The sequence below is a fragment of the Micromonospora maris AB-18-032 genome (assembly GCF_000204155.1).
In the GTDB taxonomy this organism is placed as follows: Bacteria; Actinomycetota; Actinomycetes; order Mycobacteriales; family Micromonosporaceae; genus Micromonospora; species Micromonospora gifhornensis.
Genome location: NC_015434.1, coordinates 1,259,429 through 1,374,771, shown reverse-complemented (window position 1 = coordinate 1,374,771; position 115,343 = coordinate 1,259,429). Strand labels below are relative to the sequence as shown.

The 115,343-nt window shown below is 70.0% G+C and carries 101 protein-coding genes and 4 tRNA genes (1 of these 105 cut by a window edge); 46 read left to right on the top strand and 59 right to left on the bottom strand.

The genetic code is table 11. The annotated features are described in order from the left end of the window. Positions 1–63: 63 nt before the first annotated feature. The 6 genes from VAB18032_RS06310 to VAB18032_RS06285 all read left to right on the top strand — a co-directional run bounded on the left by VAB18032_RS06310 (position 64) and on the right by VAB18032_RS06285 (position 6,575). Positions 64–1,107, top strand: coding sequence for an aromatic ring-hydroxylating oxygenase subunit alpha (locus tag VAB18032_RS06310; protein ID WP_013731960.1), 1,044 nt, complete (start codon positions 64–66; stop codon positions 1,105–1,107). Continuing rightward, positions 1,104–1,322 (top strand): hypothetical protein, encoded by a 219-nt coding sequence (locus VAB18032_RS06305; protein ID WP_013731959.1) that lies wholly within the window; start codon positions 1,104–1,106, stop codon positions 1,320–1,322. Before VAB18032_RS06310 ends, VAB18032_RS06305 begins: the two co-directional genes overlap by 4 nt. After that, the gene (locus VAB18032_RS06300; protein ID WP_013731958.1) at positions 1,319–2,260 is read left to right on the top strand and encodes a PDR/VanB family oxidoreductase; all 942 of its coding nucleotides are present in this window, start codon (positions 1,319–1,321) and stop codon (positions 2,258–2,260) included. Before VAB18032_RS06305 ends, VAB18032_RS06300 begins: the two co-directional genes overlap by 4 nt. 30 nt (positions 2,261–2,290) lie before the next feature. Beyond that, positions 2,291–3,088 (top strand): IclR family transcriptional regulator, encoded by a 798-nt coding sequence (locus tag VAB18032_RS06295; protein WP_013731957.1) that lies wholly within the window; start codon positions 2,291–2,293, stop codon positions 3,086–3,088. Positions 3,089–3,097: 9 nt separating this feature from the next. Continuing rightward, positions 3,098–4,000 carry a PaaX family transcriptional regulator gene (locus VAB18032_RS06290; RefSeq protein WP_013731956.1) on the top strand — a complete coding sequence of 301 codons (903 nt, stop codon included), beginning with the start codon at positions 3,098–3,100 and terminating at the stop codon, positions 3,998–4,000. A gap of 106 nt (positions 4,001–4,106) precedes the next feature. Further along, positions 4,107–6,575, top strand: coding sequence for a DUF6351 family protein (locus tag VAB18032_RS06285; RefSeq protein WP_013731955.1), 2,469 nt, complete (start codon positions 4,107–4,109; stop codon positions 6,573–6,575). 62 nt (positions 6,576–6,637) lie between these two features. Here VAB18032_RS06285 and VAB18032_RS06280 read toward each other — a convergent pair whose 3' ends face one another. Continuing rightward, positions 6,638–7,105, bottom strand: a complete 468-nt coding sequence (locus tag VAB18032_RS06280; protein WP_013731954.1) for a MarR family winged helix-turn-helix transcriptional regulator — start codon at positions 7,103–7,105, stop codon at positions 6,638–6,640. An 85-nt stretch (positions 7,106–7,190) separates the two neighbouring features. Between VAB18032_RS06280 and VAB18032_RS06275 the strand changes: the two genes are divergently transcribed. The 4 genes from VAB18032_RS06275 (at position 7,191) to VAB18032_RS06260 (ending at position 11,121) form a co-directional block, all read left to right on the top strand. Next, complete coding sequence (locus tag VAB18032_RS06275) at positions 7,191–8,120, top strand: SDR family NAD(P)-dependent oxidoreductase (protein ID WP_013731953.1); 930 nt, start codon at positions 7,191–7,193, stop codon at positions 8,118–8,120. Positions 8,121–8,159: 39 nt separating this feature from the next. After that, entirely contained in the window at positions 8,160–9,041 is an 882-nt protein-coding gene (locus VAB18032_RS06270; protein WP_013731952.1) for a 4-hydroxyphenyl-beta-ketoacyl-CoA hydrolase, read from the top strand. 17 nt (positions 9,042–9,058) lie between these two features. Beyond that, entirely contained in the window at positions 9,059–9,511 is a 453-nt protein-coding gene (locus VAB18032_RS06265) for a MaoC family dehydratase (RefSeq protein ID WP_013731951.1), read from the top strand. Between the two features lie 83 nt (positions 9,512–9,594). Then, positions 9,595–11,121 carry an acyl-CoA synthetase gene (locus VAB18032_RS06260; protein ID WP_043723192.1) on the top strand — a complete coding sequence of 509 codons (1,527 nt, stop codon included), beginning with the start codon at positions 9,595–9,597 and terminating at the stop codon, positions 11,119–11,121. Here the strand turns inward: VAB18032_RS06260 and VAB18032_RS06255 are convergent. The 9 genes from VAB18032_RS06255 to VAB18032_RS06215 form a co-directional block, all read right to left on the bottom strand. Then, a complete protein-coding gene (locus VAB18032_RS06255) occupies positions 11,045–11,932 on the bottom strand; it encodes a PaaX family transcriptional regulator (protein ID WP_013731949.1) in 888 nt (295 codons plus the stop codon). The two genes, VAB18032_RS06260 and VAB18032_RS06255, sit on opposite strands and share 77 nt — an antisense overlap. Before the next feature lie 41 nt (positions 11,933–11,973). Then, positions 11,974–12,786 carry an ABC transporter ATP-binding protein gene (locus VAB18032_RS06250; RefSeq protein ID WP_013731948.1) on the bottom strand — a complete coding sequence of 271 codons (813 nt, stop codon included), beginning with the start codon at positions 12,784–12,786 and terminating at the stop codon, positions 11,974–11,976. Continuing rightward, positions 12,779–13,627 carry an ABC transporter permease gene (locus VAB18032_RS06245; RefSeq protein ID WP_013731947.1) on the bottom strand — a complete coding sequence of 283 codons (849 nt, stop codon included), beginning with the start codon at positions 13,625–13,627 and terminating at the stop codon, positions 12,779–12,781. The genes VAB18032_RS06250 and VAB18032_RS06245 overlap by 8 nt, the downstream gene beginning before the upstream one ends. Further along, positions 13,624–14,424: an ABC transporter permease gene (locus VAB18032_RS06240; RefSeq protein ID WP_050814555.1), complete on the bottom strand. Its 801-nt coding sequence runs from the start codon at positions 14,422–14,424 to the stop codon at positions 13,624–13,626. Before VAB18032_RS06240 ends, VAB18032_RS06245 begins: the two co-directional genes overlap by 4 nt. A gap of 72 nt (positions 14,425–14,496) precedes the next feature. Beyond that, entirely contained in the window at positions 14,497–15,471 is a 975-nt protein-coding gene (locus tag VAB18032_RS06235) for an ABC transporter substrate-binding protein (protein WP_013731945.1), read from the bottom strand. Positions 15,472–15,844: 373 nt separating this feature from the next. Next, the gene (locus VAB18032_RS06230) at positions 15,845–16,807 is read right to left on the bottom strand and encodes an aldo/keto reductase (RefSeq protein ID WP_013731944.1); all 963 of its coding nucleotides are present in this window, start codon (positions 16,805–16,807) and stop codon (positions 15,845–15,847) included. Between the two features lie 48 nt (positions 16,808–16,855). Then, positions 16,856–18,004, bottom strand: a complete 1,149-nt coding sequence (locus VAB18032_RS06225) for a glycosyltransferase family 4 protein (RefSeq protein ID WP_013731943.1) — start codon at positions 18,002–18,004, stop codon at positions 16,856–16,858. Between the two features lie 24 nt (positions 18,005–18,028). Next, on the bottom strand, positions 18,029–19,018 hold the full coding sequence (locus VAB18032_RS06220) for a UbiA prenyltransferase family protein (protein WP_013731942.1): 990 nt from the start codon (positions 19,016–19,018) through the stop codon (positions 18,029–18,031). 28 nt (positions 19,019–19,046) lie between these two features. Beyond that, on the bottom strand, positions 19,047–20,078 hold the full coding sequence (locus tag VAB18032_RS06215; RefSeq protein ID WP_086011273.1) for an NAD-dependent epimerase/dehydratase family protein: 1,032 nt from the start codon (positions 20,076–20,078) through the stop codon (positions 19,047–19,049). A 402-nt stretch (positions 20,079–20,480) separates the two neighbouring features. On the opposite strand from VAB18032_RS06215, the gene VAB18032_RS06210 reads away from it, so the two are divergent. From VAB18032_RS06210 to VAB18032_RS06180, 7 genes are all read left to right on the top strand, one after another. Beyond that, a complete protein-coding gene (locus tag VAB18032_RS06210; protein WP_126711570.1) occupies positions 20,481–21,692 on the top strand; it encodes an endonuclease/exonuclease/phosphatase family protein in 1,212 nt (403 codons plus the stop codon). A gap of 194 nt (positions 21,693–21,886) precedes the next feature. Then, positions 21,887–22,912, top strand: a complete 1,026-nt coding sequence (locus VAB18032_RS06205) for a glycosyltransferase family 2 protein (RefSeq protein ID WP_013731939.1) — start codon at positions 21,887–21,889, stop codon at positions 22,910–22,912. 39 nt (positions 22,913–22,951) lie between these two features. Beyond that, positions 22,952–24,778, top strand: coding sequence for an AfsR/SARP family transcriptional regulator (locus VAB18032_RS06200; RefSeq protein WP_081476039.1), 1,827 nt, complete (start codon positions 22,952–22,954; stop codon positions 24,776–24,778). Positions 24,779–24,976: 198 nt separating this feature from the next. Continuing rightward, positions 24,977–25,969: a lysylphosphatidylglycerol synthase domain-containing protein gene (locus tag VAB18032_RS06195; RefSeq protein WP_013731937.1), complete on the top strand. Its 993-nt coding sequence runs from the start codon at positions 24,977–24,979 to the stop codon at positions 25,967–25,969. Between the two features lie 56 nt (positions 25,970–26,025). After that, a complete protein-coding gene (locus VAB18032_RS06190) occupies positions 26,026–27,171 on the top strand; it encodes a glycosyltransferase family 4 protein (protein ID WP_013731936.1) in 1,146 nt (381 codons plus the stop codon). A gap of 23 nt (positions 27,172–27,194) precedes the next feature. Then, positions 27,195–28,208: a glycosyltransferase family 2 protein gene (locus VAB18032_RS06185; RefSeq protein ID WP_013731935.1), complete on the top strand. Its 1,014-nt coding sequence runs from the start codon at positions 27,195–27,197 to the stop codon at positions 28,206–28,208. Positions 28,209–28,254: 46 nt separating this feature from the next. Beyond that, a complete protein-coding gene (locus VAB18032_RS06180; protein WP_013731934.1) occupies positions 28,255–29,193 on the top strand; it encodes an SDR family NAD(P)-dependent oxidoreductase in 939 nt (312 codons plus the stop codon). Positions 29,194–29,274: 81 nt separating this feature from the next. On the opposite strand, the gene VAB18032_RS06175 is transcribed toward VAB18032_RS06180, so the two are convergent. The 4 genes from VAB18032_RS06175 to VAB18032_RS06160 all read right to left on the bottom strand — a co-directional run bounded on the left by VAB18032_RS06175 (position 29,275) and on the right by VAB18032_RS06160 (position 42,598). Beyond that, the gene (locus VAB18032_RS06175) at positions 29,275–31,965 is read right to left on the bottom strand and encodes an RICIN domain-containing protein (protein ID WP_043719820.1); all 2,691 of its coding nucleotides are present in this window, start codon (positions 31,963–31,965) and stop codon (positions 29,275–29,277) included. Positions 31,966–32,030: 65 nt separating this feature from the next. Further along, positions 32,031–33,473: a ricin-type beta-trefoil lectin domain protein gene (locus VAB18032_RS06170; RefSeq protein WP_013731932.1), complete on the bottom strand. Its 1,443-nt coding sequence runs from the start codon at positions 33,471–33,473 to the stop codon at positions 32,031–32,033. A 47-nt stretch (positions 33,474–33,520) separates the two neighbouring features. Further along, positions 33,521–34,951, bottom strand: a complete 1,431-nt coding sequence (locus tag VAB18032_RS06165; protein ID WP_013731931.1) for an endo-1,4-beta-xylanase — start codon at positions 34,949–34,951, stop codon at positions 33,521–33,523. Between the two features lie 507 nt (positions 34,952–35,458). Continuing rightward, positions 35,459–42,598: an NACHT domain-containing protein gene (locus tag VAB18032_RS06160; RefSeq protein ID WP_013731930.1), complete on the bottom strand. Its 7,140-nt coding sequence runs from the start codon at positions 42,596–42,598 to the stop codon at positions 35,459–35,461. A 136-nt stretch (positions 42,599–42,734) separates the two neighbouring features. Here VAB18032_RS06160 and VAB18032_RS06155 point away from each other — a divergent pair, with 136 nt between their 5' ends. Then, positions 42,735–43,109 carry a hypothetical protein gene (locus VAB18032_RS06155; RefSeq protein WP_013731929.1) on the top strand — a complete coding sequence of 125 codons (375 nt, stop codon included), beginning with the start codon at positions 42,735–42,737 and terminating at the stop codon, positions 43,107–43,109. Next, positions 43,106–43,417: a DUF2610 domain-containing protein gene (locus VAB18032_RS06150; protein ID WP_050814553.1), complete on the top strand. Its 312-nt coding sequence runs from the start codon at positions 43,106–43,108 to the stop codon at positions 43,415–43,417. The genes VAB18032_RS06155 and VAB18032_RS06150 overlap by 4 nt, the downstream gene beginning before the upstream one ends. 110 nt (positions 43,418–43,527) lie before the next feature. On the opposite strand, the gene VAB18032_RS06145 is transcribed toward VAB18032_RS06150, so the two are convergent. Next, positions 43,528–43,866, bottom strand: coding sequence for a hypothetical protein (locus tag VAB18032_RS06145; RefSeq protein WP_086011317.1), 339 nt, complete (start codon positions 43,864–43,866; stop codon positions 43,528–43,530). A gap of 4 nt (positions 43,867–43,870) precedes the next feature. Then, a complete protein-coding gene (gene amcA / locus VAB18032_RS33315) occupies positions 43,871–44,041 on the bottom strand; it encodes a multiple cyclophane-containing RiPP AmcA (RefSeq protein ID WP_332416482.1) in 171 nt (56 codons plus the stop codon). 425 nt (positions 44,042–44,466) lie between these two features. Here amcA and VAB18032_RS06135 point away from each other — a divergent pair, with 425 nt between their 5' ends. The 3 genes from VAB18032_RS06135 to coaD all read left to right on the top strand — a co-directional run bounded on the left by VAB18032_RS06135 (position 44,467) and on the right by coaD (position 46,959). Next, positions 44,467–45,804, top strand: a complete 1,338-nt coding sequence (locus VAB18032_RS06135; protein ID WP_013731925.1) for a hypothetical protein — start codon at positions 44,467–44,469, stop codon at positions 45,802–45,804. Then, on the top strand, positions 45,801–46,370 hold the full coding sequence (locus VAB18032_RS06130) for a flavoprotein (RefSeq protein WP_013731924.1): 570 nt from the start codon (positions 45,801–45,803) through the stop codon (positions 46,368–46,370). Before VAB18032_RS06135 ends, VAB18032_RS06130 begins: the two co-directional genes overlap by 4 nt. 64 nt (positions 46,371–46,434) lie before the next feature. Next, on the top strand, positions 46,435–46,959 hold the full coding sequence (gene coaD, locus VAB18032_RS06125; RefSeq protein WP_232510682.1) for a pantetheine-phosphate adenylyltransferase: 525 nt from the start codon (positions 46,435–46,437) through the stop codon (positions 46,957–46,959). Positions 46,960–47,078: 119 nt separating this feature from the next. Here coaD and VAB18032_RS06120 read toward each other — a convergent pair. From VAB18032_RS06120 to VAB18032_RS06070, 11 genes are all read right to left on the bottom strand, one after another. Further along, positions 47,079–47,154: transfer RNA gene (locus VAB18032_RS06120), tRNA-Lys, on the bottom strand. 77 nt (positions 47,155–47,231) lie between these two features. Further along, positions 47,232–47,771, bottom strand: a complete 540-nt coding sequence (locus VAB18032_RS32755; RefSeq protein WP_013731922.1) for a UDP-N-acetylglucosamine 1-carboxyvinyltransferase — start codon at positions 47,769–47,771, stop codon at positions 47,232–47,234. A 253-nt stretch (positions 47,772–48,024) separates the two neighbouring features. Then, positions 48,025–49,866, bottom strand: a complete 1,842-nt coding sequence (locus tag VAB18032_RS06110; RefSeq protein WP_081476037.1) for an ABC transporter ATP-binding protein — start codon at positions 49,864–49,866, stop codon at positions 48,025–48,027. Next, the gene (locus tag VAB18032_RS06105; RefSeq protein ID WP_013731920.1) at positions 49,802–51,634 is read right to left on the bottom strand and encodes an ABC transporter ATP-binding protein; all 1,833 of its coding nucleotides are present in this window, start codon (positions 51,632–51,634) and stop codon (positions 49,802–49,804) included. The genes VAB18032_RS06110 and VAB18032_RS06105 overlap by 65 nt, the downstream gene beginning before the upstream one ends. A 137-nt stretch (positions 51,635–51,771) precedes the next feature. Continuing rightward, the gene (locus tag VAB18032_RS06100) at positions 51,772–52,716 is read right to left on the bottom strand and encodes a glycosyltransferase family 2 protein (RefSeq protein ID WP_081476036.1); all 945 of its coding nucleotides are present in this window, start codon (positions 52,714–52,716) and stop codon (positions 51,772–51,774) included. 116 nt (positions 52,717–52,832) lie between these two features. Beyond that, on the bottom strand, positions 52,833–53,369 hold the full coding sequence (locus VAB18032_RS06095) for a hypothetical protein (protein ID WP_013731918.1): 537 nt from the start codon (positions 53,367–53,369) through the stop codon (positions 52,833–52,835). After that, positions 53,359–53,745 carry a carboxymuconolactone decarboxylase family protein gene (locus VAB18032_RS30530; protein ID WP_013731917.1) on the bottom strand — a complete coding sequence of 129 codons (387 nt, stop codon included), beginning with the start codon at positions 53,743–53,745 and terminating at the stop codon, positions 53,359–53,361. The genes VAB18032_RS06095 and VAB18032_RS30530 overlap by 11 nt, the downstream gene beginning before the upstream one ends. 148 nt (positions 53,746–53,893) lie before the next feature. Beyond that, the gene (locus VAB18032_RS06085) at positions 53,894–54,421 is read right to left on the bottom strand and encodes an aromatic-ring-hydroxylating dioxygenase subunit beta (RefSeq protein WP_013731916.1); all 528 of its coding nucleotides are present in this window, start codon (positions 54,419–54,421) and stop codon (positions 53,894–53,896) included. Then, on the bottom strand, positions 54,418–55,749 hold the full coding sequence (locus VAB18032_RS06080) for an aromatic ring-hydroxylating oxygenase subunit alpha (RefSeq protein ID WP_232510679.1): 1,332 nt from the start codon (positions 55,747–55,749) through the stop codon (positions 54,418–54,420). The genes VAB18032_RS06085 and VAB18032_RS06080 overlap by 4 nt, the downstream gene beginning before the upstream one ends. Further along, entirely contained in the window at positions 55,746–56,912 is a 1,167-nt protein-coding gene (locus VAB18032_RS06075; RefSeq protein ID WP_013731914.1) for a nucleotide disphospho-sugar-binding domain-containing protein, read from the bottom strand. The genes VAB18032_RS06080 and VAB18032_RS06075 overlap by 4 nt, the downstream gene beginning before the upstream one ends. A 926-nt stretch (positions 56,913–57,838) precedes the next feature. Then, a tRNA-Lys gene (locus VAB18032_RS06070) sits at positions 57,839–57,914 on the bottom strand. A 186-nt stretch (positions 57,915–58,100) separates the two neighbouring features. Here VAB18032_RS06070 and VAB18032_RS06065 point away from each other — a divergent pair. Both VAB18032_RS06065 and VAB18032_RS06060 read left to right on the top strand, forming a co-directional pair. Then, positions 58,101–59,354, top strand: coding sequence for a L,D-transpeptidase (locus VAB18032_RS06065; protein WP_043719807.1), 1,254 nt, complete (start codon positions 58,101–58,103; stop codon positions 59,352–59,354). Positions 59,355–59,479: 125 nt separating this feature from the next. After that, on the top strand, positions 59,480–60,793 hold the full coding sequence (locus VAB18032_RS06060; protein WP_013731912.1) for a L,D-transpeptidase: 1,314 nt from the start codon (positions 59,480–59,482) through the stop codon (positions 60,791–60,793). Positions 60,794–60,898: 105 nt separating this feature from the next. On the opposite strand, the gene VAB18032_RS06055 is transcribed toward VAB18032_RS06060, so the two are convergent. The 12 genes from VAB18032_RS06055 to orn form a co-directional block, all read right to left on the bottom strand. Next, on the bottom strand, positions 60,899–61,645 hold the full coding sequence (locus VAB18032_RS06055) for a GntR family transcriptional regulator (protein WP_013731911.1): 747 nt from the start codon (positions 61,643–61,645) through the stop codon (positions 60,899–60,901). An 82-nt stretch (positions 61,646–61,727) separates the two neighbouring features. Further along, on the bottom strand, positions 61,728–62,930 hold the full coding sequence (locus VAB18032_RS06050) for a dipeptidase (RefSeq protein WP_013731910.1): 1,203 nt from the start codon (positions 62,928–62,930) through the stop codon (positions 61,728–61,730). Between the two features lie 35 nt (positions 62,931–62,965). Further along, positions 62,966–63,955: an ABC transporter ATP-binding protein gene (locus VAB18032_RS06045; RefSeq protein WP_013731909.1), complete on the bottom strand. Its 990-nt coding sequence runs from the start codon at positions 63,953–63,955 to the stop codon at positions 62,966–62,968. Continuing rightward, complete coding sequence (locus tag VAB18032_RS06040) at positions 63,939–64,922, bottom strand: ABC transporter ATP-binding protein (RefSeq protein WP_013731908.1); 984 nt, start codon at positions 64,920–64,922, stop codon at positions 63,939–63,941. The genes VAB18032_RS06045 and VAB18032_RS06040 overlap by 17 nt, the downstream gene beginning before the upstream one ends. Continuing rightward, on the bottom strand, positions 64,919–65,755 hold the full coding sequence (locus VAB18032_RS06035; protein ID WP_013731907.1) for an alpha/beta fold hydrolase: 837 nt from the start codon (positions 65,753–65,755) through the stop codon (positions 64,919–64,921). Before VAB18032_RS06035 ends, VAB18032_RS06040 begins: the two co-directional genes overlap by 4 nt. Next, positions 65,752–66,933 (bottom strand): M24 family metallopeptidase, encoded by a 1,182-nt coding sequence (locus VAB18032_RS06030; protein ID WP_013731906.1) that lies wholly within the window; start codon positions 66,931–66,933, stop codon positions 65,752–65,754. Before VAB18032_RS06030 ends, VAB18032_RS06035 begins: the two co-directional genes overlap by 4 nt. 3 nt (positions 66,934–66,936) lie before the next feature. Further along, the gene (locus VAB18032_RS06025) at positions 66,937–67,818 is read right to left on the bottom strand and encodes an ABC transporter permease (RefSeq protein WP_126711591.1); all 882 of its coding nucleotides are present in this window, start codon (positions 67,816–67,818) and stop codon (positions 66,937–66,939) included. 106 nt (positions 67,819–67,924) lie between these two features. Further along, a complete protein-coding gene (locus VAB18032_RS06020; protein ID WP_013731904.1) occupies positions 67,925–68,878 on the bottom strand; it encodes an ABC transporter permease in 954 nt (317 codons plus the stop codon). A gap of 31 nt (positions 68,879–68,909) precedes the next feature. Continuing rightward, the gene (locus tag VAB18032_RS06015; RefSeq protein WP_148272365.1) at positions 68,910–70,532 is read right to left on the bottom strand and encodes an ABC transporter substrate-binding protein; all 1,623 of its coding nucleotides are present in this window, start codon (positions 70,530–70,532) and stop codon (positions 68,910–68,912) included. 2 nt (positions 70,533–70,534) lie between these two features. Next, a complete protein-coding gene (locus tag VAB18032_RS06010) occupies positions 70,535–71,737 on the bottom strand; it encodes a dipeptidase (RefSeq protein WP_013731902.1) in 1,203 nt (400 codons plus the stop codon). Positions 71,738–72,175: 438 nt separating this feature from the next. After that, positions 72,176–72,248 (bottom strand) — tRNA-His (locus VAB18032_RS06005). 89 nt (positions 72,249–72,337) lie between these two features. Further along, positions 72,338–72,928 (bottom strand): oligoribonuclease, encoded by a 591-nt coding sequence (gene orn / locus VAB18032_RS06000; protein WP_081476034.1) that lies wholly within the window; start codon positions 72,926–72,928, stop codon positions 72,338–72,340. A gap of 72 nt (positions 72,929–73,000) precedes the next feature. On the opposite strand from orn, the gene VAB18032_RS05995 reads away from it, so the two are divergent. Continuing rightward, positions 73,001–74,296, top strand: a complete 1,296-nt coding sequence (locus VAB18032_RS05995) for a glycosyltransferase family 87 protein (RefSeq protein WP_043719803.1) — start codon at positions 73,001–73,003, stop codon at positions 74,294–74,296. Positions 74,297–74,612: 316 nt separating this feature from the next. Here the strand turns inward: VAB18032_RS05995 and VAB18032_RS33450 are convergent, their stop codons facing one another. From VAB18032_RS33450 to VAB18032_RS05980, 3 genes are all read right to left on the bottom strand, one after another. Further along, complete coding sequence (locus tag VAB18032_RS33450; RefSeq protein WP_013731899.1) at positions 74,613–75,512, bottom strand: hypothetical protein; 900 nt, start codon at positions 75,510–75,512, stop codon at positions 74,613–74,615. A gap of 241 nt (positions 75,513–75,753) precedes the next feature. Next, positions 75,754–76,524: a YcnI family copper-binding membrane protein gene (locus VAB18032_RS05985; protein ID WP_013731898.1), complete on the bottom strand. Its 771-nt coding sequence runs from the start codon at positions 76,522–76,524 to the stop codon at positions 75,754–75,756. Positions 76,525–76,538: 14 nt separating this feature from the next. Continuing rightward, complete coding sequence (locus VAB18032_RS05980; RefSeq protein WP_043719802.1) at positions 76,539–78,203, bottom strand: copper resistance CopC/CopD family protein; 1,665 nt, start codon at positions 78,201–78,203, stop codon at positions 76,539–76,541. A gap of 135 nt (positions 78,204–78,338) precedes the next feature. On the opposite strand from VAB18032_RS05980, the gene VAB18032_RS05975 reads away from it, so the two are divergent. From VAB18032_RS05975 to VAB18032_RS05960, 4 genes are read left to right on the top strand one after another with little or no spacing between them, the layout of a single operon-like run. Beyond that, positions 78,339–78,944, top strand: coding sequence for a sigma-70 family RNA polymerase sigma factor (locus VAB18032_RS05975; protein ID WP_013731896.1), 606 nt, complete (start codon positions 78,339–78,341; stop codon positions 78,942–78,944). Further along, entirely contained in the window at positions 78,941–79,429 is a 489-nt protein-coding gene (locus tag VAB18032_RS05970) for a MauE/DoxX family redox-associated membrane protein (RefSeq protein WP_013731895.1), read from the top strand. Before VAB18032_RS05975 ends, VAB18032_RS05970 begins: the two co-directional genes overlap by 4 nt. Continuing rightward, positions 79,422–80,138 (top strand): DsbA family protein, encoded by a 717-nt coding sequence (locus VAB18032_RS05965; RefSeq protein WP_013731894.1) that lies wholly within the window; start codon positions 79,422–79,424, stop codon positions 80,136–80,138. The genes VAB18032_RS05970 and VAB18032_RS05965 overlap by 8 nt, the downstream gene beginning before the upstream one ends. Beyond that, positions 80,135–81,244, top strand: coding sequence for a hypothetical protein (locus VAB18032_RS05960; RefSeq protein ID WP_043723132.1), 1,110 nt, complete (start codon positions 80,135–80,137; stop codon positions 81,242–81,244). Before VAB18032_RS05965 ends, VAB18032_RS05960 begins: the two co-directional genes overlap by 4 nt. Here the strand turns inward: VAB18032_RS05960 and VAB18032_RS05955 are convergent. From VAB18032_RS05955 to VAB18032_RS05940, 4 genes are read right to left on the bottom strand one after another with little or no spacing between them, the layout of a single operon-like run. Then, positions 81,225–81,989, bottom strand: a complete 765-nt coding sequence (locus VAB18032_RS05955; RefSeq protein ID WP_043719801.1) for an energy-coupling factor ABC transporter ATP-binding protein — start codon at positions 81,987–81,989, stop codon at positions 81,225–81,227. The two genes, VAB18032_RS05960 and VAB18032_RS05955, sit on opposite strands and share 20 nt — an antisense overlap. Continuing rightward, the gene (gene cbiQ, locus VAB18032_RS05950) at positions 81,986–82,756 is read right to left on the bottom strand and encodes a cobalt ECF transporter T component CbiQ (protein ID WP_013731891.1); all 771 of its coding nucleotides are present in this window, start codon (positions 82,754–82,756) and stop codon (positions 81,986–81,988) included. Before cbiQ ends, VAB18032_RS05955 begins: the two co-directional genes overlap by 4 nt. A gap of 5 nt (positions 82,757–82,761) precedes the next feature. Continuing rightward, the gene (locus VAB18032_RS05945; RefSeq protein WP_013731890.1) at positions 82,762–83,166 is read right to left on the bottom strand and encodes a PDGLE domain-containing protein; all 405 of its coding nucleotides are present in this window, start codon (positions 83,164–83,166) and stop codon (positions 82,762–82,764) included. Beyond that, the gene (locus VAB18032_RS05940; protein ID WP_013731889.1) at positions 83,163–83,882 is read right to left on the bottom strand and encodes an energy-coupling factor ABC transporter permease; all 720 of its coding nucleotides are present in this window, start codon (positions 83,880–83,882) and stop codon (positions 83,163–83,165) included. The genes VAB18032_RS05945 and VAB18032_RS05940 overlap by 4 nt, the downstream gene beginning before the upstream one ends. 230 nt (positions 83,883–84,112) lie before the next feature. On the opposite strand from VAB18032_RS05940, the gene bcp reads away from it, so the two are divergent. The 3 genes from bcp (at position 84,113) to VAB18032_RS05925 (ending at position 85,442) form a co-directional block, all read left to right on the top strand. Beyond that, the gene (bcp, locus tag VAB18032_RS05935; RefSeq protein WP_013731888.1) at positions 84,113–84,589 is read left to right on the top strand and encodes a thioredoxin-dependent thiol peroxidase; all 477 of its coding nucleotides are present in this window, start codon (positions 84,113–84,115) and stop codon (positions 84,587–84,589) included. A gap of 140 nt (positions 84,590–84,729) precedes the next feature. After that, positions 84,730–84,815 (top strand) — tRNA-Leu (locus VAB18032_RS05930). A gap of 69 nt (positions 84,816–84,884) precedes the next feature. Further along, positions 84,885–85,442, top strand: a complete 558-nt coding sequence (locus VAB18032_RS05925) for a GNAT family N-acetyltransferase (protein ID WP_013731887.1) — start codon at positions 84,885–84,887, stop codon at positions 85,440–85,442. A 106-nt stretch (positions 85,443–85,548) separates the two neighbouring features. On the opposite strand, the gene VAB18032_RS05920 is transcribed toward VAB18032_RS05925, so the two are convergent. Genes VAB18032_RS05920 through VAB18032_RS05910 form a run of 3 tightly spaced genes read right to left on the bottom strand, consistent with a single transcriptional unit; the run spans position 85,549 to position 88,295 of the window. After that, positions 85,549–86,595, bottom strand: coding sequence for an expansin EXLX1 family cellulose-binding protein (locus VAB18032_RS05920; protein ID WP_043719799.1), 1,047 nt, complete (start codon positions 86,593–86,595; stop codon positions 85,549–85,551). Positions 86,596–86,638: 43 nt separating this feature from the next. Continuing rightward, a complete protein-coding gene (locus tag VAB18032_RS05915; RefSeq protein ID WP_013731885.1) occupies positions 86,639–87,457 on the bottom strand; it encodes an MOSC domain-containing protein in 819 nt (272 codons plus the stop codon). Between the two features lie 4 nt (positions 87,458–87,461). Next, the gene (locus tag VAB18032_RS05910) at positions 87,462–88,295 is read right to left on the bottom strand and encodes an O-methyltransferase (protein WP_013731884.1); all 834 of its coding nucleotides are present in this window, start codon (positions 88,293–88,295) and stop codon (positions 87,462–87,464) included. A gap of 253 nt (positions 88,296–88,548) precedes the next feature. Here VAB18032_RS05910 and VAB18032_RS05905 point away from each other — a divergent pair, with 253 nt between their 5' ends. From VAB18032_RS05905 to VAB18032_RS29945, 8 genes are all read left to right on the top strand, one after another. Beyond that, positions 88,549–89,481 (top strand): LCP family protein, encoded by a 933-nt coding sequence (locus VAB18032_RS05905; protein WP_232510677.1) that lies wholly within the window; start codon positions 88,549–88,551, stop codon positions 89,479–89,481. A 115-nt stretch (positions 89,482–89,596) separates the two neighbouring features. Next, positions 89,597–91,147, top strand: a complete 1,551-nt coding sequence (locus VAB18032_RS05900) for a sugar transferase (RefSeq protein ID WP_232510674.1) — start codon at positions 89,597–89,599, stop codon at positions 91,145–91,147. 136 nt (positions 91,148–91,283) lie between these two features. After that, the gene (locus tag VAB18032_RS31520) at positions 91,284–92,246 is read left to right on the top strand and encodes a glycosyltransferase family 2 protein (protein WP_013731881.1); all 963 of its coding nucleotides are present in this window, start codon (positions 91,284–91,286) and stop codon (positions 92,244–92,246) included. After that, positions 92,246–93,310, top strand: a complete 1,065-nt coding sequence (locus VAB18032_RS31515) for a glycosyltransferase (RefSeq protein ID WP_013731880.1) — start codon at positions 92,246–92,248, stop codon at positions 93,308–93,310. The genes VAB18032_RS31520 and VAB18032_RS31515 overlap by 1 nt, the downstream gene beginning before the upstream one ends. Then, a complete protein-coding gene (locus VAB18032_RS05885) occupies positions 93,289–94,590 on the top strand; it encodes a lipopolysaccharide biosynthesis protein (RefSeq protein WP_081476032.1) in 1,302 nt (433 codons plus the stop codon). Before VAB18032_RS31515 ends, VAB18032_RS05885 begins: the two co-directional genes overlap by 22 nt. A 1-nt stretch (position 94,591) precedes the next feature. After that, positions 94,592–95,944: an O-antigen ligase family protein gene (locus VAB18032_RS05880; protein WP_013731878.1), complete on the top strand. Its 1,353-nt coding sequence runs from the start codon at positions 94,592–94,594 to the stop codon at positions 95,942–95,944. Further along, positions 95,931–98,054 carry an acyltransferase family protein gene (locus tag VAB18032_RS05875; protein ID WP_158309490.1) on the top strand — a complete coding sequence of 708 codons (2,124 nt, stop codon included), beginning with the start codon at positions 95,931–95,933 and terminating at the stop codon, positions 98,052–98,054. Before VAB18032_RS05880 ends, VAB18032_RS05875 begins: the two co-directional genes overlap by 14 nt. Before the next feature lie 56 nt (positions 98,055–98,110). Then, entirely contained in the window at positions 98,111–99,244 is a 1,134-nt protein-coding gene (locus VAB18032_RS29945) for a glycosyltransferase family 4 protein (RefSeq protein WP_081476031.1), read from the top strand. 24 nt (positions 99,245–99,268) lie between these two features. Here the strand turns inward: VAB18032_RS29945 and VAB18032_RS29940 are convergent, their stop codons facing one another. Beyond that, positions 99,269–101,254 (bottom strand): S1 family peptidase, encoded by a 1,986-nt coding sequence (locus VAB18032_RS29940; RefSeq protein ID WP_013731875.1) that lies wholly within the window; start codon positions 101,252–101,254, stop codon positions 99,269–99,271. A 165-nt stretch (positions 101,255–101,419) separates the two neighbouring features. Here VAB18032_RS29940 and VAB18032_RS05860 point away from each other — a divergent pair, with 165 nt between their 5' ends. From VAB18032_RS05860 to hutH, 6 genes are all read left to right on the top strand, one after another. Next, entirely contained in the window at positions 101,420–102,268 is an 849-nt protein-coding gene (locus VAB18032_RS05860; RefSeq protein WP_013731874.1) for a MurR/RpiR family transcriptional regulator, read from the top strand. Between the two features lie 13 nt (positions 102,269–102,281). Next, complete coding sequence (gene hutU, locus VAB18032_RS05855; protein ID WP_013731873.1) at positions 102,282–103,925, top strand: urocanate hydratase; 1,644 nt, start codon at positions 102,282–102,284, stop codon at positions 103,923–103,925. Positions 103,926–103,936: 11 nt separating this feature from the next. Next, a complete protein-coding gene (locus VAB18032_RS05850; RefSeq protein ID WP_013731872.1) occupies positions 103,937–105,157 on the top strand; it encodes an allantoate amidohydrolase in 1,221 nt (406 codons plus the stop codon). Between the two features lie 91 nt (positions 105,158–105,248). Beyond that, positions 105,249–106,607 carry a formimidoylglutamate deiminase gene (locus tag VAB18032_RS05845; RefSeq protein WP_013731871.1) on the top strand — a complete coding sequence of 453 codons (1,359 nt, stop codon included), beginning with the start codon at positions 105,249–105,251 and terminating at the stop codon, positions 106,605–106,607. Positions 106,608–106,705: 98 nt separating this feature from the next. Continuing rightward, on the top strand, positions 106,706–107,860 hold the full coding sequence (gene hutI / locus VAB18032_RS05840) for an imidazolonepropionase (RefSeq protein WP_013731870.1): 1,155 nt from the start codon (positions 106,706–106,708) through the stop codon (positions 107,858–107,860). Then, positions 107,857–109,392, top strand: a complete 1,536-nt coding sequence (gene hutH, locus VAB18032_RS05835) for a histidine ammonia-lyase (RefSeq protein WP_013731869.1) — start codon at positions 107,857–107,859, stop codon at positions 109,390–109,392. The genes hutI and hutH overlap by 4 nt, the downstream gene beginning before the upstream one ends. A gap of 105 nt (positions 109,393–109,497) precedes the next feature. On the opposite strand, the gene rdgB is transcribed toward hutH, so the two are convergent. From rdgB to VAB18032_RS05790, 9 genes are all read right to left on the bottom strand, one after another. Beyond that, positions 109,498–110,103 (bottom strand): RdgB/HAM1 family non-canonical purine NTP pyrophosphatase, encoded by a 606-nt coding sequence (gene rdgB / locus VAB18032_RS05830; RefSeq protein ID WP_013731868.1) that lies wholly within the window; start codon positions 110,101–110,103, stop codon positions 109,498–109,500. A 111-nt stretch (positions 110,104–110,214) separates the two neighbouring features. After that, positions 110,215–110,946 carry a ribonuclease PH gene (gene rph / locus VAB18032_RS05825; protein WP_013731867.1) on the bottom strand — a complete coding sequence of 244 codons (732 nt, stop codon included), beginning with the start codon at positions 110,944–110,946 and terminating at the stop codon, positions 110,215–110,217. A 56-nt stretch (positions 110,947–111,002) separates the two neighbouring features. Continuing rightward, the gene (locus VAB18032_RS05820) at positions 111,003–111,749 is read right to left on the bottom strand and encodes an MBL fold metallo-hydrolase (RefSeq protein ID WP_013731866.1); all 747 of its coding nucleotides are present in this window, start codon (positions 111,747–111,749) and stop codon (positions 111,003–111,005) included. Positions 111,750–112,016: 267 nt separating this feature from the next. After that, positions 112,017–112,982: a PLP-dependent cysteine synthase family protein gene (locus VAB18032_RS05815; protein WP_013731865.1), complete on the bottom strand. Its 966-nt coding sequence runs from the start codon at positions 112,980–112,982 to the stop codon at positions 112,017–112,019. Positions 112,983–112,992: 10 nt separating this feature from the next. After that, positions 112,993–113,331 (bottom strand): MoaD family protein, encoded by a 339-nt coding sequence (locus VAB18032_RS05810; protein ID WP_013731864.1) that lies wholly within the window; start codon positions 113,329–113,331, stop codon positions 112,993–112,995. A gap of 63 nt (positions 113,332–113,394) precedes the next feature. Next, entirely contained in the window at positions 113,395–113,883 is a 489-nt protein-coding gene (locus tag VAB18032_RS05805) for a M67 family metallopeptidase (RefSeq protein ID WP_013731863.1), read from the bottom strand. A 54-nt stretch (positions 113,884–113,937) separates the two neighbouring features. Further along, positions 113,938–114,432 carry a DUF2017 domain-containing protein gene (locus tag VAB18032_RS05800; RefSeq protein ID WP_193386308.1) on the bottom strand — a complete coding sequence of 165 codons (495 nt, stop codon included), beginning with the start codon at positions 114,430–114,432 and terminating at the stop codon, positions 113,938–113,940. A 2-nt stretch (positions 114,433–114,434) separates the two neighbouring features. Further along, positions 114,435–114,725 (bottom strand): ATP-dependent Clp protease adapter ClpS, encoded by a 291-nt coding sequence (clpS, locus tag VAB18032_RS05795; protein WP_013731861.1) that lies wholly within the window; start codon positions 114,723–114,725, stop codon positions 114,435–114,437. A gap of 115 nt (positions 114,726–114,840) precedes the next feature. Continuing rightward, a protein-coding gene (locus tag VAB18032_RS05790; RefSeq protein ID WP_013731860.1) for a P-loop NTPase family protein crosses the window boundary here: on the bottom strand, positions 114,841–115,343 show its 3' end. It continues 955 nt past the right edge of the window; 503 of the gene's 1,458 nt are visible here — the last part of the coding sequence; its start codon lies off the right edge, out of view; it ends in the stop codon at positions 114,841–114,843.

Below are 115,343 nucleotides of genomic sequence, written 5' to 3'. Positions count from 1 at the left end.
GTGGTCCCGATCACGCGTGGGTCACGGGATGATCCGGCTGGTTCGTCTCAGGAGGAGGTCCCCATGGCGTTCGCACGTGACCAGTGGTACGTGGCGGCCTACGGCAGCGAGGTCGGGCGGGAGTTGCTGGCCCGTACGGTGCTGGGTGAGCCGTTGGTGCTGTACCGCACGGGTGCCGGGGAGGCGGTGGCACTTGCCGACCGGTGTGTGCACCGGCGCTACCCGTTGTCGGAGAGCCGGCTCGATGGCGACACCATCGTCTGTGGATACCACGGCTTCACCTACGACCGGACCGGCTCCTGCGTCTTCGTGCCGGGTCAGCAGCGCATTCCGCGTACCGCCCGGGTGGCGGCGTACCCGGTGGTGGAGCAGGACTCGTTCGTCTGGGTGTTCATCGGTGACCGGGACCGGGCCGATCCGGCCACCATCCCCCGCGCTCCCTGGCTGACCGACCCACGCTACGCGGTGGTGCGCGGGATGGCACCGCTGAACGCGCGGTACGGCCTGCTGGTGGACAACCTGATGGACCTGTCCCACGAGACCTATCTGCACGGTGGCTACATCGGCACGCCCGAGGTGGCGAACACCCCGATCACCACGGAGGTGGACGACGAACGCGGCATCGTCTACGTCAGCCGGCACATGGACGACGCCGAGTGCCCGCCCTTCTACGCGCGTTCCACAGGCATCCAGGGCCGGATCACCCGCTGGCAGGACATCGAGTACCACCCGCCGTGCCTGTACCTGCTGCACAGCCGGATCGCGCCGCAGGGCGTCTACCCGCCGGCGCAGGGCGAGGACAACGAGGCGTTCCACGCCGAGATCGTGTACGCCATCACCCCGTCGACCGAGCACACCACGTACGACTTCTGGGCGGTGGCCCGGGACTTCGCCATCGACGACGAGTCGGTGAGTGAGTACCTGCACCAGAGCAACCACACGGTGGTCATGCAGGACGTGACCGCGCTGAACATCCTGGAGCAGGTGATCGCCGCCGAACCGGAGAAGTACCAGGAACTGAGCATCAACATCGACACCGGCGGCCTGGCGGCCCGGCGGCTGCTGGCCCGCCTGGTCGATGCGGGGAGGGTGGAGGCGACCCGGTGAGCGGGCCGACCGGCATGCTCACCGGTGACCGGGTCTACCGGATCCACTGGATGCCGGGCACCGACATCCTGCGCGGAGTCTGCCACTGCGGGGCCGAACGGGTCGCCGAGGAACCGGTGGAGCTGTGGGAGTGGCTGCTCGCCCACCCGCAGGGCCACCGCTCCCCCGCCCCGCCCGCGCCCGAGCTGCCGACCCGGACGGCGGTGCCGGCGTGACCGAGTGGGACCTGGTGGTGACCGCCCGGGAGCAGGTGGCCCGCGACGTCGTCGCACTCACCCTGGGCCGCCCCGACGGGGGTGACCTTCCGCAGTGGACTCCGGGCGCACACCTGGATCTGCTGCTCGGCCCGGACCTGGTTCGCCAGTACTCGCTCTGCGGCGACCCGGCGGACCGGTCCGGGCTGCGGATCGCGGTGCAGCGCGAGCCGGACGGGCGCGGCGGCTCGCGGCAGGTGCACGACCGGCTGACGCCCGGCGCCACCGTCACGGTGCGCGGTCCCCGGAACAACTTCGCGCTGGTCGCGGCAGCGCGATACCTCTTCATCGCCGGGGGCATCGGCATCACCCCGATCGGCCCGATGGTCGCCGCTGCCGACGCCGCCGGTGCCGACTGGCGACTGGTGTACGGCGGACGCAGCCGCGCCACCATGGCCTTCGCCGACGCGCTGCGGGAGAAGTACGGCGACCGGGTGACCCTGTGCCCGCAGGACGAGACCGGCCTGCTCGACCTGCCGGGACTGCTCGGCCGCCCGGAGGCCGGGATGCTGGTCTACTGCTGTGGCCCGGAGGCGCTGATCACGGCGGTGGAGCAGCACTGTCTCGGCTGGCCGCCCGGCTGCCTGCACGTCGAGCGGTTCACCCCGGCATCCGGCGTCGACGGCGTCGACACGACAGTCGAGGTGGAACTCTCCATCTCCGGCCAGACGCTGACGGTGCCGCCCGGTACGCCGATCCTCCAGGCGGTCGAGGAGGCCGGCGTGCAGGTGCTCTCCTCCTGCCGGGAGGGCACCTGCGGCACCTGCGAGACCACCGTGCTGGCCGGGGTGCCGGACCACCGGGACAGCCTGCTCACCGAGGAGGAACGGGCGGCCGGGGACACCATGATGATCTGCGTGTCCCGGGCCCGTACGCCCCGGCTCGTGCTGGAGCTGTGACGCGCCCGGCGCAGGCGGGATGATGGCGGGGTGGACGCGCAGCCCGGCCGATCGGTCACCAGCAAGGTGCTGGCGCTGCTGGACGCGTTCACCCCCGCCACCCCGGCGTTGACCCTGACCGAGCTGGCCCGCCGCGCCGGGCTGCCGCTGCCCACCGCCCACCGCCGCGCGGCGGAACTGGTCGCCTGGGGCGCGCTGGAGCGTGGCGACGACGGGCGGTACCGCATCGGCCTGCGGCTGTGGGAGGTGGGTTCCCTCGCACCCCGGGGTCTGGGGCTGCGGGAGCTGGCCCTACCGATCATGGAAGACCTCTACGAGGTCACCCACGAGAACGTCCAGCTCGCCGTCCGGCAGGGCCTGGAACTCGTCTTCATCGAGCGGATCGCCGGGCGGCACGCGGTGCCGGTGCTCACCCGGGTCGGGGGGCGGTTCGCGCTGCACGCCACCGGGGTCGGGCTGGTCCTGCTCGCCTACGCGCCGGCCGAGGTCCAGGAGCAGGTGCTGGCCGCACCGCTGGAGCGCTACACCGAGCTGACCATCACCGACCCGAGACGGTTGCGTCGGTGCCTGGCCGAGGTACGTCGGGTCGGGTACGCGGTCAGCGACCGCCAGGTCACCATGGACGCGCTCTCGGTCGCCGCGCCCATCCGGGGATCAGACGGTGTGGTGGCCGCCATCTCGCTGGTGGTGGCCCACGACCGCGCGGACCCGTTGGCGCTGGCGCCGCTGGTGCAGGCGGCAGGCCGGGTGCTGTCCCGGGCGCTGGGCACCTCGTACCGCCGGCCGCCCGGTCGGGTGCCGTCGCCGACGCGTTCTGAGACGCAGTAATTTATCCGGATGTCCGACCTCCATCACGCGCTGGAGCCGCCCACGGACGGCGCGGCGGCGGTCGGGCGGGCGCGGGCGCAACGGCTGCTTGTGACGTTGCTCGGGGACTACTGGCGCGCCGGGCACGCGCCGCTGCCCTCCGGCGGCCTGGTCGCGGTGCTTGCCGAATTCGACATCGCGCCGGCCAACGCCCGCGCGACGCTCAGCCGGCTGACCCAGCGCGGGGTGCTGGAGCGGACCAAGGAGGGCCGCCGGACCAGCTACCGGTTGACCGAGTCGGCGGCGCAGATCCTGCGGCGCGGGGGCCGGCGCATCTTCGCCAGCACCGACGAGAGCAGCTGGGACGGCAGGTGGACCCTTATCGCGTTCACCCTGCCGCTTGACGACGCGAACCAGCGTCGGCTGCTGCGGGCCCGGCTGCGCTGGTTGACCTTCTCGCCGTTGTACGACGGCACCTGGGTCACCCCGCACGACCGTTTCGACGAGGTACGCGAGCAGTTGAGCGAGCTCGGCGTCAGTGATGCGGTGGTGTTGCGCGCCACCGACCTGGATCTGCTGCCCGGTGGCCGGGCCCGGCTCGAGGCGGCGTGGCGGATCGACGAGTTGGCTGCCGGCTACCAGTCCTTTCTGGAGCGTTACCGGGATCTGGTCTGGCCGGCCGCCGCGGGCGAGGTGTCACCCGCGCAGGCGCTCGTGCGGCGTACCGAGATGGTCAACGACTGGCGGGCGCTGGTGGGCGAGGATCCCGACCTGCCGGCCATGTTCCTGCCCGCCTCCTTCCCCCGCGCCCAGGCGCGGGCGATGTTCCTGGAGACCTCCGCGGCGTTGGCCCGGCCGGCGCAGCAGCGTTTCGAGGAGCTCGTCCAGACTCCCGACCATGCGGCAGACGGCGCGAAGTCGCGTCTGAAGTAGATACATTGCAGATTCGTTGACGCGCGATCAGAATTCGCATTAGGTTCCCCGTGCACATGTGACCAGGAGGTCCAGCCGCCCGTTCCCGGCTGAAAGGGGCCCTGCTATGCACTCACGTCGATCCCGGGAGAAATCTCCGCAACGAACCTGGAAACTCGCCCTGACCGCGATCGTCGCCAGCACACTTGTCGGCGGCCCAGCGGTGCCCGCCCTGGCCGCACCGCCGCCCCAGGCAGGCGTCGACCGCACCTTCGACGTGGAGGTCGTCTCCACCCGCGCCGACCTGGTCAGCGGCGGGGACGCCCTGGTCCGCATCGGCGTGCCCCGCAACGTTCCGCCGCACCAGGTGAAGGTCCACCTCGACGGCCGCAACCTGACCAGCCAGTTCCGCCCGATCGGCGACGGTCGTACGCTGCTCGGCCTGGTCGACGACCTGGCGCTGGGCGACAACACCCTCCAGATCCGGTCCAACGGCAACGGGCAGGGCCGCCCGACGGCCGACGTGACGCTTGTCAACCACCCCGCGCAGGGCCCGGTCTTCTCCGGCCCGCACATCCCGCTGTTCTGCACCGCCTCCGGCAGCCCCTGGAACCTCGGGCCGGTCGACGAGAACTGCCACGTGGCGGCACCCCGGGTGACGTACCAGTACCGCACCACCGCCGGCAGCTTCACCGCCCTGCCCGACGGCCCGCTGCCCGGCAACGTGGCCACGACCACCACGATCGACGGCCGCACCGTGCCGTACGTCGTACGCATCGAGCGGGGCACCATCAACCGGGCGGTCTACGAGATCGCGCTGCTGCACCAGCCGGGCACCGCCCTGCCCGACCCGTGGACGGCCACCGACGGCTGGAACGAGCGGCTGGTCTACACCTTCGGCGGCGCCTGCGGCATCGGCTACACCCAGGCCACCAGCACCGGCGGGGTGCTGGACCACGGCCTGCTCAGCCGGGGTTACGCGGTGGCCAGTTCCACGTTCAACGTGTTCGCCAACAACTGCAACGACGTGACCTCCGCCGAGACCGCGATGATGGTCAAGGAGCACTTCATCGAGACGTACGGGGTGCCCGCCTTCACCATGGGCTGGGGTGGCTCGGCCGGCACCATGCAGCAGTTGCTGATCTCCAACGCGTACCCCGGCATCATCGACGGCGTGATCGGCCAGATCGGCTACCCGGACGAGCGCTCCACGACCGTCAGTGGTCACGAGTGCCGCTTCATCAGCCAGGCCGCCTCCGCCGCCGGTCTGTCCACCGCGCAGCACACCGCGGTGACCGGCTTCGCCAGCCCGAACACCTGCTTCGGCTACCAGTTCTTCGACGGTGTCGACTGGCCGGCCAACTGCCCGAGCCACGTCCCGGCGGCGCAGCGGTACCACCCGGTCACCAACCCGACCGGCATCCGCTGCGCGATGGCCGACTTCATCTCCAACGTGTACGGCGTCGACCCGGCCACCGGCTTCGGCCGGCCGATCATTCCGGACACGGTCGGCGTGCAGTACGGCCTGCAGACCCTCCAGGCGGGCACGATCAGCCCGGAGCAGTTCGTCCGGCTCAACGAGGGCATCGGCGGCCTCGACGTCCAGGGCAACCGCACCCCGCAGCGCACCTCGGCGGACGTCGACGCGATCAAGGTGGCGTACGAGACCGGCCGGGTCAACCAGTTCGACGGCGGTCTGCGCTGGACGCCGATCATCGAGACCCGGGGCTACACCGACCCGTCCGGCGACTTCCACGACCGGTTCCGGTCCTGGACGATGCGGGAGCGGATCGTCGCGGCCAACGGCAACGCCGACAACCACATCAGCATCACCGCCGCGCCGGGCGCTGCCGCCAACACCGCCTCGACCCTCGCCCTGGAGGGCATGGAGACCTGGCTGACCGCCCGGACCGCGCTGGCCGCGGCGCAGCCGAAGCTGGACGACGTGACGTTGACCCGGCTGTCCCGGCCCGAGGGCCTGGCCGACGGCTGCATCGCGGCCAACGGCGACCGGATCACCGAGGCGCTGACCCTGGACCCGGCGGCCCAGTGCAACCAGCTGTTCCCGTTGCACCGCAACCCGCGTGTGGTCGCCGGCGGACCGACCACCTCCGCCGTGCTCAAGTGCCAGCTCACGCCCCTGAACCGGGAGTCGTACGGGGTGAGCTTCACCGACGAGCAGTGGCAGCGCCTGCAGGCGGTCTTCCCCGGCGGCGTCTGTGACTGGTCGAAGCCCGGCGTGGGTCAGGTGCCGCTTGCCGACACCTGGATCCGCTGGTCTCCCGAGCCCCAGGTGCGACCGGTGCTGCCGGTCACGGTGACCGTGCAGGCCCGGTGCATCGCCGGCCGGGCGTACGTGGCGGTGCAGGTGCGCAACGACCACGTCGCGCCGGTGGAGATCGCGCTGGAGACCGCGTACGGCGAGCGGTCGTTCGCGGGCGTGGCACCGGGCGGCAACGCCTTCCAGCAGTTCGCCACGCGGGTGGCGGCCCTGCCGACCGGCACGGCGACGGTACGTGTCACCGGGTCACTCGACGGTGAGGCGGTGACGACCGCGGTGATCCGCGGACACGCGGCCGTCGACTGCGCCGCGTAGCGGTCGCACGGGTGCAGACCGGGACCGGGCGGTGCCATCGCAGGTGCCGCCCGGTCACGGCGTCAGTCGGGGAAGGCCAGCAGCCGCAGCAGTTGGGCCAGCCGCTCATGGTCCTGCGGCGTGACGGCGGCCAGCAGGCCCAGCTCCACGGCCCGCGCGGATTCCTGGGCCTGAGCGAACAGGGCCCGACCGGCGTCGGTGGCGACGAGGACGTTGGCGCGACGGTCGGCGGGGTCGGTCTGGCGCTCGACGAGCTGGCGTTTCTCCAGCCCGTCGACGAGCGCCACGACCTGACTCGGATCCAGCCGCAGGAACTCGGCAAGTTCCCGCTGGGTGGGACGGACGTCGTCGGCGGCGAGCGCGAGCACCGAGTAGGAGCGGGCCTTGAGCCCGTGTTCGGCCAACGCCGCGTTGGCCGCGGCGAGGGTGAGGGCGTTGGCGCGGGCCAGCAGAAAGCTCAGGTCCCCGGCGAGCACGCTGTCCCGCAGCCGGTCGCGTCCGGTCGGCCGGGTCTTTCCGATAGGGGACATGACGACGATGGTAGCAAGCTTCACAAATAATTGACTTTTTCAACGGTTCGTGCTCAGATCGGCGTGGACGCAAAGGAGCACCTCTATGTCACCACTGGACGGCAAAGTCGCGATCGTCACCGGATCCGGTCGAGGTCTCGGCCTCGCCTACGCCAAGGAGCTGGCCCGCCGGGGGGCGTCCGTCGTGGTCAACGACGTCGATGCCGGTGTCACAGCCGACGCGGTCGCGGCGATCCAGGCGTCCGGTGGGCGGGCCGTCGCGGTGACCGCACCGGTCGGCCCCACCGAGACGGCGAAGCAACTGGTCACCGCCGCGGTCGAGGAGTTCGGGCGACTCGACATCCTGGTCACCAACGCGGGCGTGCTGCGCGACACGGTGCTGTGGAAGATGAGCGACGACGACTTCGACACGGTGATCAACGTGCACCTGCGCGGCACCTTCACTACCGTGCGCGAGGCGGTGCTGCACATGCGGCAGGCCGGCGAGGGCGGCCGGATCATCTGCATCGGCTCGCCCACCGGGCAGCGGGGCACCTTCGGCCAGACCAACTACGCGGCCGCCAAGGCGGGCATCGTGGGCATGGTCCGCACCTGGGCGCTGGAGCTCAAGCGGGCCGGCATCACCGCAAACACCGTCGTACCGGTGGCGGCGACCGCGATGACCGCGACCGTGCCCTACTTCGCCGCCGCCGTGCAGGCCGAGGCGAACGGCGAGCCGATGCCCGCGTTCTTCCGCCACGACCTCGGCTTCGGCACCGCCGACGACGTGGCCGGGCTGATCGCCTTCCTCGGCTCCGACGCGGCGGCCGGGGTGACCGGCCAGGTGATCGGCGTCGGCGGCGACCGCCTGCAGATCTGGACCCACCCGGAGGCGGCGCTGACCGCCTACCACGAGGGCGGCTGGAGCTACGAGGCGCTGGTGCAGGCCTGGCCGACCGAGTTCGCCGCCGCCCTGCAGAGCGTCGGCGAACGCTTCCCCGAGCTCCCCGAGGAGTTCCAGCCCGCGGCCTCCTGACCGCCCCTGACGCCACCCCGCCCGACGAAGGTGCCCCTCATGTACCAGCCCGCGATCGACCTCGACGCCGTCACGGCGATCGACATGCACGTCCACATCGAGGTCGACGACCACGGTCACGCCTCGCTGCCCGAGCCACTGGTGGCGGCGGTGTCGAAGTACTTCCGCACCGACGGGCCGCGACCGGCCGTCGACGCGGTGGCGCAGTACTACCGCGAGCGCAACATGGCCGCCGTCGTCTTCACCGTCGACGCCCGTACGCAGCTCAAGCATCCGCCGTTGTCCAGCGCCGACATCGCCCGCGCCGCGGCCGAGCACGCCGACGTGCTGATCCCCTTCGGCTCGGTCGATCCGCGCACCGGTGAAGCGGCCCTCGAACTCGCCGCCCGCTTGATCTCCGACGAGGGCGTACGCGGCTTCAAGTTCCACCCCACCGTGCAGGGTTTCGACCCGAGCCACGAGAAGTACGCGCCGCTGTGGGCGCTGATCGAGCGCGCGGGCCTGCCCGCCATCTTCCACACCGGACAGACCGGCATCGGCGCGGGCACACCGGGCGGCTACGGGCTGCGGCTGGGGCTGTCCAACCCGATGCTGCTCGACCCGATCGCCGCCGACTTCCCGGACCTGCAGATCATCATGGCCCACCCGTCGGTGCCGTGGCAGGACGAAGCGCTGTCGGTGGCCACCCACAAGCACAACACCTGGATCGACCTGTCCGGCTGGAGCCCGAAGTACTTCCCGGCCGAGTTGGTGCGCTACGCCAACTCGATGCTCAAGCACCGGGTGCTCTTCGGCACCGACTATCCACTGATCACCCCCGACCGCTGGCTGCGCGATGTGGCGGCCACCGACCTCAAGCCCGACGTGCTTCCGGGCATCCTCAAGGACAACGCGGCCCGACTGCTGCGCCTTGCCCGGTGACGACGAGAGGAACCGCCATGACGACCACCATCGCCTACGACCAGCTCGCCGACCTCGCCGGCACCGACCTCGGTTACACCGAGTACCGGACGGTCACCCAGGACCAGGTGAACCTCTTCGCCGACGCCACCGACGACCACCAGTGGATCCACGTCGACCCGGAGCGGGCGAAGACCGGCCCGTTCGGCGCGCCGATCGCGCACGGCTTCCTCACCCTCTCGCTGGCCGTTCCCTTCTGGACCGAGCTGCTGGAGGTCAAGGGGGTGACCACGAAGGTGAACTACGGCCTGGACAAGGTCCGCTTCCCGGCGCCGGTCACTGTCGGTTCCCGGGTGCGCATGCGGGCCACCATCGCCGAGGTCACCGAGGTCCGGGGTGGCTACCAGATCGCCGTCGACCAGACCATCGAGATCGAAGGCGGCACCAAGCCGGCGGTCGTCGCCCGTGGGCTGTACCGCTTCTACGCCTGAGCCGGCGCTGACAGGCTTCACGCCCGAGCGGGGGGTCAGCCGGGCCGGGTGAGCACACCACCTCCACCACCAGGAGACTGATGATGCACCAGCACGGAATCGGCGTCTGGATGGCCAAGCGTCGACTCAAGTCCCCCGACAAGGTCGCCCTCGTCCACGGCGAGGGCTCGACGTTGACGTACGCCCAACTTGCCGACGCCACCGACCGGGTCGCCGCCGTGCTGCGCGACCAGGGCGTCGGCAAGGGCGACGCGGTCGCGTACCTGGGTGAGAACAGCCCCGAGTTCCTCCAGGTGATGTTCGGCGCGGCGCAGTTGGGGGCCGTCTTCGTCCCGGTCAACACCCGGCTCGCGGCACCGGAGATCGCCCACGTCCTGGACGACTCCGGTGCCCGGGTGCTCATCCACGACCCCGAGTTCGCGCCCCGGGTGGCCGCAGCCGTACCGGCCGCGCGAACGCCGCACGTGGTGGTCACCGGCGACGGCGACGCGGACCGACCGGGGCTGGCGCGACTGGCCCGCACCGCAGCCACCGATGCCGCAGGTCCCGTCGCCACCGATCACGGGGACCCGGCGGCGATCGTCTACACCTCCGGCACCACCGGTCGCGCCAAGGGCGCGGTGCTGACCCACGGCAACCTGACCTGGGTCGCCATCAACTGCGTGGTCGACTACGACGTCGTCTCGACCGACGTGGCACTGATGATCTCGCCGCTGTTCCACGTCGCCTCGCTGGGCATGGGCGCCCTGCCGGTCATCCTCAAGGGCGCCACGATGGTGCTGGAGAAGGGCTTCGAGCCGGGACGCGCGCTGGCCCAGATCGAACGGCACGGCGTCACCATGCTCAGCGGGGTCCCCACCACGTATCAGCTGATGGCCGACCATCCGAGCTGGACCTCGACCGACCTGTCCACGCTGGCGAAGCTGACCTGCGGGGGTTCGGCGGTGCCGCCGCGCATCCTCAACGCGTACGAGGCACGGGGGTTGTCGTTCTCCCAGGGTTACGGGATGACCGAGGCGTCACCGGGCGCCACCTCGCTGCCGCCGCACATGACCCGCGCCAAGCAGGGCAGCGTCGGGCTGCCGCACTTCTTCACCGAGGTACGGATCACCGACGTGAGCGGGGAGCCGGCGCCCACCGGCAGCGTCGGCGAGATCGAGATCGCCGGGCCGAACGTCTTCCCCGGCTACCACGGGCTGCCCGAGGCGACCGCCGACGCGTTCACCCCGGACGGGTGGTTCCGTTCGGGCGACCTCGGCTACCTGGACTCCGACGGCTACCTGCACATCTCCGGCCGCCTGAAAGACATGATCATCTCCGGTGGGGAGAACATCTACCCCGCCGAGATCGAGCAACTGCTCGGCGAGTTGGAGGGGGTGACCGCAGCGGCGGTCATCGGCGTGCCCGACGAACGGTGGGGCGAGGTGCCGTGGGCGATCGTGACGGTACGCGACGGCGCGGCGGTGGACGTCGAGGCCGTACGGGCGTACCTCGACGGCCGGCTCGCGCGCTACAAGCTGCCGAAGAACGTCATCATCGTGGACGAGTTGCCGCGGACGGCGTCGGGGAAGGTGCGGAAGGCGGACCTGCGCGCCCGTTTCGGCGTCTGACCGAGGTGCGGGCGGCGACGAGTTCGGCGAACTCCGCGGCGGACGCCTCGGCCAGCTTCTCGTGCATCCGGCGGTAGGTCTCCGCCGACCGGGTGGCCGGCCACTGCTCGTCCATGAACTCGGCCGGCAGCCGGGGATCGGCGCGCAGCAGCGCCAGCCAGTCCGCCACCAGCATCGTGCGTACGGTCAGCGCGCTCGGTGCCAGCGCCACGGCGGCCGGGTCGTCCCACACCTCGATGAAGGCCAGATGTTCACGCCGGATCGCCTCGATGTCCCAGGCGGCGCGCACGCTTTCCCCGATCGGAAAGCCGTCCAGCTCCCGGGCGTGGAACGCCATGACGGTGTGCGGTGGCAGATCCTGCCGTAACGGCTCCAACGAGCCGGCGAGGTCGACCTCGCCGGGCGCGAGCCACAGCCCGTCCCGGATCGGCGCGAACCCCTCCCAGGTAAGGGTCGAGCGCAGCCGGTGCCGCAGCATCCGCTGGCCCTCGGGGATGGAGAAGGTGACAAGGGTCCACCCGTTGCCCTGCGGGTCGAACGGCCGAGGGCCACGGACCCGGTCCGTTGCCTCGCGCAGCACTGCCGCACCGTGCTCGGTCAGCGAGAACAGCGTCTCCCGACCGTTCCTGGTGCGGGCGAGGATGCCGCTGCCGACCAGGCGGTCGAGGGTCGCGCGGGTGGCCGGCGCGGCGACGCCGGCCGGTTCCAGCACGCTGATCAGGGCACTGGCCCGGATCGGCCCGGTTGCGGCGTCGACCACATGCTCACCGAAGAAGGCGAGCAGCAGTTGCTTCGGCTGACGGCTACGCACAGCCCTCCCTTTCGGCGAATCCGTCGTGGCGGCCGCAGCGGTCACCGCGCCGGTTGCGCGTCGACAGTCTTGCCACGCTTGGCCCGCTGGATCTGGTCGTAGACGTGGGTCCGCAGCTCGGTGAACCGGGGCAGGGCGCGGGTGGTGATCTGATCACGCGTAGGCGGCAGATCGATCGCGAGGTCCTCTTGAACCCAGGTCGGCGACTTGGACAATACTAGAACCCGTTCTCCCAGGTAAACCGACTCGTCGATGTCGTGGGTGACGAAGAGGATCGACATGTTACGGCTGGTGTGCAGCTCGCGGACGAGGTCCTCCAGGTCCGCCCGGGTCTGCGCGTCGACCGCCGCGAACGGCTCATCCATGATCATGACTTCGGGCTGGTACGCGATGGCCCGCGCGATCGCCACCCGTTGCTGCATGCCCCCGGAGAGCTGCCACGGATGGCTGCGGGCGGCATGGTCCAGCCCCACCGCGACGAGCGCGTCGGTCACCAACTTCTCCCGCTGGGCGCGGCTGAGCTTCTTGTGCCGCAGCGGCAACTCGACGTTACCGCGTACGGTCAGCCACGGGTAGAGACTGCGGCCGTACTCCTGGAACACCACAGCCATGGCCGGGCTCGGCCCGGTCACCGGCGCACCGTCCATCTCGACCACGCCGCTGGTCGGGCGCAGCAGACCGGCCAGGCACTTCAGCAGCGTGGTCTTGCCACAACCGGACGGCCCGACGATGCAGACCAGTTCACCGGCGTTCATCGTGAAGCTGATGTCCCCGATCGCCTCGACGTTGCCGGTGGCCGATTCGTAGACCTTGCGCAGATGCTCCACCCGCAGCAGGGTGCTCCGGTCAGGCACGGTTGACCTCCCTGAGTCCGTGATACCAGCGCAGCACGCGCCGCTCGACGATTCCGAAGACGACGGCGAGGAAGACGCCGACGAGACCGAGCAGGAGGATTCCGCTCCACATCTCGGCGATGAGGTAGTTGCGCTGGAAGTAGGCGATGCGGTAGCCGAGCCCGGCGGACGAGGCGAACATCTCCGAGATCACCATCAGGATGAGCGCGACCGACAGGCCCTGCCGGACCCCGGCCATGATGCGCGGGCTGGCCGCCGGCAGCACCAGGAACCAGAGCCGCTCCCACCAGGTGACCTGGAACGAGTCGGCGGTCTCGGTCATCACGCTGTCGGTGGCCCGTACGCCCTCGATGGTGTTCAGCAGGATCGGCCAGACCGCGCCGGAGACGATGACCACGACCTTCATGGTGTCGGTGATGCCGAGCAGCAGCATCGCCACCGGGATCAGCACCGGCGGTGGGATGGCCCGGAAGAACTCCAGCAGCGGTTCGAGCAGTTCGCGCAGCCACTGCATCAGGCCGATGATGGTGCCGGCGGCGATGCCGACCACGATCGAGGCGGTGATGCCGAGGCCGAGGCGGTACAGGCTGGGCAGTACGTCCTCGACGAACGCGGGCCCGACCCAGGTGTCCACGAAGGCTTCGAAGATGGTCAGCGGGTCGGGGAAGAACCGGTTCGTCGACCTCGTCGCGAGCAGCCCCCAGACCACCAGCAGCAGCATGGGCAGCCCGAGCGAATAGCCGAGACTCGCCGCGATCCGGGAGCCGACCCCGGGCCGACGCGCGACGTCGGGCCCGGCCGTGCGCTCGGCGACGGCGATCCGGTCAGGGTGCTTGGTCACCGGGCCTGCTCCCCTCGGATCGACTCGTGCCAGGACAACGTGCGCCGCTCGACGAACCGGAAGACCAGGTTGACCGCGAGCCCGAGCAGGCCGGTGACCACCACGAAGGCGTACAGGCCGACGGAGTCCCCGGCGGAGCGGGACAGCTCGATCATCCGCCCGAGGCCGGGGTTGCCGATCACCATCTCCGCGGTGATGGCCAGGATGAGTGCGACCGCCGCGGCGAGCCGCACCCCGGTCATCAGGTACGGCAGGGCGGTCGGCAACACCAGGTGGGTCAACTGTTCGCGGCGGGTCAGCCCGAAGCTGCGGGCGGTGTCCCGGGCGACCGCGTCGACGTCGGCCACGCCGTAGATCACCTGCACGAACACCTGCCAGAACGATGCGTAGATGATGATGACCAGGGCGGCCTGCATCTGGATGCCGAACATCAGCACGGCCAGCGGGATCAACGCCACCGACGGGATCGGCCGCAGGAACTCGATCATTGTGTGCGTGGCGCGTCGGAGGAACGGCACCAGGCCGACGACCGTGCCGAGGACCACGGCGGCGAACGTGGCCACCGTCAGTCCGATCGCCCAGGACTTCATGGTGGACCCCAGCCGCCGCCAGAACGCGAGGTCGACGGATTCCTCGGCCAGCCGCGCGAACACGTCCGTCACGTACGGCAGGTACTGCGAGTTGATCAGGCCCAGCGTCGGGATCAGCTGCCAGACGACGAGGAATCCGGCCAGGCCGGTGAGGCCCAGCAGCGCCTTGCGCAACCCACGCAGGCGTCGGGTGGATGGGACAGCCATGTCACTCCCGTGAACAAGCGGCGGCGACGCCCTCCCCGGTCTCCGGCACCGGGGAGGGCGGGCAATCGCGGGCTACTTCTGCTGGATGAGCCGGTCGAGGTTCGGCTGCTTGTCGAGCACGCGGTACTTCTGGGCGAGTTCCGCGAGCGTCTGCAGGCTCGTCCGGTCAAGGTCCCACCCGAACTCGGGCAGCTTCACCGAATCCGCCACCGGCTCCGGCAGTTGCAGGTTGTCCTTGATGGCCTGCCGGACCGCCGTCTCGTTGGCGGAGTCCTGGGCCCACTGGAGCGTCTCCTTCATCGCCGCCGCGAAGTCGTCGACGAGCTTGGCGTCTTTCTCCGTACGCTCCTTGGTGGTGATCGTGGTCAGCGTGGTCAGACCCGGCACGACCGCCTGGTAGGGCGCCACGATGAAGGTGTCGCCACGGCTGCGCAGCTGCGTGACGAACGGCTCCGGCACCCAGGCCGCGTCGATGTTGCCGGCCTCCAACTGCGCCGGGGCGTCCGGGAAGGCGACCTCGACGAACTTGATGGTGGACGGGTCCCCGCCGTCCTTCTCGACCGCCGCCATGATCGTCACGTCGCCCGCCGCGCCCAGGCTGTTCACCGCGACCCGGCGACCCGCCAGCTCGGCCGGCCGGGTGATGCCGGACTTCGCCGAGGCCACCACGGCGTTGATGTCGTCACCCTCGGCGTACGAGGAGGCGTAGTTGCCGATCATGACCACGCCGAGGTCCTGGAGGTCGGCCCGGAACGGGCCGAAGGGCTGGCCGATCGCGAAGTCGATGTCGCCGTTGAGCAGTGCCGGAATCGCCTGCGCACCACCCTGGGCGGGCAGCACCTCCACGCTGAGGCCGCGCTTGGCGAAGATGCCCGCCTTGATGCCGCCCCACAGCGCGGCGGTCTCGGTGATGGGCAACGCCGCGACCCGGACCTGGCGCAGGTCGCCGTCGGCCGGGTCGGACGGGGAGGACGCATCGGAATCAGTACATGCGGTGAGGGCGATCGCGGTGGCGGCGATCAGCCCGAGTGCGATGACCTTCTTCATTGACGAGGCCCTTCCTGGGCGGGGGTGGTGGGGTGCGTCAGAAATCGGCGGATGCCACGGATCTGCAGGTGACCTACCACTGTGTGAGAGGTCACGTCGCTGTGTTGGCCATGGTCAGTCACCCGGCACCGGAAGTCAAGAAATTCTGACGCCCGTCATGAATAAGTTGAACAACGACGCAACGCCACCCACCGCAGCCCGGCCCTGGTAGCAGATACGGGGAAAGTGCTGTCTCGCCGACTGACGAGGCAGCACTTTCCCCGAAGTTGTCCGGACTTCCCGGTGCATCCCGGCGGGCACCGCGCCGCGCCTCGCGTCAGTGGGTCCTGGGCGGGGGGAGGGTTTCAGAGGTTCACGGTCGGCTGTGTGCCCTTCAGGCTCGCAGGTCGCGCAGGGCCTTGAGTTCCGCCTCGGTCAGCGGGCCACGCGCCTCGGCGGCGAGGCACTCGGCCAACTCGGCGCGGTTCTTCACGCCCAGCACCACGGTCGCCACACCGGGCACGCTGAGGGCGTACCGGTGGGCCAGGGAAGCCGGCGACTCACCGAACTCGGCGGCGAGCGCACGGAACGGCTCGGCTCGGGCGAAGTCGACCGCGACCGGCGAGTCGTCGTCCACGGCCCGGTCGATGCCCTCGGTGAGCGCTCCCGCCGCCACCGCGCGGATCGCGATCACCGAGACGCCGTCGTCGACCGCGGCCTGACGAATCTCGTCGTTGCGAGGTTCGGCCGACGACCCGAGCAGCCACATGTCGCCGCTGAGGTCGAGGGCGTTCACCACCGCCTGGACCGCGTCCGGACGCGGCTGCCGGTGCATCGCCTCGATCACGGTCTGCGGGTGGCCGACCCCGGTCAGCCCCCAGGCCCGGATCTTCCCTTCGGCGCGCAGCCGTTCGAAGGTCGGCACCACCTGGTCGAGGTAGAGGTCCCAGCCCAGCGTCCGGGGGGTGGGGCCGGTCCAACCGTGCGGGTGCAGTTGAGAGTGGAGCAGGAAGAGATCCAGGTGCTCGCGACCGATGCGGTCCAGGGTCGCGTGCAGGCTGCGGATCATCTTCTCCGGAAGGTCACCACCATCCTGCTCGGGAAGCTCGATCTTGCTGGTGACCAGGACGTCGGCGGCCGGCATGGCGCGTAACGCGGCACCGGCGACGTTCTCGGCCGCGTAGCCGTCACCGTAGGTCGGCGCCAGATCGAGCATCGTGACACCACCGTCGATGGCCGCCTGGACGGTCGCCACCGCCTCGGCGTGGTCGGTCGCTCCCCAGACGTTACCGATCCCGCCCCCGCCCAGGGTGAGCGCGCTGACGCTGCCGAGACGACCGAAATCCCTGCTCTGCATGCCTACCTCCGCGACTGATTCCCGCCACACTCCGGACGGGACGATGAATCACATCAATGCGCTGGCCCGTGCACCCTGAGCCCGGAACAGCGTCGCATACCGGTCCAGACAACCCTGGACGCTGAACTCCTCGATGGCCCGCTTCGCACCCTCACGCCGGGTTGCGGCGTCCCAGCCGAGCACGTCCAGCAGCGCCGCGCGCAGCCCGACCGGGTCGCGCGGTTGGACGATCCGGCCCATCCCGGTGGCCAGCACCGGATACCGTCCGCCGGGCAGGTCGGTGGTGACCGACGGGATGCCGCACATCATCGCCTCGGCCTGCGCGATGCCGAAGGACTCCGCGATGGAGGGCAGGGCGAACGCGTCGATCGAGGCGTAGAAGTCGTTGATCTGCTGGCCGCGCAGCAGACCGAGGATCCGGATCCGGGGATCGCGTTGCGCGGCGGCCCGGATCCGGTCGATCACGCTGCCGCCGGCGACGGTCAGGTAGTCGCCACCGAGCAGCAGCCGCGCCTGCGGGTCGGTGATCTCGGCGAACGCGGCCACCAGGTAGTCCAGGCCCTTGTCCGGCACGATCCGGCCGAGGAAGCCGATGTGCGGGCCGTCGGTCTCCCGGAAGGTCGGCTCGCCGCCACGGCGGTCCAGGCAGGGCGCCGGAATCGCCGAGCGCTGGCTGGACCGCAGGATCGGCCAGAGTTCGGAGTACTGCGCCTGGTCGTCGCTGTTGACGACGACGGCGTCCGAGCGGCGCAGGGTGATCCGCGACGACACCCGTACGGCCGCCATCGCCGCCCGGGTCACCAGGGTGGGCGGCAACCAGAGATCGATGTGGTACGTGCTGACCACCGGCACCCCCAGCGGCAGGGCGGTGATCAGCGCCCCCTCCAGCATCGGCAGGTGCAGGTTGACCACCTGCGAACGGCGGGCGATCCGGCGTACCAGGGCAGGGAAGCCGGGGCTGACCGGGCCTCGGCTGATGGAGGCGACCACCGGGCTGCGGTAGACGTCGACGCCGTTGCGGCTCTCCCGCAGCGGCAGCTCCGGGTCGTGCCGGACGGCGACCACCGCCACCCGCCAGCCCCGCTCGACGAGGCCCTCGGCGAGCACCCTGGCCACCTCGGTCAGCCCGCTGACGTACGGCGAGTAGTAGTTGACCGCGACGCAGAGGTCGTATTCACGGGAGTTCTTGCTGCTCACGGGTTTCTCCAGGGTGTCGTTCGGTTACCGGAGCTGCCAGATGCTGGTCAGCATCGCCTGGGCCAGCACCGCAGCCCAGAGACCGACGTTCACCAACATGGCGCGGTCCCGGAAGAGGTCCTCGACCGGATCGCCGCCGGAGCCGCCCATGGCGATCATCTGCAGGTAGCGGTGCACCGCGAAGGCGGCGAACGGGAAGGTCAGCCCGGCGGTGACCGGCCCGTACGGCGGCGTCTGCGCCCAGATGAACGCGACGTAGCCGACCAGCGCCGCCACCAGGTTCACCAGCACGACCTGATCCAGGAACGGGACCGAGTACGCCCGCAGCGCCGGCCGGTGCTCCCCCGCTTCGCCACCGGCGGCGGACAGGGCGGCGAGTTCGTGGCGTCGCTTGCCGAGGGAGAGCGCGAGGCAGGCGCAGTAGACCCCGATCAGCAGCGCCGGTTGGACGGCGATGCCGACGGCGATCGTGCCGGCCAGCACCCGCAGCACGAACCCGACGGAGACGACCGACACGTCGACCAGCGGCTGGTGCTTGAGCGCCAGGCAGTACCAGAGGTTGATGGCCAGATAGCCGGCGACGATGACGCCGACCAGGACGGGCAGCAGCATCAGCAGGGCGGCGGTGCCGGCGAGCAGGACGACCAGCAGCGTCACCGCGGCACCGGCGCTCACCCGCCCGCTCGCCAGGGGACGGTTGCGCTTGACCGGGTGCAGCCGGTCGCGCTCACGGTCGCGCAGGTCGTTGAAGATGTAGACGGCCGAGGAGGCGGCCAGGAAGCTCAGCAGGGTGCCGAGCAGCGGCACGACCTGGGTCACCGCGGTGGCCGGGGAGGCCACGAGCGGCGCCAGCAACACCAGGCTGCCCTTGATCCACTGGCGAGGTCGGAGCAGGATGAACAGCCCGCCGACGCGGGCCAGGGGTCTCAGCGCCTGTACCGCGACCACCGGGTCGACGGAGACCACAGGCAACTCGGGTGACGAGGAGCTCGGCGCTTCCAGGGCGTGCTTCATGGCGGACCTCTCCTTGCTCCGTGGAGTGTCAGAACAGCGCCTTCGCCAGGCTCAGGGCGCCCTGCTTCCAGGGGTCGCGGTGGGTGCGTCCGGCGCTGCGCCGCGTCCCGGCGGCGTTCGCCCGCCACCAGTCGTACGTCTTCAGCAGGGCCTGTTCGTTGCTGAACCGGGGACTGAATCCGAGCTGCTGCACGGCCCGGTCGATCGAGACGTACGAGTCGCGGGTCAGCTTGTGCACGAGTCGCTTGTAGACCGGGGAAAGCCGCGTGGCCGCGAGAACACGTAGCACGGCGACGGCCGGCCCCACCGGCATGGCCAGCACCCGCTTGCCGTGGCCGGCGGCGTCGAGCACCGCCTGGAAGTCCTCCCGCAGAGTGCGGAACTCCCGTGCGCCGATGTTGAACGTGTCGTTCGCCGTGTCGTCGGGTGCCTCGCAGATCAACTGGATCGCCGCGCAGAGATCCTCGACGTCGAGCATCTGGGTGGCGACGTCGCCACCACCGATCAGCGGAAAGTGGCGGCCTTCGTCGGCCCACTCGAAGAGCATGGCGAACAGACCGAGACGCTCCTCGCCGAGGAAGGTCTTGGGCCGCACGATCGGTGCGCAGAGCCCTTGTGCACGATGCCGGAGCACGGCGTTCTCGGCGCCGAGCTTGGCGGCCGAGTACGGGTCGACCGGCTCGCAGGGGTAGTCCTCCGGAGTGGGGCAGTCCCGGGGAAGTCCGTAGACCGCCGTGGAGGAGATGTGCACGAAGCGGTCCACACCTGCCCGTCGGGCCGCCTCCAACGCCGACACGGTGCCGTCCACGTCGACGGATCGGATGTCCGCGGAGCGGTGGCTCGGCAGGGCGGCGGCGGAGTGGATGACCACGTCGGCACGGCGGAAGGCGCGGGTCATGGCGTCGGCGTCGCGCACGTCGGCCTGGATGAAGCCGGCCCGATCCCGCACCCTCGGCGCGAGAGGTCGGATGTCCACTCCGGTCCAGGTCACACCCGGCCAGTCTCTGGCCAACAACGCGGTGCCCAACATGCCCGCGGCCCCGGTCACCACTGCGTGCACTTCCACCTCCCGTGTCGAAAAAATGCCGCTTTCTTGACGGCGACGTCACGTCACAACGACGGCCGTGTTTCCGGCATTCGTCGCTATCAACTATTCACCTGCGGATCATCCACGGCGGGCTTCGCCGACCGATCCGACCGGCCCACCGCATTCCGCGCAATTCGCACACCGACCGGCCGGTAGCGCGTCTTCGACGCCCCACCCGGTGAGCGCCGATAAGCTGCATGTACGCCCATCTCCGCTCCTTCCAGGGTCGACAGAATCCGGTATTGGCACTCGTGACGCTAGCGATCGGCGATTGCCCCCTCCTTGGCATGCGGAACAAGCTTCGAACAAGGTTCCGGTCGATACCTTTTCCGAGGCCGGTACCGGCAGGAACCGGGGTGACGTAAAGGAGTTGCCATGGCGGAAGCGGCGGCAGGGACGACCACAATAATGGACGAAAAGGAACCAGCGCCGTCGCCGGAACCCCGTACCCCTTCGCGTCGCCGACGGTGGGGACTGCGCCTCGCGGCGGTGGCCTGCCTCGGCTGGCTGGCGGTCGTCGCGCTGCACCACCTGCTCAGCGCCCGGACGTACGTGTGGGGGCCGATCGACCTGCTCCCGCCGATCACCTGGGCGGCGGTCCCGGTGCTGCTGCTGCCCGTGGCCTGGCTGGCCCGCTCGATGCGCTGGCAGCTGGTCGGGGCGTCACTGCTGGCCCTGGTGCTCGGGGTCGGCTACAGCGGGATCAACTTCGCGACGATCTTCCACACTCCGCCGCCGGCGCCCGCAGACGCCGTCAAGGTGGTGACCTGGAATACCGAATACTGGGACCAGGATCGGCGTAACGGCGGCGAGCAGCGCACCACCACCGAAGAGTTCTACGACTTCCTGCGGGACATGGACGCCGACGTCTACATGCTGCACGAGTACGCCAACGTCGACGACTCGCTCGTCGACATCTTCGCGCAGGCGTACGAGATCGACCAGACGGCGGAACTACAGGCGGCCTTTCCCGGCTACACCGTGGTCCGCGAGGGCCGGAACATGACGATCACCCGGTTGCCGGTGGTCGGGCATTCCTGGCTGGACTCGACGCCGTACCTGCCGGACGACCTGAAGCCCGTGCCGCCGGCCCTCGTCGACCGGCCGCTCTTCTACACCTCCCAGGCGCTGCGCACCGACATCCAGGTCAACGGCCAGGTCGTCTCGTTCTACAACACGCACATCTTCCAGCCGCCGGTGCGGATCCTGCTGCTGCGCAGCGACGACGACCGGAACATGTTCGAGATCGACCGGTTCAACTTCGAGATCCGCCAGGCCAGCTACCAGGCTGTCGCGGCGGATCTGGCGACCAACCCGAATCGGGCGGTGATGGCCGGCGACCTCAACACCTCACCGTCGATGAACCTTCTCGACATGGTCTCCGACCGGCTGGTCGACCAGACCAAGGTGCTCTCCTCGCTCTACCCGGTCACCTGGCCGGTGGGCGACAAGCCACGGATGTGGCGAATCGACTGGCTCTTCACCACCCCGGACATCACGGTGCACAGCTACGACCTGACCATGCCCCGGGGCCTGTCCGACCACAAGGCACAGCAGTTCGTCATCTCGGCACCCTCATCGAGATGAGGGTCACATTGACGCCGAGCAGGCGAACGGGACCAATCCCGGCCTTTTAACGCCCACCAGCTTGATCAACGAGTGTCTACGGATGTCGGACGTGTACTAGGGTGGTCGACGGATCTTCTCGACGATGAGAAAACCGATGAGCGGACGCGTCGTCCACCTCCCAGCGCAGCCGAAATCCTGCCCGAGGAGCATCAATGAAGCCCGAGAAAACGCCGCTGGTCTCGGTGGTTATACCCTGCCACAACAGCGCGAAGACCATCACTCTGAGCGTGCTCTCCGCATTGCATCAGACCTATCCCTCGGTCGAGGTCATAGTCGTTGACGACGCAAGCACCGACGACACCCCGGAGATTGTCAGAAAACTCGATTGCACCCTCATCGAACTGACCGAGAATGTGGGTGCCGGCCCGGCTCGCAACCGCGGCATAGCGGCAAGTCGGGGCGACATCCTCTTCTTCCTCGACTCCGACGTCGCCCTCGCACCCGAGGCGGTCGCCAACGCCGTGAAGATCTTCGAGGAGAACCCCTCCTACGGCGCCGTCTGGGGGGTGTACGGCGACCGTCCCCTGGTCGACGACGGCGTGGTGGAGTGGGTGCAGGTGCTGTACGGCCACTACCGCGCCACCCGCAAGCTGGGGGCGGCGCGCACCGGCCACTTCGCCAGCGGTGCCATCCCGCGCGCGGTCATCGACAAGATCGGAGCTTTCGACGAGCGGCTGCTGGGCCAGTACGCCAACGAGGACCACGAGTTCAGCCTCCGCATCGCGGAGCACTATCCCGTCATCCGCACCCTGTCCGTGGTCGGGTACCACGACGACGACGATCAACTTTCTTCGATCCTGCGTAAGCTCTACCGGCGGTCCGGTTCGCTGGTCCCGCTCGTACTCAAGCAACGTGAGTTGAAACCCGAGCGGGAGGCCACCCACCGGCCCGCCGAGGTGGCAGCCGCCACCCTGACCACCGCCAGCCTCCCCCTGGTGCTGGTCTCGCCCTACCTGGCGGTCGTACCCCTCCTCTTCCTGGCCTGGTTCATCAGCGTCGATCTGCCGCTCTTCAACTACGTGCGACGCACTGCGGGCTGGCGGATGGTTCCGCCCAGCGTGTTTCTCAGTTTTCTGTACAGTCTCGCGATTTCCGCGGGCGCGTTGAGTGGTGGCCTGCGCTACGTGCTCGACGCGCGCTTTCGACAGAGGTACCGGACGCCGGCCGGAGTCCATTGAGAACTCCGGTCGGGTCCGACGTGATCAGGGGGAGAGCGTGTGAGGATCCGACTACTGGGGCCTGTCGAGGTGGAGTCGGCTGACGGCCCGCTGGACGTGGGACCACGTCAGCGACGGGCGGTCCTGGCGGCCCTGGCCGTGGACGCCGGTACGCCGGTGTCGATCGACACTCTGACCGAGCGAGTGTGGGGCCCGGCGGCTCCGGAGGCGCCCCGTAGCGCTCTCTACGCGCACGTCGCGCGGCTCCGCCGGGCCCTGGCGCAGGTCGACGACGACTCGGGCACGCCGATCAGCCTGAGCCGCCACGGAGACGGATACGTACTCAACGTCGACCGCCAGCAGGTCGACCTGCATCGACTGAACCAGCTCATCGACACCGGCCGCGCGGGGACGCAGACCAGCGACGTCGAGCGGATCGCCGCCCTGCGGGAGGCGATGGAGCTGTGGCGGGGGGACCCACTGGCCACGCTCGCCGGCGACTGGGCCAACCGGGTCCGGCGCAGCGTGGCATCGCAGTTGATCAGCCTGGCCGGCGCCTGGAGCAACGAGGAGCTGCGGCTGGGCAACCCGGAGGCGGTGGCCGATCGACTGGCGCGGATCCTCGGCTCGTACCCGCTCGCCGAGCCGCTGGTGGCGCTGCAGATGCGGGCGCTCTGCTCGATGGGGCGTACCCCCGAGGCGTTGCAGTACTACGTCGACACCCGGGCACAGATCGTCGAGCAGTTCGGCGCCGAGCCCGGGCCCGAGCTACGGAACCTGCACGTGGCCATCCTTCGCGGCGAACTCGACGAGCCGTACGCGGGCAACGTCGGCCCGGTCGCCGCGCCGGTCCGGCACGTGCCGCGGCAACTGCCCGCCGACATCGCCCGGTTCTCCGGCCGACACGACGACCTCGCGCCGCTGCTGAAATGGCTGAACCCCGCCGGCACGGCGGACTCGGCCCCGGTCGTGTCGATCTACGGGGCCGCCGGGGTGGGCAAGTCGGCCCTGGCCATCCACGCCGCGCACCGGCTCGCCGGCCGGTACCCGGACGGCCAGTTGTACATCGACCTGCGCGGCACCAGCGTGGACGCCGAGCCGCTGACCCCGGTCGACGCGCTCGCCCGGCTGCTGCGCACGCTCGGCGTCAGCAGCATGAGCTCCGACCCGGAGCAGGTCGACGAGGCCGCCGCCCTGTTCCGGTCGGTCGTCGCCGGGCGGCGGCTGCTGCTGGTGCTGGACAACGCCGTCGACGCCGCCCAGGTGCGACCGCTGCTGCCCAGCGGCGCCGGCTGCGGGACGCTGGTGACCAGCCGACAGCCGCTGGCGGGGCTCGGCGACGTCAGCCAGTTGCGGGTCGGGCCGCTCACCGTCGCCGACGCCATCGCGTTGCTCAGTCACTGGGTCGGCGCCCAACGGGTGGCCGCGGAGCCGGAAGCCGCGACCGCGATCGCCGAGTGGTGCGAATGCCTGCCACTGGCGCTGCGCATCGTCGGTGCCCGGCTCGTGGCCCGTCCCGGGTGGCCGCTGGCCGAGCTGCGCGACCGGCTCGCCGACGAGCGCCGCCGGCTGGACAACCTGGAGTTCGACGGTGTCGGGCTGCGCGCCAGCATGGCCGGTTCCTACGACCGTCTCTCCGGCAGCCCCGATCTCTCCGAGCGGGCCATCGCCGAGGCGTTCAAGCTGCTCGGCACGTCGACGATGACGGAACTCAGTCGGTCGACCGCCGCCCGGCTGCTCGCCCGATCGGAGGCACACACCGAACGCATCCTGGAGCGTCTCGTCGACGTGCAACTGCTGGAAACGTCGACACCGGGCAGTTACCGGATGGGCGAACTCCTGCGACTGTACGCCCGGGAGCGCTTCGCCGGCCTTCCGGAGAAATGACCGGCAGCCGGTCGGACAAGGAAGAAGCAAGCGGTTCACCGTTAGCGTTGGTCACCCAGGTCGAATCCTTTCCATGATCGGAGAAGGTGGCCAGTGTCGACAAAAGAACTGGACGCAGAGCAGGCCTTCCCGGAAATCGCCGAAACAATCACCGCGGCACCTCGGAAGCGGTGGCGGACGGTTGCCCAGAAGGTCGTCATGGGCCTTCTGCTGGCGGTGACCGCGATCTTCATAGTGATCACGCTGCGTGGTCAGGACTGGTCCACGGTCGCTGCCACGTTACGCGGCCAACGGCCCGGTTTCGTCGCGACGATGGTGGTGTTGGCCGTGCTGGCCAACGCCGCCGGGCTGGTCGCGACGATGATCTCGTGGCGGGCGATGCTCGCCGGTGTCGGCGAACGGGTCGCCGCCGTGGACGCGGCACGGATCTTCTACTTCGGCCAGTTCGTCAAGTACGTGCCCGGCAAGGTGATGGGCTTCCTGGTCAGCGTCGAGATGGGCCGGCGCATCGGCGTACCGGCGGCGCGGATGGGTACGGCCTGGCTGCTGGCCCTCGTGGTCAGCCTGCTCACCGGCGCCACCGTGGGGCTGGCGGCCGGCCCGGAGGTCTTCGGCGCGTCCGCCGCCTGGCTTCTGCTGGCCGTCGCGCCGGTGGCGGTGGTCCTGGTCCGCCCCGAACTCGTCGGCCGGGCCGCGACCCTCCTCGCCCGGGTGCGCCGTCGCCCGGAGCCGTCGACGGCGATGTCCGGCACCGGCATCCGGCAGGCGGTCGTCGCGCAGCTGCTGGCCTGGCTGATCGGCGGAGCCCACCTGTGGCTGCTGGCCGTGGCGATGGGCGCGCCGCCGCTGCGCGCGCTGCCGCTCTGTCTCGGCGCCTTCGGGCTCGGCGCGGTGGCGGGCGTGATCGCCGTCTTCGCCCCCGACGGCATCGGCGTACGGGAGGTGGTGGTGACCGCCGCGCTCAGTGTCATCCTGCCGGTGCCGGTGGCTTCGGTGGTGGCGTTGGTGAGCCGAGTAGTCGTCACGGTGAGTGAGCTTGTTACTGCCGGCATCGGCCTGGGTGTCACCGAGGCGATCCTGCGTCGTCGCGCCCGGACGTCGCCTGCCGCAGCGGCGGAGGTGGTGCCCGTGAATGTCGGCTCACCGGCTTCCAAGAAATCGCCAAGCTGCCTGCCGCAGGCAGACCGCTAATGTGCTCAGGGATCAGGGAATTCTGCCGTAGACCTATCTCAGAGAATGCGGTACTGATGCCGGACAGGAATTACGATCTGACGATTGCGTCGCCCTTCTACGAGCCGTACGTCAGTGGCTTGACGCAGACGGCGCGCAGCATCGCCGAGGGCATGGCCAATCGGGGTTGGCGGGTCGCGGTGGTCACCGCCCAGCACGAGGTCGATCTGCCCCTGCGCGATGCCGTCGGCGGCGTGGACGTCTACCGCTCCCCGATGCTGACACGGTCGAGCCGGACCGCCATCGTCCCCCGCTACCCGATGCTGGTCGGGCAGTTGGCGCGCCAGTCGTCGGTGCTGCACCTCAACCTGCCGATGCCGGCAGCGGCGCTGCTGATGCCGCTGGCTTCTCGCGTGCCGGTGGTGAGCATGCTGCACAGTGATCCGCACCTGCCGCCGAGCTGGTTCGGCCGGGCCGTCGCGTACGCCTCGGACGCCGCCGCCCGATCGGCCATCCGCCGTTCCGCCGCCGTCGTGGCGGCCAGCCGCGACCAGGCGTACGCCTCGCGGTTCTGGCCGGTCATCCGGGACCGCACCTTCACCCCGATCGCGCCGCCCTGTCTGGACCGGCGGGGCGGCGAGCCGAGGTACCGGGAAACCCGCGGCCTGCACGTCGGATTCCTCGGCCGGATCGTGGCGGACAAGGGCATCGCCTACCTGGTACGGGCCTTCCACCGGATCGCCGACCCGGACGCCCGGCTGCTGATCGCGGGCAACTACCACACCGTCGCCGGGGGCAGCAATCTCGCCGCCGTCCAGGCGGAGATCGACCGGGACAGCCGGGTCCGGATCCTCGGCGAGCTACGCGGCCGTGAGGTCAACGACTTCTACGCCTCGGTGGACGTGTTCGCGCTACCGGCGGTCGCCGGATCGTTCGGCACTGTGCTGGCCGAGGCGATGATGAGCGGCATTCCGTCGGTGACCACCGATCTGCCCGGCAACCGGTACCCGGTCACCGCGACCGGATTCGGTCGGGTGGTGCCCCCTCGGGATCCACGAGCCCTGGAACAGGCCATCTCCGAGCTCGCGGCCGTGCCGCGGGACTGGAGGGAACGCAAGGCCCGGGCGGCCCGGGCGCGATTCTCCGTGGCCACCTCGTTGGACGCGCACGAGGTTCTCTTCAGCACCCTTCGCGGACGCACCGCGGCACGGCAACACCGATGAAACAAGGGAAAGGTTGGAGTCCGATGAACGAGCAACCGCTGGTCTCAGTGATCATTCCGAACTACAACTACGCCAGCACCATCGGCGAGTGCATCAAGGCGGCGAAGAACCAGACCTACCCGGCCGTCGAGGTCATCGTGGCCGACGACGCGAGCACGGACGACTCGGTGGCGATCGCCCGCGCGCTCGACGTCACGGTCCTGCAGGTGCCGGTCAACAGCGGCGTCTCCACCGCGCGGAACCTGGGTGCCCGGCACGCCAACGGTGAGGTGCTCTTCTTCGTCGACTCCGACGTCGCGCTCGACCCGGACGCGGTCGAGCGGGCGGTCGAATACCTGCGGACCGAGCCGGGACTCGGCGCGATCTGCGGCATGTACCGGGCCGAGCCGATGTTCCCCGACAGCCTGGTCAAGCGCTACCGCGCGATCCAGCAGTACGTCTGGTTCTGCGAGGTCGAGGGCGCCATCCCGGGTCTGCACTCGGCGCTGTTCGCGATGAAGAAGGAGACCTTCCTGGAGATCGGCGAGTTCAACGACCGGCTCCGGTGGACCGAGGAGCAGGACTACGGCTTCCGGCTCAACGCCCGCTACGAGGTCAAGGCCGTCCCGACCATCCGGGGACGCCACGACCACGACGGCACCCTGCGGGTGATGCTGACCAAGGTTTTCAACCGTACCCGGCTCGGCGCACCGAACTGGCTGCGGCTGAACAAGCTGCCCGGCGGCGCCGGCACCGGCTACCGGGCGTTGGGCAGCGCATTCGTCCTCGCCGCGGTCCTCGCACTGATCTCGGCAGTGCTGCTCGGCCCCTGGGCGCTGCTGGCCGCCGCGGTGCTGACCGCGATCGGCGTGCTCCTCGACAAGCGCACCTACGCGTACGCCTACCGTCACCATGGAGTCACCTTTGGACTACAATTCACGGTGCTCCATCTCTTGGTGACGCTCACGTCGGCGGTGGCAGCCAGCATCGGCATCCTGCAGGGCCTGCTGTATCCGAGCATGACCCAGCGGCTCTACCGCGTCGAGACGCCCGCCTGACCCCCCTTCGCGCCAGCAGCAGTGGTGCCCGACCGGAAAGTAGAAAATGACTGTTTCTGACCAGCATGACGACCTGAGCTTCGGTATCGACAGCACCGCGACAGAGGTGCTCGCCGGCATCGACCTCTCCGGCAAGGTCGCCATCGTCACCGGCGGCTATTCGGGCCTGGGTCTGGCAACCACCCGTGCGCTCGCCGCCGGCGGCGCCCGGGTCATCGTCCCGGCCCGGCGTACGGACGTCGCGCGGGAGGCGGTCGCGGGGATCGACGGGGTGGAGGTCGACGAGCTCGACCTGGCCGATCTGGACAGTGTGCGGGCGTTCGCCGAGCGGTTCCTCGCCTCCGGCCGCAGCATCGACATCCTGATCAACAACGCGGGGATCATGGCCACCCCGCTGACCCGGGTCGGTCCGGGCTGGGAGGCCCAGTTCGCCACCAACCACCTGGGGCACTACGCCCTGGTCAACCGGCTCTGGCCGGCGCTGACCGCCGACGGTGGGGCGCGTGTCGTCGTGCTCTCCTCCGGCGCCGGGGAGAACCCCCGCATCAACTGGGACGACGTGCACTTCGCCGACGGCTACGACAAGTGGGCGGCGTACAGCCAGTCGAAGTCGGCGAACATCCTCTTCGCCGCCGAACTGGACCGGCTGGGTCGGGCCGCCGGTGTCCAGGCGTTCTCGGTGAACCCCGGCTACATCCTCACGCCGTTGCAGCGCCACCTCGCCAAGGAGGAGATGGTCGGTGCCGGCTGGATCGACGAGGAGGGCAACGCCCTGCTGCCCGAGTTCCGGGCCCCCGAGCAGGGTGCCGCGACCCAGGTCTGGGCCGCCACGTCACCGGCGCTGGCGGGTGACGGCGGCGCCTACCTGCAGGCGTGCAAGGTCGCCAAGACCTTCGACGGCCCCGAGGACCGCGAGGCGGCCGAGCGGCTCTGGGCGCTCTCGGCCGAGTTGACGGGCGTCGACGCCTTCGGCAAGTCGGAGTGACCCGGTCCGGTCCGGTGCACCGGACCGGTTGAGCAAGGGCCCGGGGGGCCAGGCATCCTGCCTGGCCCCCCGGGTCGGTTCTCAGCTACGTCGAGTCCACTGCTGGTTCGTCCCGCCGTTGCACGACCAAAGAATGATCTTCGTGCCGTTGGCGGTGGCGGCCCCGTTGGCATCGATACAGAGTCCGGACTGGACGCTGGTGATGGTGCCGTTGGCGTTGACGTTCCACTGCTGGTTGAGCCCGCCGTGGCAGTCCCAGATGATGACTGCCGTGCCGTTGGTCGTGCCGTTGCCGAAGGCGTCCAGGCACTTGTTGCCGTACACGGTCAACTGCTTGCCCGCGGTGTAGGTCCACCGCTGGTGGGTGCCGGCGCCGCAGTCCCAGAGTTGCACCTGGGTGCCGTTGGCGGTGGCCGCGCCGGGCACCTCGATGCAACGACCCGACTGACCGCCCACGAGCTGGACGCTCTGCCCGCTGCTGGTGCCCTGCCGCCGCACGATCGACACGGATTCGGCCGACCGGTTGCCCTGGGCGTCGAGGACGAAGAGCCGGTAATCGCCCGAGGTCGTGGGCACCGCGATGCTTGTGGCGTTGCCGTCCGCCCTGGTCATCGTCGGGCCGGCCGCGAAGCTGGTGGTGCCGGAGGGTGCCAGCCAGAGGCTCCTGGCCGCGTCCCCGGTGCTGCGGATCGGAATCGAGGTCACGCCGCTGGCGGCGGTCGTGCTGGCCGGCAGGACGTGGTCCTGCATCGACACCCCACGGGCCTGGACGACGTCGCGGTACGACTCCTCCGGCCCGGAGTTCACCGCGATCTGGTACGCCGCCGCCGGCCACACGTAGTCGGAGGAGACGATGATGTCGTCGATGGTGCTGTTGGGCAGGTTCTTCTCGGAGACCTTGTTGATCGGGCCGTAGGTGCGGGTGATGGTCAGGTCGTGCTTGCGCCCGAAGTTGTCCGAGTTGATCATCCAGGTGATGTTCTTGTCGACGCTCAGGACGTTGTCCCGGAAGGTCATGTACGCCGAGCCCTCGTCCGGGTGGAGCCCGTACTTGTGGCCGGCGGGAACGCCCTGGAGGTAGTTGTTGCTGACGACGGTGCCCGGCTGGCTGCCCAACGTGTAGATGGGTGCCGTGTCGCTGAGCCGCTGCACGGTGTCGATGATGTGGTTGTGGCTGATGGTGTTGTTCTTCGCCGTCGTGGTGGGCCGGTTGGGCACGATCGATCCCGATGAGCCGTCGAAGTTCCACCACCCCCAGCCCATGGTGATGCCCGCCCAGGGGGCCTTCTCGATGCGGTTGTACTGCACGGTGAGGGCATCGACGAAGTAGGCCGCGACCGCGCCGTGCCCGTTGAACAACACCGCACTGTCATGGATGTAGTTGTTCTTGATCTCGATGTTCCGCGGTGCCCCCTCGACCTGGGGCGAGTACTTCTCCCGGTTGCTCGACGTGTGGTCCCCGATGTAGACGTGCTGCGGATGGCCCACGCTGACCGCGGTCCCCGCGACGTCGTTCGTGTAGTTCCCGATCAACCGGGTGTTGATCACGTCGTTGACCATGTTGATCCCGTCGGCACCGGTGTGCTGGACGCGGTTGCGTTCCAACAGGATCCCGTCGGCGTTCTGCAGGTGGACGATGCCGGGCGTGACGTCGACGTTGCGGTAGTGGTAGACGTGGAAGTTGCCCCGGGCGTACGCGAAGGCGCTGAGGTTGCCCTGCTGCGCCTGCTTGAACACCGAACCGGCGACGTTTACCAGGTTCCAGTCGGAGTGCTCCACGGTGAGCCCGGAGAACGTGATGTTCCGCGCCCGGTTGCTTGTCGACGTGCCGGCGATCCGCAGCACGGTGGCCACGTTGTTCGGCGCGAAGACCGAGGCGGTCGCCATGTTCTCGCTGCTGGCCTTGTAGTAGTAGACCGTCCGGCTGGACTTGTCGAAATAGAACTCCCCCGGCGCGTCCAGGAACTCGTACGCGTTCATGACCTTGTGGCTGCCGTTGATCTGGGCGTTGCCGTTGAAGGCACCCTGGGCGATGGCGGCACCCGGCTGCTGGAACAGGGCCACCCGGTTGGACCCGTCGGTGATCACCTGGCGGACTCCCACGATGGCGGTGGTCCAGGTGGTCGCCGTCTCGATCTCGATGTCCTCCTGGTTTGCGGCCACGGCCGGGAAATCCGCCTGGCTGTATCGCGCGCCCGCGCACTGCGAGCCGGATTCCCAGGCCCAGTCGGCCTGTCCCGCGGTGATGGCGTACGACCCGTGGCAGCCGGCCGAGTTGATGGTCTTGGCCGCCATGAAGGCCCGCTTGCCGTTGACGTAGAGCGACCGCAGCTTGTTGGCCCGGTCGAGCGGGGCCTTCCAGATGTTGCCGCTGTGCTGGGTCCAGCCGGCGACCTGCACACCACCCTGAAGCACCGGCGTCTCGCCCGGGTAGGCGGCATAGCTGACCCGGTACCCGTTGGTGCCGGAGTCGCTCGCCCCGAACTCGATCGTGCTGCTGACCGGATAGGTTCCGCCGCGCAGGTAGACCTGGATGTCGCCGGTCATGTTCGCATTTATCGCGCGAACGGCGTCCCGGGCGCGCTGCACGGTGCGAAATGGTGCGGCGAGCGTGCCCGCGTTGCTGTCGTTGCCCCCCGGAGCGACGTAGTACGTCGCCTGGGTCGCCGCCGAAGCCGGCGCCTGATCGGCGACCACGGCAGGCAGTACCGCGGAGACGAGGACTCCCACCGCCAGCAGCAGACCTCTTCCGGCCCGAACGAATGATCCCATTGCTGCCCTTCCCACCTTCGTCGACCGGCCGCCGCCTGAGCCATCATGCGAACCGGGGGTGTTGGTCAGATGTTTTCTGTCTGCCACTTCTGGTTGTCGCCGCCCCAACAGGCCCAGAGCTGGACCTTCAGGGTGGTGGTGTTCACGTCCAGGCAGAGGCCGGACAGTGCGCTGCGGATCGAGCCGTCGCCGCCGATCGTCCACCGTTGGTTGTCGCCGCCGTTGCACACGTACGTCCCGACGACGGTGCCGTTTGCCGTCCCCCGGTTGTACGCGTCCAGGCACCGCTGGCCGGCGAGCGCCGTCAGTTGTCCGCCGGCCGTCACGGTCCAGCGTTGGGCTGTGCTGGTGTTGCAGGCGTACACCTGGACCTGGATGTTGGCGGTGGTGCCGCCGGGGATGTCCAGGCACTGCCCGGTGCCGACGTTGCGCAGCCGGCTCACCCGGTCTCCGACGCCGCCGTCGGTCAGGCCCCAGGCGTACCGGAGGCGATCGAGGCCGCTGGCGTTGGGGGTGCTCAGGGTGAGGTTGGTGGCGGTGCCGTGCAGCTTCTGCATGGCGTACCAGTCGTCGCCCTGCCCGGCGGTCACCTTGCCGCCCAGGCCCGGCCAGTAGATCGAGCCGATCCGCAGCTCCCGCAGCACGTCGGTGGTGGCGCGGAAGTAGCGCACGAAGTTGTCGCTGCTGGCGGCGTCGTGGTAGTTGATCCCGGTGTCCATGGGCGCGCCGAACTCGTCCATGACGGTACGCCCGGCGCAGGGACCGATCGCGTCCCGCAGGAACGTCACCCACTGGTCGTAGTTCTTCGCACCGCTGAAGAAGGTGTAGTGGTGCAGCGAGACGATCGTCCCGTCGAGCCGGCGGTCGGCACACATCGACTTGATGTCGGTGTTCAGGCCGGCGCCGCTGACGAAGACGCGGTCACGGGGAATCGCCGGGCGGGCGTTGAGCCAGTTGACGACCACGTTGGCCCAGTCCGCGGCGGTGTGCCCGCCCGGCTCGTTCATCGGCTCGAAGTAGACCAGGTCGTTGCTGCCGTACCGGGCGACCACGGTGTTCCACATGGTGTTGAAGGCGCTCGTGTTGACGATCCGGCCGCCGCTGGCGGCCACCCCGTCGTCCCAGTAGGAGAGGACGACCTTGAAACCCTTCGCCGTCGCGGCGTCGATCGCGCCGGTGTACGAGTTCCACCAGCTCGTACCGACGGTGTAGGTGTTGATCGGCAGCCGGACCGTGTTGGCGCCCAGGTTGTTCTGGAGTCCGGTGTAGACGGCGTTGGCCTTGGCCTGGACCGTGGCGTAGCTGTCGGAGCTGTTCAGCCCGTGCAGGACCAGCGGTCCGCCGTGGAAGTTGTCGCCCAGCCGGGCCCAGTTGACGCCGCGGAACGCGGTGGTGTCCGCGGCGGCAGGCGAGGCGTCGGCGAGCACGGCGGTCGGCACCGCGCCGAGCGCGACCATGGCGCAGGCGAGTACCCGGGTCAGGTAGCGACTCGAACGGGATCTGGCCATTGTCGTTCCCTTCTTCTCGGTGCCGACCGTCGTGCTCGCTGGTCAGCTCAGGCCCGTGCCCAGCGCTGGTTGCCGCCGCCGTGGCAGCTCCACACGATCACCGCGCTGCCGTTGGCGGTGGCGGCGCCGTTGACGTCCAGGCACAACCCGGTCTGCGCGCTGCTGATCGTGCCGTTGCTGTTGAAGACCCACTGCTGGTTCGCCGCGCCGCTGCAGTCCCAGATCTGCACCCGGGTCCCGGTGCCGGCGTTGCTCGGCACGTCCAGGCATTTGCCCATCACCTGCAACGCCCGCCCGTTCTGGGTGAACTGCTGGTTGGCGTTGCTGTGGCAGTCCCAGATGATCATTTGTGACCCGTTGGTCGAGCTTGCCCCGTTGACGTCCAGGCATCGACCGGAAGCCTCGTTGCGCAGCCGGTTGCCGGTCGGGTTCGGGTTCGGGTTCGAGCCGCTGTTGAGGGCGTCGAGGACGGCGTTGTACGCGGCCTTCTTGTTGCCCGCGCAGTCGAAGAGCAGGGCGTTGTCGCCGCCACGCCAGGAGTCGCAGTCCCGTACGCCCCAGACGGTGATGCCGGTGCAGCGCGAGATCGCCAGGCAGGCGCGGGTGACGGCGCCGTACATGTTGGCCTGGTTGCCGCCCTGGGTGATGTCCAGTTCGGTGATCTCCACGTCCACGCCCAGGTCGGCGAAGCGCTGGAGGTTGGCCTGGTAGTCACCGGGGAGCGTGGTGCCCAGGTGGGACTGGAAGCCCACGCAGTCGATCGGCACGCCGCGCGACTTGAAGTCGCGCACCATGTTGTAGATGCCCGTGGACTTCGCGTTGATCCCGTCGGTGTTGTAGTCGTTGTAGCAGAGCTTGGCGTTCGGGTCGGCCGCCCGGGCGGCACGGAACGCCGCCTCGATCCAGTCGTTGCCGGTGCGCTGCAGGTTCGAGTCCCGTCGGGCGCCACTGCCACCGTCGGCGAACGCCTCGTTCACCACGTCCCAGGAGTAGATCTGCCCCCGGAAGTGGCTGGCCACCTGGGTGACGTGGTTGATGGCGGCGTTGCGCAGGTCTCCGCCGGACAGGCCCTGGGCCCAGCCGGGCTGCTGGGCGTGCCACAACAGGGTGTGCCCGCGTACCTTCATGCCCCGCGACCGGGCGTGGTTGACGATGCGGTCACCGGCGCTGTAGTTGAACACCCCGCGCTGCGGCTCGGTCGCGTCCCACTTCATCTCGTTCTCGGCGACCAGGCTGTTGAACTCGCGGTTCAGCACGGTCATGTACGTGTTGTCGTTGAACTTGTACGTCCCGACCGCCGCGCCGAAGTAGCGGCCGCCCTTCTCGGCCGCCGAGGCGCCAAGTGTGGAGGCCGCGCTGGCGGCCGTGACCGGCGCCAGAACGAAGCCGGCCGCCAGTGCGGCGGCAGCCACCGTGCGCAGCGTCGCGGTGATGAACCGCTTACGTCGTGGAGAACCACTCTGATGTACGAGATCCATGTGCCAGCACCCTCTCGGAGTCGACTACTTCCGACGGGTTAGCGCTAACATCACCAGCCGGCTGAAACCGTCCACCGGGGCGACACAGGAGACGAGAGAACGCTAAGCGTCGATGAAGCTGAGATTGCCACAAAGTTTCGGTGCGCTCAAGAAGCCCTGCATAATCGACTCAACTTAATCATGATCATCGACGTCTGCTGAATTTCGTCGACCCCTCGCGATACCCGACGAGCACGGCCGCGCCGGTCCAGGTGAGCGATAACGCAGTGATCCCGATCAACGCCTCGACCAGGCACGCTGCGCATGATCTACAACACTTCCGCGCCGGCCGATGAGATCCCGACCGGACCGGCCGTCGTCCAGGGTGGAACGAGTTCCTGGTGCTGCTCGACGCGCAGTGGCGGGGCACCCCGGTGGCCTGGTGCCCGTTCATCTGGGTGGACAACGACTCGTCGCTGGCCGGGCCCCGGCCGGCGTCCGGTTTCGCGGTTGAGGTGCTTTCCGGTGCTACCCGGTCTCGGCCGGCGGGTCTGCGGCTGTCGACGCCGCCGCTGTGGGCTCGTTGAACTGGATCAGGAAGTCGGGTACGCCGACGAGTTCGATCACCTCGGTGCTGGGCTTGCCCCGGCCGCTGATGACCACCGTCCCGTAGTCCCCCGGCGTGAACGGCCGACGGGAGTCGAGCGCCGCCCTGACATCCTCGATCTGCTGCTCCGATACCCGCAGATAGCTGTAGACCTCCTCGCCGGCCATGTTCCGACCCAGGACCAGCAGCAGCGACGATTTCGGCATTCCGCTGCTCTCGGCCGCGGCTTGCGCCAGGCGTCCCTGACCCTGCTCGCCGGTCGCTCGCGGCGATCCGGATCCGCGACCCGGGCCATCGGTAGCCGACGGCACCAGGGCGACCAGCGGCACCTTGGCACCGGCGGCGGCAGCGGTGACCGCACCGAGTCGCTGGGTCAGCGCGGCCGGCAGCTCGATGCTCTCGGTCTGCTGGAGATAGTCGATCTGGTAGCGGACCGGCTCGTCGATCGGCACCTCGCCGGTGAGCCGCAGCGTGACGGGCTCCCCGTTGACACCCTCGGCCGGAAGCACCACACCGGCGTGGACCGCCTCCGACTCACGCAACCGCCGGTCCGACTCGATCCAGCCGATGGCCTGCCGGCAGGCATCCGCCAAGGTGCCCAGGCTGCTGATCCGGCCGTCGCGTTCGAGCAGGACGTGCCGGGTGGCGTCCGGACGACGGATCGCGCCGGCCACCGCGGCCAACGCCGTCCGCTGCTCGTCCGGCCCGAACACACCCTGCCTCGCGAGCGCGGCGAGCATCTGCACGGCGAAGTAGGCCCGGGCGACGAACGGGTCGGCGGTGGCCCGGACGAGTTCCGCCAGGCCCTGCTCGGTGACCCGGTCCAGCCACCGGAACGACCCGAGCACCCGTTCCCCGACCGCGTCGGTGTCCCAGGCCATGTCCAGCAGCGTCCGCAGCGACGGCGCGTCACCGTCGCCGAGGATGGCCAGCAACGCGCCGGCGACACTACGGGTCGCCCACCCGGGCTCGTGCCCCAGCAACGTCAGCAGCAGGGCGGGCAGGTCACGGGGTTCACCGGCGACCGCCTCCCGCAGCGCCGCCGGTTGTTGCACGGCCACGGCGTACAGCACGGACAGGTAGTCGGCACCGGCATCCCAGCGTGGCCTGTCGGGCGCCTCGGCCTGCTTCACGAGCTGCGCGACGACCTGATCCAGCAGCAGCGCGAGCAACGGGTTCGGGTCGGTGCCCTCCCCCACCGGGGCACCGTGCAGCACGAAACGCGCGGCCCGCCGCAGATCGGCCAGCCACTGGTCACCGACCACGAACGGGTCCACCGCCCCGACAAGGCCGCGCAGGACGAGGTCCGGCGCGATGGAGACGTCGTCCTCGATGGTCACCCCGGCGCGGGCCAACGCGGTCAGCGCGGCGACCGCGATCGGCTCGTGCGGATCACGGGCGAGCAGCCACAGCTCCGTGACCGCCTCCGCGGCATCCAGCTCCGGTGCCTCCCACCGGGCCCGGTGCAACAGGAACCCGAGGCCGTCACAGGCGGCTTCGGCCAACCCGTCACCGGAGAGCGCCTCGCCGACCAGCGCGTCGACGGAGAGCCCGGTCACCGGCAGGATCAGCCCGAGCAGGCGCAACGCCTGTGCCGCCGGTCCGTCGCCGCTCTCGTTGACGCACCGTCGGGCCGCGCCGGCCGCCCGACGCAGCCGGGTGGCCTCCATCCCGAAGCGGCTCGGCGTCCAGGCCACAGTCTGCAACGCCCACAGGACCTCCATCTGCTCCTCGTCGGGCAGCCGCGGCAACTCGGCGAGCAGCATGTCCAGGACCGGCAGGCGAAGGTGATGGAGCGCGACGAGGAGCCGCCGCCGGGCAGCCGGTTCCCCGGCGAGCAGGTCCAGCGCCGACCGCAGTACGCCGGGTGCGTCGTGCACGATGTCGGCCAGCGCCCACGACAGGTCGCCGTGCAGGTGCGGGTGACGATCGCGTGCCGCGCAGACCAGCCGTACGAGTTCGACGATCGACTCCGCGCCGAGGGCGCTGGCCCGCAGCCTCGGTGGCCCCTGCCCGCCTCGGGACACCGAGGCGATGGCGGTTCGGGTGCGCAGCCGGATCCGGTCGTCTTCGCTGCGGAGCAGGTCCGCCAGGCGGGCCACGGCAGGTGGATCCAGTTCGCCGGACTCGATCGCCAGCAACGTCGCCACCCCGGCCAGGTCCGCGCGGGGATGCTCGCGCCACCGACGCAGGCGCGACACCGCACTGGTGGCCCGGCCGGCGGCCAACAGCTCCACGGCGTCGTCGACCTGCTCCGCGGCGAGCAGCGCGTCGATGCCGGCCACCGCCTCCTTCTCCAGTCGAAGGGCTGTCACACCGGCTGCTGCCCGCGCACGGAGGGCGGCGAGCGCGGCGGGTCGTCGCTCGAGGTCGGACAGGGCGGACCAGGCGGCGCGTTCCGAGGTGAACCGGCCCGCCGTGTCCCGGAGCAGGTCCAGGCCGCGTCGGCACAGCATCGCCGTGGTGAGCGCGGCCCAGGCCTGCACCGTGTCCGCGTCCCGGTCGAGCCGATCGTGGCTGAGCAGCGCACCCGCCGCGTCGCCGCGGGCGATGCTGCGTTGGCGACGGAAGGTCAACACCGCCTCGCACCGTCGGCGCAGGGCCCGCGTCTCGTCGCTCGTCGGCGGCGGCAGGACCGACAGCACGCGGGCAACCTCGTCGGGCGGCGCATGCCGCAGCGCGACGAGCGCCTCGCGCAGCAGTCCCTCTTCGGTGTCCAGGTCGGTCCACCGGGCGGTCCGGGCCAGGGCACTGGCCCGGGCGGCGGGGTCGTCGACCTGCCGGGCCGCGGCCACCGCCCGCTCCAGAAGCTCGGGGCCCGGTACGACCAGCCGCTCGCCCACCGCGAGTTCGATGGCCCGCAGCCGCTGATGCGCGTCGGTCAGGCCACCGAGCGCCTCGTCGAGGACACGCACCGTCCATCGGTCGCCGAGCAACGCCGCGAGCCGGATCCGGCCGCGAAGCTCGGCGTACGCGGATCCGGACCGTCCGCTCGACCGGTCGAGGCGGGACAGCGCCACCGGGTCACCCGGTAGCCCACTGCCGGCGAACGGGGCGTCGCCCGGCTGCGCTTCGACGTCACCGGTCTCCTCGTGCTGGTCGCTGTGCTCCGCCGCCCCGCCGGTCGGAGCGCCGGCCGCCGTGCCGAGGCGGTCGAGGGTGCGCCGGGCGCTGATCGGGTCGGTGACCAGCACCTCCAGTGCCAGGCAGGCCGCCTCGGTGCGGAATCCCTCCGCGATGATCTGCTCGGCGAGCCGATCCAGACACCAGCACCGCAGGAACCCCCAGCGGGGATGCAGACCCGCGAGCACCGTCAGCGCCTCCGCGAGGTCACCGGTGGGGGGCGAGAGCGGGTCGAGCCGCCAGTCGTCGGTGCCGGCAGCGGCGACCGACTCGGTCCGCGCCACGTCGGCCAGCGCCGAGGCCAGGCCGCCCGCGACGTTGACCATGTCCCGCCCCTTGACGTCGAGGGTCACGGCGACGGCGTACTCCTTGTCGTCGTTCGCCCCGCAGACCGCCAGCGCCAACTCCTCCGACAAGGGCCGGCTCGTCGAGTCGCCGTCGGGCCGAGGAGTGCCGACGCTCCACAGCGCACGGACCACGTCGGTGAAGGCGTCCCGGAACAGGTCGGTCGCGGCGTCACCGGTGAGCCCGGCACCGGCCGCCAGCGGGTTCAGACCGGCGAGCGCGTCGCTGAGCAGCATGTCGGTACGGCCCAGCCGCCACCGGGCCCGCCGCCGGACCGCCTCCACGGTGGCGATGTCTTCCTCGCTCACCAGCTCGACGAACGGCGCCGTGGCGCCGGCCTGAGCCTCACCGGTGTCCAGCACCAGCCAGGCGGCCAGGGCGTCCCCGCGTACCTGCGGATCTGCTCGCCGATCGGTGAGGACGCCGGCGAGCAGATCCGGCAGGTCGTGACCGGGCACGCCCGCCCGCAGCCAGGTCAGCAGGTGATCCGTCAGTGGGCTGTCGATCGCGATCTGTTCCGGGCGGAACGCCACCGGACGCGGGCCACGGGCGGCGATCGCCGGTCGGATGAGGGTGTCGAGCAGGACCGCCGCCCGGTAGCGTTCCGCCGGTTCGCTGGTGGGCGCGGCGAACACCGACACCGCTTCGTCCTGGCGACGCAGCCAGTGGATCATGTCGAGGAAGGGGATGCCGCCGTAGAGGCAGAGCAGCACCCGCAGCCAACCGAGGTCACTGCCGACCCGCTCGCGCAGCACCGCTTCGGTCGTCAGGGCCGTCCGCATCTGGTTGCGTACACCGATCGTGGTGGCGGCACGGATGCCGGCCCGGCGTCGGCCGCTGCCCGCGGCGGTCGTCGGTGGCGCGGCCCTGACCATCGTGTCGACAAGCGCCCGTTGGTCCGCATCCAGCCCGGCCCGGACGGTCTCAGGATCACCGCCACCGATCGCGGTCATCCGCCGATGCAGCACGGTGAGCAGTGCCCGGGTCACCTGCCAGCCGTGGTCCGCGCTGTCGCGGTACTGCGCCTCCAGCAGCGCCTGCACCACCGAGCGGTCGTCGAGGCGCAACGCGTCGATCAGCCGAGCGGCGGCCGCCGCCATCGCCGGGGCCGGGTCACGCAGGTGCTCGCAGAGGGCTTCGCAGAGCAGTCGAGGCGCCGTGTCGCCCTGCACGCTGACGGTCCAGCGCAGCAGCGGCTCCAGCATCCGCGCGCCGTCCGGGTGCAGCGTGACGACGGTGCCGGTCAGCTCGGCCTCGGTCTGGACCGCCACCTGGACCAGGGCCCGCAGGTGTTGCCGGCGCAGCCCGGCGATGTCGGCCAGGCTGTGACTGAGCATCTCGGCAGCCAGCCGTCTGCCGGGCCCGGCGAGCAGCTTGTCGACCACCGCCGCGAAGACGGGTTCGGAGACCCGACTGAGCTGACCGAGGGCGAGCCGGACCGCTTCCAGCCAACGCGGATCGCCGAGGCGGTCGCCGACGGCGGTGACGATCGCGTCCACCGTCCCGGCATCGATCAGCCACCGGCCGGCGAAGTACTCCTGCACGGTCAGGTGCCGAAACCCGTACAGCTCCTGCCCGCGGGCGGTGAGCAGGTCGATGCCGGCGATCACCGGATCCACCTGCTCGGCCGCGACCGGCGGGGCCGGCTCACCGAGCAATTCCCGCGCCCGCCGGCACAGCTGGGTGAGCGTGGCGCGGTCGACGAGCCCACTTCGCGACACGTCATGCATCTGGTACGCGACCGCAGCCTGAAGCCGGATCAGGGTGTCGACCGGCACGTCGGGAAAACGCAGCCCGCCCCGTCGCACCGCATGCTCGACCATCGCGGTGTAGAGATCCACCCGCAACCAGCGGTCGCCGCGCACACCGGGACGTCCGGAAAGCCCGGACAACACCACCGAAACCAACGACACCAACAGGTACGGGTTGGCGGCGAGCTGCCGCACGGCGGCACCCCCGCCGGTGATCAGCTGTTCGATCTCGGTCCGACGCTGCACCTGGGTCAGCTCGGGCACCCGAGCCAGGGCGAAGTAGCCGCTGAGCCAGTAGTCGACGACAGCGGCGGCCCCGTCGCCGTCGAGCGGGCCGATCAGGAACTGCTCGAACCGGTCGCCGAGCGCGGCGGCGTAGTAGCCCGCGATCCGGCTGGTGATGATCGTCTGATTCCCGGGGGCCCGGGCGGGATGGTCCAGCCGGACACCCCCGGAGGCGGCGAAGACGTCCAGCGCGGCGGCGACGGACCGGCGATCGGCCAGCGAGGGCACTTCGTCGAGACCGTCGACGATCAGGACCAGTCGCCGGCTACGCAACGCGACCCGGGCGAGCCTGGCCAGTTCGTCGGGCGGCAACCGGTCGCCGCTGGCCGGGTCGGTCGGGAGCGCACCGGCCCAGCCGAGCTGGATGGCGAGGGCGGCCAGTCCCTCCGCCGACTCCTCGGCACCGGCCAGCCCGACGGCGAGGTCGGCGGCCCGGCAGAGCACCGGCAACCGCCGTACCTCGTCGCGCTCACCGTCGTCGGCGAGCCGCCGGGCGGCGGTGTCGTACGCGAGCCGACGCACCATGCTGCTCTTGCCACTGCCCGGCTCGCCGAGCACGATCGCCCGCCACACGGTGCCGGCCAGTCGGCCCGGGGACAGTTCCGGCAGCCCGGAAAGATCGAGCCGGTCGATCGACCGGGTCGGTGACAGGTACGTCGGCAGCGGCCGGTCGGCGAGCACCGAGAACTCGGCCCCGCTGTCCGGCGTCGTACCGCCGCCCCCGGCCACCTGACGGGCCCGGCTGCGCAGATGGTCGAGTTCGGTGCTCCGGGTTCGGCCGGACGAACCGTCACGGACCAGCGGACCCGGTGGCGGACACTCGGCCAACGGCATCGTCACCGACACCCCGGCGACGACGGTGTCGATGACACTGTGCGTCCGACACACCCACCGCAGGTACGCGTCGCGTACCGGGCCGAGCGCGTCCTCGTCGACCACCCGGTCCCGGGTGGCGACCGGCTCGGCACGCGGCGTCAAGCGGATGGCCCGGACCAGCCGGTCGTCGGCGGCGGCCCGGGACGCCGCGGTCACCTCGCCGACCGGCATCGCGACCATCGGCAGGCCGGCGAGCCGATGGTCGATCGCCTCGGGCCGGCTGTCCGGCTGGCCGACCAGCACCACCCCACTGCGGTCCGGATGGTTGTCGAGCCAGTAGGCGACCTGGTCGCGCACCCGACGGTCACGCACCACCGAACCGTCCCGACCCACCACGATGAGCAGCGACGCCTTGTCCATGACGGCGTACACCATCTCCCAGTCATCGGGTTGACTCAGGTGGCCGCCGGAGTAGAAGAGTTGCATCGGCAACGGATCGAGCGCCGCCAACAGCGACTGCTCCACCCAGTCCCGGTCACTCTCCGGGTAACTGACGAAGGCGGTGGTCGATGGTTGCGGAGGTGCGGCCGACAACGCCACCGTGAGACGTTCGATGACACCGCTGTTGGCGATGTTCGTACCGCCCGTGTTGGCCTGCCCGGTAGCGCCGGTGGTGCCGCCGGACAGGTGGCGAAGCACCCCGGCGAGAGCGTCGGCGGGCGGCTGCTGCGGTTGGCTCACGGATGGCACATCATCCTGCGGCGGTGTCACCGCTTCAGAAAACCCGGCGCGCAGAGACCGCACAACCATACGTGGCGCGACCATTACTGGCCGAACGGCTTACCGAACCGGTGAAGTGACAGGCCACGATGGAGACATGTGGGGTAGTCGACGAGCCGTCGGTTGGGTCACCGTCTATGTGCTGGCGGGTGCTGTCCTGCTGGCCATCGGCGTGATCTTCCTGGTCGACGAGGGGCTCGAACGCGCAAGCTGGTGGGCCGGCCTGGGAGCGTTCGTGATCACCGTGGTCAGCGCCGCGATCGCCGTGACGCGTACCCGACAGCAGACACCCGTCGACCCGAAACCAGCACCTCCCGCCGAACCGGATGCGCCTTTGCGCACCGATGAGTCCGATGTGCCACTCCCGCAGACCGGCACGATCGAGCAGCACAACACCGGCGGCATCAACATCGCGAACACCGGCACCATCGGCGAGGTCGACGTCCGAGCGGACGGAGGGTCAGCCCGGTGAGATCCTTCATGATCGACTGCCAGTTCGGGACAGCACGCGCGTCATTTCCCCTCTACGTCGGCGAGCCGGCAGTCGGCACCCACCCGATGGAACAACAATCCGCCTGGTTGCAACGCGTACGCGGCGGATCGGTACCGACAGAGGTGATGGACGCGTTCGCGACGCTGTTCACGATCGCGCTGGAGAACAACGTCTCCTTCGAGGAACTGTGCGCGTACGCGATGGAACAGGCCACCGACAACTCGGAAACGACGGACGAGAACGACGCCGCCCCTACCGAGGCTGACAACGACTCCGCAGACACCTAAACCAAACGGGATCGGGGCACAGCAACATCGACCAACATCCCGGCGCGATCGAGCCCGACACCCCCGCTCTCTGCACACCGACAGCGTCGATGCGATTGACGATGATTCCGCTACTGCGAATCCTCAGGTTTCTCCGAGGCTGATTCGTCGGCCTCGACCGAGCGACGGGCGGCCTTCCGGGCCGGCCAACCGAGGAACCGCTCGAACAGGTCCCTGACATCGCCGGTGGAGCGCGGATCGAGGCGGTGCAGGTCGTCGATTGCCTCGTGCAGCAGACCGGCCAGGTAGAGGAAAAGACTGAGCGAGCTGTCCCGGTAGCTGGCCAGGAGGTTGAGTTTCGCCCGTCCACAGGGCCAGGGTTGACCGCACGTCCGGCACAGCCAGAGCGGACGCATCGGCAGATGCCCCAAGGAATCGGGCCCGGACCGGCCGGCTTCGACAGCAGGCATGCCGTCACCGCTCATCGGCGTCGTTCTGCCGCGCCGGCCGCTCGAACACGACCCGCCAAACGTGCGTCAGCAGTGGCGGGTCGTCCGGGTCCGGCCGGGTCGACGCCGAAAGGCCATCTTCGGCGTCTGACGTCAGCTCGCCGGTCGCGGCGTACCGCGATACATACACCGTCATGGCCGCCTCCCGGCGCGCGCTGGCTTCGGCCTGCGGTGGGCCTGCCGGCACGCCGACAAGCCCACCGCCGCCGGCCAGCAGCAGGGAACAGACCGCCGGCCACCCGCCCTCGCAGCCCCGATGGCGGTACGCGAACGAGGGATCACCCGTACGGTCGACGGACCGCCCGGCGCGAGCACTTGCCGGTGCGTCGGGTCGCATTCCGACCTGCCGCCGTGAGGCGTGTCCATCTCGATCTCCCTGGCGTGACATTGCCGCTGGCCTGCCGACGCGCCGCTGGGGGTCGGCGCGTCGGCACATCCAGGTTGTCCTGAGCGGTGGAAGGACGGAATGTCCTGCCGGTGCACCGACGGTGCACCAGCCGTCACCCCATGTACGGCTACCATCACCTCCACCGGTGACTGTCCGTTCCGGAAGGACGTGTGATGGCTACGGTGACGACCTGGACCGGCCAGGACGCGAATGCGCTGCGGAATGCGTTGCGGATGAGCGTGACCGCCTTCGCTGAGCACGTCGGCGCGGCGCGACGGACCGTCGCCAAATGGAGCAGCCGGGGTGACAAGGTCCTCCCCCGTGCGGACATGCAGGCCGCGCTGGACACCGTGCTGTCCCGAGCGACGCCTGAGGTCCGGGAACGTTTCGAGGCCCTGCGCGCGAAAGGCACCAGCGGTGCAGCCGCAGATGCAGCCGGGCCGCCTGCTGATATCCAGGCGGATACTGGCGCTGACGGTGATGGCGACTCGGGCTCGGATGGTGACGTGCGACGCAGGGATCTCCTACGCGGAGCGGCGATCGGCATCGCCGCCACCCCCAACGTCGCGCCGCTACTCGACGCGCTGTTCACGCCCACGACCTCGGACAGTGCGGCACTGTCTATCCCACACCTCACCCGAGCCGTCGCTGCTGTCAAGGTCGACTACCAGGCATGCCGCTACGAGCGCGTACTCGACCGGCTCGTGACGCTGCTGCCCAGTCTCGAACCGGTCAGGTCCAGCACGGAGGGCGAGCGGCGGCAACGGGTCGAGACTCTGGCTGCCGACCTGTACCACGTCGTCGGCAGTGTCCTGCTCAAGGTGGGCGATCGGGGGATGGCCCTGATAGCGGCCGAACGAAGTGCTCGGGCCGCTGCTCTGAGCGAGGACCCGGTGGCGATCGCCGCAAGCGCTCGGATCATGACCCATGCGCTCATGGGCAACAGCCACGACGCCCAAGCGGTGACCCTCGCCGGAAACGCGGCCCAGTCGCTCGACCGGGACACCCGTTTAGCGTCGAGCGATGCGGTGGCTGTCTACGGTGCCCTCGTCCTGCGCGGAGCCATCGCCGCCGCCCGCCGCGACGACCGGGACACCGCGCACACGATGCTCGATGAGGCAACCCGCGCGGCATCCCGCCTCGGCTACGACGGCAACGACCGGTGGACCGGCTTCGGTGCCACCAACGTCCAACTGCACCGGGTCAACATCGCCCTGACCCTCGGCAACGCCGGGACAGCCATCGCGATCGCCCGCACCGTGGCGTTGGAGAAGGTGACCCTGGCCGAGCGCAAGGCGTCCCTGTTCGTCGACGTGGCACGCGCCTACACCCAGTGGGGACGTTACGAGCACGGCCTCAACGCGCTGCGCACCGCGTACGAGGTGGCACCCGAAGAGATCCGCTGCCGACCGACGGTCCAGCGCATCGCCAGCGACCTCGCCATGCGTGCCAACGGCTCGGCCCGGATCTCCGCTGTCGCTTTCGCCCAGAGCGCTGGGATCCGGCTGTGACCAGCGGTCACCTCCAGATCGTCGTCTGCGGTGCCGGCCCTGCTTCCGACGTGGCCCACCTCGTCAGGGCAGCGCAGCAGCAATCCTGGACAGCCGCGGTCACCGCCACTCCGAGCGCCATGGCCTTCATCGACGTGCCTGGGATCGAGGAGCTGACCGGTGCTGAGGTGAGATCCAGCTACCGGACATCCCCCAGCGGGCGCCGGTCCCTGCCCAGCACCGATGCTCTGGTCATCGCCCCCGCGACGTACAACTCAATCAACAAGATCGCGCTCGGCCTCGCCGACAACTACGCCATGACCTCGGTCGCCGAACTGATCGGCAGGCAGGTGCCGACCGTCATCGTCCCGTTCGTCAACGCCGCCCTCGCCGCGCGGGCACCGTTCCGGAACGCCGTAGCCAGCCTCCGCGACGAAGGCGTACGTGTCCTTCTCGGCCCCGACCATCAATGGGAACCACACCCACCCGGCAGCGGCAATGAACGACAGAGATCCTTTCCCTGGACGATGGCCTTCGAGACAGCAGCCCAACTTCGTCAACTGGTCCGTGACACCTCGGCCCGCTGATTGCGATAGATCAGGATGTCCGCAGTGGTCGGCGGTGATGCGAAGGCCCGCAGCAGGACGGCACATGCACAGCTGCAAGGATCGTGGCCATGCGGTTGGAGTCACGGTGACGGCTACGCCGGATCGTGGAGTGGTTCCGGAACACGGTTCGCTGGCCGTCTATCCCGGTACTTTCGATCCGTTCACTCCGGGGCACCTCGATCTGCTGGCCCGCGCCCGGGTGATGTTCGACCAGATCATCGTGTTGCTGGCGGTGAACGCCGACAAGCGACCCACCGCCGAGGCCACCACCAGGGCCGTACAGGTGCGTGAGGCCCTGCCGTCAGCGTGGGGCAATGTCGAGGTGGACACCTGGACCGGCCTGACCACCGCCTACTGCCTGCGCCGCGGCGCGACGGTCATCGTCCGCGGCTTACGCACGGCCGCAGACTTTCACCACGAGTACCAGCTCGCAGCGATGAACGAGACACTCGGTATCCAGACCGTCTGGTTGCCGGCCCGTCCTGAGTTGGCCGCCACGTCGTCCACGACCGCACGCGCATACCGCGCGGCTCTGTCGGACCGTCCTCCTCTGAACGCCGAAGAGTGACCAGAACGGTGGCAACGCCTCCATGGGGAATGCACTCATCTCGGCTGGATCCGCACGGCTTGAGGGGGCACCGAAACGGGTCAGGGCCGGTCTCATCGACCGGCCCTGAGTGTTACTGCTGGTGCGCCGCCAGGGACTCGAACCCCGAACCCGCGGATTAAGAGTCCGCTGCTCTGCCAGTTGAGCTAGCGGCGCTCGTTGGCAACGGGGAGAAACGATAGCAGGCCGCTGGTCGGGCCCGCCCGCCAGGAGGCGTATCCGCTCGGGGACGTTCACACGGTGATCACGGCGCGCCGTCCGCGCAGCTCGCCCTGCTCGATCATGCGGTGCGCCTCGGCGACCTGGGACGGCGGCAGCGGCACCACTGCGCGCGGAGCGAGCCGCCCGGCGGCGAGCATCCGGTTGACCGCGGCGGCGGCCTCGGCCAGCTCGGCGGTGCTGGCGTGGGAGATGACGAAGCCGATCACGCTGCGGTCGTTCATGTAGAGCGCCCCGGCCGGCAGCACCGGCCGGGACCGGGCGCCGGCGAGCAGCACGATCCGCCCCCGCAGCCGTGAGCTGGTGATGTCGGTGGCGTCGATGACGAGCAGTCGGTCGTTCGGGTGGTACTCGACGTGGGCGCCGAGGAGCCGGGCGAGGTCGACCGCGCGCTGGACGTCGGTGATCGCGGGGACGTTGCGTAGCACCGTCTGACCGCGTCGGGCGAGCAGCGCGGCGCCGATCATGGGCAGGGCGGCGTTCTTCGCGCCTTGGACGACGGCGGTGCCGTTGAGCGGCCCGGCCGGGCGGACACGGTAGCGAACTTCGGTCATGTGACGCTCCTCCAACAGTGATCAGATGGGCCATACCTCTGCCTTCCGGCGCACGTAGGACCCACAGGATGTGACCTCTGGCCCACTGGCTCAACGAAGCATCACGGGTCGGGCTGACGTCTTCACCTCTCGCCCTTCTACGAACGACTCGGCCCGGATCCGACGCCTGCCGCGAGGAAGTTCCAACCCGCGTACGCGAAAAGGCCCGACCGGTGGTAACCACCAGGTCAGGCCCTGCTCATTGCCCTGGTGATCAGCGATACGCGGCCGCCTGCAGGCTGAAGAACTCGGCGTACATCCCGTTGAGCGCCAGAAGCTCTTCGTGGCTGCCGGACTCTGCGATCCGCCCGTCCGACACGACCAGGATCAAGTCCGCCATCCGGACGGTCGAGAACCGGTGTGACACGAAGACGGTGACGCCGCCGGTACGGATCCCCACGTCACGCGCCGCGTCGGAGTACCGGTCGAACAAGGCGTGCTCGGTCAGCGGGTCCAAGGCGGCGGCGGGCTCGTCGAGCAACAGCAGCAGCGGATCGTCGCGCATCATCGACCGGCTCAACGCGATGCGCTGCCACTGCCCGCCCGACAGTTCAGCGCCGTTGTCGTAGGACTTGCCAAGGTAGGTCTCCAGGCCGATCGGCAGCCGGTCGATCACCTCCTCAGCATCTGCACGCCGGATTGCCCGCTCCACCGTGCCCGGTGCATCGAGTCGCGGCAGGTCACCGAGGCCGATACTGCTTCTGGCCCGCAGTTCCAGCCGGAGGTAGTCCTGGAAGCTGGCGGAGATCCGCCGGCGCCATTCCAGCGGGTCGAGCCGCCGCAGGTCGGCGCCATCGATGGTGATCTCACCCGCGGTGGGCCGGTAGAACTGGCAGAGCAGCTTGACCAGGGTGGACTTGCCGGAGCCGTTGTCGCCGACGATGGCGACGATCGTGCCGGAAGGGATGCGCAGGCTGAGGCCTTGCAGCACGTCGGTATCGGTGCCCGGGTAGCGGAACGCGACGTCACGCAGCTCGATGCCGTCGGCGAGGACGGCGGGCGGCGCCTGGTCAGCCGGCGGACCGGGTTCCGACGGCGTGGCGTCGCGGATCCAGCTCAACCAGCCGATGGCGCGGGCGTTGCGTTGCAGCGCCTGGGCGAGCGCGACGGCTCCGGCGGCCTGCGCGTTGGTTTGCACGGCCAGCGTGATGGCGAGGACAACGTCGCCGACGGTGCGCTCGCCGCTGATGGCGGCGCGGACGACCAGGACGATGGAGCCGATGTATCCGAGCGCGAAGATCAGCTGACCGGTGAACCGCAGGGCCGCGCCAGCACATTCAGCCCGGCGCAATCGGCTGTCCACCTCGCGGCGGACCGTCCCATGGCGGCGGCGGAGCTCTCCGCCGAGCCCGAAGAGCCGAATCTCCTTGGCGGCGATCGAGCTGAGGGCCAGATCGAACAGGTGCCAGCTCATGCGGGTCGACTCGGCGGTCACGAGTTCGGCACGTTCCAGCCGCTTCTCGGCCAGCCGCCCGGCGATCAACGGGGGGACACCGAAGATCGGCAACAGGAGCAGCCACGGCTCGATGCGGGCGAGGAGCACGGCGGTCAGGGTGAACTGGGTGACCAGCACCCCGATCGTCAGGACGGTCTGCACGCTCTGACCCAGCGTCCACGACTGCTGTCGGAGCAGCTCGAAGCGATCCGCGGCGTCCCCCCGTTCGTGCAGCGCCAGTCCGACCGGCCCGTGCGCCAGGTCGCCGAGTTGGCGTTCGGTGTCCTGCTTGTGCAGATCACCGAGCTCGAAGAAGAAGATGTGGGCGAAGTGCTCCATCGTCAAGCTGAGCAGGATACTCACGGCGGCGGCCGTCGCCGTCCAGACCGCGACATCGGTCCGCCGGTCGAGGGCCGCATCGACCGCCACACCCAGAAAGAGCGCCAGCAGGGGTCCACTCACCGCGCCGAGCATCATCAACAGGGCGGCGGTGATCAGCCTTCCCGGGCTGAGCCGCCACGCCGACGCCAACGTCGCGCGGACACTGCGCAGGACTCTATGCACAGCCTTCCACCTCTTCCTCGGTGAACCGCGCGGCCTGCAGCCGAAACAGCTCCGCATAGCGGCCGTCGAGGGCGAGCAGCTCTTCGTGGGTGCCCTCCTCGACGACGCGACCGTGTTCCAACACGACGATCCGGTCGGCACGGCGCACCGTGGAGAACCGGTGCGAGATGACCACGCTGGTGACTCCTCGGGTGAGGTCGAGGAACCGCTCGAAGAACGCCACCTCCGACCGCACGTCCAGGTTGGCGGTCGGCTCGTCGAGGACGAGAATGCTCGCGCCACCCTCGACGGCGACCAGAGCACGGGCGATCGCGATGCGCTGCCACTGCCCACCGGACAGTTCGGCGCCGCCGGCGTATCGCCGTGACAGTGGAGTCTCCAGGCCGCGGGGGAGCTGGTTGACGAAATCCGCCGCGCCGGCCTTTTCCAGGGCGGCCCGGACCACCTTGTCGGCACGCTCCGGCTCGGCGAGCAACTCGATCGCGCCGAAAGCGACGTTGTCGCGCACCGGCAGCTCGAAGTGGGTGAAGTCCTGGAAGATGGCGGCAACCCGGCGCTGCCACGCCGTGGCCGGGAAGGTCCGAATGTCGACGCCGTCAGCGGTGATCGTCCCGGCCGTCGGTTCGTAGAGCCGGGCCAGCAGTTTCACCAGGGTCGTCTTGCCTGCGCCGTTAAGGCCGACGATCGCCAGCGACCGGCCCGCCTCGATGGTGAGGTCGAGGTCGTTCAGCACCGGTAGCCCGCCCGGGTAGGCGAAGGACACCTTGTCGAATCGCAACAGCGTCCTGGGCAGTCCCGCCGGATCGCCCCTGCCGTTCTCGGTGGTGCGGGCGTCGGCTTCGCTCATCCTCTCGATCCGCTCCACCGACCGGTAGGCATTGAGGCCCTGCTCGGTCGCCACATCGGACTCGGCGATGAAACCGCCGATCCTCATGGCGGCCAGGGACGCCTGGAATACGAGTATCAACCCGCCCAAGCCGAGCAGTCCGGACGCCGTTGCCTGAGCCGCTCCCGTCAGCAGCGCGCCCAGCAGCACGAAGGCGACAAGAACATAGAGTATGTAGGGGCCGTAGAACAGCCTGCGTCGGGCCCGCCAGACCGGGAGCACGGCGTCCATGGCGGCCGTCGTGTACTCCTGCTTCAACCAAGGTAGAAGGCCGAAGACCCGCAACTCCTTCGCCGCCGCGGGCTGGAGCAGCATGGTGCGGAGATATTCGCTGCGGCGCCGCAGCCGGGCGGTGCTGCGAAAGACCTCGGTGAACACCGACAGGCCGAGCCGGTAGCCGAAGCGGATCGTCAGGGCCGCGAGGAGCAGAGCCGGCCCCGCCCACCACACGAAGGCAACCGACGTGACCCCGGCAGCGAGAACGGTCTGCAGGTACCGCGAGATCAGCGCGATCTGACCGGCACCCGCGGCACCAGGCGACCACATCTCGGTCCGCAGCCGGTCCTTGGCGTCGGCGACGTGATCGAGCAGCTCCGGATCCTCCATCACGGCCACGCCGCCGCTCGCTTGGGAGGCCGCCATCAACCGGTCACGGACGAGATCGTCGAGGCGACGGCGGATCAGGTTGCCGAGCAGTTCCTGTACCGGCAGCAGCAGCTGCACTCCGAAGAACGCGGCCGCCGCGAGGATCAAGTTGGTCCGAAGATCGCTCCAGGCCGCCGACCCGAGCCCGCCGGCTACCGCGTCCGGCACTCGGGCGACCACGGCTGAGGTGGCGAGGATGAACGCGACCGGCAGGATCCCCGCGGCGATCTGGATCATCACGGCGGACGAAACCAGCGACCAGCCGGCGTTGGGCACCAGGTGCAGGATTCTCATTCGCCCGTCGAGGCGCGATCTGTGGCCGCGAACAAGTTCCGCCCACACAGACCTTTCGTGCGTCGTCACCACCAGGCGCCTCCCGTGCGGCCGTGAATGAGGTAGGGAGATATGGGCGTGCCGTCCCCCAACTCTGCCTACGCGGCAGGAACGGAAAATCCGCTTTCCTCAACCTCGGCAGGTGACCCATGAGAGGCCGTGGGGGTGGACCTTGCGCACATTTCGAACTGCTCGTAGAGAGCGACCCAGTTGGCGCCGACCGCAGGGTTGAATATCGGCGCAAGCATGGCCTGCAGGATCACCTCGGGAGCTCCCTCGTGTAGCGCGATGAATAGGCTCAGGTTCTTCAGCCAGCCCTCGTAGACAGTCTTGTTGGGGCTCAGCGGCGGCCCTTGATGATAGGCGAAGCTATCTTCGTCGAAGACGAGCTGCGTGCCGGAGCGCTCCAGTCTGTACCCCAACTCGGAATCCTCCAGGCCCCATCCCCGGAATTCCTCGTTGAATCCACCGACGCGCGTGAAGTCGACGCGTGGAACAGAGACGTTGCAGGTGAAAAATAGATGCCACGATGTCTTCACATCACCGCCGATATCGCTCAGGCGACTCAGCAGGTCCAGCCTGATGTCGCTCTTGATCACGCCGCCGAGGAATTCCTCGCCGCCGTACTCCATGAAGCGGTCGTCGAACGCCTCCGGAGTCCGCAGATATTTTCTGAAGCCGATGACGGCCTTCTTCGCGGAAATGCCTTGGTAGCGCCGAAGATGCTGTTCGACAAAAGTGGGCGGAACCAGTTGATCACCATCGACGAAGATCAGGATGTCGCCGGTCGCTTCTTCTGCACCGCGATTTCTTGCGGCGCTTCTGGACGACGTTGCAGACCGAGGCAGATGCAGGTAGCGGAACCGGGAGTCCGCCAACACGTGACGCCGCACGGTCTCTGCTGTCGGGTCGGTCGATCCATCATCGACGACGAGCACTTCGAGAGAATCGGAGACAGCCAGATTCTGTGCACGGAACGTGCGAAGGCATCTGTCCAGCAACACGAACGAGTTGAATGTCGGCACAACCACTGATGCCTTCATCGACGGACGGTCTCCGTTCCAGAGCAGAAACCGGGTTCCCGACGTGGGAAGCCCGCATCACGTTCTTGCAAGTTCGATGTCGAACCGACAGCCGACGACCGACGCCCCACTGTTGGTTAATCTACGGTTCCGCCGCGGTCAGGTGGCCCGGCCGCATCGCCCTCTGAGGCGTGACGGGATTCCGCGCGCCAGGTGCATCCGTCGCCTGCCTGTTCGCACGACACCGTGACGTCCGATTCGACGTAGCGGGCGGCGATGGCCGTGTTGAGTTCCTGACAGTACGGGCATGGTGACGCGTAAGTCAGTTTGACGCCGGCACCGGCGGCCTGTTTGCGGTACCGCAGGATCCCGCACTCCGCGTTGCGCAGGACGGTGCCAGAAGGCTGGGGCTCGCTGGTCACCGCCGAGTCGTAAAGCAGCAGTTGGCGCTGCAGCCGATTCATGAAGTGCACGGTGGCTGACTCTCCGGCGGGTCGCTGCGACTGCAGCAGGTCCGCGGTGATGCGTGAGTTCGCCTGGATCCACGCGGACACGCCCTCATCGCCGTGCACGCCCAGAATGAACTCTTCGGCCGCCGCCTGGGCCTCGAAGAAACGCTGGCGCCAGAGATCGACCTTGACGGCGGGGTCGAGGGCAGCAGGGTCATTGGTCATGGTCGGCGTCCTTGCCGGTGGCGAGCTCGGCGAATACCTCCTGGGCGATGCGCAGCCCGTTGTTGGCGACCGGCCATCCCCCGTAGTAGGCGAGCTGGATGATGATTTCGACGATCTTCTCTTGTGACATCCCCAGATGCAGGGCGGCGCCGATGTGGCCACGCAGCTCCCAGTCGGTCCGGGCCAGGGTGACCGCGGTCAGCGCGATCAATTCGCGCTCCTCGACGCTCAGGTGCGGGCGGGTCCAGATCTCACCGAACAAGTGGTCGATGGTGAGCTGGAGGAAATCGGGGTAGGAGCCTGGGCGGGGCTCGCGGCCGAAGACGTGCTTGAACATGGCCTCACCCCGCTCATGTCGGGCAAGCGGCTGGTTCATCGATCACTCCTTCGTGTTGCCAGGTGGCCTGCCGGACAGTGGTGAATTCCTACGACGCCACGAAGGCGGCGAGCAGCGGCGCGGGGCAGCCTGAACCAGACCCACCCCTGCGTCGGAGCTGTGCGGAGGGCCGTGTCTCGGTCAGATCTCAGAGGATGATGCTGAGCTTTCCGTGTTCGCGAAGACTCTCGTGGTCGAGCACCACGAGACGTCTCCGGACCCGGAACGACTCGCCCTCGACGGCGAGTTCGAGCCGATATTTTCCGACGTATGAGTCAGAGCGCCCGTGTCCGAACCGGTACACGACGACATTCGCCGCCACCTCGATGTGCGTGCCCCGATCAGCCAGGATCTCCACGTTGGTGATCATCCGATTCGTTCGCGACAGGGGATTCTCGCACCACACCTCGCCGTTGAGGAGTTGCTCGATCCGCTGGCGCAGCCGGGCGGCGTTGTCGTCGATCAGCCCGAGCGCGGTGGCCGACTCGCCCCGGACGTCGGTGGCCGGCACCAGGTAGCGGATGTCGTCGGTCAGCATCTCGTCGTACCACTCGCGCAGGCGCCACTCGTCGAGCAGTCGCGCCTCACGGAAGAGGAACTGGCTCACCCGGTGCCACAACCGCAGCTGGGCCGTCTCGTCGACCGCCGGATCGGTGTTTATCGTGTCGGTGGTCATCGCCGTTGCGCCCCTTGCCTCTCGGCCCGCTGAGTGACGTCTTGAGCTTCCTCGTGGTCGTCGTCGCCGTCGTGCATCAGCCGGTCCCACTGCCGCCAGAACTCGCGGGCGGGAAGCTCGTCGGTGGTCTCGGGGACCTCTTTGGCCATTCCGCGTGACAGGTCCGAAAAGCGGAGCGTGCGATTGAGGTAGCCCCGTTGACAGGACTCGACGATCTCGATGTCGTCGGGGGTGGCGAAACCGGCGGGACCGAGGAAGGTCAGGTAGTGACTCTTACGCAGTTCCCGGATGTCCGGATCCTCGTCCTTGGGGGCCAGCGCGACCGAGGTGATGGACATCTGGCCGGCGCTGACCGGGTCGATCTTGCGGATGGTGATCCCGATCGCGTCGATGATCATCAGGTTGGGGAAGATCATCAACGCCCGATTGGCACCGGTGATCCGTTGGGCGCGTTCGGCGCCGAACCGTTCGACGAACCGTGCGGCCGTCGCCTCCATCCGTGACCTGACCTCGGGGGGGAACATCGGCGTCCAGTAGGCGAGCGGTCGGGCTGCCGCCGGTACCAGCTCGTTGGCGCCATGCCCCCGCCCGAGAGCGCGGGCGAAGCCGCCTCGTCGTCGCGGTGCCATTGTGCCGAGCGACTCGATGTAGCTGACGTAACGCTTGTGCAGGGCGCGGAAGTGGTAGATGTCGACGCTGTTCTCCATCATGAGCTTCCAGTTGGCCCGGGCCCCGTGCAATTGCGCACCTTGGATCACCTCCATTCCCACTTCGGACTGGTCGGCGATCAGATCGAGGTACTCCGTCGCGCCCGCCAGATACTCGGTCAAGGTGCGTGGCTGCTCAGGATCGAAGGTCGCGAACACGAAACCCCGGTAACTGTCGCTGCGGTGCCGCGCCAGGCCGAAGTCGGATTTGCGGAAGCCTGGACCGTACCCGTCCGGGAGCGGAACTCCGACCAGGTCACCCTGGTTGGAGAATGTCCAGTCGTGGTACGGGCACCGGAACGATCTGGCCTGCCCGGCTGGCTGCGAGCAGATCAGGGCCCCCCGGTGCGGGCAGCTGTTGGCGAACACTCGAATCACCCCGTCGGAGCCGCGCGCCATGACCACCGGGCGCCCTCCGACGTCTCGTGACACGTAGGAGCCCGGCGCGGGCACCTCCGACTCGTGCCCGACGTACAACCAGCAGCGATCGAAGATCTTGGTCATCTCCTGTGCGGCCACGTCCTCGTCGGTGTAGGCCCGGTGGTCGACCCGGAATGAGAAATTCTCAAGATCATCGAACACGATCCGGTCGCCCACCGTCCGCTGTAGTTCTATCGTCACTGCTCCCCCTTTCGCGGTAGCTTCTCGCCCATGCTGAGAACCAATTCCGCCGTGCGCGCGGCGGAATCGCCGCACTCGGGCTGCGCCGCGCGCAGCCGCGCCCGGCAGTCCCGCCCAGGATCAAGCAGATCGGTGACCGCGTCAGCGACCGCCCGTTCTGTGACGTCGGCCGGCTCAATTGCCGTCCCGAAGCCCGCGGTTTCCACGAAGTACGCCTGGATAGGCTGATCCACCGCCAGCGGGATCACCAGCATCGGTGTCGCCGCCCGGATCGACTCCGCCACCGAGTTGTAGCCGCCATGGGTGATGAACACATCGGCGCGCGCAAGGACCTCACGTTGTGGCACGTACGGGGCGGTGAGCACGTCGGCGGGCAGCGCGAGTTCCTCAGCGAGATCTCCCACCGCGGCGATCACCTGTGCACCGGTCTTCACCGCCCCCATGATCACCGTGCGGAGGAGGTCGGGCCGCCGGAAGAAGATCGTGCCGAAGGAGACGAACACCAGCGGACGACCGGGGTCGATCTCCTCCAGGCCGGGAAAGGCGACCTCGTCGCCGCGCTTTCCGGCCGCTCCCGGCAACCCGACCAGTTGCACACCGTCGTCGGTGACCGCTTCATCCCCGACGAGCGAGGGAATCGTCGGCATCAGATTGAGAATCGGCGAGCGCGCCGAATGAGTCCGGGTCGACCACAACACCCCGTGCCTGGTCAGATAGTCGCCAACCTGTTCGTCGTACAGCCAGCGACCTCGCCGACGTTCCTTTGGGCATACTCCGCCTAGGTTTGCCCAGATCATCCCGTACGGCACACCGGACGCCTGCGCCCCGGCCATCGCCGCCGCCAATACCGGCAGCGAATCGAGCAGCGCGAAGTCCGGCGCCGTCGCCCGCAGCGCATCAGCCACCTGGTCCGCCAGCGGTGACGATTCGAGCATCGGACCGATCTTTGCCGGATCGTCGCTCCACGGCGCCATCTGGACCTGCCCGACCATGTGGACCTCCGCCGGACCCAGGGCCTGGCGACGCTGTTCGCCGAGCGCGCCACCGTCCGCTGACAACAACAGCAGCACAACCTCATTGCCGGTGGCTTGGAGCGCATTGACCACCGGAATGTACGGGTTGAGGTGACCATGCTGAGTGGTGGTGAGAAAGGCGATGCGCACTAGGTCTCCGATCCATGGGAAAACGAACAAGCCGACTCAGATCTGGGCCGGGATCGACCGTATTGGGCACGATTACCACACCCGGCCTTCGAAGACGAGTCGGCACCGCGACGTACGAGCGGCATAAATCCGCCCGCAGGCACGCGAGAACCCCGGCAGTGCGACGGAACCATCGACGTCCCAAAACTGTTACGAGGATCTACGCAATCCCCTCCATCATTGAGGGGACGCGGACCCGTCTACGTTTGCTACTCGGAAACAAACTTGCAACAAGGGGTCCAGCGCCTGCACCGAGGCGACTGCGGAAAGTTTGCCGGACAGCGTGATCAATGTCAATGCCTCAACGCTGTCGGCGCACCCGCAACACCGCCACTTTGACCGAACTCCGCCTCGACCCGCAGCAGGCGGGGCAGGTTCCTCGGCAGCGAAGGCGGGAAGGCTGCGGGTTCACAACCCTTCCGGCGGAATCGCCAGATTTCATGCAATGGTGTCAATGAAGTTTGAAATGTCACCCTGGGCGGAGCTGCGAGCCATGGTCACCGGCTATCCGTTCCGACTCACAGACGAGGCCCCTACCCCGGGTCCCCGTTGTTCGAGAGGGGCCTTTCCCTGCCTTATTCCCGATAAGGCGACGCGATCGGCCCGCAGAGCACACGCTCTGCGGGCCGATTTCGGTGCTCCGCCGGACAAAGGAGGCTGACTATGAACACCACTGTCACGCGCAGCGCGCGCCGCCCACGATGTCGAGCCCCGGACGGCGTAGCGTCAGCTGTTGCACCAGCGCCGTTATCGACGGCGGCGAGGATCAGGTCGTGTCGCAGCGGTCGGAGGTCTTCCACCCGACGATCCGCGCTGGTGGGGTCCCATCCGGGCCCCACTCATGATCAAGGCCGCATAGCCAGTTGGCTATGCGGCCTGATCAGAGGTGGTGCGCCGCCAGGGACTCGAACCCCGAACCCGCGGATTAAGAGTCCGCTGCTCTGCCAGTTGAGCTAGCGGCGCTCGTTGGCAACGGGGAGGACATTAGCACGGTCCGCGATCCGGGTTCCAATCCGATACCCGGGTCATCCCTTCGGCCGACCTTGTGCGGACATTCGGCACCAAGCACGCACAAGACTTGGGACAGGCTGATGCCGGATGGCTCTGGTACGGCACGATGTCCGCCAGGTGCGTGAGACAGGGGTGGGGATGGGCAGGTTCGCGCGGACCGGGACGTTACTGGGCGTTCTGGGCCTGGTGGCGTCGCTGGCGTTGTCGGGTTGCAGCAGCGATTCGAGTGGGGCCCAGTTCGTGGAGGGTACGCAGCCGGCGGCGACCGGTTCGTCGGCTCCGGGCACCCCGGAGGCGACAACTGGGCCGCCGTTGACGGTGAGCCCGGCCGACGGTGCGAAGGACCGTCCGGTCAGCGCGGAGATCGGGGCCAAGTTGCCGGACGGGGGCAAGGTCACGCAGGTGACGTTGACCACCGACAACGGCAAGAAGGTCAAGGGCAAGTTGCGGACGGACGGCTCCTCGTGGGTGCCGTCGGCGCCGTTGAAGTGGTCCACCACCTACACCGCCACGGTCACCGCCACCCAGCCGGACGGCTCGGTCAGCGAGGGCACCAGCACCTTCACCACGATGACCAAGCCCGCCTCGGTGATCAATTCCGGGTTGTACCTGTTCGACGACCGGACGTACGGGGTGGCGATGCCGGTGGTGGCGGAGTTCCACCCGGGCATCGCCAAGAAGGACCGGGCGAAGGTGCAGAAGCGGATGTTCGTGCAGACTGATCCGCCGCAGCCGGGTGCCTGGCACTGGGTGGGCAACGGCACCCAGGCGTACTACCGGGCACCCGAGTTCTGGAAGCCGGGCACGAAGATCTCCGTACGCATCGCGCTGGCCGGTATCCCGCTGAGCAACGGCCGGTACGGAAACGTCGACCGGACCGCCACCGCCAAGATCGGCTCCGCCTTCGAGATGAAGGTGACGAACTCCGACAAGCAGATGCGGGTGTACGAGAACGGCAAGCTGATCAAGACGCTGCCGGTGAGCCTCGGCAAGACGAAGACGCCCTCCTCCAGTGGCACCCTGGTGGTGATGGAGAAGAAGGAGGCGACGGTCTTCGACACGATGGACGACCCCGACCCGGAGAACCGGTACGTCACCGACATCCAGTTCGCCCAGCGGTTGACCTGGGGTGGCGAGTACATCCACGCCGCGCCCTGGTCGGAGCACGTGCAGGGGCGGCAGAATGTCTCCCACGGCTGCGTGAACGTCTCCATGGCGAACGCCAGGTGGCTCTTCGAGCGTACGAAGATCGGCGACCCGATCACCATCACCGGCACCGAGCGTAAGTTGGCAGCCGGGAACGGGTGGACGGCGTGGGATCTGAGCTGGGCGGAGTTCGTCAAGGGCAGCGCGCTGCCGGTGCCGGACGGTGGTGCCGGTCCGGCTTTGTGACCGGGCCGAATATGTCACTATCCGGACATCCAATTTCAGGTGTTTCGGTTCACCCTCTGCAACGGGTACGTGAGCTGATGCGTCTGTGATGTGGATGGGCAGCGGACCACGACTGTGAGGACACCATGCGAGTTCGGGACCAGCGCAACCGGCGGCGGGGGGTGCTCGCCGCGGGGATGCTCGCCGTGGCGTTGGCGCTGACCTCCGCCTGCACGGGCGGCGGCGGTAAGGGCGACGGCAATGCGCCGGGCTGGCAGGGCGGTGCCGATCAGCCGGCCGCCAAGGCGTCGGTGACCATCAGCGAGCCTGCTGCGGACGCGAAGAACGTGCCGGCGGCCACGGCCATCACCTTCGCCACCGAGCAGGCCGAGGAGACCTCGGTCGAGTTGACCGACTCCGCCGGGAAGAAGGTCAAGGGCGCCCTGGCCAAGGACGGCAAGAGTTGGCTGCCGGCGAAGGCGTTGGCGTACGGCGAGTCGTACACCGCCACCGTCACCGCGACCGGGGACGACGGCCTTCCGGTGACCGCCACCAGCGCGTTCACCGTGATGAAGCAGCCGAGCAAGCAGGTCCGGATCACCAGCTTCCTCGGTGACGACCAGACCGTCGGGGTGGCCATGCCCCTGATCGTGAAGTTCGGTCGGGCCATTCCGGAGAAGTACCGGCCCGAGGTGCAGCGGCGGATGACGGTGACCTCGTCGCCGGCCCAGGAGGGCATCTGGCACTGGGTCAGCCCCACCGAGGTCCGCTACCGGCCCAAGGAGTTCTGGCAGGCCGGGAGCAAGGTGTCGTACCGGGTGCAGGCCGGTGGGCTGCCGCTGGGCGACGGCTGGTACGGCCGGGCGGACCTGACCGTCGACATCAAGATCGGCCCGAAGCTGGTCATGACCGTGGACAACAGCACCAAGCGGATGGTGGTCACCCGCGACGGCGAGACGATCAAGACGATCCCGGTGAGCCTGGGCAAGAAGAGCACCCCGTCGTCCAGCGGCACGATGGTGGTGATGGAGAAGCTGCGCAAGACGGTCTTCGACACGTACGACGAGTTGGGCCCGGAGGACGGGTACCGCACGAAGATCGACTACGCCCAGCGGCTGACCTGGGGTGGCGAGTTCATCCACGCCGCGCCCTGGTCGGAGGGGCAGCAGGGCACCACGAACGTCTCGCACGGCTGCGTGAACGTCTCGATGGCCAACGGTGCCTGGCTGTTCAACAACACCAGGGTCGGCGACCCGATCGTGGTGAAGGGCACCGAGCGCAAGCTCCAGCTCGGCAACGGCTGGACGGACTGGAACGTCAGCTGGGAGCAGTACGTCAAGGGCAGCGCCCTACCGTACGAGCCGGCCGAGGACGAAGCCGCAGACGACGAGACCGCCGACGACGGGACGACCGAGGACGAGTCGACCGACCCGGACGTCTCGGCCAGCGCCGCCCCCTGAGCCTGCCGCGCTGAACCAGCCGCTGCGCCCCCATCGAGCCGACGCCCGGGGTACCGGTCAATCACCGGTACCCCGGGCGTCGGGCCGTTTGTCGGAGCAGCATGCTCACCGGGTGGGCTGAGGGTCCCCGCCTCGGCTGAGCTTCAGGGTCAGCACGTCGGTGCGTACCGTGAAATGCCCGTGGAAGAGGGCGGCGCCGTTGCTGCCGTACCCGATCTGGGTTGCGGTGATCAACGGATGCCCGAGCGCCACGCCGAGCCGGGCCGTCGACTCCTCGTCGGCGAGGACGGCGGCGAGTTCGATCTCGGCCCGGCACACCGGCATGCCGGTGGCGCTGGCCAGGAACTCGAACATGTCCAGGTCGATGCTGACCAGCCCGGACGGGTCGAGGTCACGGCCGTCGAAGCTCAGCGGCAGGTGGTCACGGATCCAGGCGGCGGGGACGCCGTCCACGGCGAAGAGTCGGTCGACCCGCCACACCGGCGCCTCCGGCGCCAACCCCAGGACCTTCGCGCAGTCAGGCGGGCAGGTGGCCCGGCTGACTGCGGCGTCCTGAAGGGTCGGCCGGTGGCCGGAGGCGGTGATCCGGTCCCGCAGCGCGGTGACGTCGCTGATCGACACCGGCACCCGCTCGGCGCCGTCGTGGACGAAGGTGCCGATCCCCCAGGTACGGGTCACCACTCCCTCGGCCGCGAGCTGACCGAGCACCTCGCGTACGGTGGCCCGGCTGACCTCCAGCCGCTCGGCCAGGTCCCGCTCGTTGGGCAGCTTGTCGCCCGAGCGGAACTCACTGCCGATCAGCTCCCGGAGTCGGCCGTGCGCCGCTTGTAGCGCGGTTTCGCGCCGAGCCATCCGCCCTCACCTCATCGTTCCCGCCGTCGACGGCCTAGGGAGTTTAGTTCGTCGGTGCCCCACTGGCCGATCGGCCGGAAGGTCACCAGACCTGCTCAAGCACCCTGATCGTGTTGCCGCCGATCACCTTGGCGATCTCGTCGTCGGAGTAGTCGTGCTTGACCAGCCAGCCGACGATGTTGCCGAATGCCTCGCCCGGGTTCTCCACGCCGGACACGTACTCCACCCGCGGGTGTTCCGGCCGGTTGCCGGCATCGTGGGCGTAGTTGCCGGCGTAGGTGTTGTGCACCCCGACGTGGTCACCGAACATCGTGTCCGGACCGAACGTGACGTGGTCGATGCCGACCAGGTCGACGCAGTACGTGAAGTGGTCCATCACCGACTCGATCGAGTGGTGCTTGTGCGCCTCGGAGAGCGTGGTGTGCGGGGCGGCCTCGATGCCGATCACGCCACCGCGCTCGGCGCAGGCCCGGATCACCTCGTCCGGCTTCATCCGGGAGGTGTCCCACACCGCGCGGGCACCGGCGTGGGTGATGAACACCGGCACCCGACTGGCCTCGATGACGTCCAGACAGGTCTGGTCGCCGGAGTGCGAGATGTCGATGGCGATACCGAGCTTGTTCATCCGGTCCACCGCGCGCCGCCCGAAGTGGGTCAGCCCGCCGTCGTGCTTCTCGGACAGCCCACCGCCGAGCATGTTCGCCTGGCTGTAGGCGATGCCGAGCTGGCGTACGCCGAAGCCGTACAGGATGTCGATGCGGTCCAGTTCGTTCTCGATCGGGCTGCTGCACTCCAGGCCGGCGACCAGCGCCAGCCGACCGTCCCGCTTGGCCGCGTGGATGTCGGCCAGCGAGGTGGCCAGGAAGACGTGGTCCTGCTTGTAGAGGTCACTCATCCGCATCCCGAGGGCGTAGATGAGGTCGTTCCACTTCCAACCGTTCTCGCTTGTCACGCAGGAGGCGCCGGCCATGAAGTTGTCGAAGACGGCGGTCAGGCCGGAGCGGGCCAGGCCCTCGTAGCCGGTGCGCTGGCGCGCGGTCCGGTTGTAGGCACGCAGCTCACGGACGTCCTCGGGCAGGATCACCGGGTGCTCGTGCAGCGAGATGGCGGTGTGCTCGGTGAGCAGCCGGGTCACCCGCGCACGCTGGGCGTCGGTCAGTCCGAGGTCGTGCTCCGGCACCCGACCGACTTCCTTGGCCAGCGTGAACACCCGGTAGTCCGAGTGCGGCTCCAGGTACGAGTACGACCTGTGGCCCTGGTACCGGGGGGCGGGATCTAGCAGCAAGACACCTTCTCCTTGTCAGGACGGGTAGCCGGCCGTCACGCGGCCAGCGGATAGTGGCAGGCGACCGGATGTGCACCGGCGGCCAGCGGGGGTTCGGTCGTGGCGCAGGTGTCGGTGGCCTGCCAGCAGCGGGTCCGGAACCGGCATCCCGACGGCGGGTTGACCGGGCTGGGCGGGTCACCGGCCAGCAGGATCCGCTGCCGTTGTCGGCGGCCGGCCGGGTCGGGCACCGGCACCGCGGAGAGCAGCGCGCTGGTGTACGGGTGCTTGGGCGACTCGTACAGGTCGATCTCCGGACCGGTCTCCACCAGCTTGCCGAGGTACATCACGGCGACCCGGTCGGAGATGTGCCGCACCACCGACAGGTCGTGGGCGATGAAGACGTACGCCACGCCCAGCTCGTCCTGCAGGCGTTCCAGCAGGTTGACCACCTGGGCCTGGACGGAGACGTCAAGTGCGGAGACCGGCTCGTCGCAGACGATCACGTCGGGGTTCAACGCCAGCGCCCGGGCGATGCCGATGCGTTGCCGCTGCCCGCCGGAGAACTGGTGCGGGTAGCGGTCCAGGTGCAGGCTGGCGTCGAGGCCGACCAGGTCCAGCAGTTCCTTGATCCGCTCGACCCGGCGTCGACGGTCCAGCACGTCCGGGTGGATCTCGAAGGGCTGGAGCAGGATCTCCCGGATCGTCCGGCGCGGGTTCAGCGAGGTGTACGGGTCCTGGAGCACGATCTGGATCCGCCGGCGCAGCGCCCGCAGCTCCCGCCCCTTGGCCTGGTGCACCACCGACTTGCCGAAGCGCACCGCGCCGGAGGTGGGCTGTTCCAACCCGACGAGCATCCGCGCCAGGGTGCTCTTGCCGCAGCCGGACTCCCCCACCACGCCGAGGGTCTCGCCGCGGCGCAGGTCGAAGGAGACCCCGTCGACGGCCTTGACGACCCCGCCGGAGACGAACGGGATGCGTCCCTTGACGGGGAAGTGCTTGACCAGGTTCTCGACCCGTAGCACCACGTCATCGCTGGGTGGCACCGAGCACCTCCTCGTGGTGGTGGCAGGCGCTGGCCCGGTCGGCCGGCAGCGCGTGCAGCGGCGGCAGGGTCACCAGGCATTCGTCGGTGGCCCGGGGGCAGCGCAGGTGGAACGGGCATCCGGTGGGCAGCCGGGCAGGGTTCGGCGGGGCGCCGGGAATCGCGTAGAGCTGCTCGTCGCGCCGGTCCACCCGGGGCATCGAGGCGAGCAACCCTTCGGTGTACGGGTGCGCCGGCCCGGCGAAGATCTGCTCGACCGTGCCGCGCTCGACGATCCGGCCGGCGTACATCACCGCCACCTCGTCGGCGACCTCGGCCACCACGCCCAGGTCGTGGGTGATCAGCAGCAGACCCATGCCGCTGTCCCGCTGGATCTCCGCCAGCAGCTCCATCACCTGGGCCTGCACGGTCACGTCCAGGGCGGTGGTGGGTTCGTCGGCGATCAGCAGGTCCGGTTCCAGGGAGATGGCCAGCGCGATCATGATGCGTTGGCGCATGCCACCGGAGAACTGGTGCGGGTAGTCGCGCAGCCGGTCCCTGGCCGCCGGGATGCGTACCCGGTCGACAAGTTCGATGGCCCGGCGGCGGGCGTCGGCGCGGGACATGCCCCGGCGTACCCGCAGCACCTCCATGATCTGGTGGCCGATGGTGAAGACCGGGTTGAGGGCGGCCATGGCGTCCTGGAACACCATGCCGATCTCCTCGCCGCTGATCCGCTCCCGCTGCTTGCGGGGCAGGTTGAGCAGCTCCCGGCCCTGCAACCGGACCGATCCGCTGACCGTGGCGGGCGGTACGTCGAGGATGCCCATCACCGCCTGGGCGGTGACGCTCTTGCCGGAGCCGGATTCGCCGAGGATGGCCAGGGTCCGTCCGGAGTCGACTTCGAGCGACACCCCGTTTACCGCGTTGACCGGCCCGTTCGGGCTGGGAAACGCGACCCGCAGGTCGTCGATCTCCAACAGGCTCATCGCAGCACTCCGGCTCGGTGCAGGAAGTCCCGCACCACCTGCTGGAACAGCTCGGGCTCCTCCAACTGCGGGGAGTGGCCGGAGTTCTCGAAGACCACCAGCTCACCGTGGGGCACCAGGTCGGCGATCACCTGCGAGGCCTCCACCGGCGTACGCCAGTCGTGCCGGCCCACGGTGACCAGGGTCGGGCAGGTGATCGAGGGCAGTTTCGGCTTGAGGTCGTACCGGGGCATGTTCTGCCCGAAGGCGGCGTTGTGGGTCCGGTAGTGGAATCGGGTGGCGGCCAGCCGCGCCTCGTCCTTGGCCGGATCGTGCTGGTGGTCGTAGAGCGGCAGGATGGCCCGCCAGTACTCGCGCAGCTGCTCGTTGCTCTCGAACCGGCCGGTGCCGATCCGGTCGATGACCCACTCCGGGATCACCGAACGGTCGGTGTTGCGGGCCCGCTCGACCGCCAGGTGGTCGTGCGCGGTGTCCGCTGCGGTGTCCCGCAGCACCAGCGCGGAGACCCGGTCGGGGTGCGCGATGGCGTACTCCATGGCGATGAAACCGCCGTACGAGCCGCCGGCCATGACGATCTTCTCGTAGCCGAAGTGCTCCCGGATCGCGTCCACGTCGGCCACCCACTGTTCGTGGGTGAACGGCTCGTCGTCACTGGACTCGCCGGAGCCCCGCGCGTCGAAGACGATGACCCGCAACCGGTCGGAGAAGGGGCCGAAGGACCGCTTCGGTTCGCTGCGCGAGCCCAGCCCCGGCGCGCCGTGGTGCACGATCATCGCCGGGCCGTCCTCGGGGCCGAACGCCTCGACGACCAGTTCCGCTCCGTTGATTTTCACCGGACCCCCTCGATGATGTTGGACGCCAGGTCGCGCGGGTAGCCGGTGAGCCGGCGCGGACCGTCCTGCTGCACCAGGACCGTGTCGGAGATGCGGTAACCCGCGTGCCCGGGCACGTAGACACCGGGCTCGCTGGAGAGCAGCATCCCGGGGGCGAGCACGGTGTGATCGCCGTCCTCGACCCACGGCGCCTCGTGGTTCTGCAGCCCGATGCCGTGCCCCTGCCGGTGCCGGATGTAGTCCCCCAGCCCCTGGTCCCGCAGCACGTCCAGGCAGGTCTTGTTGACCTCGGCGCAGGTCCGGCCGGCGATCATCGCCTGGGTGCCGACCTCCTGCGCCTGCCGGTCGGCCTCGTAGTAGCGCACCTGTTCGGCGGTGGGCTCGCCGATGATGAATGTCCGTTCGCTCTCCACGAAACGGCTGGCCACCGCCGCGCCGAGGGAGAGGATCAGGGTGTCGCCCGGTCGTACCCGCCGACGGGTCGGCAGGCCGTGCGGCAGCGCCGAGTTCGGCCCGGCGTAGACGAGTCCCCCGGCCAGCTTGGTGGTGTAGACGACCAGGTCGTAGTGGGCGTACATCTGATCGGTGCCGTAACCGATCACGTGCCGGGCGATCTCGTCCTCGCGGGGCAGCGGGCCACCGGAGGCCAGCGCCTCCTCGATCAGCCCGCGCCCGGCGGCGAGCATCTCGTCGCAGATCCGGGCGGCGGCCTCGTGGAACGGGATCTCCTCGGGGAACTTGCACAGCCGCAGCTTCGCCACCGCGTCGGTGGTGACCAGTTCCGCACCGCCGATGGCCCCGGACAACGCCCGGAACGCGGCCACCGACACCCCGGCGCTCACGCCGATGCGGCGTCCCGCCCCACCTGGCCGTGACAGCGCGGCGGCCAGGGTCTCCTCGGCGCTGACCACACCCGGGTACTCGAAGTAGCTGACCATCGGCATGGTGACGCCCTGCTGCGCGGCGTACTCCTCGTCGAGGCGGGGAATGACCAGCAGTGGCTCACCCTCCCGGGGCATCCACAGGTAGACCGGTCGTTCGGTGGCGATGTAGAAGAAGCCGCTGAGGAAGGCGACCTCCGGCGGCGAGGTGGCCAGGTAGCCGTCCAGGCCACGCTCGTCGAGCGCCTCGCTGAGTCGGGTACGGACGCTTGTGTAGAAGCTGTCGGGAAGTCGCACTTGTCAGCCTCCGTTGCGGCGGGGGTCACGGGAGTCGTTGAACCGCATTCCGGCGAGGGTCGCGGCGAGCACCAGCAGCAGGATCGCCAGGGACGGGAAGAGGGTCTGCCACCAGGCGATCGCGATCGTGCCGCTGCGCTGGGCGTTGAGCAGGATCCGCCCCCAGGACCAGGCGTCCGGGTCGCCGAGGCCGAGGAAGCTCAGGCCGGCCTCGGAGATCACCGCCCGGGAGGCGGTGAGCAGCACGCTGACGATCATCAGCGAGACGACGGCGGGCAGGATCTCGCGGGTGACGATCCGCCAGCCGGTGGCGCCGAGCACCCGGGCCCCGTCGATGTAGGGCATCGCGCTGATCACCAGCCCCTGCGAGCGGATCAGCCGGGCCACCTCGGGCCAGGCGAAGAACCCGATGATCAGGGTCAGGGTCACCACGCTGGGGCTGACCACCGCGGCCAGCATGATCATCAGGGGCAGGGTGGGCAGCGCCAGCATCACATCGGTGATCACCGTGGCGACCGCGTCGATCGGCCGGAAGTACGCCGCCGCCAGCCCGATCGTGGTGCCCAGCACGATCGCGATCAGCGAGGCGGCCAGACCGATCACCAGACTGGTCCGGGTGCCCCAGACCACCTGGGCGAAGACGTCCTGCCCGAGGTCGTCGGTGCCGAACCAGTGCGCGCCCGACGGCGACTGCAACACATCCGGGCCGGCGCCGCTGGGCTCGTCGGCGATCAACGGTGCGAAGACCGCCATCAGCACCATCACCAGCAGCACCAGCACCGACAGCGCCACGGTGGGCTGCCGCAGGTAACCCAGCAAGGAGGACCGCTTGGAGGCCGTCGGCGCCGACGGCGGTGCCGGCTCGGTCAGCACAGGGGCACTCACGGCACCCTCCCTTCGTTCACGGTGGTGGGGACGCGCACGGGTCCGCTTTCGTTCGCGACTGCGGGGCTCCGCTGCGCTGCACTCCTCGCGCTCACAGCTGCGGCGCTCACAGGCGGATCCGGGGGTTGAGGACCGCGTAGAGCATGTCGGTCAGGGCGTTGGCGAACACGACGGTGACAGCGAGCATGATGAACGCCCCCTGGATCACCGGGTAGTCCTGCTGACCCACCGCCTCGTAGATCAGGCGGCCGACCCCGGGATAGGCGAAGACCGTCTCGGTCAGCACCGCGCCGCCGACCAGGGTGCCCAGTTGCAGGCCCATCAGGGTCAGTGCCGGCAGGATCGCGTTGCGCAGACCGTGCTTCCAGACCCGCCGGCGGGCCGACAGGCCCCGGGCCTGGGCGGCCCGGATGTAGTCCTCACCGAGGACCTCGATCATGTTGGTCCGCAGCGTCAGCGCGTACGGGCCGAGTTGCACCAGGACCAGGGAGAGCACCGGCAGCACCAGGTGGTGGGCCAGGCTCAGGTAGGCGCCCAGTCCCCGGGTGTCCGGGTCGATCGCCCCACCGATCGGGAACCAGCCGAGCTGGGCACCGAAGAAGACCAGCAGCAGGATCGCGACGCTGGGCACGAAGAGCGCGTTGGCGCTGATGCCGAAGCCCTGCAGCGCCCGGTCGAGCCACTTGCCCCGGTTGACCGCGGCGGTCACGCCGATCGGGATGCCGACCGCGACGGTCAGTACGAACGCGCTGCCGGCCAGCAGCAACGTCCAGGGCAGACGGTCGAGGATGATGTCGGTGACCGGTTGGATCTGCCGGAACGAGATGCCCAGGTTGCCCTGGACCAGCTCGCGCAGGTACGACACGTACTGCTCCCACAACGGACGGTCCAGGCCGTACGTCTTGAGCAGTGCCGCCTGCATCTCCGGCGTCATGTCGCCCTCGACCATGAGGGTCGTGGGGTCCCCCGGCAGCAGCCGGAGCAGGAAGAACGTCGAGGTGATCGCGATCCACACGGTCAGGACGGCCTTCAATGCCCGGCTGAGCACGAAACGCACCACGGGGGACCCCTCCTTTCCCTCTGGTTGGGGGTTACTTGACCGGAGTGACCTGGGCCAGCGAGTACGCGGTGACCATGCCGAGCAGGTCCGACGGCGACGCGACGAAGCCGGTGAACTTGCTGGCGTTGTAGGCGAACTGGAAGTTCTCCACGTACAGCGGGGTCAGGTACGCCTGCTCGTGCACGACCTTGTCAATGTTCTTGATCTTGGTCTTGAACTCTTCGGCGTCGGTGGTGCCGGCCGCGTCGTTGATCAGCGCGTCCATCTCGGCCGACTCGAGCAGGTTGTAGTTGATGCCACCCGGGTTGCTGGACAGGTAGGTGCTGCGCAGCTGGTCCATCGGGTTGTCGAACACACCCCACTGCGAGGCGTCGATGTCGTACTCACCGTTCTTGGTGCGGGTGAGGAAGGTGTTGCGCTCGACGCACTCGTTCTCCAGCTTGATGCCGGCCTTGGCCGCGCTCTCGCGGAAGAGCTGCACCACCCGGGTGATGTTGGCGTTGGACTGGTCACAGGCCACGCCGAAGGAGAGCTCGTCGAAGAAGCCGTCGTTGTTGGCGTCCTTGTAACCCGCCGCGCTGAGCTTGGCCTTCGCGCCCTCGGGGTCGAACGGGTACGGCTGGAGCTCGGTGTTGTCGTACTCCGAGAAGATCGGCGAGATCGGCCCGGCCATCTGCTGGCCGTCACCCTGGAGCACCGCGGAGATGATCGCCTTGGTGTCCACCGCCATCGACAGCGCCTGCCGGACCTGCTGGTCGGCGAGGTACTTGTTCTTCATGTTGTAGGTCAGGTGGGCGAAGCCGAGCGCGCCGACCTTCTGCAGCTTGATCTTGTCGTCGCCCTCGAAGGTCTTCGCCGCCGAGACCGGCACCGGGGTACCCATCAGGTCGATGTCACCGTTGCGCAGCGCCAGCATCATCGTGTTCACGTCCGGGTAGACCCGGTACTCGACCTGGCTGACCGCGGCCTTGCCACCCGGCGCGAGCGGGTAGTGCTCGTTGCGCTTCATCACGTAGCGCTGGCCCTTGGTCACGCTGTCCAGGACGAACGGTCCGGCACCGACCCAGTTCGAGTCGTTGGCGAACTTGGAGAGGTCGCCGGCCGGCTCGAAGATGTGCTTCGGCACGATCGCCATCCAGAAGCCGACGCCCTCGGCGAACGGCGCGTACGGCTGGGAGAGCTTGAACTTGACAGTGGTCGCGTCCGGGGCCTCGATCGACTCGACCCAGGTCAGCTTGGCGGCGACGTTGCCGAGCTTGTACTCCATGATCTTCTCGGCGCTGAACTTCACGTCGTCGGCGACCACCGGCTTGCCGTCGGACCACTTGAAGTCGTCGCGCAGCACGAAGACGGCGGTCTTGCCGTCGTCCTCGTAGCGGTACTCCTTGGCCAGCTCCGGGGACTTCTTCGCGTTCTCGTCGATCCGCAGCAGGTGCGGGTACATCGCGTTGAGAATCCACGAGTCGGTCTTGCTGAGCGACTGGAGCGGGTTGAAGTTGCTCACGTCGGTGGTGGTGCCGATCCGCAGCACCGTGTCCGACGACGAATTGCTGGAGGACGAGTTGTTGTCCTCGTTCAGGCCGCAGCCAGACACACCCAGCGTGGCCACCACGCCGAGCGCGACAGCGAGCCGCCAACGACCCTTCACTGCCATTTTCACCAAACCTCCTGAAGAACCCGGATGATGTTGCCGCCGATGACCTTGGCGATCTCGTCGTCGGAGTAACCGTGCGTGACCAACCACCCGACGATGTTGCTGAAGCACTCCGCCGGGTTCTCCATGCCGCTCACGTACGGAACACGCGGGTGGTCCACCACCCCGTGGGCCTTACCGATCGCCAGGTGCTGGGTAAAGCTGTCGTGCAGCCCGACGTGGTCACCGAAGTTGGTGTCCGGGCCGAACGCGACGTGGTCGATGCCGACCAACTCCACGCAGTACGTGAAGTGGTCCATCACCGACTCGATCGAATGGTGTGGGTGGCCCGCCGAGAGGGTGGTGTGCGGAGCGGCCTCGATGCCGATCACGCCACCACGCTCGGCGCAGGCCCGGATCACCTCGTCCGGCTTCATCCGAGGGGTGTTCCAGACCGAACGGGCACCGGCGTGGGTGATGAACACCGGCACCCGACTGGCCTCGATCACATCCAGCGAGGTCTGGTCGCCGGAGTGCGAGATGTCGATGGCGATACCGAGCTTGTTCATCCGATCCACCGCGCGCCGCCCGAAGTGGGTCAGGCCGCCGTCGCGGTCCTCGGAGAGGCCGGATCCGAGCATGTTCGCCTGGCTGTACGCGATGCCCATCTGGCGTACGCCGAAGCCGTAGAGGATGTCGATCCGGTCCAGCTCGTTCTCGATCATCGTGGCCGCTTCCAGACCCGCCACCAGGGCGATCTGGCCGTTGCGCTTGGCCTCGAAGATCTGTTCCAACGTGGTCGCCACCACCACGTGGTCCTGCTTGGCGATGTCGGCGAAGCGCAGACCGATGTCGTAGATGACGTCGTCCCACTTCCAGGCGTGCTCACTTGTCACGCAGCCGGTGCCGTTCATGAAGTTGTCGAACACCGCGGTCAGACCGGAGCGGGCCAGGCCCTCGAAGCCGAAGGAGTTGCGGCCGGTGCGGTTGTAGTCGCGCAGCTGAGACACGTCGGCCGGCAGGATCTTCGGGTGCTCGTGCAGCGAGATGGCCATGTGCTCCTGGAGCAGCCGGGCCACCCGGGCGTACTGCTCGGCGTTGAGACCCAGATCGTGCTCCGGCACACGGCCGAGCTGCGGAGCCAGCTCGAAGACCTTGTAGTCCACGTGCGGCGTCAAGTAGTCGAAGGACTGGTATCCGGCGTACCGGGGGGCGGGTTCCTGCACTCGTCAACTCACCTCGTCAGCTAAGAGGCACGAGGAATGAGGTCCGACCTCATGCCTTGCTGCAACCTACCGAGGAAGTTCAGGTCAGGTAAGACTCCGTGACGCGTTCGTTATCCGCAACCGCCAAAGTTCCCGCAGGTCAGGACGGATATTCGGGCGGCTGATGCGGCGGACACCGAACACCTGAGACCAGCCGACCGAACAGCGGATCACGACCGACCAGATCGCCGATGATTGGTAGGTGGTCAGACCATTAGCACTGGAACAGGCGGAGGACTGGGCGGACCACACTGCCGAGATGGTCTGACCTTGGTACGGCAGCACCGCTCGGCCTGGACACTCGGCCCGCACGTGCTGCACCGGGTCGGCGAGGTGGCACAAAAAGCTCAGGCCCCCTACGAGAGGGGGCCTGAGCTAGTGGATCTGATCCACTGACTGGGTGACTGATGGGAATTGAACCCACGACAACCGGGACCACAACCCGGTGCTCTGCCAACTGAGCTACAGCCACCATGCCGCCACGCCCGGTCTGCGCCCGAGCGGTGCGAAGAAATCATACCCCCACCACTGTCGAGCGCGTCCAGCGGGTTGCGGGGTGGTTCAGAGGCCGGCTGCGATGCCCTTGGCGGTGTCCACGTCCGGCCCGGGCAGCGGCACGAAGATGGTGCGCCGGTAGTACTCCAACTCCCGGATGCTCTCCCGGATGTCGGCCAGGGCCCGGTGCGCCAGGCCCTTCTGCGGCTGACCGAAGTACACCCGCGGATACCAGCGCCGGCACAGCTCCTTGATCGAGGACACGTCGATCATGCGGTAGTGCAGGTGGGCGTCGAGGCGGGGCATGTCCCGGGCGATGAACCCCCGGTCGGTGGCAATGGAGTTGCCGCACAACGGGGCGGTACGGGGATCCTTGACGTGCCGGCTGACGTAGTCGAGCACCATGTCCTCGGCCTCGGCCAGGGTGACCGTGGAGCGGCGTACCTCCTCGGTGAGCCCGGACTTGCCGTGCATCGTCCGGACGATCTCCGGCATGGCGTCCAGCGCCGCGTCGTCCGCATGGATCACCACGTCCACGCCGTCACCGAGCACGTTGAGATCAGGATCGGTGACCAACGCGGCGACTTCGATCAGCTTGTCGCTGCCGAGGTCCAGCCCGGTCATCTCACAGTCGATCCAGACAAGAAGATCAGCCACCGGGACAGCCTACGCGCAGCCCAAGCCTCGTGGCTGCACGCCGCCGGGCCGAGCGACCGCTAGGGTTTTCCCGTGCCCGCCGATCCCGCCACACCCCGCACCGTCGATGTAGCGGACCCTGGTGCCCGCCGGGACCGCCGGATACTCAGCGTGTTGGTTGTCGCAGCGGCACTACCGGCTCTCTACCTGCCCGGCAGGGTGCACAACTTCTTCGATCTGAAGATCTACATGTCGGCGATGGACTGGTGGTCCGCAGGCAACCCGCTCTACGACTACGTGCAGCCCGATCGGGTGCAGGGCGAGTTGTACTTCACCTATCCCCCGTTCGCCGCCCTCCTGCTGCTGCCCTTCGGCCACCTCACACTCGGGGTCACGGTGGCGATCTTCACCGGGTTGACCCTGTTGGGCGTACTGGTCACCACGAAATGGCTGCTCGACCCGGTGATCCGCCGACACCGGCTGCCGTACCTGTTCACCCTGGCGGTGGGGGCGCTGTTCGTCCTGGGGGTGGAGAGCACCCGGGAGACCATCACCTTCGGCCAGATCAACATGCTGCTGGTGGTGCTGATCCTGGCCGACCTGTTGTTCGCCGTACCCCGGGACAGCCGGTGGGCCGGCGTGGGCATCGGGTTGGCGGCGGCGCTCAAGCTGTTCCCCGGCATCTTCGTGGTCTACCTGCTGGCGACCCGGCGGTGGCGGGCCGCGGCCGTGGCAGCCGCGACCGCCGCCGGAGCGACCCTGCTCGCCGCCGCGGTCGCGCCCGGAGACTCGTGGCGCTTCTGGACGCACGAATTGTGGGCCACCGACCGCGTCGGCCGCACCGACTACACCGGCAACCAGTCACTGTTCGGGCTGCTGAGCCGACTCTCCGCCCCGGAAGATCCGAGCCGCCTGATCTGGCTGCCGCTGGTCGCGGCGATCGTCGGGTACGGACTGTGGCGCGCCGTACGCGCCTCGCAGGCCGGTGACGCGCTCACCGGCCTGACCCTGACCGGCCTGGTGGCGGCGTTGATCAGCCCGATCACCTGGACCCACCACATCTACTGGTTCATTCCGGCGGTGGTGATCCTGATCGACGCGACCCTGAGCACCGACCCACGCACCGCTGAGGGAGCACGCCGTCGTCGTCGACTGGCCGCCGTCGCCGTCGGCACCAGCGCCATCATCGTGTACGGGGTGGTCTCCTTCTACGACTGGGGAATCGCCCCGACACCGACCGACACCCCCTGGGAATTCGTCGGACGCAACGCGTACGTGCTGCTGTGCCTGCTCCTCCTCGCCGTCCTCCCCATCCGCACCCGCACCGGCACCAAGCCCACAAAATCCCCCCACCCCACCACCCACCCCAAAACCCCCATCCCCCGATAACCCACCCTCACCCACCCCACCCCCCACCTACCTACCCCCACCCCCCACCTACCTACCCCCACCCCCCACCTACCTACCCCCGCCCCACTCACCCCGCTCCCGCCCGATCCCAACCCCGCTCGACCAGCCCTGCCCGGACAGAGAGCCCCGCTCGTCTCACCCCGTCGATCTTGCACTTTCAGTCGCCGAGGCGCGGCTTATGTCGCGTTCGCCCCGACGGAAAGTGCAAGATCGCGGGGGCGAGGGGGTGCTGCGAGGGCTGGGGCGGGAGGCTGGGGCGGGAGTCGAGCGGGGCGGGGCATGCCCGGGGAAGGTGTTAGTGGGGTGGGGCTGGTGGGCGTAGGGGGTGGTGGGGGGCGGGGAGGTCGGCGAGGGTCTGGGGGCGGGGTACGGGGGCTATTGCTCGGGTGGCGGGCAGGGTGCTGCCCACCGCGACGAGTTGCCGCTCGGCGAAACGGTTCGGGGGCGGGGTGCCGAGGCCGCTGAGCGAGCTGATTCCGAGGCGGCCGGCGAGGATCGGTACCTGGTCCGGCTCTACCACGATGATCACCTCGCGGGGGCGTACCGGGCGTAGCAGGAGCAGCGCGGCGACGATCACCAGCAGCATGCCGGCGGTCAGCGAGCCCCAGGTGGCCGGGGCCAGCCAGCCGGGTCGCAGCTCGGCTCGCAGTTCCAGGGTCAGGTCGGCGCGACCGTCGGTGCGCATCAACACCAGGCTGAGGCGCTGCCCGGCCAGTTCGTCGGGGGTCCATTCCAGGGTTCCGTTGCCGGCGCGGGTCCAGAAGGTCTGCGCACCGGGTCCGGCCGGTACGGTCGGACGCTCGTCGGCGGACGGGGTGACCGGTGTCAGGCGGACCGGCAGCGGGCCCCGGGCCAGCGCCATCCGCTCGACGACGGCGTACGGCGCGCCGGCCAGCCAGCGTCGTACCTCGTCGGCGGGGGCCAGGCCGACGAAGGCCGGGCCGTCATGGGTGCGGGCGTCCAGTCGCATCCGGGCCTCACCGACGCCGGCGAGCGGCACCTCCTGGCGTACCAGCTCGTCGAGGTCGGTCACCACCACCGCATGCCCGGTGGTCTGCACGGTCTCGAAGCGAGCCGCGTAGGTGCCGCCCGGGTCGGCGTGACCGGTCAGCAGGCCGAGCGCGGCGGCACCGACCAGCGCGGTGATGCCGACGGCCAGCAGCAACATTCCGGCCAGCGTCCACACGAAACGCATCCGCCACATCCCTCTCCGTAGTCAACTACCCGGCCGACCTTACCTACGACGAACGGCTGGTCAGTGGATATCGGGCAGGCACGCGGAGAAGACCTGTCGGACCACCAGCCACAGAGCCAGCGGAGACCGCAGGACCGCAGGAGACGGCGGGACGGCGACGACAGCAGGAACGAAGAGGGCGGCGGAGACGGCGAGACCCGCCGGAGGATGCCGGCGGGTCTCGTGGTGGGCGGGGTGGGGGTCAGGAGGCCGCCGTCGCCTCGCCGCCCTGGCCGGGACCGCCGGCCCGTCGGGTACGCGCGAATGCCAGGCCGCCCAGCACCAGCCCGGCGAGCCCGGCCACCAGCCCGGCGACGCCGAGACCGACCGCGAGCCCGTTGCCGTCCTCGTCGTCCTCGGCCGCCTGGGCGGGTGCGCCGGGCGATGCGGTGGGCGCGTCGGTCGGCTCCGCCGTGGAGGTCGCGGCGGTGAGGGTGAGCACCGGCGCCGGGGTGGCCGGCTCCTCGCCACCGGGCTGCGGCTCGTCGATCCAGCGCACCACGCCGCCGTCGGAGTAGGTCTGCAGCGCCTTGAAGACCATCTGATCCACGTCGGGCAGCGGGCCCATGGAGACCGGGAACTCCTGGAAGGTGCCCGGGGCGATGGCCGCCGCAGCGCCCTCAGCCGTCCAGATGATCTTGGAGATCACCTCGGAGATCTCGGCGCCGTGCACCTGCACCGGCGGGTCGACCCGGCGCTTCTCCACCGCGACGGTCCAGCCCGGTACCGGCATGGTCGACACCGAGCCGACCGGGGCGTTCTCCGGCAGGAAGATCTCCAGCTTGGTGGTCGAGGCCTCGTCACTCTCGTTCGGCACCCGGAACGCGAAGCGGCCGTAACCGCCCTGTTTCGCCTCGCTCGGGCTGATCGACACGTGCGCCGACGCGGGCGCCGCGAAACCGAACACGGCCGTGGCGACGGTGCCGAGCGTCAGGGCGACGATGGCACCCACGGTACGCCGGTGACGGATCATCGATGGAACCCTCTCTATCGGATGGACACGGTGGCGGTCACCGTGGCCTGGTCGATCTCGGTGGTACGAGCGGTCACCCGCAGTTCCCACTCGCCTGCCGACGGCAGGTTGATCTCGCCGGTGGCGTGGTTGTCGGTCAGCGGCAGCAGCGGTACGTCGATCGCCTCGATACCGGCCGACGGCAGTGCGACGGTGGCCTTCCACTCCTTGATCGGCAGCGGCTGGTTGTCCAGCGTGTAGGCGTAGAAGTGCACCGAGTTGTTGCCCCGCTGGGCGGGTGCCATCTCGATCTGCATCGAGTAGAGGCTGCTCTGCACGGTGGTGGTGAAGTAGCCGCTCTCGGCACCGGCCACGTCGGCGCCGGCGGTACGGGCCGGTGGGGTCTGCACCAGCACCGAGGTCACCGCGAGCACGACCGCGGTGACGGCCAACTCGACCCAGACCGCCCGGCGCATCGGTGCCGGGCGGCTGGCCGCGATCCGCTTGCGGACCAGGTGCCGTGAGTACGCGGCGACCGCGATCACCAGTGCGAACAGCCCGACCTTGGCCAGCACCAGCCGGCCGTACGTGGTGTTCACCAGGGCTGTCGGGGTGGCCACCTCGATCAGGGCCTGGACGATGCCGGCGAGCAGCAGCGCCGACACCGCCAGGGCGGCCCACCGGGACCAGATCGGCAGGATCGCGCCCAACTCCCGTTCGTCGGCCCGGGGCAGCAGGAACACCACGAGCATCACCAGGCCGCCCAGCCAGACGGCCATGCTGCCCAGGTGCACGGCGTCGACGAGCACCGACACCGCCGGGGCGGGCGAGGCGGCCGGGTGGCCGGCCAGCGGCCAGGTGAGCAGTGCCGCCCCGCCGAGCACCCCGAGGATGATCAGGTCGGTACGGCCCACCGAGCCGGCGAACAGCGGCCGGAGCAGGACCGCCGCAGCGGCCAGCAGACCCAACCGGACCAGGTGGGCGGCACCGAACGTGCTGCCGAGCACCAGGCCCAGGCCGGCACCGGTGATGTCGAACGGGCCGCCACCGTTGGTGTAGGGCACCTGCAACAGGGTCGTCGCGACGGTGGCCAGGGCGACCAGCCCGAGGCCGATCCAGGCCAGCCGGGCCGGCGCGGTCCGGGGCAGCCGACGCGGCCAGAGCAGGGCGAGCACAAGCGTCGCGCCGACCAGCAGGAGCAGTCCGGCGTACCCGACGAACTTGCTGACCTTGACCGCGTTGCTGACCACCGGGTCGGCCCGACTGTCGTTGCCGGCGTCCACCGGCGGCTCGGACGGCGCGCCGACGGAGAAGGTGAACGCCCCGGAGACCGGGTGGCTGTCGGCGGAGATGACCCGGTAGGTGACCAGGTAGGTACCGTTGCCGGCGGAGTTGTCGACGGGGATGCTCACCACACTGTCGGCGAAGGTGGGCTCACCCCGGTCGACCCGAGATCCGTCCGGCGCGATCACTCGGATCTTGTCCGGCACCTTGCGGACCGGCTCACTGAAGGTGAGCACCACCTCGGTCGGCGCGTTCGGCACCACGGACGAGGCGGCGGGGCTGCTACTGGAGAGCACGGCGTGCGCCGCGGCCGGGCTCGCCGGAGCAAGCAGCAGGGCCACGACGGTCACCAGCAGACCGGCGGCGGCGGTCAGCCGGGCGAATCGGCGGCGAGGGGCGGCAGTCATGCTGGCCATGCTCGCCGATTCAGGGCCGGGAGTCATGCTCGGGTAGTCGGACGCTGAGGGAAAAAAGTTCCCGGCGTGGCGCATTGCATGGGAAGGGCCGAAGGACCCTGCTGCTCAACGCGCTGCCGCGTAACCTGGGTTGTCGTGATCCCCGCCCCACGCGACAGCGCCGCTGCCGACTCCGACGCGGCCGACCGCCGCGCCCAGGAGTGCCCGGAGACGGCCGACCTCGCCACCGTCGCCGCGCTGGCGGCACGCGACGGCGATCCGGCCGCCCAGGCCGACTTCGTCCGCGCCACTCAGGCCGAGGTGTGGCGCTTCGCGGCGGCCCTGGTCGATCCGGACAGCGCCGACGATCTGACCCAGGAGACGTACCTGCGGGCGTTCCGCGCCCTGCCGGCCTTCGAGGGACGTTCCACGGCCCGTACCTGGCTGCTCGGCATCGCCCGACGGACCTGCGCCGACCACCTGCGCACGGTGGTCCGCCGACGCCGGCTGGCCCAGCGGCTCACCGCCGACGCGTACACCGATGTGCCGCACCCCGACCCGGCCGGGCAGTTCGGTGCGGCCGACCTGGTCCGGCGGCTGCCGACCGAACGGCGGGGCGCATTCGTGCTCACCCAGCTGCTGGGTCTGTCGTACGCGGAGGCCGCCGCCGTGGAGGGGGTGCCGGTGGGCACGATCCGGTCCCGGGTCGCCCGCGCGCGCAGCGAACTGGTGAACGCCGTCGGTGAGGCGTTGGCCGGGTGAACAGGAAGCTGCTGCCCTGGCTCGGGCTGGTCGTCCGCCTCGGGCTGGCCGCCGTCTGGCTGTACGCGGGCGCGACGAAGGTCGGTGACCTGGCCGCCTCCGGCCGGGCGGTGCACGCCTACCAGGTGCTGCCGTACGACGTGTCGGTGGTGGTCGGGGCGGTGCTGCCCTTCGTCGAGCTGGCGCTCGGCGTACTGCTGCTGCTCGGGCTGGCCACCCGACTGGTCGCCGGGGTCTCCGCGGCGCTGCTGGTGGTCTTCATCGCGGGCATCATCTCGGCCTGGTCGCGCGGGCTGGCGATCGACTGTGGCTGCTTCGGCACCGGCGGCGCGCTGCCGCCCGGGCAGACCCCGAGCTATCTCCCGGAGATCCTCCGGGATCTGGGTTTCCTGGCATTGGCCGGGTTCCTGCTGATCTGGCCCCGCACGGCCGTCTCGGTGGACGGCGCGCTGACGGGCGAACCGGTGGAGGACGAGGATGAGTAGTCGCAAGGGGCGCAAGGACGCGGCCCGCGTGGTCCGGGAGCAGTTGGCCCGGGAACGGCGGCGCAAGCGGACGCTGTGGGTCTCGATCGGGGCGGTCGCGGTGCTGGTGGTCGCCGGCCTGATCGGCTGGAGCGTCTGGTCCAGTCAGAGTTCCGGAACCTTCGTCGCGCCGCCGGGGGCGACCGAGGACGGCACCGGCATCGTGGTCGGCAGCGGACCGGTGACCATCGACGTGTACGAGGACTACCTCTGCCCGGCCTGCAAGCAGTTCGAGCAGACCAGTGGCGCGACCATCGAGCAGCTGGTCAGCGACGGCAAGGCCCGGGTGGTGTACCACCCGGTGGCCTACCTGAACCGCTTCTCCAGCACCCAGTACTCGACCCGCGCGTCGGCCGCGTCCGGTTGTGCCGCCGAGGGCGGCAAGTTCACCGAGTTCAGCAAGGCGCTGTTCGACAAGCAGCCGCCGGAGAACGGCGCGCAGCTCAGCGACAACGAGTTGATCGACATCGGGGCCGAGGTCGGGTTGAACCGCGACAGCTTCGGCAGCTGCGTGCGCGACGGCAAGTACAAGCCGTGGACCTCGCACGTCAGCGAGGAGGCGACCAGGGCCAACGTCACCGGCACCCCGACCGTCCTGGTCAACGGTGAGCAGGTGCGGGAGTGGACGCCGGAGAACATCACCGCCGCGGTGGAGGCGGCCGGGCGGTGAGCCGTGCCCTGCTGACCCGGGCCGGGCTGCTGCTCGCCGGCCTGGTCACCACGCTGATCGCCACCGCCGCTCCGGCGGTGGCGCACGGCGCCGACGCCCCGAACGGGACCGACTACCGGGTCGAGATCGGCGCCGTGGCCCCGGACCGCCCGCACCTTTCGGTACGGGTGATCGAGGCGGGTGCCCGGCTGGAGCTGACAAACACCGGTGACCAGCCGGTGGAGGTGATCGGCTACTCGGGTGAGCCGTACCTGCGGGTGGGACCGGACGGGGTGTACGAGAACCTCCGCTCCCCCGCCACGTACCTGAACCGCACCATCGCCGGGGAGACCGTCCTGCCGCCGGAGGTGGATCCGGCGGCCGCACCGCAGTGGCGTCGGGTCGAGTCGGGTTCGACCGCCCGCTGGCACGACCAGCGGGCACTGTGGCGGGAGGCCGGACCGCCCGCCCAGGTCCGCGCCGCACCCGACCGGGAGCACCGGGTACGCGACTGGGTGGTGCCGCTGCGTGACCCGGACGGGCCGGCGGAGATCCGGGGCAGCCTGCACTGGGTACCGCCGCCGGACGCGTACCCGTGGTGGGTGGTGGCGGTCGTCGGCGCGCTCGCGGCGGGTGCGCTCGGCCTGCTGCCGGCGGCTTCGGCTCCGGGCCGGCGAGCGCTGGCCGGCCTCGGCGGTCTGCTGGCCGTCGGCGGAGTGGCGGCCGTGCTGCTCGCGGTCGGCCGGACGCTGGACGCCGGGGCGACCGGGGTCGGCGCGATGCTGCTCGGGTTGCTGACCGGGCCGGTGTGGACGCTGCTGTCCGGGCTCGGCGCGCTCGCCGCCGGCGGGTGGGCGGTGCGCCGTCGGACCGGTGCCGACTTTCCGCTGGCGTTGGCCGGGGCCTGCCTGGCGTTGTTCGCCGGGGTGACGAACGCGGCCCTGCTCGCCCGGTCCGTCGTGCCGGTGCCCTGGCCACCGACGCTCGCCCGGGTGCTTGTAGTCCTGGCCGTCGGGGCCGGGGCGGGGGCGCTGGCCGCCGCAGTCCTGCGGCTGCACGCCGCCGGCCGCGCGGCCACCAGGTCGGTCCCGGTGGCCGTGGCGACGGTCAGTTCCGAGCGGGACTGAACGGGTACGGCAGTTCGAGGCGGTGCCGGGCGAGCAGGTCGGTGTCGCCCAACAGGTCGGCGGTGGGCCCGTCGGCCACGATCCGGCCGCCGTCGAGGATCACCGACCGGTCGCAGAGTTCGAACGCGTACGGCAGGTCATGGGTGACCATCAACAGGGTCACCGGCAGAGCGCGCAGGATGGTGGCGAGTTCCCGCCGGGCCGCCGGGTCGAGGTTCGACGACGGCTCGTCGAGCACCAGGATCTCCGGGTGCATCGCCAGCACGGTGGCCACCGCCACCCGGCGGCGCTGGCCGAAGGACAGATGGTGCGGGGCCCGGTCACGATGCTCGGACATGCCCACCGCGGCCAGCGCCTCGTCCACCCGGGCGGCCAGTTCCGCCCCGCGCAGCCCCAGGTTGGCCGGCCCGAACGCCACGTCCTCGGCGACGGTGGGCAGGAAGAGCTGGTCGTCGGGGTCCTGGAAGACGATGCCGACCCGCCGCCGGATCTCGGCCAGCCGCGCCCGGTCGCCTGTCACCGGCAGCCCACCGACGCTGACGCTGCCCTCGGTGGCGCTCAGGATGCCGTTGAGGTGCAGCACCAGGGTGGTCTTGCCGGCACCGTTGGGCCCGAGCAGAGCCACCCGCTCGCCCCGGGCCACCGTCAGGTCCACGCCGTGCAGGGCGACGTGCCCGTCCGGATAGGCGTACCGGACGCCTCGGACGTCGAGGCTGGGTGCGGTCGATGCCACACCGTGAATCATGTCAGTACGGCGGCGGTGGCGGCGACGGTGCCGGCCAGCAGCGGCACGGTCGCCGCGACCAGCCACTGCCCGGTGGTGGCCGCCCCGGCGCCCTGCCACACCGCTGGCATCCGCCCGGTGTAGCCGCGCGACAGCATGGCCAGGTAGACCCGTTCCCCGCGTTCGAAGGCACGCAGGAACAGCGCGCCGATGCCGGCGGCGAAGCCGCGCAGCTGCCACAGGAAGCGCGGGTCGTCGCCCCGGGAGATCCGCGCGACCCGCATCCGGCGGGCCTCGCCGACCAGCACGTCGAGGTAGCGCAGCATGAAGGTGGCGATCTGGGTGATGATCTGCGGGCAGCGCAGCCGGTCCAGCCCGACGATCAGGTCACGGGTGGTGGTGGTCGCGGCCAGCAGCAGCGACGCCCAGACGCCGAGCGTGCCCTTGGCGAGGATGTTCCACGCGCCGTAGAGGCCCTCGGTGGAGAGGTTGAGGCCGAGCACGTCGATCCGTTCGCCCGCGCCGATGACCGGCAACGCGAACGCGAACAGCACGAACGGCACCTCGATCGCCGACCGGGTGAGCAGCCATCGAGGGCTCACCCGGGCCAGCGCCGCCACCACCGCGACCAGCAGGGCGTACGCGCCGAAGGCCCAGAACGCCGCCCGGGGGGTGGCGACCACGGCGACGGTGAACGCCACCATCGCCGCGATCTTCACCTCCGGTGGCAGCCGGTGCACCGGCGAGTCGGCGTCCCGGTAGAGCACGTGGGCGTGCCCGGCTCCCACCGGCGCTACCCCTGGCTCGACGCGGGTGTGCCCGCGTCGAGCGGTTCCTGAGTCGGGCCGACCGGTTGCGGGGTCGGGTCGGTGCCGCGCCGGCGGACCAGCCAGAACGCGCCGCCGGCCAGTGCGAAGGTCAGCAGGACGCCCAGTACGCCGGACAGCCCGGTGGAGAGGAGCTCGTTGTCGATGCCGGCGATGCCGTAGTCGGCAAGCGGCCCACCGATCTCGTGCTCCTTCTCCTGTTGGGCCGGGCAACTGCCGCCAGTGATCTCACCGTCGGCGTCGACGGTGCAGCCCTCGCGCAGCGAGGAGTCCAGCCCGTCCGGGTGCGGCGAGGCGAAGTTGCTGACCACGCCGGCCAGCAGCAGGGCCACCAGCAGCCCGCCTGCGAGGAAACCCCAGAAACGCTTCACCGGACACCTCCGACGGCGGGGACGGACGCCGGTCCGACCGGCTTACGGGCGGCGCGCAGCGCGTACACCAGATCGGGTCGGACCTTCGCCACGGTGACCACCGTGGTGGCGGTGATCAGGCCCTCGCCGATGCCGATGAACAGGTGGGACACGGCCATCGTCCCGGCCAGCCCGGCCAGGTTGCCGCCGAGGTCGGCGGTGCCGCCGAGCCAGTACTGAAGGACGAAGCCCATCGCCGCGACCACCACGCTGATCAGCGCGGCGACGAAGGCGGTGACGGCCAACCCGGCAGGGGTACGCGGCAGCACCCGCAGCAGCAGCGCGATCAGCAGGTACGCCACCGCGACCGCGATCACCCCCATGTTGGTGATGCTGAGCCCGAGCATGGCCACCCCGCCGTCGCCGAACACGAGGGCCTGCACCACCAGCACCACGGCGATGCAGAGCGCGCCGACCCAGGGGCCGACAAGCATGGCGGCGAGCGCGCCACCGAGCAGGTGGCCGCTGACCCCGGCGGTGAAGATCGGGAAATTGAGCATCTGCACGGCGAAGATGAAGGCGGCGACCAGGCCGGCCATCGGGGCCAGCCGGTCGTCCAGGTCCTGCCGTCCACGGTGGACGGCGACCGCCATCGCGACCAGGGCGATCACCGCGAAGAGCGCGGCGACAGGACCGTTGATGATGCCGTTCGAGATGTGCATGGCCAGGTTTTCCACGTGACCTCCCACGGGACGGCGGGCCCGCGCTCGCCGGCAGACCGAGCCTATTTCCCACCCGAGCTTGTTGCCAATAGCTTGCAAAAACACAGTTGTGTTAATTCCGGTGGAATGGCGTGCGTCCACCGGAGCCTGCGGTCGGCCCGGTTGAGCCTCGGCCGGACTGTGCCCTCGGCCTGGTCGGCCCGGCGGTCGGCGGGGTCGGCTCGGGCCGGCGGTATGGTCGGGCCATGACCGCACCCGCTCGCCTCTCCCCCGGTGACCCGGCGCCCGAGTTCACCCTCCCCACCGACACCGGCGACCAGGTCACCCTGGCCGACCTGCGCGGCCGCAAAGTCATCCTGTACGCCTACCCGGCGGCGATGACCCCCGGCTGCACCAAGCAGGCCTGCGACTTCCGTGACTCGCTCGCCTCGCTGCAGGCCGCCGGCTACGAGGTGATCGGCATCTCGCCGGACAAGCCGGAGAAGCTCGCCAAGTTCCGCGAGCGCGACGCGATCTCCTTCCCGCTGGTCGCCGACACCGACAAGACGGTGCTGACCGCCTACGGGGCGTACGGCGAGAAGCAGTCGTACGGCCGTACCGTCACCGGCGTGATCCGCTCCACGTTCGTGATCGACGAGGACGGCAAGATCGAGCGGGCGCTGTACAACGTCAAGGCCACCGGCCACGTCGCCAAGCTGCGCCGCGACCTCGGTCTGGACTGAGCTGGCGTGATCGACACCGTTACGGCGCAGTGGTGGTATCGGCCCGACCGGGACACTGCCACTTCGCCGCAACGGTGTCGATCACACCCTCGGAGGCCTCGACAGCGGGCCGGTGCGACGCCCTAGACTCTCCAGTGCCGGCGGGAGTGGCGTAACGGCAGCCGCGGTAGGTTTAGGTCCTATTGTCCGAAAGGACGTGGGGGTTCGAATCCCCCCTCCCGCACCAACACCCTCTGCCCTGTCGGGCGCATCACGATCACGGGCGTCGGGCCGGCGACTTGGCGAGGATGTGCGGGTGACCCTGCGTTTCGTCCTCGACCCCGAACTCACCCCGCATCTGCGCGCCGACATCGTCGCGCTCTGGGTGGATGTCACAAACGCGGGCGGCGCGGTCGGCTTCGTGGCACCGGTCACCGCCGACAAGGTGCGGACGATCGCCGACCCGACCCTCGCGGGCATCGCCGACGGCCCGGACCGACTGCTGCTCGGTTACGACGACGACCGACTGGTCGCCATGGCGATCTTCACCGACCCACGGTTCCACCTGAAGCAGCACCTGCGGGTCCTCACCCGGGTGATGGTCCACCCGGACACCCAGGGACGCGGCGTCGGCGACGCGCTGATGCGTAAGGCCGCGCAGGTCGGGCGGGACCTCGGGCTGACGGCACTGCACGTGACGGTGCGCGACGGGCTGGGGCTGGACCGGTTCTACCGGCGACTCGGCTACCGCGAGGTGGGCCGGTGGCCCGGCGCGATCCGGGTCGCCCCCGGCGACGACCGGGACGAGATCCTGATGTGGCTCGGACTGAGCGAGGACTCCGCCAAGCAGACCACCTCAGGCCCGACCTTCTGACCTGGGCAACCCGCCAGGCCGGTCCTGACCACAAACGGGCACGCCGCCGCAGCTTCGGGCAGTCGACCGCAGATCCAGACGGGCGTCGCCGCGGATACGGGGGCGGTCAGGCGCAACCTCGGGGTCCTGCGTCGGGCGACGACGACGCCAGCGCCACCGCCTCCCCGTCCGGAGCACCGATCACCGCCGGTGAGGCAGACACGTCAACCGGGGCCAGAGTGGACGGGGACGGACTCGGGCGTGCCGACGCGCGGGCGGTCGGCTTCGGGCTGGACGAGGGCGTCCTGGGGGCCGCGCTCGCAGTGGGCGCGGGGGTGGACCCGCCCGAGGTGCCGCCGTACATCCGGACCGTGCTGCGCTGGACCTGGCCGGGGGTCATCCGGATGCCGGCGGCGGTGACCCGGTGGCCCCGGGTGTCGGTGACCCGGATCTGGAACGGGCCGGGGCCGGCCCCGGAATCGATCAGCCAGTAGTTGTAGCTCTGCCGGCTGGCCGCCCGCCAGTTGCCCGAACTGCCGTGGCGTACCTCGACGGCACGCAGCGGATTGCCGTGCCCGGCGACCAGGACCGCGAACCACCACTGCGACGCGCCCTCCTTGATTCGGAAGGTGAGCGGGCCGGTCAGCGGCGGGTCGACGACCAGGCGGTAGCTGACGTCGACGACGCCGCGCACCGGGTCGGCGATCCGGGTGAACGCCTCCCTGGACAGGTCGAGGTGTCCGGGTGCGCACTCCGGGCACTGGTCGGCGACCATGACCCGTACGGTGCCCTTGGGCCCGGTGACGTCGAGATATCCGCCGCAGGCCGCACCGTCGGCGTACTCGTCGGGGCCGAGCGCGACGTAGAGCCGGGCGGCGGGGGCGGTCGGATAGGAGCAGTTGCCGTCCGTACCCGTCGAGTCGTAGAAGGTCGCTTTGCCCTTGCCGACGGTGCCGGCAGCCGGCGGAGCCAGCAAAGCAGCCGGGGCCAGCGGCGCGGCGGCGTGCTGCGAGGGGATCGGCGCGGCGCAGGCGGGTGCGGCACCGGAGCGCAGCGCCAGGGTGAGGCCGAGGAGCGTGGCGACGACGACCACGGCCCCGCCTGCCAGCCAGCGACCCGTGCGGGGACGGCTGGCTGTTGTCCGTGCGGCGGGGCCGTCGGTTCCGTCGGTCACGTGCACCGATGCTGCCCGACGACGGCCATACCGGACAAGCGACCTAAGCGAAAGCTAAGACGGGGTCGCCGACGCTGATCCGGCCGGATTCCAGCGGCACGAGGTTCAGCCCGAACAGCAGCTGACGGTCGATGTTGCGGTGCCGCGCGAGGGTGCGCAGCGGCTCCCGGCCGCGTACCCCCGTCTCCTGGTCGGTGGTGGTGACCAGGCAGCGGGCCGACGAGCCGGCGGCCCGGAACGCGACGTCGCCGATCCGCAGTTCCCGCCCTTCCCAGCCGTCCTCCGTCCAGGCGGGTGCCCCGTCGACGACCAGGTTGGGCCGGAACCGGGCCATCGGGACCGGGTCCGCGCCGGCCTCGGTGAGCCAGTCGCCCAGGGCGGCCAGCGACGCGGTGCTGGTCAGCAGCACCGGGTACGCGTCGGCGAAGCTGACCCGGTCGCCCGGGTCGTGCTTCTTTCGGCCCGGTTCGATGTGCCGGGCCGGCTCGGCGAGCCAGACCAGGCGGACCGGCCGGTCGAGCACCTGGCCGAGCCAGGCGTCGGCGGTCGGGCCGGCGGGCAACGCGTCGACCAGCAGCACCCGGCGGCGGAAGGTGCGCACCTGCACCGGGGGGACGCCGACCGGCTCCGGGACCAGCAGGTCCGGGTGACCGGCGGCGCTCAGCCGCAGGCCGCCGGCTTCGGGGTGGGCGTGCACCCGGACCAGCGCGGTGGTGTCCCGCTGGGTCACTCCGACACCGTCGGCGTCGACGAGCATCCACCGCCGGTCGCCGTCGAGCCCCCACGGCCGCACCTCGGACTCGTCGTGGGTCAGGCCGCGACAACCCTTGACCGGGTACGTGTTGATCTCACTGAGCCGCACCCGGTCACCATGCCACGCCGATGCCGTCCCCGGGGTACCAGTGGTTCGCCGGGGTCTCCCGGTAGGCGAGGAACTTCCGGCCGGTGCGCTCGGCGTGCCGGGCCAGCACGTTGGTGTGGGTGACGTTGTCGGTGAGCAGCATCGCCCCGGGGGCCAGTTTCGGCTCGACGGCCTCGAACTCGCGCTTCTCGTACGCCCGGCTGTGGTCGCTGTCGTGCAGGAACAGGTCGACCGGCTGGTCCAACGCGCTTATCGACTCGACCGAGTCACCGATGACCAGGTCGATCACCTCGGACCAGGGCGCGACGCGGGCGAGATAGCCGGCCTCGGGGTTGATGTCGATGGAACTGACCCGACCGGGGTGGCCCTCGGCGGCGTTGCGCAACAGGGCTGCGGCCAGGACGCAACTGCCCAACCCCTTGTCCACACCGGTCTCCACGATGTGCGCGGGTCGGCGGGCGCGCACGATGGCGTACCACCCGATGCGCCGGGCGTACCGGACCTGCTTGTCGGCCAGGCCACGGCGCGCGGCGCTGCCGATGGTGGAGGCGATGTGCTGGCGCAGCGCGTCGTCCGACTCGATCTCGTCCAGGTACCCGCGGACATGCGCGACCGGCAGGTCACACACCACGCTCACGAACCAGGCCAGGTGGCTGCGGCTGAGCTTGGTCAGCTCGTACGTGTAGTTGTGGTGTTCGCGGGAGGCGAGCAGCCATCGGGCCGAGGTGCGCAGCACCTTGGCGTCGTGACGGGCCACCGTGACCAGCCGCTTCGGAAAGGCGGCAACGGGGGCGAGACGGGTCCGGGCGATGGCCCGACGCAGCTTGACGGCATCCACTTGTGGGTTGTACCAGACGGACCGAAACATCGGGGTAACACGATGACCGACGCTCGGCGCTATTCCCGACCCGCCGGGGCAGCCCGCATACGTCAGGTTCAGTAGCATCGCGCCCATGTCGAGTGGAGAGCAGGCCGGGACGGTCGTCCCGGAGCAGACACTGCCGGCGGGGGACACCGACGGGTCGGAGAATGCGGCAGACCCCACGGCGAGGAAGCCGCGCCGACGGTGGCTGCGGATCACGCTGATCAGCGTGCTGGTGTTGGCACTGGTCGGGGTCGGCGCAGTGGTGGCCGCCGGTTTCTATCTCAAGTCGGTCGAGTCGGACATCGAGCGGCTCGACGCGTTCGACGGCATACCCGAGGAGACCCGGCCCGAGGTCGTCGAAGCGGGCGCCTTGAACATGCTGATCCTCGGTAGCGACTCGCGCGATCCGGAGAGCACCGGCGGTTCCCGCGCGGACACCATCATCCTGGCGCACGTGCCGAAGGACCGTTCCGGGGCGCAACTCGTCTCCATTCCCCGGGACACCTGGGTTTCGATCCCGCGCACCAAGGAGGGGCGTGGCGGTCGCGACGCGAAGATCAACGCCGCGTACGCCTGGGGTGGCCTACCGCTGATGGTGCAGACCGTGGAGCAGTACACAAAGGTTCGGATCGACCATGTGCTGATGGTCGACTTCGCCGGATTCACCGAGATCATCGACGCTCTCGGCGGCATCGAGGTCAACTCGGAGAAGAAGTTCACCTCGATCCACCCACCCTTCCGCACCTTCGAGCAGGGCAGACAGCGAATGGACGGGGCGACCGCGCTGGATTTCTCCCGCCAACGCAAGCAGTTCGCCGACGGTGACTTCACCCGGATCAAGCATCAGCAGCAGGTCATCAAGGCAATTCTGGACAAAGCCGCATCAGGTGGGATTTTGACAAATCCCAGCAATCTCAATTCCTTCGTCCGCGCCACCTCCAGCGCCGTATCCGTCGACAAGGACATGTCCCTTGTCGACATGGCAATGGACCTGCGAGGCCTGCGCGGCAACGATCTGACCTTCATGACCAATCCGACAAAGGGCACCGGACGGGTCGGCAGCGAGAGCGTGGTATTCGACGATTCGGACAAAGCGGCGAACTTCTACGACGCAGTTCGGCGGGACTCGGTCAAAGAAATTCTCAACCTAGGCAAATAGGGCATGAATTGTTCCGGCGGCTCTGGCGGCTGTCGCCGGAGCCGCCGTATCCTGCGTTCGCTCCGGTGGCTTCTCAGGCGTCAACGGATGTCACTCCACGGGGGAGGATCCACACATGTCGAGGCAACCTGTCATGGGTTTCCCGGCCACCATCGCACCCGGTGAGGAGGGGTCACCCCGCCTGGGGCACCGATCGGAGTCGACGGAAACGGACGACGACGGGGACCCTCCGCACGAGGGCACCGCGGCCGATGCGGGATCGACACCGGCGGAGAACGGCGACACCGCGCGCCCCGGCCTGGACGCGACGGCGGTACTTCCCTACCCCGGCTCCCGCACCTCGACCCGCACCCGGGGCCTGCGCGCCTGGATGTTGACCGCACCGGTCGACGTCGCCGCGCTGTTGTCGCCACTGCTGATCGACCAGCAGTACTGGCGCGGCACCCTGGTCATGACCGCCCTGACCGTGGCCATCTTCGCCGCCGGCGGGCTCTACCAGGCCCGCCGGCACGTGAGCATCCTCGATGAGATCCCGAGCCTCTGCGGCCGGTTGCTGGCCGCCGCGGCGATCGTCGTCATCATCGCCGCGCTGCGCCACGACTCCCCGGAATACCTCGTCGAGTTCATCCGCGGCATAGCGGTGGCCGCCGTCCTGGTGCTCGCCGGTCGCCTGCTCACCCGGGAGATCGCCACGCTGGCCCGCCGGCAGCGGTGGGTGGAACACAACGCCATCGTCATCGGCAGCGGCCCGACCGCCGTGGAGCTGGCCCGACTCCTGCGCCGCTATCCCCGGTACGGGCTGCGGTTCGTCGGCCACGTCGACAGCCCCTCGGCGACGGCCACGTCCACCACGCCCCTGATCGGGACGCTCGACCAACTCGAATACCTGGTCCGGCTGACCGAGTGCGACGTGCTGATCATCGCCGACCCGGAGTGCCCCGAACTGGTGCTGATGGAGATCCTCCGCCACCCGAAGGTCGCCACCTGCGACCTGTGGGCGGCACCCCGGCTCTGGGGGTCCCGGTCGCACGGCGACCACATCGGCGCCATCCCGATCGTCAAGGTCGGTGACACGACGCTGTCGGGGCCGCACTGGGCACTCAAACGCACCTCGGACGTGATCTTCGCTGCGACGGCGTTGCTGCTGCTCAGCCCGATTCTGCTGCTCAGCGCGGGGCTGGCGTTCCTCGACGGTGGCCGGGGGATCTTCTTCCGCCAGGAACGCATCGGTCGACACGGCAAGCCCTTCGACATCATCAAGTTCCGCACCATGCGGCCGCTCAACGAGCACGAATCCCAGACGAACTGGTCGATCGCGCACGACCGGCGGGTCTCGCCCATCGGTCGTTTCCTGCGGCGCACCTCCCTGGACGAGCTGCCGCAGCTGTGGAACATCCTCAAGGGCGACATGAGCGTCGTCGGGCCGCGGCCCGAGCGGCCGTACTTCGTCGAGAAGTTCTCCGCCGAGTACCCGAGCTACGCCATGCGTCACCGGGTGCCGGTCGGGCTCACCGGGTTGGCCCAGGTCAGTGGCTTGCGCGGGGACACCCCGATCTCCGACCGGGCCCGGTTCGACAACTACTACATCGAGAACTGGTCACTGTGGCTGGACGCCAAGGTGCTGCTGCGAACCGTGGCCGAGGTGTTCCGCGGTGGTGGCCGCTGATCGACCGGTCAGCGCCCGGATTCGGGTGGGCGGTAGGCTCCGCTCCGATCGGCTTCGGGACATGCGCATCGACGGTCCTCGCCGTACGCGCCGCCACTCGGCATGGTGGCGCCCAGCCCAATTCTTGGAGAATCCGATGCCGGACGTTTCGGTGGTCATCCCGACGACGGGTCGCCCCAGTCTCGCGGAGGCGGTCGCCACGGCCCGCGCCCAGCAGGGTGTGTCCGTACATCTGGTGGTGGTCTGCGACCTGGCCGAGGTGCCGACCGGCGTGACAGACCTGCGCGACCAGATCGACGAGATCGTCTGCACCGGCGGCGGCCGGCGGGGCTCGTACGCGCGCAACCTCGGGGTCCGGCACGCCGCGCCCGGCAGCCACATCGCCTTCCTGGACGACGACGACGCCTGGCTGCCGCACAAGCTCGTGGCCCAACTGCCGGTGCTGGAACGGCTGGCCGGCGAGGGCTGGCTGCCCGTGGTGTCCTCCCGCACGCTGCAACGCAAGGCGGGGAGCAGCCCGCTACCGACCGCCGTACCGACCACGCTGATCGCCGACGGCGCGCTGCCGGAGGACTATCTCTTCCGTCGCCGGCACCTCGGGGTCGGTCGCCAGTCGCTGCCCACCTCGACGCTGCTGACCACCGCCGACCTGGCGCGACAGTGCCCGTGGGACGAGACGCTGCCCCGGCACCAGGACTGGGACTGGCTCGTCCGGGCCGCCCGGATCCCGCGAGCGAAGATCGTGCAGATCGAGGAGGCCACCGCCATCTACACGGTGGGCAGCCCGGGATCGATCTCGGCCAGCGCGGACTGGCGTACCTCCTGGGACTGGGCGCAACGCTGGGAGGGGGTGTGGGCACCGGAGACGTTCTCCGACTTCATCGCCGCCCAGACCCTGCGCTACGCGGTGCAGGCCCGCGACCGCGAGGGCGTACGCGAGATGGTGCGCGCCATCCGCCGCAACCGTCCCCCGTCGGCCCGCAACGCCGTCCTCGCGGCGCTCGGGCTGGTGCCCCGGTCGGCGCTGGAGCGGGTGGCGATGCGCGGTTCGCGGACCACGGGTGGCGGCGACCCACTCCAGGCCGACGGGACCCGTTGATGCGCGTGCACTTCGTGCTGGCCCAGCTGGAGCCGCTCTACGGCATGGAACGTGCCGCCGTGCTGCTCATGCGGGCCTTGCAGGAGCAGGGCGTCGAGGTCTCGGCGACCGTGCTGTCCCGCTCGATCCCGCCCGGCCTGGACGATCTGACAGTCGACACCCTCGGGCTGGGTACCCGGATCACCCGCCTGCTGGAGGCGGTCCCGCCGTTGCGGCGTCGGCTGCGGAACCTGCCGGCGGACGTCCGGATCGTGGCGAGCGGCCTGTGGGCCAGCCTGCCGGCCGGTGCCGCCCTGGCCGGTTCCGGTCGCCGCTTCGTCGGCTGGGAACATTCGCTGCTGCCGGAACGGTTGCGCTTCGATCGCCGGGTCCGCACGCTCGCCCGGCTGGCCCGGACCAACGGACTACGGCCGCAGCTGGTGGTCGCCGTCTCCGACGGGGTGGCGCGCACCGTACGGCAACTCGCCCCGGGGCAGTCGGTGCTGACCATTCCGAACGTGCTGCCGCCCAAGCCGTTCGTGCCGCCCCGCGAGGTCGCCGACCGCGAGCGGATCACGCTCGTCACCGCCGGCGCGTTCCGCCCGATCAAGAACCACGTCGGCGCGCTCGAAGCCCTGGCGCTGCTACCCGCGCACTACCACCTGACCCTCGCCGGCGACGGCGCGGAGCGTGAACTCCTGCACGAGCGGGCGTCCGCGCTCGGGTTGGCCGGGCGCACCACCTTCCTGGGTCGGGTGCCGCAGGTGGCGGGGCTGCTCGCGGAGGCGGACGTGCTGCTGCACCCGTCCCGGGCCGAGACGTTCGGGTTCAGCCTCCTGGAGGCCGCCGAGGCCGGGCTGCCCGTTGCCGCCCTGCCGGTGCCGGCCGTGGACGAGATGATCCCGACGTTCGTGCCGGGCATCCTGGCCCGGGACACCTCACCGGCCGCGCTCGCCGACGCGGTCGTACGCCTGACCGGCGACCAGCGGCCCACCGTCACGGACTTCGAGAAGGCGTGGCACAACCGACGCGCGGCACTGGATCCGGCCGAGGTGGGCCGCCGATGGGTGGAGGCCCTGAGGTGACGGCCGGTCACGGTGAGAGCTTCCTGCGCAAGTTCGGCAAGTTCTTCACCGGCAACCTGCTGCGTACCCTCGCCCAGGGCGTGCTGTTCGTGTTGCTGGCCCGGGAAATGCCGATCGACACCTACGGCCTGTTCGTCGGTGTCACGGCCCTCATCGCGGTGGTGTCGCCCTTCGCGTCGGCCGGCGCGCCGAGCCTGATCATCCAGAACTACGCCGACTCGCCGGCCGACTGGCCCCGCCACCTGTGCCGTGGCCTGTTCCTGTCGACGGTCTTCGGCGGGGCGGCCACCGTGTTGGTAAGCGCCGCCGGCCTGGCGATCTGGGGCGCGCAGATCGGCCTGGTCGACCTGCTCTGTCTCGCCTTCGCCGATCTGGTCGCCTGGCGGCTCATCGAAGCCGTGGCCGCCTCGTTCCATGTCCGTGGCCGGATCATGCTGGCTGCCCTCATTCCCGCCCTGCTGCATGTCTGTCGGCTGGCCGGAGCAGCGGTGCTGGCCCTCTCGGACGAGCCGGTCACGCTGCGCGGCTGGGCCACCACGTCCGTGGTGATCTCCGTGGTCGTGTGCCTGCCGGTGCTCCTGGCCGGGCTCAGTGGCGCCGCCGTCGCGTCCCTGGGCGTCGGCGGTGCGTTGCGGCAGGCCCGCACCGGGATGTTGTTCGCGGTCGGTCTCTCGGCCCAGTCGGTGTACAACGACAGCGACAAGGTCATGCTGTCCCGCCTGGGCACCCCGGAGAGCGCCGCGATCTACGCCGCCGCCTACCGGGTGGTCGATCTCGCGTACACCCCCGCCCGGACCATGGGCGCGGTGGCCTACCCCGGGTTCTTCGAGGCGGGGCGCAACGGCCCCCGGGAAGCGCTGCGGATGGCCCGTCGGCTGGTGCCGCGCTTCCTGGCCTTCAGCGTGCCGGTGAGTCTGCTGCTCGTCGCGTTCGCCTGGATGATGCCGCTGGTCTTCGGGCCCGACTTCGAGGCGGCCATTCCGGCACTCCAGGGGCTGAGCGCACTGCTGGTGCTGAAGTCGCTGCACTACCTTGCCGCCGACGCGCTCTCCGGGGCGCGGATGCAGGGCCGGCGGACGATCTGTCAGATCGGCATCGGCGTGCTCAACGCGCTGCTGAACCTGTGGCTCATCCCGGTCTACGGGTGGCAGGGTGCGGTGGTGTCCAGCCTGGTCTGCGACGCGCTGCTCGCCGTACTGCTCTGGGGTTGTCTCGCCGCCGCCGTCCGCCGCGACCGGGCCGGCGCACCTCCTTCGCCGCATTCCATGGAAAGGGTCTGAGGTGACCACACTCTTCGCCGTCCTGCTCAGCGCGGGTGGCCTCGTGGCGGCCGGTTGGCTGGTCCACGCGCGTCGGGCCGTCGTGGCCGCCTTCGGCAGCGGCGCGAACGCCGTCGCGTTCCTCGGGTTCGTGGTGCTGGCGAACGCCGCGCCCGCGATCGCCGGTGAGCACTCGTCGGCGCTCATCGGCCTGCTGGTGCTCGCGCTTGTCGGCTGGCTGGTGGCCGTGGGCCGGCGACGGCTGTGGGCGCTGCCCGAGTTCTGGCGGCGGATCTGCCTGGGGCTGGCCGCGGCACTGCTCGTCTGGTGCCTGGGCGTGGATCTCCTCTCCGGTGACGGCGTGTACGGGTCGAGGATGCCGGCGTACGCCACCGCAGGGCTGCTCCTGGTCGCGGCCTGGCTGATGGCGGCCGGCACCACGGTGAGCCTGCGCGCGATGGCGTACGCCGGGCTGGCCGTCCTGTCGGTGCTGACCATCCCGACCGCCGTCTACGGGCAGGCGTGGCGGGCCTGCACCGGCGGGCAGTTGGAGAAGTGCTCGGTCGCGGGGGCATTGTTCAAGAGCTTCTACAACTCCGAGAACTACGTCGCCCTGATCGCCTCGTTCACCGTGGTCGCCGCCGCCTGCGCGCTACGTGGGGCGGAGCGGGTGGCGGTGCTGGCGTTCGGTCTGCTGATCATCGTCGCCACCGGGTCCCGGACCAGCTATCTCGCGCTCGCCGCGGCGGGCGTGTGGGTGCTGGGTGCCGTGCTGCTGCAACGGCGGCGGCCGTACCCGCACATCAACCTCGCCCTCTGCACGGCGCTTGTCGTCGGGGCCGCCGCAACGGCGACGTATCTGACCTGGAGCGCGTCCCGCACCACCCTGAGCAACCGGGGCAACATCTGGGTCCACGTGCGGGAGTACATCGCCGGGTCGGAGGCCACCGGCGTCGGCGTCTCGAAGTGGTACTACCTGCGGGACATCGGCGAAGCGCCGTACCACTTCTTCCACTCCGGTTACGTACTGGCGATCTTCTCCGGTGGTTTCGTCGGCCTGGCGCTGTTGACCTTCCTGCTGGCCGCCCTGCTGCGCGCGCCGGTCGCCGACGGCCGGGCGTTCACCGCCAAGGCCCCGGTGGCGCTCTTCGTCGTCTACTCGTTCACCGAGGTGGTCTGGAACCCGCTCTCTGTCGACGGCTTGACCTGGATCTTCGTCGTGATGGTCCTGATCACGTCCACGTCAGGGGCGACGGATTCCGCTCCGGTTGCCGCCTCGGCAGCCGGTGCCGACCGGCCGGGACCGCTGGCCCGGCTGCGCCGGACCGCCGCTCGACCGCCCATCGGCCATGCCACACCTGATGCGCGAGACTGACCGGGCCACGTCCTTGCGTACGGTGCCGGGCGAACCTTTCGTCGCCCGGCAACCCACCGCTGCACGGCCCCGGTTCCGTCCGGACATTCAGGGGTTACGGGCCTTCGCGGTAGTGGTGGTGATCCTCGAACACGTCCTCGGCCGGCCCGCCGGCGGGTTCGTCGGCGTCGACGTCTTCTTCGTGATCTCCGGCTTCCTGATCACCAGCCTCCTGCTCGACGAGCACGACCGCGTCGGTCGGATCTCCTTCGCGAACTTCTACCGTCGACGGGCACGCCGCATCCTGCCGCTGGCGATGCTGGTTCTCGGGTGCACCTTCCTCGCCTCGTCGCTGCTGTTCATCGGCGACCGGGTCAGGTCGACGGCCTGGGACACCATCTGGTCCGCCCTGTTCGCCGCCAACTGGCGGTTCGCCTCCACCGGCACGGACTACTGGCAGACCGACGGGCCGGTCTCGCCGCTGCGGCACTACTGGTCGCTGGCGGTCGAGGAGCAGTTCTACCTCGTCTGGCCGGTGCTGCTGGTGGTGGTGCTGGGCCTGGCCGCCCGCCGGGGCCGGTACGGCAGCAGTGCCCGGTGGGTGACGGGTCCGGTGCTCGGTGCGGTCGTGCTGGGCTCGGTGCTGTTCGCGCTCTGGGAGGTCGAGCATCGCCCGACGGTGGCGTACTTCTCGACCTTCTCCCGGGCCTGGGAACTGGGCGTCGGCGCGCTACTCGCGGTGCTGGCACCGCTGTTGGCCCGGATACCGGCGCCGGCCCGTCCGGCGTACCAGTGGCTGGGGCTGGCCGGTCTGGTCGTCTCGGTGCTCGCCATCACCGCCGAGTCGCCCTTCCCGGTGCCCGGTGCCCTGCTGGCGGTGATCTCGACCGGGCTGGTCATCGCCGGGGGTGTCGGCGGGCAGCGGCTGATGTTCCCGCTGACCAACCGGGTGGTCCGGTACGTCGGCGACATCTCCTACTCGCTCTACCTGTGGCACTTCCCGCTGCTCATCCTGATCGGCGCGGTGATCCCCGCAGGCCCGACGGCCGTCGCGGTCCTCACGCTCGGCGGCACGGTCCTGCTCTCGGTGCTCTCGTACCACTTCGTGGAGGATCCGGTTCGTCGGTCGGCCTGGCTGGAACGGCGGCAGCCGGGGACGCCCACCCGGCGGACCAGGGCGACGGTGGTTCGTCGGTGGGCCGCGCCGGTGGCGGTGCTCAGCCTGGTGGCCGCGGTCGTGGTGACGGCGACCCGCCCGCCTGCGCCGCAGCCGCCGGAGACCGTGGCGATCACCTCTCAGGACGAGCTGACGGCGCAGATCGCCACCGCGTTGGCCGCCGACGACTGGCCGGTGCTGACTCCTCCCCCGGGTGAACTGGGCAGCCTGCGCTTCACCGACGGGGACGGGCAGGGCTGCCGGCCGGCGATCCGGGACGGCAACGACTGTGCCGTCACGGGCCCGCGCCCGCGCCGGCTGGCAGTGGTTGTCGGCGACTCCATCGCCAGCGCCTGGCTGCCGCTGGTGCGCCGGTCCCTGGAGCCGGCGGGGTGGATGGTCCAGGATCTGACGTACGCCGGTTGCCCGTTCCTCGCCGCCGACACCGTCTCGCCGATCGAGCGCATCACCCGAGCCTGTCCGGGGCATCGGCGGACGGTACGGGCGTTCATCGAGGACCGGCGGCCGGATCTGGTGGTGGTGAGCAACGCCTACCACCAACGGTTCGCCGACGTCGGCGGCCGCCCGTCGCTGCCGGACTGGGAACGGGCCGCCCACCTCGCCCGGGAGCAGTGGCTCGCCAGCGCGGCGAAGGTCATCGCCCTGCAACCGCCACCGTCGGGTAAGGATCCGAAGAGCTGCATCACCCGGGTCTCCACCCCCGAGGACTGCGTGTCGCGGCTCGACGCCGAATACCGGTCGTACGCCGAGGCCGACCGGCGGGTCTGGGGCGGGCAGGGCACCTGGCACATCGCCACCACGGACTGGTTCTGTCAGGCCGGTCGCTGCCCGATCTTCGTCGGCGGCGTCGTCGTGCGACGCGACGGCAACCACGTCACGGCCGAGTACGCCCGCAAGTTGACTCCGCTGTTCGACGAGGCACTGGCACCGATTCTCGGCAAACCCGAGGACTAGAACGAGGCGACCGCCCGCGCCCGCACCATCGACGGCGCTGCGGCAGAATCCCCGCCATGAGAATCGCTGTGTCCGCCGTCGAGGGACGCGCCGACGACGTCCACACCTGGTCGGGGATCCCGGCCAACGTGGTCCGGACGATGCGCGACCTGGACGTCGATCATGTGGTGCTCGATGAACCGTCGCCCCTGCTCGTACGCTCCGGCAAGCTCGTCGCGGCGGCCTCCAAGCGGGCGGGACACAAGCTGAACTGGGAGGTGGAGCCCCGACTGGTGCGCCATCTGACCCGGCAGATCCAGGCGCAGGCCCGCCAGGCGAACGCCGATCTGCTGCTGCTGCTCGGTTGGCACACCCTCGGTGTCGAGCCCGGTGACGTCCCGGCGGTGATCTGGACCGACGCCACCTACGCCCAGCGGGTGGAGCGGGCACCCCACTGGCAGCACCTCTCCGGCCGCACCCGGGGCCAGGTCGAACCGGTCGAGGGTGAGTCGCTGCGCCAGATGGCGGCAGTGGTCATGTCGTCGACAGTCGCGTACGAGGACGCCGCCGCCCGGTACCGGGTCGACCCGTCCCGGCTGCACCGCATCGGCTTCGGCGCCAACCTGACCGCGACCCAGGCGGGACCGCGCTCGCGCATCGGCGACCCACCACGGCTGCTGACCGTGGGGGTGAAGTGGGAACGCAAGGGTGTGGACCGCTCGGTGCTGATCGCCGACGAGTTGCACCGACGGGGAATCCCGGTGCATCTCGACGTGGTCGGCGTACGGCCGCCGGACGACTCGTGGCGACGTGACCATGTCACCTACCACGGTTTCCTGCACCAGGACCGCGAGGCGGACCGGAACCGGCTGCAACGGCTCTACGCGGATGCCGACCTGTTCCTGCTACCGACCCGCAACGAGCCGTTCGGCATCGTGTTCGCCGAGGCCGCCGCGTACGCTCTGCCGTCGCTGGGCAGTGCGGTCGACGGCGTACCGGACGTCGTGCAGCATGACCGCAGCGGGATCCTCCTGCCGGTCGACGCCACCGCGCAGCAGTACGCCGACGAGATCGCCGCCCTGCTCGCCGCGCCGGATCGCTACGCCGACCTCAGCCTCGGTGCGCTCACCCACTACCGGTCGTCGCTGACCTGGGACAGCGCCGTGCGTCGGGTACTCGACGTGTGCGAGATCGCGGTCAAGCAGGACTGACCGGATCGCCGACGGCCGGGCCGCCTACCGGTTCGGCCGTCGACGGGACCAGATCAGCACCCCGAGCCCGGCCAGGAAGGCGACGCCTGCGACGACGAGTACCGGCACCGCCCAACCGGGCCGCCGCTCGGCGGTGTCGCCCCCGGCGGCGACGGCCGCCTCGCGGTACGCCGCCGCCAACGCGTTGGTCGGGGACTGCTCCGCGACCTCGGCGAACTGCCGGGCCGCCTTCGCCTCGTCACCGCCGAAGTAGGTCTCCAGAGCGCTGCGGTAGGTCTGGTCCGGCTCGCCGAGCTGGTTCGCCACACCGGCCGCGTCGAGCAGCCTGGTCATCCGCGACACCGGCACCACGAGGCGGTTCGGCCGTTCGGGCGCCAGCAGGTCGTTGTCCAACATCCCGACCACCCGCCCCTGCGCGTCGATCGCGATCCCGCCACGTGAGTACCCCCCGATGTCCGCGTTGATCCGGTAGACCGAGGACTCGATGTCCACCTCGGTCACCTCGACCGGCGCGGAACGCACGGTGTAGGTGGCGGAGCGGTATTCCGCGTCGGTGGTGGCGTAGCCGAGAACGTGCAGCGCCGTCCCCGCGGCGATGGTGGCGGAGGTGTTCAGTTCGGCGACCGGAAGGTCGGCCCGGTCGAGCTTGACCAGCGCGAGGTTGCCCTCCTCCAGGGTGAACGTCCGCAGCACGGTGCCCGGGATCGCCGGGTCGTCCTTGAGGTCGCCCTGGGACACGTTCAGCTGTCCGTGCAGGATGACCGCCGGCTCGGTGCCCGCATCCGGGCCGGTGAAGGCGCTGCTCGCCTGACGACCCCGCACATATCCGCCGACCTCGCCGGCCTTCAGCTTGCCGTCGGCGACCAGGGTGTCGGCCAGCGAGCCGAGCGCGTGTTCGAGCAGGATGTCCACAGTGGGCGCCACGCACTGGCCGTTGGTGAGCAGATGCCCGTCGCGGTTGATCACGACGCCGGTGCAGCGACGGCTGAAGGTGAAGGGCTCGGGGTGCAGCAGGGCGTTGTCCTGCTTGTTCCGGACGTAGCCGGTGAAGATGGCCTCAAGGAACACCACGGCCGGCGCGGCCGTGGCGAGGGCGTGCTCGGCAGGGCTGCGGGGCGTGGCCTCCGCCCAGGGCTTGAGCCCGGGCTGGGGTGGGGTTTCGGTCGGTGCGGTGGCCACCGGCGGGGTGTCCGTGTCGCCCGCCGAGATGGCCCAGATGCCAGCGCCTCCGCCGATGGCGGCCACCAGCAGGAGGGCGGCGATGGCGATCCAGAGGCCGCCCTGACGCTTGCGGGAGGTCGACGGTTGGATCCGGCGGGCCGGCGAGCTGAACGGGTCGTGCCGCAGCGGATCGTCGACGGTGGGGCCGAAGCCGGGCGAGGCCGGTGCGCCCGAGACCGGATCCGAGTAGACCGGCTGCGCGGATACCGGCCCGGCCGGCTGTGGCGCCGCGAACACCGGCTGCGGCGGACCGGACACCGCTTGCGGCGGACCGGACGGATACTGCGGCGGGCCGGACGCGGGCTGCGCAGCACCGGAGACGGGCTGCGGCACACCGGATACCGGCTGCGGCGGGCCAGAGACCGACTGCGGCACGCCGGATGCCGGCTGCGGCACACCGGGGACGGTTTGCGGGACGCCGGAAACCGGGTGGGGGACGCCGGAGACGGGCGGGGACACCGCCGGTGGGGCGGAGGGGGGCACGGGTTGGTACGCGACACCGAGCGCCTGGAACAACTTCTCCGCCGCCGGGCCGGCCTCCGGGCCGTACGCGACCCACGGGGCGGCCGCCGAGAAGTCGGCGTACACGAAGGGGGTTCCGCCGGGTGTCTGGGCGAGGTGGTTGACGATCCCGGCGAACGCTTCCCGCCAGCCGGGGGCGGCGGCCACAGTGGCGTCCAGGACGGCGACGGTCACGAACCGGCCCTGCTGGTCGAGGGCCGCCCATGCTTTGCCGACCGGCGATCCACCCAGCAGATGGGTGTACCGGTAGGGACCGTCCGGCTGCATGGCAACTCCTCTGCTCAATCGCCGTGCGGATCCTACCGAGCCACCGCACCTCAGCCGCCCCGCCGGTGACCGCACGCCGGGCCATCGCGGCGAAGTCGCAGCTCAACGACGAGCCATGAGATCGACCACTTGCCCGGTGAAAGTTTTTATGCACACAATCTCGGAATGAATGAAGGGGCTGCCATCGCGCCGACCGAACGGGTCGTCGGCCTGTTCGACGGCGTCCGACTCACCCCGACCCAGCGACGCATCGCGCACTGCCTGGTGCAGCACGCCCCCGCCGTCGGCTACCTCTCCGCCGCCGAGGTCGCCGAGCTGGCCGGCGTCAGCCAGCCGTCGGTCACCCGCTTCGCCGTCGCGCTGGGCCACGACGGCTATCCCGCACTGCGTCGACGGCTGCGCGAACTCACCGCCGCCGCCCCCGGCCCGGCCACCGCCGGCAACGAACTCCAACAGGCGGTACGCGCCGAGATCGGCAACCTGGACCGGCTCGCCGAGCAGCTCACCGACCGGGAACGGTTGGCCGAGACAGGTCGACTCCTGGCCGCCAGTCGACCCCTGCCGGTGCTGGGGCTGCGGGCCGCCGCCCCGCTGGCCGCCTACTTCGCGTATTTCGCCGCGAAGGTGCACCCGGACGTGCGGGTGCTCGACGACGGGGGCAGCCTGCTCACCGACCGCATCGAACAGGCCGCCGAGGCCGGGGCGAGCGCCCTGCTGGCCCTCGTGCTGCCCCGCTACCCCCGGGAGACCCTGGACGCGCTGCGCGAGGCGCGCGTCGCCGGGCTCACCGTGGTCGCGATCACCGACTCGCCGGTCAGCCCGGCGGCCGAACTCGCCGATGTGGTGCTGCCCGCCGCGGTCGGCACCCAGCTCGTGTTCGACCTGCACACCGCCCCGATGACCCTGGCCATGGTGCTGCTCCAGGCGATCTGCGACGCCGCCCCGGCCGAGACCCAGCGGCGGTTGGAGGCGTTCGAAGCCTCCGCCGCCCGTCGCCAGTTGTTCCTCGGTTAGGAGGAGACACACCATGACCCACGCAGCCCCCGGTCCCGTCCGGGCCGCCCGAGGCCCGGAACGCACCGCCCGTGGTTGGCCGCAGGAGGCGGCTCTGCGGATGCTGATGAACAACCTCGACCCGCAGGTCGCCGAGCGCCCCGACGACCTGGTCGTCTACGGCGGCACCGGGAAGGCGGCGCGGGACTGGCCGTCCTACCACGCCCTGGTGCGCACGCTTACCGACCTGCGGGACGACGAGACCATGCTTGTGCAGTCGGGCCGGCCGGTCGGGGTGATGCGGACCCACGAGTGGGCGCCCCGGGTGCTGCTGGCCAACTCGAACCTGGTCGGTGACTGGGCCACCTGGCCGGAGTTCCGCCGACTGGAGCAACTCGGGCTGACCATGTACGGCCAGATGACCGCCGGATCGTGGATCTACATCGGCACCCAGGGCATCCTCCAGGGCACCTACGAGACGTTCGCGGCGGTGGCCGCCAAGCGCTTCGACGACACCCTGGCCGGCACGTTGACCCTGACCGGCGGCTGCGGCGGGATGGGCGGTGCGCAGCCGCTGGCGGTGACCATGAACGGCGGCGTGTGCCTGATCGTGGACGTCGACCGCAGCCGGCTGGACCGCCGGGTGCACGACCGCTACCTGGACGAGGTCGCCGACGACCTGGACGACGCGGTGCAGCGGGTCCTCGCGGCGAAACGGGACCGTCGGGCGCTCAGCGTCGGCGTGGTCGGCAACGCCGCCACCGTCTTCCCCGAACTGCTGCGTCGGGGCGTACCGATCGACATCGTCACCGACCAGACAAGCGCCCACGACCCGCTGTCGTACCTGCCGGTGGGGGTGGAGCTGGACGACGCGCGGGACTACGCGGCGGCCAAGCCGGCCGAGTTCACCGACCGGGCCCGGGAGTCGATGGCCCGGCACGTCGAGGCGATGGTGGGCTTCCTCGACGCCGGTGCGGAGGTCTTCGACTACGGCAACTCGATCCGGGGCGAGGCCCGCCTCGGCGGGTACGAGCGGGCCTTCGACTTCCCCGGCTTCGTGCCGGCGTACATCCGGCCGTTGTTCTGCGAGGGCAAGGGACCGTTCCGGTGGGCGGCGCTCTCCGGCGACCCGGCCGACATCGCCGCCACCGACCGGGCCATCCTCGACCTGTTCCCGGAGAACGAGTCCCTCGCGCGGTGGATCCGGTTGGCCGGCGAGCGGGTGGCCTTCCAGGGTCTGCCGGCCCGGATCTGCTGGCTCGGCTACGGCGAACGCGACAAGGCGGGCGTACGGTTCAACGAGATGGTCGCCTCGGGTGAGCTGAGCGCACCCGTGGTGATCGGCCGGGACCACCTGGACTGCGGCAGCGTCGCCAGCCCCTACCGGGAGACCGAGGCGATGGCCGACGGCTCGGACGCGATCGCCGACTGGCCGCTGCTCAACGCGCTTGTCAACACCGCCAGCGGTGCGTCCTGGGTGTCCATCCACCACGGTGGTGGGGTGGGTATCGGCCGGTCCATCCACGCAGGTCAGGTCTGCGTGGCCGACGGCAGCACGCTGGCCGGGCAGAAGATCGAGCGGGTGCTCACCAACGACCCGGCGATGGGAGTGATCCGGCACGTCGACGCCGGCTACCCCACCCCGCACACCGACGTCCGCATCCCGATGGCGGAGTAAGGAAGGGCCCCTTGTTAACGCATACGGTAGAGGAAGGGCCCCTTCTTAACAGGTTCCGCAGGCTGTGGGACGAGATCGCGCCGATCGGCCGCGACGGGCGCAGCGGCGGCTACCTGCGCTACGCCCTCACCGAGCCGGAGCTGCGGCTACGGGAGTGGTTCCGGACGCAGGCCGACGAGCGGGGCATGCCGGTCACCGAGGACGGCAACGGCAACCTGTTCGCCTGGTGGGGTGACCCGGACGCCGGTGACGCCGTGTTGACCGGCAGCCACTTCGACTCGGTGCCGCACGGCGGGGCGTACGACGGGCCGCTCGGCATCGTCAGCGCCTGGCTGGCCGTGGACGAACTGCGTGCGGCCGGAGTCACCCCGAGCCGGCCGCTTGTCGTCGCCGCGTTCGTCGAGGAGGAGGGGGCTCGCTTCGGCGTACCCTGCCTGGGGTCGCGGCTGCTCACCGGGCAGATCGACGTCGAGCGGGCGGGCGCGTTGCGCGACGCGGCCGGGGTGAGCTTTGCCGAGGCGTTGGGCGCCCGACCTGCGGGCGGCGTCCCGGCGCTGCTGGGCCGCTTCGGCGCCTTCGTGGAACTGCACGTGGAGCAGGGCCGCGCGCTCGTCGAGCAGGACGCGCCGGTCGCGGTGGCCACCGCGATCTGGCCGCACGGCCGCTGGCGCTTCGACGTCACCGGCGAGGGCAACCACGCCGGTACGACCCGGATGGCCGACCGCCGCGACCCCATGCTCACGTACGCCTTCACGGTGCTCGCCGCCAACAAGGAGGCCCGGCTGCGCGACGCCCACGCCACCGTCGGCCGGGTGGCCGTCGAACCGAACGCCACAAACGCCATCCCGTCGCGGGTGACCGGCTGGCTGGACGCCCGCGCCGCCGAACCGGAGACGCTCACCGGCCTGGTCGAGGCGGTCCGCACCAAGGCCGTCGAGCGGGCCCGCCGCGACGGCACCGAGATCACCCTGACCGAGGAGTCGGCGACCCCGCTGGTGGCTTTCGACAACGGGCTGACCGACCGGCTGGCCCGACTGCTGGACGCCCCGGTGCTGCCCACCGGCGCGGGCCACGACGCGGGGGTGCTGGCGGCGCACGTACCGACGGCGATGCTCTTCGTCCGTAACCCGACCGGGGTGTCGCACTCCCCCGCCGAGTCGGCCGACGACGTCGACTGCGCCGCCGGGGTGATCGCCCTGGCCCGGGTGCTGGAGGAGCTGGCATGTCGCTGAGCACGGTGACCGAACCGGCGCGGGCGACCGCCCGGTCGGGTCATGATCGGTTGATGGCGCACACGGTTCCGCTCGACAGGGGGCAGCCCCGATGACGTCGACCCGCTGGCTCGCTGAGTACGCCTGGTTGCCCGAACGGGCCGCGCCGACCCCGGAAGTGCTGATCGAGACGGTCAACGGCCGGATCACCGCAGTCACGCCGCTGTCGCCGGGCGGCCCACCGGACGCCGGGGTCGACGTGCTGGCCGACGCGGTTTGGCTGCCAGGGCTGACCCTGCCCGGCCTGGCCAACGCCCACTCGCACGCTTTCCACCGGGCGCTGCGCGGGCACACCCACGGTGGGCGCGGTGACTTCTGGAGCTGGCGCGACCAGATGTACGCGGTGACCGCCCGCCTGAACCCGGACTCCTACCTGGCGTTGGCGCGGGCGGTCTACGCCGAGATGGCCCTGGCCGGGATCACCTGCGTCGGCGAGTTCCACTACCTGCACCACGGTGCCGGCGGCACCCCGTACGACGACCCGAACGCGATGAGCGCGGCGCTGGTCGAGGCGGCGGCGCACGCCGGGATCCGGCTGACCCTGCTGGACACCTGTTACCTGACCGCCACAGTGGACGGTCAGCCGTTGACCGGTTCGCAGCTGCGCTTCGGTGACGGTGACGCGCTGCGCTGGGCCGACCGGGTCTCCGCGTTCACCCCCGACGGCAGGCACGCCCGGCTCGGCGCGGCGATCCACTCGGTGCGCGCGGTGCCCGCCGAGCAACTCGCCACGGTGGCCGGCTGGGCGCACCGGCGGGACGCGCCACTGCACGTGCACCTGTCGGAGCAGCCGGCCGAGAACGACGCCTGCCGGGCGGTGCACGGGCGGACCCCGACCGGGCTGCTGGCCGACCACGGCGTGCTCGGCCCGGCCACCACCGCGGTGCACGCCACCCATCCGACAAGCGGCGACATCGGCCTGCTCGGGGAGAGCCGCAGCGGGGTCTGCCTCTGCCCCACCACCGAACGGGACCTCGCCGACGGCATCGGCCCGGCCCGCCGGATGGCCGAGGCCGGCATCCCGCTCAGCCTGGGCAGCGACAGCCACGCCGTGATCGACCCGTTCGAGGAGGCCCGCGCGGTCGAACTGGACGAGCGGCTGCGTACCCGCAAGCGGGGGCATTTCGCCCCGGCGGAGCTGTTGCACGCGGCGAGTGCGGCCGGACATGCCGCGCTGGGGTGGACCGACGCCGGGCGGATCGCCGTCGGTGGCCGCGCCGACCTGGTCACCGTGCGGCTGGACAGCGTACGCACCGCCGGGGTCGCCCCGGCCGGGGTCTGGTTCGCCGCCGGCGCCGCCGACGTCACCCAGGTGGTGGTGGACGGCCGGGTCCTGGTCCGCGACGGCCACCACCTCACCGTCGACGTACCGCAGGAACTGGCTGACGCCATCGCGGAGGTGACACCGTGAGCGCGAGGAGTGAGCTTGCGAGCCCCGCAGTCGCGAACAAAAGAGGGCACAGCGTCGGTAGTCTGCTGATCCACAACATCGGTGAGTTGGTCACCAATGTGGCGGGCACGGGTGAGGGCGGGCCGCTGGGCATCCGGCGACGCGCGGCGATGCTCGTCGAGCAGGGCGAGGTGGTCTGGGTAGGTCCGACCGGCGACGCCCCGGCCGCCGACCGGCGCATCGACGCCGAGGGCGCGGCGGTGCTGCCCGGCTTCGTGGACAGCCACGCCCATCTGGTCTTCGCCGGGGACCGGGCCGCCGAGTTCGCTGCCCGGATGGCCGGGCAGCCGTACACCGGCGGCGGCATCCGCACCACGGTCGGCGCCACCCGCGCCGCCTCCGACGACGAACTGCGCGCCACCGTGCGCCGGCTGCACGCCGAGGCGTTGCGGCAGGGCACCACCACGATCGAGATCAAGAGTGGGTACGGCCTGACTGTCGCCGACGAGGCCCGCTCGCTGCGCATCGCCGCCGAGGTCAGCGGGGAGACCACCTTCCTCGGCGCGCACGTGGTCCCCGCCGAGTACGCCGACCGCCCCGACGAGTACGTCGGGCTGGTGTGCGGGCCGATGCTGGCCGCCGCCGCACCGTACGCCCGCTGGATCGACGTGTTCTGCGAACGGGGCGCCTTCGACGCCGACCACGCCCGCGCGATCCTCGCCTGTGGCCAGGCTATGGGGCTCGGCGTGCGGGTGCACGCCAACCAACTCGGCCCCGGCCCGGGGGTGCAGCTCGGGGTGGAGTTGGACGCGGCCAGCGTGGACCACTGCACCCACCTGACCGACGCCGACATCGACGCGCTGGCCTCGACGGCCGTCGACACACCGGCCGGGCCGCAGACGACGACCGTGGCCACCCTGCTGCCCGGTGCCGAGTTCTCCACCAGGTCGCCCTACCCGGATGCCCGTCGACTGCTCGACGCCGGTGTCACAGTGGCGCTGGCCACCGACTGCAACCCCGGTTCGTCGTACACCTCGTCGATGCCGTTTTGCATCGCGCTGGCCGTACGCGAGATGGGGATGACCCCGGCGGAGGCGGTGTGGGCGGCGACCGCCGGTGGCGCGCGGGCGTTGCGCCGCGACGACGTCGGGGTGCTGCGGCCCGGCGCCCGGGCCGACCTGATCATCCTCGACGCCCCGTCCCACCTGCACCTGGCCTACCGGCCGGGGGTGCCTCTGATCCGCCAGGTCCTGCACAACGGAGTACCGCGATGACCGTGACCATCCAGCCCACCGGAATCTGTCCCGCCGACGTGCTCGCCGTGGCCCGGGGCACCGCCAAGGTCGTCCTCGACCCGGCCACCCTGGACGCCATGGCGACCAGTCGGTCCATCGTGGACGGCATCGAGGCCGCCGGCCGCCCGGTGTACGGCGTCTCCACCGGCTTCGGGGCGCTGGCCAACACCTTCGTGGCCCCCGAACGCCGCGCCGAGTTGCAGCACGCGTTGATCCGCTCGCACGCCGCCGGGGTCGGTGCGCCGATGCCCCGCGAGGTGGTCCGGGCGATGATGCTGCTGCGGGTCCGCTCGCTGGCCCTGGGCCACTCGGGCGTCCGCCCGCTTGTCGCCTCGGCGCTTGTGGACCTGCTCAACCACGACGTCACCCCGTGGGTGCCCGAGCACGGTTCGCTGGGCGCCTCGGGTGACCTGGCGCCGCTGGCGCACTGCGCCCTGGTGCTGCTCGGCGAGGGTTGGGTGCTCGGTCCCGACGGTCAGCGGCTGCCCGCCGCAGACGTGCTGCGCCAGGCCGGGCTCGCCCCGATCGAGCTGGCCGCCAAGGAGGGGCTGGCGCTGATCAACGGCACCGACGGCATGCTCGGCATGCTGCTGCTGGCCATCGACGACGCGGCGCACCTGTTCACCATGGCCGACGTGACCGCCGCGCTGGCCATCGAGGCGATGCTCGGCTCGGACCGACCCTTCCTGCCGGAGCTGCACGCCATCCGCCCGCACCCCGGGCAGGGCCGCTCGGCGGCCAACATCCACCGGCTGCTGCAGAACTCCGCGGTGATGGACTCGCACCGCGACGACGTCGACCACGCGGTGCAGGACGCCTACTCGATGCGGTGCGCCCCGCAGGTGGCCGGCGCGGCCCGGGACACCCTGGACTTCGTGCGTACGGTGGCCGGGCGGGAACTGCTGTCGGTGGTGGACAACCCGGTGGTGCTGCCGGACGGCCGAGTCGAGTCGACAGGCAACTTCCACGGCGCTCCGCTCGGGTTCGCCGCGGACTTCCTGGCCATCGCAGCCGCCGAGGTCGGCGCGATCGCCGAGCGCCGGGTGGACCGGCTGCTGGACGTGACCCGCTCCCGTGACCTGCCGGCGTTCCTCTCCCCCGATGCCGGGGTGAACTCCGGGCTGATGATCGCTCAGTACACGGCGGCCGGCATCGTCGCGGAGAACCGCCGGTTGGCCGCGCCCGCCTCGGTGGACTCGCTGCCCACCAGCGGGATGCAGGAGGACCACGTCTCGATGGGCTGGGCGGCGGCCAAGAAGCTGCGTACCGTGCTGGACAACCTGACCAGCCTGCTCGCGGTGGAGCTGCTGGCCGCCGTACGCGGACTGCAACTGCGGGCCCCGCTGACCCCGTCACCCGCCGGGCGGGCCGCCATCGCCGCGCTCGGCGAGATCGCCGGCGAGCCCGGCCCCGATGTCTTCCTCGCGCCGGTGATGGAGGCCGCCCGCGAGGTGGTCGCCACCCCCACCCTCCGCACCACCATCGAGCAGGCGGTCGGCACCCTCGACTAGCTCCCTGGACCTCGGCACCGTCGGGATCTTGGTACGGCAGCGCCCCTGGAGGGGCGATTTCATACCAAGATCCCGATGCTCAGCGAGACGGCGGACCTCGCGGGGTCAGAGGACCTTGGCGACCAGGGCGGCCAGTTCGCGTAGGGCCTTGCCGCGGTGGCTGATGGCGTCCTTCTCCTGCGGGGTCAGCTCGGCGTTGGTGCGGTCCTGACCGTCGCCGAGGAAGATCGGGTCGTAGCCGAAGCCACCGTCGCCGCGCGGGGCGCGCAGCAGCCGACCCTGCTGCCGGCCGTCCACCAGATGCTCCTTGCCACCGGGCAGCACCAGCGCCACCGTGCACACGAAGGAGGCGCCCCGGTGCTCGTCCGGCACGTCACCGATCTGGTCGAGCACCAGTTGCAGGTTGGCCTCGTCGTCACCGTGCCGACCGGCCCAGCGGGCGCTGAACACCCCCGGCATGCCGTTGAGCGCGTCCACCGCCAGCCCGGAGTCGTCCGCGATCGTCGGCAGCCCGGTGCGCCGGCAGCCCTCCCGCGCCTTGATCAGCGCGTTCTCCCCGAAGGTGAGCCCGGTCTCCGGCAACTCCGGGTACGCCTCGACGTCGTCCAACCCGACCAGGGCGATCCGGTGCGCGCCGAGCGCGCCGTCGAGGATGCGCTGCAACTCGATGAGCTTCTTGCGGTTACGGGTGGCGAGCAGCACCTTGTTCATAGAGAACCACCTTTCGTTCGCGACTGCGGGGCTCGCAAGCTCACTCCTCGCGCTTCACAGGGGCTACCTTTCGTTCGCGACTGCGGGGCTCGCAAGCTCACTCCTCGCGCTTCACAGGGAGCCAAGAGCCTTTCGCTGGGCTTCGGCCAGGTCCAGACAGCCGACGGTGGCCAGGTCGAGCAGGGCGTCCAACTGGTCGCGGGCGAACACGCCGGCCTCACCGGTGCCCTGCACCTCGACGAAGTCACCGGCGCCGGTGCAGACGACGTTCATGTCGACCTCGGCGGCCACGTCCTCGTCGTAGCACAGATCCAGGCGCGGCTCGCCGGCGACGACACCGACGCTGATCGCGGCGACAGACCGGTGCATCACCTTCTCCGGGGTGCCGGTCAGGGCCTTGCGGGCGGCGAGCCAGCTGACCGCGTCGTGCAGGGCCACGTACGCCCCGGTGATCGCGGCGGTCCGGGTACCGCCGTCGGCCTGGAGCACGTCGCAGTCGAGCACGATCGAGTTCTCGCCGAGCGCCTTGAGGTCGATGGCGGCGCGCAGGCTGCGGCCGATCAGCCGGGAGATCTCGTGGGTACGCCCACCGACCCGGCCCTTGACGCTCTCCCGGTCCGAGCGGGTGTTGGTGGCCCGGGGCAGCATCGCGTACTCGGCGGTGACCCAGCCGAGCCCGGAGCCCCGACGCCAGCGGGGCACCCCCTCGGTGACGCTCGCCGTGCAGAGCACCCGGGTCGCGCCGAACTCCACAAGCACCGATCCCTCGGGATGGGTACTCCAGCCTCGGGTGAGGGTCACCGGACGGAGTTGGTCGGGCTGCCGCCCGTCAGGTCGCGCCATGCCTGCACCCTATGCGGTGCCGTGATCGAACCGTCCCCCGGTGCCCGGCCGGCGACTCAGATGTCGTACGTGGAGCCGGGGCGGACCACTTCCAGCGGCCCGGTGTACGCGGCGGCGGCGGAGGCGACGGTGTGCGCCTCGCTGCCCCAGGCGGCCACCAGGTGGGTCAGCAGCAGCCGACCGACGCCCGCCTTGGCCGCCGCCTCGCCCGCCTCCCGGCCGGTGAGGTGCAGATCCGGCGGGTTGTCGACGCCGTCGAGGTAGCTCGCCTCGCAGAGGAACGTGTCCGCGTTCTGGGCCAGCCGGATCAACGCCTCGCAGGGCGCGGTGTCCCCGGAGTAGCAGAGCACCCGGCCGTCGTGCTCCAGCCGCACCCCGTACGTCTCGATGGGGTGCAGCACCCGGTCGACGGTGACGGTGAACGGGCCGATCGGGAAGGTGCCGGGCTCCAGTGCGTAGAACTGGTAGACGTCCTCGACGCTGGCGCCCTCCTGCCCGTACGCGGTGGCGAGCCGTTCCGGGGCGCCGGCCGGGGCGTAGACCGGCAACGGCGGATACGGGCCGTCCGGGGCGTACCGGCGCACCACCACGTACGACGTGGCGTCCAGGATGTGGTCGCAGTGCAGGTGGGTCAGGAGGATGGCGTCGGGGGCGTGCAGCCCGGCGTAACGCTGCAGGGTGGACAGCGAGCCAGGGCCGAAATCGATCAGAAGCCGGAAGTCCTCGGCCTCGATCAGATAGGCCGAACAGGGGGACTCGGGTCCGGGGAAGCTGCCCGCACAGCCCAGGACGGTCAATCGCATCGAGTTGTCTCGCTGTCACGGTAGGTGGTGATCTTCCGGGCCACCGCTCCGGCGGTGATCACTACCGACGCGTACGCCACGCTGCGCAGCCTACGCCCGCCGATGCGAAGGCAAGAATGATCCGCTGGAAGTTGTCACCAACGTGACACCCACCCCGGCCGTCCGATCGAGTCGACGTTGGCTGAGTGGCCAGTCAGTCAAGGCCGACGGACGAGGGCCACCGGCGTACCGCCGGTGGCCCTCGGAGTCGTCACTTTCCGCACAGGGTCAGGCCCAGAGCTGCCCCTCCAGGGCCTCCTCCGCGTCGGCGAGGGTGCCGCCGTACGCCCCGGTGCTGAGGTACTTCCAGCCGCCGTCACTGACCACGAACGCCACGTCGGCGCGACGGCCGTCACGGACCGCCTCGTGCGCCACGGCCAACGCCGCGTGCAGGATCGCCCCGGTGGAGAAGCCGACGAACAACCCCTCGACCTCGACCAGCTGCCGGGTCCGCAACACCGCGTCCCGGGTGCCCACGGAGAACCGCCGGTTGAGCACGGTGGCGTCGTAGAGCTCCGGGACGTACCCCTCGTCGATGTTGCGCAGGCCGTAGACCAGTTCGCCGTAGCGCGGCTCGGCCGCGACGATCTGAATGCCTTCGACCTTCTCCCGCAGGTAGCGGCCGGTCCCCATCAGGGTGCCGGTGGTGCCCAGCCCGGCCACGAAGTGCGTGATCGTCGGCAGGTCGTGCAGCAGCTCCGGGCCGGTCGTCTCGTAGTGCGCCCGGGCGTTTGCCTCGTTGCCGTACTGGAAGAGCATCACCCAGTCCGGATGCTCGCCGGCGATCTGCTTGGCGGTGGCGACCGCCTGGTTCGAGCCACCGGCCGCCGGCGAGAAGATGATCTCCGCGCCGTACATCCGGAGCAACTGCACCCGCTCGGTGGAGACGTTCTCCGGCATCACGCAGACCAGCCGGTAACCGCGCAGCTTGGCCACCATGGCCAGGGAGATGCCGGTGTTGCCGCTGGTCGGCTCCAGGATCGTGTCGCCCGGGCGGAGCCTGCCGGCCGCCTCGGCGGCCCGGACCATGAACAACGCCGCCCGGTCCTTGATGCTGCCGGTCGGGTTGCGGTCCTCAAGCTTGGCCCACAGCCGCACCGGCGGCGCCCCCTCGGGCACCGTCGGCGACAGTCGGGGCAGGCCCACCAGAGGTGTGCCGCCGCAGGCGTCCAGCAGGCTCTCGTACCGCGCCATCGAGCTCGCCTCAGCCGGCGGTGACGGGCGTACGGCCGTGCTGCGCGATCGCCGCAGCGGCGGCGAAGCCGAACGCGCCGCCGGCCACGGCCGGCAGGATGGTGACGCTGTCGCCGTCGGAGAGCTTGGCGTCCAGCGCGCCGAGGAAGCGTACGTCCTCGTCGTTGACGTAGACGTTGACGAAGCGGTGCAGCGCGCCCGCGTCGGTGACCAGCCGCGCCCGCAGCCCGGCGTGCCGGGAGTCAAGGTCGGCGAGCAGGTCGTTCAGGGTGTCGCCGCTGCCCTCGACGACCTTCGCGCCGCCGGTGTAGCTGCGCAGGATGGTGGGGATGCGAACCTCGATGGCCATGATGTCTTACTCCTTGATCAGGTGTGCTCGGTGACGTGCCGGAAAGGGTGTGCGGGGCTGGGATCAGCTGCCCGAACACTCGTAGTCGACAGTCGCCGGGCTCTGCCCGAACATGTAGGACTGCACGGCGTGCGGATCCACCCCGGCGTCGAGAATCCGCACCGGCTCCTCGGTCACCATCCCGTCCACGATCCGGAAGGAGCGAATCTCCTCGGTGTCCGGTTCCCGGGTGGAAACGAGCAGGTAGTGTGCGCCCGGCTCGCCGGCGAAGGCGATGTCCGTACGTGACGGGTACGCCTCGGTGGCGGTGTGCGAGTGGTAGATGACGACGGGCTCCTCGTCCCGATCGTCCATCTCCCGCCAGACCCGCAACTGCTCCATCGAGTCGAACTCGTAGAACGTCATCGAGCGGGCGGCGTTCTCCATCGGGATGTGCCGGGTGGGCTTGTCGCTGCCTACCGGGCCGGCGACCACGCCACAGGCCTCGTCAGGGTGGTCCCGACGGGCGTGGGCGACGATCGCGTCAACGATCGACCGGTCGATGGTCAGCACGTCGCCAAGCCTAGCGCCCGCCGCTGGCGATCCGCGAGGCGGCGCGGGTCACACTCACTCGATCAAGGCGTTGAGCAGGGATTCCTGGAGGTAGCCCAGGTATGCGTAGACCGAAAGTTGGAACACCCGGCTGGAGGAGGGATCTTCGGCCACCGCGTCGTCGAGCTCGGCGCCCAGGTCCGTCCCGTCCTTGATCTCCAGCCGTACGCCCATCGCCAGCCGGGCGTCGTTGAGTGCCCGCAGCCACGCCTCGGCCGCCTCGGCGTCCAGGAGTACCTCGCCGCCGCCCTCGCCGGGCAGCGCCGCCAGGATCGCCCCGGCCTGGTCGATTTTCGCGGTCTTCAGGTCACCTTCGGTGTACCTGCGGAACTCCGCGGTCCCCGCCGCGTCGTCCGGATACACCTCGGGGAACAGCCGGCACACCACCGGATCGGTGTGGTCGAACCCGTCGGTGAGCAGGCCGACCACCTCGGAGGCGACCTTGCGCAGCACGCGTACCTCGTCGACGGCCAAGCTGGCGACATACCGGTCGCCCTGACGGCGGAACATGCTCACGACCGGTCCACCGTCGCCCAGAGCCCGTACGCGTGCAACTGCGCGGCGTCGTGTTCCATGCGTTCCCGGGCGCCGCTGGAGACCACGGCCTTGCCCTTGTGGTGCACGTCCAACATCAACTGCTCGGCCTTCTCCCGGCTGTACCCGAAGAGCTTCTGGAAGACCCAGGTCACATAGCTCATCAGGTTGACCGGGTCGTCCCACACGATCGTCACCCACGGCCGGTCCGAAGCCGACACCTCGTCGGTGGCCGGAGTCTCGACCGGTGCAACCTGTGGAGCCGCCATGCCCCCCATCGTGCCACCGGATCGGCGGAACCGAGGAACCGGAACGCCGGACCGCCTTCCGGCAGCACCCGCAGGCACCCCGCCGGGGCCGCCGACGGGGTGCGCCGACGGGCGGTCAGGCGAGCAGGATGCCGTGTTCGGCAGCATCGGAGAGCACCGTGCCGAGCGAAATGCGGATCGCCTCGAAACGGCGGGCAACCTCTCGGGACAGTTCCAGTTCGATCTCGCGCAGGGCGCGCTGGGCCCAGGCCCGGGCCGCGTCCGGGTCGTTGTTCGCCGGGGTACGCCAGTGCTGCCAGCAGCCACCCGACAGCGCCACCGCCACCGGCGGAAGCACCTCACTGCGGGCCGGCCCGGGATACGTCGACAGCGCGTCGATCGCGGCGGCGCCGCTCAGCCCCGCGACACCCGCGGTACTGGTGATCAGCAGCACTCGCTCCAGCTCCGGTCCGGGAGTGTGCTCGGGCATGCTCCAGGCGACGGCCTGGTAGATCCGCTGCCGGACGCCGGCCGCCAACGGCCCGCCGAAGAGCCGACCGGCGATGTCGTCGACGAGCACCCGTACGGCGTGGTCGCACTGCGCGGTGGCCAGCAGCGACAATGCCTCCATCTCACGGT

What these genes read in the sequence shown, in the direction of transcription:
- VAB18032_RS06165 (WP_013731931.1), bottom strand. Translation starts at nt 34,951, where the DNA reads ATGGATCTCGTACATCAGAGTGGTTCTCCACGACGTAAGCGGTTCATC.
- VAB18032_RS05985 (WP_013731898.1), bottom strand. Translation starts at nt 76,524, where the DNA reads ATGATCCGTCACCGGCGTACCGTGGGTGCCATCGTCGCCCTGACGCTC.
- VAB18032_RS05800 (WP_193386308.1), bottom strand. Translation starts at nt 114,432, where the DNA reads ATGTTCCGCCGTCAGGGCGACCGGTATGTCGCCAGCTTGGCCGTCGAC.
- VAB18032_RS06275 (WP_013731953.1), top strand. Translation starts at nt 7,191, where the DNA reads ATGTCACCACTGGACGGCAAAGTCGCGATCGTCACCGGATCCGGTCGA.
- VAB18032_RS05845 (WP_013731871.1), top strand. Translation starts at nt 105,249, where the DNA reads ATGACGTCGACCCGCTGGCTCGCTGAGTACGCCTGGTTGCCCGAACGG.
- VAB18032_RS05815 (WP_013731865.1), bottom strand. Translation starts at nt 112,982, where the DNA reads ATGGCGCGGTACGAGAGCCTGCTGGACGCCTGCGGCGGCACACCTCTG.
- VAB18032_RS06055 (WP_013731911.1), bottom strand. Translation starts at nt 61,645, where the DNA reads ATGGCTCGGCGCGAAACCGCGCTACAAGCGGCGCACGGCCGACTCCGG.
- VAB18032_RS06230 (WP_013731944.1), bottom strand. Translation starts at nt 16,807, where the DNA reads ATGCAGAGCAGGGATTTCGGTCGTCTCGGCAGCGTCAGCGCGCTCACC.
- VAB18032_RS06290 (WP_013731956.1), top strand. Translation starts at nt 3,098, where the DNA reads ATGTCCGACCTCCATCACGCGCTGGAGCCGCCCACGGACGGCGCGGCG.
- VAB18032_RS30530 (WP_013731917.1), bottom strand. Translation starts at nt 53,745, where the DNA reads ATGAACCAGCCGCTTGCCCGACATGAGCGGGGTGAGGCCATGTTCAAG.
- VAB18032_RS05875 (WP_158309490.1), top strand. Translation starts at nt 95,931, where the DNA reads ATGCGCGAGACTGACCGGGCCACGTCCTTGCGTACGGTGCCGGGCGAA.
- VAB18032_RS05980 (WP_043719802.1), bottom strand. Translation starts at nt 78,203, where the DNA reads ATGGCCAGCATGACTGCCGCCCCTCGCCGCCGATTCGCCCGGCTGACC.
- VAB18032_RS06260 (WP_043723192.1), top strand. Translation starts at nt 9,595, where the DNA reads ATGCACCAGCACGGAATCGGCGTCTGGATGGCCAAGCGTCGACTCAAG.
- hutH (WP_013731869.1), top strand. Translation starts at nt 107,857, where the DNA reads ATGACCGTGACCATCCAGCCCACCGGAATCTGTCCCGCCGACGTGCTC.
- VAB18032_RS06015 (WP_148272365.1), bottom strand. Translation starts at nt 70,532, where the DNA reads ATGGCAGTGAAGGGTCGTTGGCGGCTCGCTGTCGCGCTCGGCGTGGTG.
- VAB18032_RS06155 (WP_013731929.1), top strand. Translation starts at nt 42,735, where the DNA reads ATGTGGGGTAGTCGACGAGCCGTCGGTTGGGTCACCGTCTATGTGCTG.
- VAB18032_RS06190 (WP_013731936.1), top strand. Translation starts at nt 26,026, where the DNA reads ATGCCGGACAGGAATTACGATCTGACGATTGCGTCGCCCTTCTACGAG.
- VAB18032_RS05810 (WP_013731864.1), bottom strand. Translation starts at nt 113,331, where the DNA reads ATGGCCATCGAGGTTCGCATCCCCACCATCCTGCGCAGCTACACCGGC.
- VAB18032_RS06280 (WP_013731954.1), bottom strand. Translation starts at nt 7,105, where the DNA reads ATGTCCCCTATCGGAAAGACCCGGCCGACCGGACGCGACCGGCTGCGG.
- VAB18032_RS06095 (WP_013731918.1), bottom strand. Translation starts at nt 53,369, where the DNA reads ATGACCAATGACCCTGCTGCCCTCGACCCCGCCGTCAAGGTCGATCTC.
- VAB18032_RS29940 (WP_013731875.1), bottom strand. Translation starts at nt 101,254, where the DNA reads ATGCAGCCGGACGGTCCCTACCGGTACACCCATCTGCTGGGTGGATCG.
- VAB18032_RS06310 (WP_013731960.1), top strand. Translation starts at nt 64, where the DNA reads ATGGCGTTCGCACGTGACCAGTGGTACGTGGCGGCCTACGGCAGCGAG.
- amcA (WP_332416482.1), bottom strand. Translation starts at nt 44,041, where the DNA reads ATGACGGTGTATGTATCGCGGTACGCCGCGACCGGCGAGCTGACGTCA.
- VAB18032_RS06185 (WP_013731935.1), top strand. Translation starts at nt 27,195, where the DNA reads ATGAACGAGCAACCGCTGGTCTCAGTGATCATTCCGAACTACAACTAC.
- VAB18032_RS05820 (WP_013731866.1), bottom strand. Translation starts at nt 111,749, where the DNA reads ATGCGATTGACCGTCCTGGGCTGTGCGGGCAGCTTCCCCGGACCCGAG.
- VAB18032_RS06040 (WP_013731908.1), bottom strand. Translation starts at nt 64,922, where the DNA reads ATGAGCCTGTTGGAGATCGACGACCTGCGGGTCGCGTTTCCCAGCCCG.
- VAB18032_RS06180 (WP_013731934.1), top strand. Translation starts at nt 28,255, where the DNA reads ATGACTGTTTCTGACCAGCATGACGACCTGAGCTTCGGTATCGACAGC.
- VAB18032_RS05860 (WP_013731874.1), top strand. Translation starts at nt 101,420, where the DNA reads ATGAATGAAGGGGCTGCCATCGCGCCGACCGAACGGGTCGTCGGCCTG.
- VAB18032_RS06285 (WP_013731955.1), top strand. Translation starts at nt 4,107, where the DNA reads ATGCACTCACGTCGATCCCGGGAGAAATCTCCGCAACGAACCTGGAAA.
- rph (WP_013731867.1), bottom strand. Translation starts at nt 110,946, where the DNA reads ATGGCGCGACCTGACGGGCGGCAGCCCGACCAACTCCGTCCGGTGACC.
- VAB18032_RS06110 (WP_081476037.1), bottom strand. Translation starts at nt 49,866, where the DNA reads ATGCGGAGCTGTTTCGGCTGCAGGCCGCGCGGTTCACCGAGGAAGAGG.
- VAB18032_RS06145 (WP_086011317.1), bottom strand. Translation starts at nt 43,866, where the DNA reads ATGCCTGCTGTCGAAGCCGGCCGGTCCGGGCCCGATTCCTTGGGGCAT.
- VAB18032_RS06240 (WP_050814555.1), bottom strand. Translation starts at nt 14,424, where the DNA reads ATGGCTGTCCCATCCACCCGACGCCTGCGTGGGTTGCGCAAGGCGCTG.
- VAB18032_RS06170 (WP_013731932.1), bottom strand. Translation starts at nt 33,473, where the DNA reads ATGGCCAGATCCCGTTCGAGTCGCTACCTGACCCGGGTACTCGCCTGC.
- VAB18032_RS06085 (WP_013731916.1), bottom strand. Translation starts at nt 54,421, where the DNA reads ATGACCACCGACACGATAAACACCGATCCGGCGGTCGACGAGACGGCC.
- VAB18032_RS29945 (WP_081476031.1), top strand. Translation starts at nt 98,111, where the DNA reads ATGAGAATCGCTGTGTCCGCCGTCGAGGGACGCGCCGACGACGTCCAC.
- VAB18032_RS06235 (WP_013731945.1), bottom strand. Translation starts at nt 15,471, where the DNA reads ATGAAGAAGGTCATCGCACTCGGGCTGATCGCCGCCACCGCGATCGCC.
- VAB18032_RS06060 (WP_013731912.1), top strand. Translation starts at nt 59,480, where the DNA reads ATGCGAGTTCGGGACCAGCGCAACCGGCGGCGGGGGGTGCTCGCCGCG.
- VAB18032_RS05955 (WP_043719801.1), bottom strand. Translation starts at nt 81,989, where the DNA reads ATGATTCACGGTGTGGCATCGACCGCACCCAGCCTCGACGTCCGAGGC.
- VAB18032_RS06205 (WP_013731939.1), top strand. Translation starts at nt 21,887, where the DNA reads ATGAAGCCCGAGAAAACGCCGCTGGTCTCGGTGGTTATACCCTGCCAC.
- VAB18032_RS06220 (WP_013731942.1), bottom strand. Translation starts at nt 19,018, where the DNA reads ATGAAGCACGCCCTGGAAGCGCCGAGCTCCTCGTCACCCGAGTTGCCT.
- VAB18032_RS06210 (WP_126711570.1), top strand. Translation starts at nt 20,481, where the DNA reads ATGGCGGAAGCGGCGGCAGGGACGACCACAATAATGGACGAAAAGGAA.
- VAB18032_RS05900 (WP_232510674.1), top strand. Translation starts at nt 89,597, where the DNA reads ATGTCGAGGCAACCTGTCATGGGTTTCCCGGCCACCATCGCACCCGGT.
- VAB18032_RS31520 (WP_013731881.1), top strand. Translation starts at nt 91,284, where the DNA reads ATGCCGGACGTTTCGGTGGTCATCCCGACGACGGGTCGCCCCAGTCTC.
- VAB18032_RS06135 (WP_013731925.1), top strand. Translation starts at nt 44,467, where the DNA reads ATGGCTACGGTGACGACCTGGACCGGCCAGGACGCGAATGCGCTGCGG.
- VAB18032_RS05965 (WP_013731894.1), top strand. Translation starts at nt 79,422, where the DNA reads ATGAGTAGTCGCAAGGGGCGCAAGGACGCGGCCCGCGTGGTCCGGGAG.
- VAB18032_RS06270 (WP_013731952.1), top strand. Translation starts at nt 8,160, where the DNA reads ATGTACCAGCCCGCGATCGACCTCGACGCCGTCACGGCGATCGACATG.
- VAB18032_RS06195 (WP_013731937.1), top strand. Translation starts at nt 24,977, where the DNA reads ATGGGCCTTCTGCTGGCGGTGACCGCGATCTTCATAGTGATCACGCTG.
- VAB18032_RS05885 (WP_081476032.1), top strand. Translation starts at nt 93,289, where the DNA reads ATGGGTGGAGGCCCTGAGGTGACGGCCGGTCACGGTGAGAGCTTCCTG.
- bcp (WP_013731888.1), top strand. Translation starts at nt 84,113, where the DNA reads ATGACCGCACCCGCTCGCCTCTCCCCCGGTGACCCGGCGCCCGAGTTC.
- rdgB (WP_013731868.1), bottom strand. Translation starts at nt 110,103, where the DNA reads ATGAACAAGGTGCTGCTCGCCACCCGTAACCGCAAGAAGCTCATCGAG.
- VAB18032_RS06105 (WP_013731920.1), bottom strand. Translation starts at nt 51,634, where the DNA reads ATGAGAATCCTGCACCTGGTGCCCAACGCCGGCTGGTCGCTGGTTTCG.
- VAB18032_RS06100 (WP_081476036.1), bottom strand. Translation starts at nt 52,716, where the DNA reads ATGAAGGCATCAGTGGTTGTGCCGACATTCAACTCGTTCGTGTTGCTG.
- clpS (WP_013731861.1), bottom strand. Translation starts at nt 114,725, where the DNA reads ATGGCGGCTCCACAGGTTGCACCGGTCGAGACTCCGGCCACCGACGAG.
- VAB18032_RS31515 (WP_013731880.1), top strand. Translation starts at nt 92,246, where the DNA reads ATGCGCGTGCACTTCGTGCTGGCCCAGCTGGAGCCGCTCTACGGCATG.
- VAB18032_RS06175 (WP_043719820.1), bottom strand. Translation starts at nt 31,965, where the DNA reads ATGGGATCATTCGTTCGGGCCGGAAGAGGTCTGCTGCTGGCGGTGGGA.
- VAB18032_RS32755 (WP_013731922.1), bottom strand. Translation starts at nt 47,771, where the DNA reads ATGACCGAAGTTCGCTACCGTGTCCGCCCGGCCGGGCCGCTCAACGGC.
- VAB18032_RS06065 (WP_043719807.1), top strand. Translation starts at nt 58,101, where the DNA reads ATGGGCAGGTTCGCGCGGACCGGGACGTTACTGGGCGTTCTGGGCCTG.
- coaD (WP_232510682.1), top strand. Translation starts at nt 46,435, where the DNA reads ATGCACAGCTGCAAGGATCGTGGCCATGCGGTTGGAGTCACGGTGACG.
- VAB18032_RS06265 (WP_013731951.1), top strand. Translation starts at nt 9,059, where the DNA reads ATGACGACCACCATCGCCTACGACCAGCTCGCCGACCTCGCCGGCACC.
- hutU (WP_013731873.1), top strand. Translation starts at nt 102,282, where the DNA reads ATGACCCACGCAGCCCCCGGTCCCGTCCGGGCCGCCCGAGGCCCGGAA.
- VAB18032_RS33450 (WP_013731899.1), bottom strand. Translation starts at nt 75,512, where the DNA reads ATGCGTTTCGTGTGGACGCTGGCCGGAATGTTGCTGCTGGCCGTCGGC.